At 34.8% G+C, this 102,650-nt stretch carries 92 protein-coding genes, 6 tRNA genes, 5 pseudogenes and 1 riboswitch; of the genes and pseudogenes, 96 read left to right on the top strand and 7 right to left on the bottom strand.

Going from position 1 to position 102,650, the window contains the following annotated elements:
* Positions 1-488 precede the first annotated feature (488 nt).
* The 4 genes and pseudogenes from H964_RS05365 to H964_RS05355 all read left to right on the top strand — a co-directional run.
* A pseudogene (locus H964_RS05365) lies at positions 489-1,106 on the top strand (transposase); the annotation flags it as partial.
* A 500-nt stretch (positions 1,107-1,606) separates the two neighbouring features.
* Entirely contained in the window at positions 1,607-1,804 is a 198-nt protein-coding gene (locus tag H964_RS12895) for a hypothetical protein (protein WP_039765412.1), read from the top strand.
* Between the two features lie 40 nt (positions 1,805-1,844).
* Positions 1,845-1,991, top strand: coding sequence for a hypothetical protein (locus tag H964_RS12890; protein ID WP_237738208.1), 147 nt, complete (start codon positions 1,845-1,847; stop codon positions 1,989-1,991).
* Positions 1,992-2,010: 19 nt separating this feature from the next.
* Positions 2,011-2,682 (top strand): hypothetical protein, encoded by a 672-nt coding sequence (locus H964_RS05355; protein ID WP_039765410.1) that lies wholly within the window; start codon positions 2,011-2,013, stop codon positions 2,680-2,682.
* 200 nt (positions 2,683-2,882) lie between these two features.
* Here the strand turns inward: H964_RS05355 and H964_RS05350 are convergent, their stop codons facing one another.
* Positions 2,883-3,833 carry a glycosidase gene (locus H964_RS05350; RefSeq protein WP_011916416.1) on the bottom strand — a complete coding sequence of 317 codons (951 nt, stop codon included), beginning with the start codon at positions 3,831-3,833 and terminating at the stop codon, positions 2,883-2,885.
* A 143-nt stretch (positions 3,834-3,976) separates the two neighbouring features.
* Between H964_RS05350 and H964_RS05345 the strand changes: the two genes are divergently transcribed.
* The 14 genes from H964_RS05345 to H964_RS05290 all read left to right on the top strand — a co-directional run bounded on the left by H964_RS05345 (position 3,977) and on the right by H964_RS05290 (position 19,108).
* Positions 3,977-4,393 carry a secondary thiamine-phosphate synthase enzyme YjbQ gene (locus H964_RS05345; protein WP_011916417.1) on the top strand — a complete coding sequence of 139 codons (417 nt, stop codon included), beginning with the start codon at positions 3,977-3,979 and terminating at the stop codon, positions 4,391-4,393.
* Positions 4,394-4,461: 68 nt separating this feature from the next.
* A complete protein-coding gene (locus H964_RS12885; protein ID WP_049754833.1) occupies positions 4,462-4,794 on the top strand; it encodes a hypothetical protein in 333 nt (110 codons plus the stop codon).
* 176 nt (positions 4,795-4,970) lie between these two features.
* Complete coding sequence (locus tag H964_RS12880; protein ID WP_228370019.1) at positions 4,971-5,879, top strand: methyl-accepting chemotaxis protein; 909 nt, start codon at positions 4,971-4,973, stop codon at positions 5,877-5,879.
* Positions 5,880-5,893: 14 nt separating this feature from the next.
* Complete coding sequence (locus H964_RS13200) at positions 5,894-6,028, top strand: hypothetical protein (RefSeq protein ID WP_271628709.1); 135 nt, start codon at positions 5,894-5,896, stop codon at positions 6,026-6,028.
* Positions 6,029-6,246: 218 nt separating this feature from the next.
* A riboswitch (SAM riboswitch) is annotated at positions 6,247-6,386 on the top strand.
* 116 nt (positions 6,387-6,502) lie between these two features.
* Positions 6,503-7,693, top strand: coding sequence for a methionine adenosyltransferase (metK, locus tag H964_RS05335; protein ID WP_011916419.1), 1,191 nt, complete (start codon positions 6,503-6,505; stop codon positions 7,691-7,693).
* 83 nt (positions 7,694-7,776) lie between these two features.
* The gene (locus H964_RS05330) at positions 7,777-8,181 is read left to right on the top strand and encodes a TIGR04086 family membrane protein (protein WP_011916420.1); all 405 of its coding nucleotides are present in this window, start codon (positions 7,777-7,779) and stop codon (positions 8,179-8,181) included.
* Positions 8,182-8,317: 136 nt separating this feature from the next.
* Positions 8,318-8,902: a hypothetical protein gene (locus H964_RS05325; protein ID WP_011916421.1), complete on the top strand. Its 585-nt coding sequence runs from the start codon at positions 8,318-8,320 to the stop codon at positions 8,900-8,902.
* Between the two features lie 54 nt (positions 8,903-8,956).
* On the top strand, positions 8,957-11,368 hold the full coding sequence (gene recJ / locus H964_RS05320; protein WP_011916422.1) for a single-stranded-DNA-specific exonuclease RecJ: 2,412 nt from the start codon (positions 8,957-8,959) through the stop codon (positions 11,366-11,368).
* Positions 11,368-11,799, top strand: a complete 432-nt coding sequence (locus tag H964_RS05315) for an NfeD family protein (RefSeq protein ID WP_039765404.1) — start codon at positions 11,368-11,370, stop codon at positions 11,797-11,799. The genes recJ and H964_RS05315 overlap by 1 nt, the downstream gene beginning before the upstream one ends.
* Positions 11,800-11,840: 41 nt before the next feature.
* Positions 11,841-12,776, top strand: a complete 936-nt coding sequence (locus H964_RS05310; RefSeq protein WP_039765401.1) for an SPFH domain-containing protein — start codon at positions 11,841-11,843, stop codon at positions 12,774-12,776.
* A gap of 45 nt (positions 12,777-12,821) precedes the next feature.
* Positions 12,822-13,184 (top strand): YlbF family regulator, encoded by a 363-nt coding sequence (locus H964_RS05305; RefSeq protein WP_011916425.1) that lies wholly within the window; start codon positions 12,822-12,824, stop codon positions 13,182-13,184.
* A 28-nt stretch (positions 13,185-13,212) separates the two neighbouring features.
* On the top strand, positions 13,213-15,939 hold the full coding sequence (locus H964_RS05300; protein WP_039765398.1) for a UPF0182 family membrane protein: 2,727 nt from the start codon (positions 13,213-13,215) through the stop codon (positions 15,937-15,939).
* Between the two features lie 571 nt (positions 15,940-16,510).
* On the top strand, positions 16,511-17,797 hold the full coding sequence (locus tag H964_RS05295; protein ID WP_039765396.1) for a class II aldolase/adducin family protein: 1,287 nt from the start codon (positions 16,511-16,513) through the stop codon (positions 17,795-17,797).
* A 30-nt stretch (positions 17,798-17,827) separates the two neighbouring features.
* Entirely contained in the window at positions 17,828-19,108 is a 1,281-nt protein-coding gene (locus H964_RS05290) for an L-rhamnose isomerase (RefSeq protein ID WP_039765395.1), read from the top strand.
* Positions 19,109-19,180: 72 nt separating this feature from the next.
* On the opposite strand, the gene H964_RS05285 is transcribed toward H964_RS05290, so the two are convergent.
* Positions 19,181-20,665 carry an L-fucose/L-arabinose isomerase family protein gene (locus H964_RS05285; RefSeq protein WP_039765394.1) on the bottom strand — a complete coding sequence of 495 codons (1,485 nt, stop codon included), beginning with the start codon at positions 20,663-20,665 and terminating at the stop codon, positions 19,181-19,183.
* Between the two features lie 267 nt (positions 20,666-20,932).
* Between H964_RS05285 and tig the strand changes: the two genes are divergently transcribed.
* The 7 genes from tig to rpoD all read left to right on the top strand — a co-directional run bounded on the left by tig (position 20,933) and on the right by rpoD (position 28,512).
* Positions 20,933-22,249, top strand: coding sequence for a trigger factor (gene tig / locus H964_RS05280; RefSeq protein ID WP_039765392.1), 1,317 nt, complete (start codon positions 20,933-20,935; stop codon positions 22,247-22,249).
* 42 nt (positions 22,250-22,291) lie between these two features.
* The gene (gene clpP, locus H964_RS05275; protein WP_011916441.1) at positions 22,292-22,879 is read left to right on the top strand and encodes an ATP-dependent Clp endopeptidase proteolytic subunit ClpP; all 588 of its coding nucleotides are present in this window, start codon (positions 22,292-22,294) and stop codon (positions 22,877-22,879) included.
* A 26-nt stretch (positions 22,880-22,905) separates the two neighbouring features.
* Positions 22,906-24,207, top strand: coding sequence for an ATP-dependent Clp protease ATP-binding subunit ClpX (gene clpX / locus H964_RS05270; protein WP_039765390.1), 1,302 nt, complete (start codon positions 22,906-22,908; stop codon positions 24,205-24,207).
* On the top strand, positions 24,208-24,330 hold the full coding sequence (locus H964_RS13195) for a hypothetical protein (RefSeq protein ID WP_266166088.1): 123 nt from the start codon (positions 24,208-24,210) through the stop codon (positions 24,328-24,330).
* 89 nt (positions 24,331-24,419) lie between these two features.
* Positions 24,420-25,424, top strand: a complete 1,005-nt coding sequence (locus H964_RS05265; RefSeq protein ID WP_011916443.1) for a deoxyguanosinetriphosphate triphosphohydrolase — start codon at positions 24,420-24,422, stop codon at positions 25,422-25,424.
* Between the two features lie 5 nt (positions 25,425-25,429).
* Entirely contained in the window at positions 25,430-27,280 is a 1,851-nt protein-coding gene (dnaG, locus tag H964_RS05260; protein WP_193353816.1) for a DNA primase, read from the top strand.
* Positions 27,277-28,512 (top strand): RNA polymerase sigma factor RpoD, encoded by a 1,236-nt coding sequence (gene rpoD, locus H964_RS05255; protein ID WP_193353815.1) that lies wholly within the window; start codon positions 27,277-27,279, stop codon positions 28,510-28,512. The genes dnaG and rpoD overlap by 4 nt, the downstream gene beginning before the upstream one ends.
* A gap of 440 nt (positions 28,513-28,952) precedes the next feature.
* On the opposite strand, the gene H964_RS05250 is transcribed toward rpoD, so the two are convergent.
* Positions 28,953-30,602, bottom strand: a complete 1,650-nt coding sequence (locus tag H964_RS05250) for a bifunctional metallophosphatase/5'-nucleotidase (protein WP_039765385.1) — start codon at positions 30,600-30,602, stop codon at positions 28,953-28,955.
* A gap of 230 nt (positions 30,603-30,832) precedes the next feature.
* Here H964_RS05250 and H964_RS12875 point away from each other — a divergent pair, with 230 nt between their 5' ends.
* Positions 30,833-31,408, top strand: coding sequence for a metallophosphoesterase family protein (locus tag H964_RS12875; RefSeq protein ID WP_237738207.1), 576 nt, complete (start codon positions 30,833-30,835; stop codon positions 31,406-31,408).
* Positions 31,409-31,486: 78 nt separating this feature from the next.
* A complete protein-coding gene (locus tag H964_RS12870; RefSeq protein ID WP_237738206.1) occupies positions 31,487-31,954 on the top strand; it encodes a metallophosphoesterase family protein in 468 nt (155 codons plus the stop codon).
* Between the two features lie 66 nt (positions 31,955-32,020).
* Here H964_RS12870 and H964_RS13500 read toward each other — a convergent pair.
* Together H964_RS13500 and H964_RS13190 are read right to left on the bottom strand one after the other, a co-directional pair.
* Positions 32,021-32,140: pseudogene (locus H964_RS13500) on the bottom strand (ISNCY family transposase); the annotation flags it as partial.
* 122 nt (positions 32,141-32,262) lie between these two features.
* On the bottom strand, positions 32,263-32,397 hold the full coding sequence (locus H964_RS13190; RefSeq protein WP_272943682.1) for a hypothetical protein: 135 nt from the start codon (positions 32,395-32,397) through the stop codon (positions 32,263-32,265).
* 214 nt (positions 32,398-32,611) lie between these two features.
* Here H964_RS13190 and H964_RS05240 point away from each other — a divergent pair, with 214 nt between their 5' ends.
* The 5 genes from H964_RS05240 (at position 32,612) to H964_RS05220 (ending at position 40,028) form a co-directional block, all read left to right on the top strand.
* The gene (locus H964_RS05240; RefSeq protein ID WP_039765383.1) at positions 32,612-34,168 is read left to right on the top strand and encodes a zinc ribbon domain-containing protein; all 1,557 of its coding nucleotides are present in this window, start codon (positions 32,612-32,614) and stop codon (positions 34,166-34,168) included.
* A gap of 5 nt (positions 34,169-34,173) precedes the next feature.
* Entirely contained in the window at positions 34,174-35,310 is a 1,137-nt protein-coding gene (locus tag H964_RS05235; protein ID WP_011916448.1) for a hypothetical protein, read from the top strand.
* A gap of 67 nt (positions 35,311-35,377) precedes the next feature.
* Positions 35,378-36,640, top strand: coding sequence for a hypothetical protein (locus H964_RS05230; RefSeq protein ID WP_039765382.1), 1,263 nt, complete (start codon positions 35,378-35,380; stop codon positions 36,638-36,640).
* A 62-nt stretch (positions 36,641-36,702) separates the two neighbouring features.
* Entirely contained in the window at positions 36,703-38,895 is a 2,193-nt protein-coding gene (locus H964_RS05225) for an RCC1 domain-containing protein (RefSeq protein ID WP_011916450.1), read from the top strand.
* A 158-nt stretch (positions 38,896-39,053) separates the two neighbouring features.
* Positions 39,054-40,028 (top strand): hypothetical protein, encoded by a 975-nt coding sequence (locus H964_RS05220; protein ID WP_039765379.1) that lies wholly within the window; start codon positions 39,054-39,056, stop codon positions 40,026-40,028.
* 288 nt (positions 40,029-40,316) lie between these two features.
* On the opposite strand, the pseudogene H964_RS12865 reads toward H964_RS05220, so the two are convergent.
* Positions 40,317-40,550: pseudogene (locus tag H964_RS12865) on the bottom strand (ISNCY family transposase); the annotation flags it as partial.
* Positions 40,551-40,678: 128 nt separating this feature from the next.
* On the opposite strand from H964_RS12865, the gene H964_RS05215 reads away from it, so the two are divergent.
* The 6 genes from H964_RS05215 to sigK all read left to right on the top strand — a co-directional run bounded on the left by H964_RS05215 (position 40,679) and on the right by sigK (position 47,016).
* Positions 40,679-41,155 (top strand): DUF5680 domain-containing protein, encoded by a 477-nt coding sequence (locus H964_RS05215; RefSeq protein WP_011916452.1) that lies wholly within the window; start codon positions 40,679-40,681, stop codon positions 41,153-41,155.
* Positions 41,156-41,430: 275 nt separating this feature from the next.
* Entirely contained in the window at positions 41,431-43,281 is a 1,851-nt protein-coding gene (gene typA / locus H964_RS05210; RefSeq protein ID WP_039765376.1) for a translational GTPase TypA, read from the top strand.
* Between the two features lie 91 nt (positions 43,282-43,372).
* Positions 43,373-44,380, top strand: a complete 1,008-nt coding sequence (gene mltG, locus H964_RS05205) for an endolytic transglycosylase MltG (RefSeq protein ID WP_039765374.1) — start codon at positions 43,373-43,375, stop codon at positions 44,378-44,380.
* A gap of 4 nt (positions 44,381-44,384) precedes the next feature.
* Positions 44,385-45,023 (top strand): O-methyltransferase, encoded by a 639-nt coding sequence (locus H964_RS05200; protein ID WP_039765372.1) that lies wholly within the window; start codon positions 44,385-44,387, stop codon positions 45,021-45,023.
* A 14-nt stretch (positions 45,024-45,037) separates the two neighbouring features.
* The gene (locus tag H964_RS05195) at positions 45,038-46,264 is read left to right on the top strand and encodes a peptidase U32 family protein (RefSeq protein WP_039765370.1); all 1,227 of its coding nucleotides are present in this window, start codon (positions 45,038-45,040) and stop codon (positions 46,262-46,264) included.
* A gap of 89 nt (positions 46,265-46,353) precedes the next feature.
* Positions 46,354-47,016 (top strand): RNA polymerase sporulation sigma factor SigK, encoded by a 663-nt coding sequence (sigK, locus tag H964_RS05190; RefSeq protein ID WP_039765368.1) that lies wholly within the window; start codon positions 46,354-46,356, stop codon positions 47,014-47,016.
* A gap of 2 nt (positions 47,017-47,018) precedes the next feature.
* Here the strand turns inward: sigK and H964_RS05185 are convergent.
* A tRNA-Pro gene (locus H964_RS05185) sits at positions 47,019-47,096 on the bottom strand.
* 99 nt (positions 47,097-47,195) lie between these two features.
* Between H964_RS05185 and H964_RS05180 the strand changes: the two genes are divergently transcribed.
* From H964_RS05180 to H964_RS04895, 58 genes and pseudogenes are all read left to right on the top strand, one after another.
* Positions 47,196-47,663 carry a DUF402 domain-containing protein gene (locus H964_RS05180; protein ID WP_039765366.1) on the top strand — a complete coding sequence of 156 codons (468 nt, stop codon included), beginning with the start codon at positions 47,196-47,198 and terminating at the stop codon, positions 47,661-47,663.
* Positions 47,664-47,670: 7 nt separating this feature from the next.
* Positions 47,671-48,468: a dihydropteroate synthase gene (locus H964_RS05175; protein WP_039765363.1), complete on the top strand. Its 798-nt coding sequence runs from the start codon at positions 47,671-47,673 to the stop codon at positions 48,466-48,468.
* Positions 48,469-48,494: 26 nt separating this feature from the next.
* Entirely contained in the window at positions 48,495-49,796 is a 1,302-nt protein-coding gene (locus H964_RS05170) for a DUF512 domain-containing protein (protein WP_039765361.1), read from the top strand.
* Entirely contained in the window at positions 49,793-51,112 is a 1,320-nt protein-coding gene (der, locus tag H964_RS05165) for a ribosome biogenesis GTPase Der (protein WP_039765359.1), read from the top strand. Before H964_RS05170 ends, der begins: the two co-directional genes overlap by 4 nt.
* Positions 51,112-51,720, top strand: a complete 609-nt coding sequence (plsY, locus tag H964_RS05160; RefSeq protein WP_039765357.1) for a glycerol-3-phosphate 1-O-acyltransferase PlsY — start codon at positions 51,112-51,114, stop codon at positions 51,718-51,720. Before der ends, plsY begins: the two co-directional genes overlap by 1 nt.
* Complete coding sequence (locus H964_RS05155) at positions 51,720-52,445, top strand: class I SAM-dependent methyltransferase (RefSeq protein WP_039765355.1); 726 nt, start codon at positions 51,720-51,722, stop codon at positions 52,443-52,445. Before plsY ends, H964_RS05155 begins: the two co-directional genes overlap by 1 nt.
* Positions 52,446-52,526: 81 nt before the next feature.
* Positions 52,527-52,727, top strand: a complete 201-nt coding sequence (locus H964_RS05150) for a cold shock domain-containing protein (RefSeq protein WP_039765353.1) — start codon at positions 52,527-52,529, stop codon at positions 52,725-52,727.
* A gap of 94 nt (positions 52,728-52,821) precedes the next feature.
* The gene (gene hslO, locus H964_RS05145) at positions 52,822-53,679 is read left to right on the top strand and encodes an Hsp33 family molecular chaperone HslO (RefSeq protein ID WP_039765350.1); all 858 of its coding nucleotides are present in this window, start codon (positions 52,822-52,824) and stop codon (positions 53,677-53,679) included.
* 177 nt (positions 53,680-53,856) lie between these two features.
* A tRNA-Val gene (locus H964_RS05140) sits at positions 53,857-53,932 on the top strand.
* Positions 53,933-53,940: 8 nt separating this feature from the next.
* Positions 53,941-54,017, top strand: a tRNA-Asp gene (locus H964_RS05135).
* Between the two features lie 11 nt (positions 54,018-54,028).
* Positions 54,029-54,104 (top strand) — tRNA-Phe (locus H964_RS05130).
* A gap of 17 nt (positions 54,105-54,121) precedes the next feature.
* Positions 54,122-54,197: transfer RNA gene (locus H964_RS05125), tRNA-Gly, on the top strand.
* Between the two features lie 18 nt (positions 54,198-54,215).
* Positions 54,216-54,290, top strand: a tRNA-Cys gene (locus tag H964_RS05120).
* A 163-nt stretch (positions 54,291-54,453) separates the two neighbouring features.
* Complete coding sequence (locus tag H964_RS05115) at positions 54,454-56,589, top strand: sodium-translocating pyrophosphatase (protein WP_039765347.1); 2,136 nt, start codon at positions 54,454-54,456, stop codon at positions 56,587-56,589.
* A 178-nt stretch (positions 56,590-56,767) separates the two neighbouring features.
* Positions 56,768-57,094: a hypothetical protein gene (locus H964_RS05110; protein WP_015907310.1), complete on the top strand. Its 327-nt coding sequence runs from the start codon at positions 56,768-56,770 to the stop codon at positions 57,092-57,094.
* A gap of 918 nt (positions 57,095-58,012) precedes the next feature.
* Positions 58,013-58,297 carry an Asp-tRNA(Asn)/Glu-tRNA(Gln) amidotransferase subunit GatC gene (gene gatC / locus H964_RS05105; protein ID WP_013403791.1) on the top strand — a complete coding sequence of 95 codons (285 nt, stop codon included), beginning with the start codon at positions 58,013-58,015 and terminating at the stop codon, positions 58,295-58,297.
* Between the two features lie 30 nt (positions 58,298-58,327).
* The gene (gene gatA / locus H964_RS05100; RefSeq protein ID WP_039765328.1) at positions 58,328-59,788 is read left to right on the top strand and encodes an Asp-tRNA(Asn)/Glu-tRNA(Gln) amidotransferase subunit GatA; all 1,461 of its coding nucleotides are present in this window, start codon (positions 58,328-58,330) and stop codon (positions 59,786-59,788) included.
* 41 nt (positions 59,789-59,829) lie between these two features.
* Positions 59,830-61,272 carry an Asp-tRNA(Asn)/Glu-tRNA(Gln) amidotransferase subunit GatB gene (gatB, locus tag H964_RS05095; RefSeq protein ID WP_039765326.1) on the top strand — a complete coding sequence of 481 codons (1,443 nt, stop codon included), beginning with the start codon at positions 59,830-59,832 and terminating at the stop codon, positions 61,270-61,272.
* A 35-nt stretch (positions 61,273-61,307) separates the two neighbouring features.
* Entirely contained in the window at positions 61,308-61,643 is a 336-nt protein-coding gene (locus H964_RS05090) for a nucleotidyltransferase domain-containing protein (RefSeq protein WP_039765324.1), read from the top strand.
* Positions 61,615-62,016 carry an HI0074 family nucleotidyltransferase substrate-binding subunit gene (locus H964_RS05085; RefSeq protein ID WP_039765321.1) on the top strand — a complete coding sequence of 134 codons (402 nt, stop codon included), beginning with the start codon at positions 61,615-61,617 and terminating at the stop codon, positions 62,014-62,016. Before H964_RS05090 ends, H964_RS05085 begins: the two co-directional genes overlap by 29 nt.
* A 95-nt stretch (positions 62,017-62,111) precedes the next feature.
* A complete protein-coding gene (yfmF, locus tag H964_RS05080; protein ID WP_039765318.1) occupies positions 62,112-63,368 on the top strand; it encodes an EF-P 5-aminopentanol modification-associated protein YfmF in 1,257 nt (418 codons plus the stop codon).
* A gap of 1 nt (position 63,369) precedes the next feature.
* On the top strand, positions 63,370-64,650 hold the full coding sequence (gene yfmH, locus H964_RS05075) for an EF-P 5-aminopentanol modification-associated protein YfmH (protein WP_039765315.1): 1,281 nt from the start codon (positions 63,370-63,372) through the stop codon (positions 64,648-64,650).
* Between the two features lie 25 nt (positions 64,651-64,675).
* A complete protein-coding gene (gene lgt / locus H964_RS05070) occupies positions 64,676-65,479 on the top strand; it encodes a prolipoprotein diacylglyceryl transferase (protein WP_039765313.1) in 804 nt (267 codons plus the stop codon).
* A 97-nt stretch (positions 65,480-65,576) separates the two neighbouring features.
* Entirely contained in the window at positions 65,577-65,756 is a 180-nt protein-coding gene (locus tag H964_RS05065) for a Spo0E family sporulation regulatory protein-aspartic acid phosphatase (protein ID WP_039765308.1), read from the top strand.
* A gap of 169 nt (positions 65,757-65,925) precedes the next feature.
* Positions 65,926-66,357, top strand: coding sequence for a division/cell wall cluster transcriptional repressor MraZ (gene mraZ / locus H964_RS05060; RefSeq protein WP_039765306.1), 432 nt, complete (start codon positions 65,926-65,928; stop codon positions 66,355-66,357).
* Between the two features lie 26 nt (positions 66,358-66,383).
* Complete coding sequence (gene rsmH / locus H964_RS05055) at positions 66,384-67,307, top strand: 16S rRNA (cytosine(1402)-N(4))-methyltransferase RsmH (protein ID WP_039765303.1); 924 nt, start codon at positions 66,384-66,386, stop codon at positions 67,305-67,307.
* Between the two features lie 27 nt (positions 67,308-67,334).
* On the top strand, positions 67,335-67,829 hold the full coding sequence (locus H964_RS05050; RefSeq protein WP_039765301.1) for a cell division protein FtsL: 495 nt from the start codon (positions 67,335-67,337) through the stop codon (positions 67,827-67,829).
* Positions 67,830-67,863: 34 nt separating this feature from the next.
* Entirely contained in the window at positions 67,864-70,023 is a 2,160-nt protein-coding gene (locus H964_RS05045; protein ID WP_039765299.1) for a stage V sporulation protein D, read from the top strand.
* A gap of 26 nt (positions 70,024-70,049) precedes the next feature.
* Entirely contained in the window at positions 70,050-71,510 is a 1,461-nt protein-coding gene (locus H964_RS05040) for a UDP-N-acetylmuramoyl-L-alanyl-D-glutamate--2,6-diaminopimelate ligase (protein ID WP_039765296.1), read from the top strand.
* On the top strand, positions 71,507-72,859 hold the full coding sequence (locus H964_RS05035; protein ID WP_039765293.1) for a UDP-N-acetylmuramoyl-tripeptide--D-alanyl-D-alanine ligase: 1,353 nt from the start codon (positions 71,507-71,509) through the stop codon (positions 72,857-72,859). Before H964_RS05040 ends, H964_RS05035 begins: the two co-directional genes overlap by 4 nt.
* 4 nt (positions 72,860-72,863) lie before the next feature.
* Complete coding sequence (gene mraY, locus H964_RS05030) at positions 72,864-73,820, top strand: phospho-N-acetylmuramoyl-pentapeptide-transferase (protein WP_039765291.1); 957 nt, start codon at positions 72,864-72,866, stop codon at positions 73,818-73,820.
* 17 nt (positions 73,821-73,837) lie between these two features.
* Positions 73,838-75,199, top strand: a complete 1,362-nt coding sequence (gene murD / locus H964_RS05025) for a UDP-N-acetylmuramoyl-L-alanine--D-glutamate ligase (RefSeq protein ID WP_039765289.1) — start codon at positions 73,838-73,840, stop codon at positions 75,197-75,199.
* 38 nt (positions 75,200-75,237) lie between these two features.
* Entirely contained in the window at positions 75,238-76,323 is a 1,086-nt protein-coding gene (gene ftsW, locus H964_RS05020) for a putative lipid II flippase FtsW (RefSeq protein WP_051109307.1), read from the top strand.
* Positions 76,320-77,432, top strand: a complete 1,113-nt coding sequence (murG, locus tag H964_RS05015) for an undecaprenyldiphospho-muramoylpentapeptide beta-N-acetylglucosaminyltransferase (protein ID WP_039765285.1) — start codon at positions 76,320-76,322, stop codon at positions 77,430-77,432. Before ftsW ends, murG begins: the two co-directional genes overlap by 4 nt.
* A 66-nt stretch (positions 77,433-77,498) precedes the next feature.
* Positions 77,499-78,761, top strand: coding sequence for a UDP-N-acetylglucosamine 1-carboxyvinyltransferase (gene murA, locus H964_RS05010; RefSeq protein WP_039765427.1), 1,263 nt, complete (start codon positions 77,499-77,501; stop codon positions 78,759-78,761).
* Positions 78,736-79,539, top strand: a complete 804-nt coding sequence (locus H964_RS05005; RefSeq protein WP_237738205.1) for a cell division protein FtsQ/DivIB — start codon at positions 78,736-78,738, stop codon at positions 79,537-79,539. The genes murA and H964_RS05005 overlap by 26 nt, the downstream gene beginning before the upstream one ends.
* A gap of 5 nt (positions 79,540-79,544) precedes the next feature.
* Positions 79,545-80,288, top strand: a pseudogene (locus H964_RS05000) (DUF881 domain-containing protein).
* 7 nt (positions 80,289-80,295) lie between these two features.
* Positions 80,296-80,661, top strand: coding sequence for a small basic family protein (locus tag H964_RS04995; protein ID WP_011916489.1), 366 nt, complete (start codon positions 80,296-80,298; stop codon positions 80,659-80,661).
* Positions 80,654-81,736, top strand: coding sequence for a cell division protein FtsZ (gene ftsZ, locus H964_RS04990; protein ID WP_011916490.1), 1,083 nt, complete (start codon positions 80,654-80,656; stop codon positions 81,734-81,736). Before H964_RS04995 ends, ftsZ begins: the two co-directional genes overlap by 8 nt.
* Positions 81,737-81,912: 176 nt before the next feature.
* The gene (locus H964_RS04985; RefSeq protein ID WP_039765282.1) at positions 81,913-82,746 is read left to right on the top strand and encodes a sigma-E processing peptidase SpoIIGA; all 834 of its coding nucleotides are present in this window, start codon (positions 81,913-81,915) and stop codon (positions 82,744-82,746) included.
* 26 nt (positions 82,747-82,772) lie between these two features.
* Positions 82,773-83,507 (top strand): RNA polymerase sporulation sigma factor SigE, encoded by a 735-nt coding sequence (gene sigE / locus H964_RS04980; protein WP_039765419.1) that lies wholly within the window; start codon positions 82,773-82,775, stop codon positions 83,505-83,507.
* An 87-nt stretch (positions 83,508-83,594) separates the two neighbouring features.
* Entirely contained in the window at positions 83,595-84,362 is a 768-nt protein-coding gene (sigG, locus tag H964_RS04975) for an RNA polymerase sporulation sigma factor SigG (protein ID WP_011916493.1), read from the top strand.
* A 124-nt stretch (positions 84,363-84,486) separates the two neighbouring features.
* The gene (locus H964_RS04970; protein ID WP_039765280.1) at positions 84,487-86,148 is read left to right on the top strand and encodes an AMP-binding protein; all 1,662 of its coding nucleotides are present in this window, start codon (positions 84,487-84,489) and stop codon (positions 86,146-86,148) included.
* Positions 86,149-86,228: 80 nt separating this feature from the next.
* Entirely contained in the window at positions 86,229-87,530 is a 1,302-nt protein-coding gene (gene lysA / locus H964_RS04965) for a diaminopimelate decarboxylase (protein WP_039765277.1), read from the top strand.
* Positions 87,531-87,554: 24 nt separating this feature from the next.
* A complete protein-coding gene (locus H964_RS04960) occupies positions 87,555-88,187 on the top strand; it encodes a site-2 protease family protein (protein WP_193353814.1) in 633 nt (210 codons plus the stop codon).
* 39 nt (positions 88,188-88,226) lie between these two features.
* Positions 88,227-89,204 (top strand): tryptophan--tRNA ligase, encoded by a 978-nt coding sequence (trpS, locus tag H964_RS04955; protein ID WP_039765274.1) that lies wholly within the window; start codon positions 88,227-88,229, stop codon positions 89,202-89,204.
* Positions 89,201-89,902, top strand: a complete 702-nt coding sequence (locus H964_RS04950) for a segregation and condensation protein A (protein ID WP_039765272.1) — start codon at positions 89,201-89,203, stop codon at positions 89,900-89,902. Before trpS ends, H964_RS04950 begins: the two co-directional genes overlap by 4 nt.
* Before the next feature lie 18 nt (positions 89,903-89,920).
* Positions 89,921-90,454: an SMC-Scp complex subunit ScpB gene (gene scpB / locus H964_RS04945; RefSeq protein WP_039765269.1), complete on the top strand. Its 534-nt coding sequence runs from the start codon at positions 89,921-89,923 to the stop codon at positions 90,452-90,454.
* Between the two features lie 75 nt (positions 90,455-90,529).
* Positions 90,530-91,075 carry a hypothetical protein gene (locus H964_RS04940; RefSeq protein WP_011916500.1) on the top strand — a complete coding sequence of 182 codons (546 nt, stop codon included), beginning with the start codon at positions 90,530-90,532 and terminating at the stop codon, positions 91,073-91,075.
* A complete protein-coding gene (gene ytfJ / locus H964_RS04935; RefSeq protein WP_039765266.1) occupies positions 91,059-91,442 on the top strand; it encodes a GerW family sporulation protein in 384 nt (127 codons plus the stop codon). The genes H964_RS04940 and ytfJ overlap by 17 nt, the downstream gene beginning before the upstream one ends.
* 87 nt (positions 91,443-91,529) lie before the next feature.
* The gene (locus tag H964_RS04930; protein ID WP_039765263.1) at positions 91,530-92,117 is read left to right on the top strand and encodes a M23 family metallopeptidase; all 588 of its coding nucleotides are present in this window, start codon (positions 91,530-91,532) and stop codon (positions 92,115-92,117) included.
* A 102-nt stretch (positions 92,118-92,219) separates the two neighbouring features.
* A complete protein-coding gene (locus H964_RS04925) occupies positions 92,220-93,884 on the top strand; it encodes an HD domain-containing phosphohydrolase (RefSeq protein WP_039765260.1) in 1,665 nt (554 codons plus the stop codon).
* Entirely contained in the window at positions 93,871-94,995 is a 1,125-nt protein-coding gene (locus H964_RS04920; protein ID WP_011916505.1) for an RNA-binding domain-containing protein, read from the top strand. The genes H964_RS04925 and H964_RS04920 overlap by 14 nt, the downstream gene beginning before the upstream one ends.
* A gap of 18 nt (positions 94,996-95,013) precedes the next feature.
* Positions 95,014-96,399, top strand: coding sequence for a tetratricopeptide repeat protein (locus H964_RS04915; protein WP_039765257.1), 1,386 nt, complete (start codon positions 95,014-95,016; stop codon positions 96,397-96,399).
* Between the two features lie 65 nt (positions 96,400-96,464).
* The gene (gene thrS / locus H964_RS04910; protein WP_039765254.1) at positions 96,465-98,384 is read left to right on the top strand and encodes a threonine--tRNA ligase; all 1,920 of its coding nucleotides are present in this window, start codon (positions 96,465-96,467) and stop codon (positions 98,382-98,384) included.
* Positions 98,385-98,500: 116 nt separating this feature from the next.
* On the top strand, positions 98,501-99,718 hold the full coding sequence (locus H964_RS04905) for an iron-containing alcohol dehydrogenase (protein WP_039765414.1): 1,218 nt from the start codon (positions 98,501-98,503) through the stop codon (positions 99,716-99,718).
* Between the two features lie 73 nt (positions 99,719-99,791).
* Entirely contained in the window at positions 99,792-100,829 is a 1,038-nt protein-coding gene (cheB, locus tag H964_RS04900) for a chemotaxis-specific protein-glutamate methyltransferase CheB (RefSeq protein ID WP_039765250.1), read from the top strand.
* A gap of 276 nt (positions 100,830-101,105) precedes the next feature.
* Positions 101,106-102,650: pseudogene (locus H964_RS04895) on the top strand (DNA-directed RNA polymerase subunit beta); the annotation flags it as partial.

The following is a 102,650-nucleotide window of genomic DNA, read 5'->3' as shown; positions in this document are numbered from 1 at the left end:
AAGGTGTTGAATTGGATTTCTCAAAATTGATCGGTGCTTGGTGAAGACATATTTACCGCCTATTTATTACAAAGCAAAGAATAAAAGGTATCAGCTTTTTTAAATATATCCTCTCTCTCTCAATGTATTTTTGATTTTCTCAAAATATCTTGCGATTTCTTTAAATTTCGCTATCTAAACAAATAATTTTGTTCTTGATATTGTTATTATTGTTTTATTTTACCATGTCCGGCTTAGACTCAGCCTCTATATTGTATTTATATTGTTATTCTACCATATTGCGGCGGGTTTCTAACCACTAAAACCATGGTGTTTACCCTCTCATGTCTCTCAGGGTCTTTTCTCACTTGCCCTCAATTCCCTCGTCCCATCTACCATATTTCTTAACCATCAATCCATTTCCTAAGATGTGAACAAAGGGAGTTAAAATAAAATTGTGTCTACTGTATAATTAGTATTGAAATAATTACCAAAGGGGGTTCACGATTATGGGAAAAAATGAAATTTATGAGACCGCTAAAAATATGGCTATCGAACAAGTGCTAAATATGTATTGCTTTCTGTGATGATCCTACTCGCCCAGCACTAAAACAGCTAAAAGTAAAACTTGCTCGATTACTTTATGTTATCAGAAAGAACTGTTTACCTTGCTAAAAACGAAAACGATAAAGGCAATGGCTTCTATGAGAGAAAACTTGCAACACCTGCCTTGTGTCTTGAAATTTCTGTTCCAATAGAGTTGATGGCTCAACTACTTCCCTTCTGATGTCACAAGTATATCAATGGTTGTTCTTGAGCGTTCACTTGTTCGGACTTTGAAAGCTTTGAATTTTCCGTATTCCGAAAATGACTCACTAAAAAATCAAAGAAAGTTCTCAAAAATGAGCTTCAGTTATTCAAACAAAGAGAACTACCAACAAGTGCTTTTGCTTTTTTTTTCATCGATGGCTATTCAAAAGTGAAGTTAAGGATAATTCTAAGATAAAACTTGCTACTTGCAATGCCAGCCTTGGTATCGACTCAAGAAAGGTAAAAAAGACATTTTCGGTGTCTACACTTTCTTCGTCAAGGAAAACGAGGCTGATTGGATGAAAGTTTTTGACGACTGAATTACGAGTAAGATAAATTGATTTTTTATTATAAACTTAAGAAAATTGAAGAAATTTTAAGCTATTTAAAGAAAAGTACATTCTGAGCTCAAAATTTAGTTGAAAATAGTCTAAAAAAAACGGGATTGACAGTGTGAAGATATATAAGATAAAATTTGCTTAGAAATTCCAAGAAAAAGTTTACAGAAAGAATATTTTGAGAATAAAATACCCCAAATAAGAGAATAAAGAAACTGAGATATAAAAAAACAAGTTAGATGAAGAAATGATAAGAAGATACTATTGTGTAAAGTAGCATAACAGATTGTGCTCAAAGAGATATGGCAACAATTTGTTTTGAGTATGGATAAGGAAATATCAATTACATAAATAAGAAGTGTAACAGGGACAGATAGGTTTAGAGGAACTGGCATATGATGTTTGAAAGAGTTTTAGAAAATGGAGATTGAAGTTAGGGAAATAAGCAACAGCCTTTCATCAGCCGGCTGAGAAGGGTTGTGATAAACATCAAAACAAGAGAAGGAGATGAGAAAATGATAGTTACTAAAAAAGTTAAAAGATACGTTACCTTAAGTTTGATTTTAACTTTATTTTTGAGTTTTTTTAATTGTGTTAAAGTAAATGCATATTACTCCTCTGGCGGAGCTGTAAATTATGCAGATACATGGGCGTTAAGGAGATGTATTATTTTATGATTGGGATTCTGATGGAACATATGATCATTCTGCTATTGTAGTGGTTTATGCCAGAGACCCTGATTCTGGGATAAACGGTGTTTTGCAAGATCAACACACAACAGATAGAAAATGGGCAATATGGCATTTAAAGCCATATAATCTTAATCCTCTGTCTACAATCATAAGTGCTGTTAGACCACAATAAGATGGGGAGGTCAAATTTTATGAAAAAGAGAAAATTATTTGTATTAGGTTTATTGGTACTTATTACAATAGTTGCAGCTATAATTGGTTATAATGCAGAAAGTATTCAGCAATTGAATAATGAGGAGGGAATAAAAGGAGTGGTGAAGAGTGCACTAAATATTTATAGTAAAAGTGTGTATCCATCAGAGTATACAAAATCACCAGATATTAAAATTCCTTCACAGCTTATGGAAAAAAAGATAAATGAAATTACCCAGGAATGTGAGAAATATTACAGTGCAAAGTCAGGAATTTTAGCAAATAAAATAAAAGTTTTTCAAACGGCTGTTTTAGGAGAAGCTTATTCACCCTCAGATATAAGGACTGTTGAATGGAAAATAAATGATATAAAATTTTTAGAAACAAGGATTGAAGGTGATACAGCAACAGTAATAGCAGATGTATATTGCGAAAACAAAATGGTTGCGTTGATTCCAATTGATAATAAAATAAATGGAAGCATAAAGCCTGAAGAAATGACAATAGAATATCAGAAAAGGCTGTATGAAGAAACGCAACAACTTCCCAAAAAATTGGTGACATATAATCCAAAAGGTGTAATAAGATATTATTTTAACTTATCAAAAGAAAACGGAAAATGGAAAATTACTTCAGAAAACTTCAGTTATCTACCAGGTTATGAGCCTTAATTTTATTTAAACTTCCATTTTGTTGTAGAAAAAGTTTCTATTTAATGTATGTTATAAGTTTGTGTTAAAATTCAGGCTTCCTTTGGTGATAAAAAGAAAAAAGAAATGATTAAAAAGTTTCTATTAATCTAGCTCTTTGTCAAAAGAGAGGTTGATATTTAGAATGTTCACCCCAACTTTTGACAAAGAGCCTTTATCTTCTATTTTACCTGCAAATCCCCTTCAATAAGAATAGACAAAATTTGGTCAATCTCAGCAAATGCCAAGGCTATGCAAGAGTCAGCAGCGCCATAGTAAAGATAGATTTGATTATCTTCAACAATTGCACCGCAGGTAAACACAACATTGTTCACATCACCAATTCTTTCGTATACCTCTTGCGGGGATAAGAGCCACTCAGGACATCTTTTCTTGACTTTTGCCGGATTTTCTAAATCCAAAAGCGCAGCACCAAGCCTGTAAATTGGTCCTGATGGCATCATTTTAACACCGTGATAGATTATGAGCCAGCCCTCTTGAGTTTTTATTGGTACAGCTCCTGCACCGACTTTAAAGCCGTCCCACCACGGGCCTCCTTTTTCAACAAGCACAACCTCATGGTTTCCCCAGTGAATTAAGTCTGTCGAATATGCAATCCAGATGTGTTCAATATCACCTGCAACAGGTCGGTGCAGCATTGCATATTTTCCGTTTATCTTTTCAGGGAACAAAACCGCATCTTTGTTATTTGGGGGACAAATAAGCCCTAATTTTTCTACCTTTTTGAAGTTTTTAGTTCTTGCAAGAGCAACAGCAGGACCATAACGGGAGTATGCAGTATAGGTTATATAGTAATAGTCATCTTCAGGAATATAGGTTATTCGTGGGTCTTCGCACCCAAACTCTTCGTATATGAAGACTGTTGGTTGAGGATATATGAGGGGTGACTTTTCAATCTTCCAGTTGGTCTTTCCATCACTACTTCGAGCAACAGTTAAATGTGATTTTCCTTGTCTGTCTTCAACTCTCAAAAGTAATAAGTACTCGTTCTTATATTTTATTGCACCAGCGTTAAACACTGCATTTGCAGAATATGGTATATCATATACTGTGATTATTGGATTTCCACTGTAGCGCGTAAATATATCCTTTTTTGCAAAGACCTTCTTCATGTAAAATCCCCCCACAATGATTTATCTATACAATGAAATATACCACATTTTCTGTTGAATCATTACAAAAAAATTATTAAAATATTTTTAAAAAACTGTCAAGGACAAAGAAAAACAAAAATTTAGCGGGGTGATTTTTGAAAATGAAGTCATATAGAAAAGAACTCTGGTTTGAAATTCCAACAAGAAGGGCTTTTGTGAACATCACAGATACACTACAAAAGTGTGTGGACGAAAGTGGTATAAAAGAAGGACTTTTACTTTGCAATGCCATGCACATAACTGCAAGCGTGTTTGTGAACGACGATGAGCCAGGTCTTCATAAAGATTTTGAAATCTGGCTTGAAAAGCTGGCACCTGAAAAACCATATTCTCAGTATCACCACAACGTCGGTGAGGACAATGCTGATGCACACCTAAAAAGGACAATCATGGGCAGGGAAGTTGTTGTTGCAATTACAAATGGTAAGCTTGATTTGGGTCCATGGGAGCAAATCTTCTATGGCGAGTTTGACGGTAAGAGAAAGAAAAGAGTGCTAGTTAAGATTATTGGCGAGTAATGCTGTAATTACTAATCTTGAGCAATGAATTTTTGATAACTAATTTGCAAGCAGAGGAGTGAAATTGAATGAGCTTATCCGCAAAAGTGACAGGGATTTTGTTGTTTATACTTACAATTGTTGACCCGATTTTATTACTGTTTTCATACTATGTCTTTGCAGGGTTAGGTGATTATCCAATTGTAAATATTCTTTTAGGGTATCTTATTGCGTTAGGACTAATTGGTATTCCAGCACTTTTTATAGGGAGATGGAATGCAAAGAGAGTAGAAGATGGCTCTGGATACAACTTACCATTTTTTTTAGCATGTGTTGTTTTTGTGGGAAACATACTTGCAGCAACTTTAGTGGGGATAGTTTCTTCAAAGATAAAACCAATGCCAGAGGAGCGTTTGCATTAAGATTTAGTGGAGCAATTGCTGTAAATATGGATATAGTTGCTCTTTTACTTTTTATTTATTCTAAAGTATTGTCTAAAAAGGAATTTGCAAAGAATATGGAAAAGACAAAGATTTCTATTTCTACAAAGCTTACAGTTTGAGTTTTATCTCTTACTCTCTGGATTGGTCCTTTATTGTTGAAATATATTACACTTAGAGTAAATCTTAATAACATTACAAAAATAAATCTTGCTTTAATAAGTATTTCTATTAACATAATTATTGCATTTGTTTTATGGGTAATAAATAAGAGTGTTTTATTGCCAGTTCCTGTACTTTCCAGATTGTTTTCAAGAGTATCGGAGGGTTATTTAATTACTGAAAAAATTAAATATTCTAATGATGAATTTGGCATCATTACCTACAAATTAATTGAGACTGTGAAATCAATAAAAAAACTTATAATCAGTGTAAAAAATGCAGTGGATAATTCTATAGAGATATTCGAACTAGCTCAAAAGCTATTTAGTAGATTAGAGAAGGATTCTTCGGAAAATGCGAAAATAATTGAAAAACAACAATCTGATATACAAAGAGTAGCAGCTTCGGTTGAGGAAATTAATGCTAGCATTGAGCAATTAGCTGCTCAAGCTCAGGACCTCAATAGTTTGGCGTCCACAGTGCTTTCAACTTCTAAAAACTTAGTGGATAAATCAGAGTTAGGACAAACAGCGGTTCAAATCATTTTAAAAACAAGCGAGAATCTTGTAGAAAGGTATGGTCAGTTGAGAGAAGGTGTAAAGCAATTAGCTCAAGCAACTCAGAACATCAGTGAGGTTGTTAAGTTTGTAAGACAAATTGCTGAAGAGACAAATTTGTTAGCCTTGAATGCTTCGATTGAGGCTACTAAGGCAGGAGAAAGCGGAAAAGGTTTTTCTGTTGTTGCTTATGAAATAAGGAAATTAGCTGAACAGACAAAAAATTCGACTACTAATATAAGTAGAACAATTTCAACTGTGAATTTGTATTCAAAACAATTTGAAGACCAGATAGAAGTTCTTTACCATGAAGTAGAAGAAAATAGGAAAAATATACTGAACTTTTAGGAATTTCTATCAATATGATTGAGAAAATAAGGGATTTAAATTCACTTGTTGATAGTCTGCTTGCTCATTCTGAAGAAGAAGCAGCTTCTGCTGAAGAAATGACTTCGGCAGCAACAGAAATAGCTGAAAGTATATTCAGAAATAAATGAGTTTTCACAAAAGATAATATCTTCTATAGAGCACAATCTTGATCATGTACGAGAACTATCAAAGCAGCTTTCTATTTTATCAACTTCAATGAATGAAATTCGAAAAATGATAGGAAAGTTTAAATATGAGTAATTATTTTTATTGACAATACCAATTTGTTTTGTTAATATAATTGAGGCAAATTTAAAAATTGAATAATGAAAAAATGATAAGGTTATCCTTATCAAGAGAGGTGGAGGGAAAAAGGCCCGATGAAGCCCGGCAACCGGCAAGGCTTTTTTAAAGCTTTGCAATGGTGCCAACTCCGTCAGAAAGCTTAAAAAGTTTATATATTTTAAGCTTTCTGAGAGATGAGGATAAAACTTTTTACAAGAAAGTTTTGCCTCTTCTTTTCAGAAGGGGCTTTAAATTTTATATAAAGTTTTAATTTTAAATGAGTTTCCATTTTACTTAAAAGGAGGTACAAAGAGCAGATGAGAAAGCTATTTACATCCGAGTCTGTAACAGAGGGTCATCCAGACAAAATTTGTGACCAAATTTCAGATGCTGTTTTAGATGCCATTTTAGAAAAAGACCCGTACGCAAGAGTTGCATGTGAGGTTGCAGTTACAACAGGGCTTGTTCTTGTGATGGGTGAGATAACAACAAAATGTTATGTGGACATACCAAAGATAGCAAGAGATACAATAAGAGAAATTGGGTATACACGTGCAAAATACGGGTTTGATGCTGACACATGTGCGGTGATAACATCAATTGATGAGCAGTCACCTGACATTGCAATGGGCGTTGACAAAGCATTAGAGGCAAAGCTTGGTGAGATGACAGATGATGAAATAGAGGCAATTGGTGCAGGCGACCAAGGGATGATGTTTGGGTTTGCGTGTGACGAGACACCTGTTTTGATGCCAATGCCAATCTATCTTGCTCACAAACTTGCAAGAAGGCTTGCATATGTCAGAAAAGGAGGTATTTTGCCATATTTGCGACCTGATGGCAAGACTCAGGTCACAGTTGAGTATGAAGATGACAGGCCAATAAGAGTGGATACAATTGTTGTTTCAACTCAGCACAGCCCAGAGGTTACACATGCCCAGATTGAAGCAGATGTGATTGAACATGTTATAAAGCCAATTATCCCAGAAGGTATGCTTGACAAGAACACAAAGATATATATAAACCCGACAGGAAGATTTGTAATTGGTGGTCCACAAGGCGACTCAGGACTTACAGGAAGAAAGATTATTGTTGACACCTACGGTGGCTATGCACGCCATGGTGGTGGAGCATTTTCTGGAAAAGATCCGACAAAGGTTGACAGGTCTGCAACATATGCAGCGAGGTATGTTGCAAAGAACATTGTTGCAGCAGGACTTGCTAAAAAGTGCGAGGTTCAACTTTCATATGCAATAGGTGTTGCAAGACCACTCTCAATCAGGGTGGATACATTTGGAACAGGAAAGATTGATGATGAAAAAATTGCCGAGATTGTAAAGAGAGTATTTGACCTAAGACCAGCTGCTATAATAAGAGACTTGGATTTAAGAAGACCGATTTACAAGAAGGTTGCTGCATATGGTCACTTTGGAAGAGAAGATTTGGACTTGCCATGGGAGAGAACTGATAAGGTAGACATAATCTTAAAAGAGGCTCAGAATATATAAGAAGTAGAGCTTGTGTTCTAACTTTTTGTGAGTTTTAATAATGTTTAATAGAGCATCTTTTTTAAAAGGATTATCAGGCTATTATGAATAAGAAGACTGAAGACGCAAGTCTTTCTCAGTATGTTTGGATAGTAGTAAAGTCACTATTTTTGATTTGCTTTTTAATTCTTATAGTATCTCTTTTTGTGATGTATTTTTCAATGCCGGATAAAATTGCACAGTATCTTACTATATTTTCAATGTTTGTAGGAATAGCATTGTGTGGATATGAGGCTGCTGAAATTAGCCCTACCAGAAAAAAAATAGCTGCATTTGTAGTTTCGCTTTTTGTTTCGATTATTTTGGTTGTGTTATCCATTGTTTTAAAAAGAAGTGTTAACATTTCAAAGTACCAATTATATTTAATAATCTTTGGTCCAATTTTGGGCTTTGGGATGGGCGCTTTGAATGCAGAGAAGAGCAGAAAACCTCGACCAAAAAGAAGGTAGAAAAACGCAGATATAAGCTATCCGTATCCCCTTTTGCAGCTGGCATAAGCAAAAGGGGATTTATTTTTGCCTTTACATCCAATTATGGTGTATAATTAACTCAAGGAAGAAATTAAACTTTTTGGGGGAAGACTTTATGAGGGAAAAAATTGCATATCTTATAAGCAGCATTTTTACAGTTCCAATGGTTGCACTGATTGTATTTACAATTATGTGGCTTGATGACAAGATGGCAAACTATGATGGAAATTTAAGCTATTATCTGAATTCAATTATCTTTTTCACAATCATACCCCTTTTAGCATATATTGTTGCAAGAATGGTCCCAAAGTTTAAAGCAGGTGGAAGAGAAAAAGAACGAAAACTTGCTTTTATCTTTGGGATAGTTGGATATATCTTAGGGAATTTGAGTTTGCTGACTATAGAAAAGCCTACAAAAGCAATGATAGGGCTTTACTTGTCATATCTCATATCAAGTTTAATCTTGGCCTTTATTAATAAGGTTTTAAAATTTAAAGCAAGTGGCCACGCTTGTGGTATAACTGGTCCAATTGTTGCAATCAACTTTATTGCTGGGCTAAAAATGTTATTTTTAGCTTTACTTATTCCGCTTGTTATGTGGTCAAGACTTATACTCAAAAGGCATGATATTAAACAGCTTATAGTTGGTGCTGCAACATCATTCTTTGTAACTTTGATAGTAATGATATGGATATTTTGACAATTAACATATTTTTAGACTACTTTTTTAAATTGAGGGGGCTTTTTTTGAGGGATGATTTTTCAAAAAAAACGATGGGTGCTAAAAGAGTGTGAGAATTTTGATGATTTTGACATCCAAATAGATGGTAGAAAAATAAGACCGCAAATAATCAAAGTTTTAAAAAACAGAGGAATTGTTCAAAAGGATGATATTGAAAAGTTTTTAGCTCCAGCAATCAAAAATCTTCACAATCCCTTTTTACTCAATGATATGAAAGAGGCGATAAATATTGTTCACAATGCTATTTTACACAAGAAAAGGGTATTAATTTACGGAGATTATGATTGTGATGGTGTAACAAGTACATATCTTCTTTATTCAAACTTGAAAAAGTTTTTGCCAACAAGTTACTATATTCCTAATAGATTCAAAGATGGATATGGACTCAACCTTGATATCTTAAAGAGATTAGAAGATACATTTGACATCTTAATAACAGTTGACACAGGAATAAGTGCTATTAATGAGATTGAATATCTAAAACAAAAAGGAAAAATAGTCATTGTCACAGACCACCATGAACCAAAAGATAAGCTACCAATAGCCGATGCCATTATAAATCCCAAGAGACGTGATAGTACATACCCTTTTAGGGATTTAGCAGGGGTTGGGGTTGCATTCAAGCTACTTCATGCACTAAAGCTTTCTGGGCTTGAAATTAAACTTTCTAAGTATCTTGACATTGTGGCAATTGGCACAATTGCAGACGTCATGCCACTTGTTGATGAAAACAGGATTTTTGCTAAGTTTGGTCTAAAACTTTTAAAGTATACGAGGAATATAGGACTGAAAAAACTTATAGAAGTTGCTGGACTTTCCTCAAAGGAAGAGCTAAAACCTTTCGATGTTTCATTTATCATAGGGCCAAGACTGAATGCGGCAGGCAGAATTTCGGATGCTAATTTAGCCATGTCGCTTCTTTTAAGTGACTCTTTAGTAGAAGCAGAAAAGATTGCAAGAAGGTTAGATGAGGAAAATAGAAAACGTCAGGAGATAGAAGAAAAAACTATCAAAGAGGCTCAAAAGATAATTACATTGAATAAAGATATCCTAAGGAAAAAGATTTTTGTGCTAAGCTCTCAAAGCTGGCACCCTGGTGTTGTTGGGATTGCTTCATCAAAGATAACAGAAAAGTATTACAGACCTTCGCTTCTGTTTACGTTCACAGATGAGGGAATTTTAAAAGGTTCTGGACGGTCAATAAAAGGTTTTAATCTGTTTGAGGCGTTGAAAAACTGCTCTGATATTCTTCTAAAGTTTGGTGGGCATGAACATGCAGCTGGGCTTTCGCTTGTAAGCGATAATTTTGACAAACTTGATGAGATTCTAAATGCTATTGCTCAGGAATATCATTTTATGATTTTCAAACCAGCTGTTGAAATTGACCTTGTTTTAAGCTTAAACGAGATTGATGATGAGTTAATTGACCAAGTTTATCTTTTAGAACCATTTGGTGTAGGGAATCCTGAGCCAACCTTTCTTATAAAGAACATTATTGTTGAAAATTTTAGATTCATGGGTGAGGACAATAAGTATTATAAATTCTTTACAGGAAATGGTACAAAGTATGATGTTGTATGTTTTTCAAACTTAGAAGATGAAGATGAGCTTGTTACAATGAAAAAGGTTGATATTGTTTGTAAGCTTGAAAAAAATATATTTAACTCTACAAGGCGAAATCAGTTTAATCTGATTGACATTTGTGAAAATATCAGTTTTGGTGTTATAAAAGACCTTTACAATAACTTAAAAACTGTGCGGCAAAAAGGATGTAGCTTTAAGAAATTTGAAATTGAGACATGTAATCTTTCTGAACTTGTTGACAAAAAATGTATCTTTACAGCTTTTTATCCTCATATTGTTTTAGATTTTTTAAAGTTTTTAAAAGATGAAGAGGTAGAAAATGATCTTTTTAAGTTTTTAGATAACCATGGCCGGATTGTGCAGCACCAGAGTTCATTAAAAGAGGTATATTTTGATGACATATTTGCACCGAGGATTGACAAGATAGAAAATATGAAAGAGGATTTTGATGTTATAGTTGCACTTGACATTCCTTCATATCAGCTTGTAAAAAATCTCTATCAAGATGCAAAAGTTTTGATTTTTGACTTAGACAAGAAATTTAAGGATTTTAATCTACAAATAAATGATGAGGTGGTCAATGTTTATAAAACACTTAGAGATTGTGAGTTTATCTCATACAATTTTTCGGGTATAAATGAATCAGACCCATTTAAAAGGGTTGTAAAACTTTTATTTATACTTTCAATGTTTGAAGAAAAAAATCTTCTTTGTTCAGAGGTTACACACGAAGGCGTGGAGGTAAAGGAGTTTTACAAGCTATCTGAGAAGGTAAACTTGAAACAGACATCAATCTACAAATTTTTCCAGATCATTAAAAAGGATGAAGGGGGAATTTGATGAATGTAAGCATTTATGATTTTATCTGGCTTGTGATAGCTCTTGCTTTTTTAATAGCTGATACCTTTATTGGTTTTGTCTTTTTTCCTATTTATATTTCAGCTTTTATAATTTTCATTTTAGATTTATTTGTAAACAATCTATTTGTAGAAGTTGGTCTATTTATTATTCTCAGCTTAGCAATCTTTTTGATATTTAAACCCAAGATTAGAAAATTTATGCAAAACATGCCAAAGATAGAAAACAGAAGCTTTGTAAACGTGGGAGAGGAATTTTTTGTTGAAGAGGTATCAGAAGATAGGTATTCTGGCAAAATAAAAAAGGACGGAATATTTTACAACATTTTCTGTGACAAAAAGTTAGGAAAAGGTGACAGAGTAAAGGTTAAAAAAGTGGATGGGTTGAGAATTTTTGTTGAAAAAATGGAATAAAAAAACAAGAGTATTTTGAAAAATGGGAGGAGGAAGCTTGTATGCCGACAATTGGATGGGTCATTTTGATAATTGCGCTGTTTTTAATCTTCTTCTTTTCAAGTGTAAAAGTTGTTCGGACAAAATACTGCTATGTTGTAGAGAGAATTGGCCAGTTTCATAGGATTTTAGAGCCAGGCGTTCATCTTATTATTCCTTTTATTGACAACATAAGAGCAAAAGTTAATATGCAAGAAAGAATTTTAGATGTACCACCGCAAGATGTTATAACTAAGGATAACGTCAGAATAAAGATTGACTCTGTTGTATTTTTTGAGGTATTCGACGCAAAGATGTGCACTTACAATGTACAAAATTATCAAGCAGCGATTATGTATTCAGTATTAACTAATCTCAGAGATGTCATTGGTAGCATGACTCTTGATGAAGTGTTCTCCTCCAGGGAAATTATAAATTCAAAGTTGACAACTGTGCTTGACCAAATTACAGATAACTATGGGGTAAAGATAAAAAGAGTTGAAATAAAAGACATTATCCCACCTGCTGAAATAACACAGGCAATGGAAAAACAGATGAAGGCAGAAAGAGACAAGCGTGCAATGATTCTTGAGGCAGAAGGTGTGAGAGAAAGTGAAATTGCTAAAGCAGAAGGGTACAAGCAAGCTCTTATAAAAAGGGCAGAAGGTGAAAAGCAGCAAAAGATTTTGCAGGCGGAAGGTCAGGCTCAGGCAATTGAGATGGTAGCAAGAGCACAGGCAAACGCTATTGCATATGTCAACAGGGCTATTAAGGAGAGCGGCACAGATGCAGTTGTACTTGCGATGAGGCAGATAGAGGCTGCAATTGAGATTGCTAAAAATCCGGCAAATAAGGTATACATTCCAACTGATGCATTTAAAAATCTTGGTACTTTAATTGGCGCCTCAGAGCTTTTAAAGACAAATGAAAATGTTAATAATCAAGACAAGAGTCCTTAAAAATAAAATAATCAAATATCCACAAAAGGGGTGAGTATACAAAAGATGAGAAATGTTTACGACATTGCGTACGAGCTTGCAAATGCTCTAAAAGAGTCAAATGAGTTTAAAAGGTTTAAAGCTGCAAAAGAAAAGATTGAAAAGGACGAGAAGCTCAAACAGATGGTTATGGACTTTAAAAAGAAACAACTTGAGCTTGAGCAAAAACGCTTGCAAGGACAAGAGGTTACAAGCTCTGATGTATATTCTTTGCAGCAGCTTTACCAGATAATAAGCCTAAACCCAGACATTGAAGAATATCTCTCATCTGAGATGATGCTTGCAAAAATTTTGGCTGATATTTCAAAGATAATAGCAGAAGCAGTAGATTTAAAAGATGAAATGTTTGGACTTTTAGAGAGCAAATAAAAAAATAAAGTGAGGGACAGGATTTAGGATGGCAGATAGAATTTACGATTATAAAAGAGAGAAAACTAAAAGAGTGGTTAAAAAAGTGGGTTTTGTTATTTCAATACTGGTAATATTAGCTATAGTTTTTTCAATTGCTTTTGATTTATTTTTAGAACTCATCCAAATAAAAGAAATTGGTAGAAACTTTGTAAGTGTATTCTGGAAGAATTTCTATGTAAAGCTTTCAGTACAGGTTGTTTCATTTATGATTTTGTTCTTTGTGTTTTTTGTAAACAATGCCGTTATTAAGAGAAATATTGAAAGAATTGTTGGAAAAATTAGTTTGCTTAAGAAGAACATTCTCAATGTTATTGTCTCTGTGTTATTGGCGCTGATAGCAAGCAGGTATTTGGAAAACAACCTCTACATCAAATTTTTGACCTTCAAGCATTCAAAGCCGTTTAATATAAAAGACCCGATCTTTAACAAAGATGTAGGATACTATGTGTTTGAAAGACCATTTTTTCTTTCAATTGTAAATTTTCTATTCTATTTAGTGATATTTGTATGTATCTATACAGTGGTATTATACATTGTTCTCTATGGTTTTGCATTTGTTAGCAGGGTAAATTCATGGGGTGTGCTTTATGACAAAAAGGTAAGAAGTCATATATTTTTCAATCTGATACTCATATTTGTGATTAAGATATTCACACTAAAATATGAAATGGAAGGACTTTTGTACTCTTTCTTTGGTGAAGTTGTTGGTGTGGGATATACTGATTATTACATTAGGATGAACTATTTTAGGCTTTCGTATATAGTTTTGGTAGCTGTGATTCTACTCAGCATCTACTTTTTCATAAAAGGCAAGTATGCAAATATAGCCAAGGTAATGCTTTCTTATATTGGTTGGGCAGTTTTGGGTACCATAATCGCTACAGCTTTTCAGTATTTTGTAGTATCACCAAATGAACAGGTGTATGAAAGGCCTTTTTTAGAAAAAAACATTAAGTTTACACGCCTTGCTTACAATTTAGAAAACATTGAAGAAAAATATTTTCCTGTTGACACATCAGGTACCATCACAGCAGAGGATTTACAGAAAAACACAGGTACAATTGAAAATATTAGAATTACAGATTATCCCACAACCTTGGCTATTTTAAACCAAATTCAGCGTTTTAAACAGTACTATATTTTCAACGATGCTGATATTGCAAAGTATACAATAAATGGCAAAATAAAATCTGTATTCATCTCTGCAAGGGAGATAAACTATGATGGGATTCCAACAAAGACATATATCAATCAAAAATTTCAATACACTCACGGCTATGGTGTTGTAATGAGCCTGATGACAGAAGTTACACCTGAGGGCCAGCCAAAGTTTATCATAAAAGATATTCCATTAAAGAGCTTAGACGGTGCACCAAAGGTGACTCAGCCACGGATATACTATGGAGAAAAGACAGACCCATATGTTATTGTCAACACAAAAGTTGACGAAATTGACTACCCAGAGGGTGATTCAAATAGGCTTTTTAGATATGACGGCAAGGGTGGAATAAGACTAACACCTTTGAATAGGCTGATCTTTTCATATGTGTATAAAGACTTTAGACTTCTTGTCTCAACGGCTATAAATTCAAACAGCAAGATACTCATAAATAGAAGTATTATAGAAAGAGCTAAAAAAGTTGCTCCATTTTTTGACTATGACACCGATCCTTACATTTTGATTGACGGCAAAGGTCACTTAGTATGGGTTTTGGATGGTTATACAAAGACAAATTATTATCCATATTCAGAGCCGACAGAAGAAGGTTTTAATTATATTAGAAATTCGGTAAAGGTATTAATTGATGCATACAATGGAACGCTGAAATTTTACATTGTAGACAAAAACGACCCAATTGTAAATGTCTATAAGAGTATTTATCCCGACCTTTTTGAAAATGGAGATATTCCAAGAGACATTGCTGAGCATATAAGATATCCGGAGTATATTTTCAAGGTTCAGGCAAGTGTGTTGAAAAGGTATCACATGACAAACCCGAATGTATTTTACAACAAGGAAGATTTGTGGGACTTTGGAAAACACAAGACGCCAGACGGTTCAATTGACTATATCCCGCCATATTACAGTGTGATGAAGCTGCCAGACAGCCAAAAAGAAGAGATGATTTTGATGGTGCCTTTCACACCGCTAAAATACAACACAATGATTGCATGGCTTGCAGCAAAAAGTAGCCAAGAAAATTATGGAAAGCTTGTGCTATACAAATTCCCGAAAGGTTCAACTGTCTACAGTCCACTGCAGGTTGAGAACATGATTGACCAAGACCCGCAGATATCAAAGGATTTGTCACTGTGGAATCAAGGCGGTTCAAAGGTTATAAGAGGGAACCTTTTAGCATTGCCAATAAACCAAAAGATTTTGTACATTGAGCCAATTTACATTGCTTCAGACAATGCTTCAGCCCTGCCAGAGGTAAAAAGAGTAATTGCTGCTTGCAATGGGAAGGTCGTTATGGGAAGCAGCCTAAATGATGCGCTATCGCAGCTCATTGGGCAGCAGGTAACACCTGTAAAGGATGAGATGCAAACACCGTCTCAGAAAGAAAATATAACTCAGGTTCTACCATCGTCAGATCTATTAAAGATAAAGTCTTTGTTTGAAGATGCTAAAAAAGCTTTACAACAAGGCAATTGGGAAGAGTTTGGAAAGAAGTTCAAAGAGCTTGATGATATGATGAAGAATGTCAAATAGGCAGTATAACTTTAAAATTTAATGAAGGTGTCTAAAAAATACAATTTTATATGTTCTGAAAGCACGTATAACAGGAACCAAACAATAAAAACTCCTAAATATTGAAATAAAAGGGGTTGTTACATCAACTTTTGAAACAGCCCCTTTTATTTTGTGTCTATTTTATAGCTGTGTGTGGTGTTCCATTTTGCGTCCCCTTAGGTTAATTAATGAAGTTTAAGGGATTATTCAATTAGACTTTGAACGTTTAACAAACAGTATAATGTAGAGATTTAGTAAATTCAATAGTGGATGTAGTTTTAACATATGAGTTGATTGGTTTTTTGTTTTCTTTGTATATATTTCATGATTCCATAATCAATTTGTCAGTTTTATAAAAACCACATTTGTTTGAAATATTAATAAATGATAATGACAAAACGGTGTAATTAGATTATAATAATTAATAAAAGACATCAAAAGTAAATACAAATAAACATAAAAACAAAAATTTTAAGCCATAGATACAAACATCCTGCAAAATCAGACAAAACTATAAAAATGCAATTTATTTCAGAAAGGGGTAAATATTATGAGATTCGAATTACTTCATCCAGCAGATCAAATAGCAATGATAATGGAAAGAATATATGGATATGGTATGACTACAACATCTGGCGGTAATATTTCTATAATGGACGAAAATGGAGATATATGGATTACACCATCTGGGATTGACAAAGGAAATTTAAAACCGGATGATATAGTGCTTGTAAAAAGCAATGGTGAGATTGTAGGAAAGCACAAACCATCTGTAGAACTTCCTTTTCATGAGATGATTTACAGGTCAAGACCGGATATCAAAGCTATAATTCATGCACACTCACCGGCAATTATGGCGTTTAGTTTAGCAAGGAAGATTCCAAACACAAAACTTATTCCAAATGTACATTTAATATGTGGCGAAGTTGAACTTGTTGAGTATGCACTACCAGGCAGCACAGCCCTTGGACAAAAGATTGCTGATGCCTTCAAAAGAGGCATTAACACTGCTGTTTTGGCAAACCATGGAATTGTTGTAGGTTCTGAAAACCTATTCAAGGCTTTTATGGCATTTGAGACTTTAGATTTTTGTGCTCAGCTTGAGATAAGAGCAAGGGCAATAGGTAATCCTAAGGCTCTGCGTCCAAAAGATATTGAGATTTCGAAAGCAAAGCAAGATGTTCAGATGGATGAGTTTATTCCAAAGAGTTATTCAAGTTTTGAGGAAGAATCTCGAAAAAAAATGTGTGAGCTAATTTACCGTGCTTATGAGCAAAGACTTTTTACAAGTACGCAAGGAACTTTTTCACAGAGGTTAAATGAAAACTCTTTTATAATCACACCATCCATGGTTGACAGAAAATACATAGAAATAGATGATATTGTTAAAATCGAAAACGGCTATAAAGAAGCGGGCAAAAAACCAAGTAGCTCTATTTTACTCCACAAGTATATCTATGAAAAACATCCAAATATAAATGCAATCGTTATTGCTCGTCCTCCCAATATTATGGCGTTTGCTGTGACAGAAAATGAATTTAATTCTCGGGCAGTTCCAGAGACCTATATACAGTTAAGAAACGTCAAAAAGATTCCTTTTGGTTCAAACTTTATGCAACCTGAGATGACAGCAGATGTTTTTTCAAAAGAAACTCTTGCTGTTATTGTTGAGAATGATTGTGTTATTGTTGTAGGTGAAAGTTTATTGGATGCATTTGACAAACTCGAAATATTAGAATTTACAGCGAAAGCAATAATTGATGCTAAAAGCTTGGGTGATGTTGTTTTGATTAGTCAAAAAGAAATTGAAGAGATAGAAGAGGCTTTTAAGTTGTAAAGAACAATTATATGAGGAGGAAGTGAAAAAATGAGTTTGAATGCTGATAAGGTAATAGCAGACTATGAAAGAGCAAAAGAGGTGTATGGCCAATTTGGAGTTGACACAGATGGAGTTTTGGAAAAGATGAAAGAGATAAAAATCTCTTTGCACTGCTGGCAAGGAGATGATGTGACAGGATTTGAAGAGGCAACAAAAGGAATGGGCGGTGGCGGAATCTTAGCAACAGGAAATTACTTTGGCAAAGCACGGAATGGAGATGAACTTCGGCAGGACGTAGAGTTTGCAATGAGTTTGATTCCTGGCAAACACAAGGTAAACCTTCATGCTATCTATGCTGAGACGAATGGCAAAAAGGTAGACAGAGACCAGCTTTCAGTGGAACACTTTGAAAAGTGGATAAACTGGGCAAAAGAAAAGGGCATCGGACTTGACTTTAATCCTACCTTTTTTGCCCATCCAAAGGCATCCTCAGGGTATACTCTGTCAAGTAAAGATGAAAGTATTAGAAAATTCTGGGTACAACATGCTATTAAGTCACGTGAGATTGCATCAGTTATGGGCAAAGAAACAGGTCAGCCTTGCATTAATAATATTTGGATACCCGATGGTTCTAAAGACTTTCCAGTACAAAGGTATGAGCACAGAAAAATCTTAAAAGAGTCACTTGATGAGATATTTGATGCAAAGGTTGACAAACAATATCTCATTGACTCTGTTGAAAGTAAGTTATTTGGCATAGGTTCAGAAGCTTATGTGGTTGGATCGCATGAGTTTTACATGGGTTATGTATTTACAAGCAAACACGATATAGCAATCTGCTTTGACCTTGGACACTTCCACCCGACAGAAACCATTTCAGACAAGATTTCAGCTGTGTTGGCATATTCAAAGAAGATACTTTTGCATCTCAGCCGTGGTATGCGTTGGGACAGTGACCATGTTGTGATTTTGAACGACGAAGTTTTGTCTGTTGCACAAGAAGTAAAAAGAACCAATGGATTTGAGAAAGTTTATTTTGCTTTGGACTTCTTTGATGCGAGCATAAACCGAATAACTGCATGGGTAACAGGGGCAAGGGCTGCCTTGAAAGCAATTCTTTTTGCACTCTTGGAGCCAACACATCTTTTGATTGAGGCTGAAAATGAAGGGAATTTTGGGATGCGACTTGCACTTTTAGAGGAATTCAAAACCTTACCATTTAGTGCTGTGTGGAATAAATACTGCTACGACAGTGGTGTTCCAGTGGGAAGCACATGGCTTGAAAGGGTGAAAGAATATGAAGAGAAGGTTTTGAAAAATAGGGTGTAATAGGTACAAAAAGGGGCTGCGCAGTGTTTCACACTTTTAAATGATTATGGCAGCCCCTTCCTGATTTTCATGTTATTTAAATGGATTTTCATCTTTATAAAGCATATAAGCTGGCTGGTTGAATGAAATGTCATCAACACCGAGCATCTTCATTGCATCAAATAGGATTTTTCCTGCATGTTTGAATGCAACAGCTGTATGATGCGGGAACCTCTTGGCAATAAGTACATATCTATAGAATCTTCCCATCTCTTTTATTGCAAATACACCAATTCCACCAAACGAACGTGGGTCAACGTCTATTACCTCACCTTCAGCCACGTATGACCTCAAGATACAATCAGCTGTTGACTGAAGTCTGAATATTGTTATCTCACCTGGTTTTATTGTACCTTCGAGTGTACCACGTGTTATATCTGGTTCTTTATTTGGCTCTAAGAGTCTGTGCATAATGAGCTGGTACCTCATCTCAGCATATTTCATATGACAAATAGGTGTGTTTCCACAGTGGAAGCCCATAAAAAGGTCAGTGAGCTTGTAATCCTTGAACTTTTCCTTGTTTGCCTCATACATATCTTTCGGAACGGTATTATTGATATCAAGAATTGTTGCAGGAATTTGTGTTGCAAGTGTTACGATGTATTCACTAAGTGCTCCGTATATGTCAACCTCACATGCAACTGGAATACCCCTTGATGCAAGCCTTGCGTTTACGTAACATGGAACAAATCCAAACTGTGTCTGGAACGCTGGCCAGCACTTATTAGCAAATATTGCAAACTGGCAACTACCGCGATATTTTTCATACCAGTCCATTAATGTTAGCTCATATTGAGCAAGCTTTGGCAAAATTCCTGGATGTTTGTTTCCTGTGCCAAGTTCTTGTTCCATTTGTTTTACAATCTCAGGTATACGCGGGTCATCTTTGTGCTTGTTGAAAGATTCAAACAAGTCAAGCTCAGAGTTTTCCATAATTTCTATGCCAAGGTCATAAAGTGGCTTGATTGGTGCATTGCAAGCCAAAAAGTCTTGTGGCCGTGGTCCAAAACTGAAGATTTTAAGATTCTTTACTCCTATTACAACCCTTGCAACATCAACAAAGTGCGCTATCATATCCGAAACCTCTTCAGCATCGCCAACAGGGTACTCAGGAATGTAAGGGTTGAGCTTCCTCAGGCCAATATTGTAAGATGCGTTTAACATGCCACAGTATGCATCGCCACGACCGTCAATGAGGTTTTCTTGTGTCTCTTCAGCTGCCGCAACAAACATTGAAGGACCGCCAAACTTTTGTGCAAGCATTGTCTCAGGTCCTTCAGGGCCAAAGTTGCCAAGATATACAACAAGTGCATTAACACCTGCTGATTTTAGCTCATCCAGGGCTTTTAAAACGTCATTCTCATTTTCGACAGTTGTCTTTGCTTCAAAGATGTCGATACCTTTTTTTCTGCATGCCTCAACTACTTTCTGCCTTCTCTTTTCACTAAGAGAGATAGGGAAACAGTCCCTGCTAACAGCAACTATTCCTACCTTTACTTTGGGTATGTTTTGTAGCATATTGAAAAAATCCCTCCTAACATTTCATTAAGTTTTTATGTTTTGTTATAATAATTATATAACTTTGGGCTTGTGCATACAATAAATTATTCCCACAAAATACCATATCATTGTAAGAAAATTGTTCACGTACAAGTGCGGGAAAAAATCTTTTCAATCTACTTTTAAAATAGAAACTTTTATGCTACAATATCATAGTTAAAGTATAACCTTTTTAAGGTTGACAAAAATTTTAATTCAAAATAAATCTTTTGAGGGAGGATTCAAATGGAATTCAAGGTTGAGAAAAAAGGTACAAACAAGGCTGTAATCGAGGTTGAGGTTGAACCTGAGAAGTTTGAAGAGGGTCTGCAGAAGTCTTATTTGAAAAATGCCAAGTATTTCAAAATTCCCGGTTTTAGACCTGGCAAAGCACCAAGGTCGCTCATTGAAAGAGCGTATGGTGAAGAGGTATTTTATGATGATGCAATTGACTATGTTTTAAATGAGACATATCCTAAGGTGATTGAAGAGAGCAAGCTTGAGGTTGTGTCAAGACCTGAAGTTGACATAGTTCAGGTTGGCAAAGGCAAGAGCTTTATATACAAAGCTGAGGTGTATATCAAACCTGAGTTTGGATTGGGTGAGTACAAAGGGGTTGAAATCAAGAAGATTGAATATCCTGTTGCTGAAGAAGAAGTCGAGCATGAGCTTGAACATTTAAGAGAGGAAAATGCAAGATTTATATCTGTTGACAGAGAAGTTCAAAACGGCGATATTGTTACAATCGACTTTGAGGGTTTTGTTGACGGTGAATCTATTGAAAATGGCAGTGCTCAGGACTATGAGCTTACAATTGGCTCAGGTAGGTTCATCCCAGGGTTTGAAGAACAGCTAATTGGGATAAAAAAAGGCGAAGAAAAGGAAATAGAAGTTGTGTTCCCAGAAGACTATCAGAGCCAAGAACTTGCTGGTAAAAAAGCAACATTTAAAGTGAAAGTAAAGGAAATAAAGGTAAAGGAGCTTCCTGAGCTTGATGATGAATTTGCAAAGGATGTCAGCGAGTATGAGACATTAGAAGAGCTAAAGGCAAGCATTAGAAATAGGATAAAAGAGAAGAATGACAAAAGAGCAAAGGACGAGATGATTGACGCAATCTTAGAAAAAATTGCACAAGCAACAGAGATTGATATACCAGAGCCTATGATAGAAAATCAGATAAATTACTATGTTGAAGATGTTGTAAGAAATCTTCAATATTTTGGAATGACATATGAGAAATATTTAGAAGCTATAGGCAAGACTGATAAAGAGTTCAGAGAACAGTTTAGAGAAAGAGCAACAAAAGCTATTAGAAATAATCTCATATTAGAAAAGATTGCAAAGGTAGAAAATATTCAGGCAACAGATGAAGAGCTTGAAAAGGAATTAGAAAGACTTGCTAAGATGTACAACTTAGAGGTTGAAAAGTTGAAAGAAAGACTTTCTGAAGATGATATTGAGTATATAAAAGAGGGTATAATTCTAAATAAGGCTATAGATTTTATATACGAAAATGCTAAAATTATAAGTGAAGAAACTCAATCTGAAAACCAACCAGAATAGTCTGAAAATTTGTTTTTCTTTTAAAAAAGGAGGGATAAATAAATGTCAGCACTTGTTCCTATAGTTATTGAGCAAACTAACCGTGGTGAGAGAGCGTACGACATATACTCAAGACTTCTAAAAGATAGAATAGTAATCCTAAGCGGTGAAATTACAGATGACATTGCATCACTCATTGTTGCACAGCTTCTTTTCTTAGAGGCAGAAGACCCTGATAAGGACATCTATCTATATATAAACTCACCGGGTGGTTCTGTTACAGCTGGATTTGCAATTTATGACACAATTCAATATATAAAACCTGACGTATCCACAATTTGTGTTGGAATGGCAGCTTCAATGGGTGCATTTTTACTTGCAGCTGGAGCAAAAGGTAAGAGATTTGCTCTTCCAAACAGCGAAATAATGATACATCAGCCAATTGGCGGTGTTCGTGGTCAGGCAACAGACATCAAAATCCACGCTGAGTGGATATTGAAGATAAAACAGAGAATTAATAGGATTTTGGCTGAGCGAACAGGCCAGCCAATTGAAGTTATAGAACGTGATACAGAACGCGACTTTTTCATGACAGCTGAAGAGGCTTTAAAGTATGGCATAATTGACAAGGTGATTGAAAGACGACCATAATCTTTCTTTTTTGAGGTGATTTAAAATTGGCTAAATTCGATGAAAAGAAGACTTTAAGGTGCTCATTCTGTGGCAAATCACAGGATGAGGTAAGACGTCTTGTCGCTGGACCTGGAGTTTATATTTGTGATGAGTGTGTTGAACTTTGTTCAGAGATAATCTCTGAGGAGTTTGAAGAAGAGGAATACAACGAGTTTGATGATAGACTTCCAACCCCAAAAGAAATAAAAGAGTTTCTGGACCAGTACGTAGTTGGGCAGGACCACGCAAAAAAGATTTTATCAGTTGCAGTTTATAATCACTACAAGAGAATTTACTATCATGACAACAGGAAAGACGATGTAGAGCTTCAAAAGAGTAATATCTTAATGCTTGGTCCAACTGGCTCTGGAAAAACTTATCTTGCACAGACTCTTGCCAAGATGCTCAATGTACCATTTGCCATAGCAGATGCAACAACACTCACTGAAGCAGGTTATGTGGGTGAAGATGTTGAAAATATTTTGCTCAGGCTTATTCAAAATGCTGATTATGACATTGAAAGAGCAGAGCGCGGTATAGTTTATATAGATGAGATTGACAAGATTGCAAGAAAATCAGACAATCCTTCAATCACCAGAGACGTCTCTGGTGAAGGTGTGCAGCAAGCACTACTAAAGATATTAGAAGGAACAATAGCATCAGTTCCGCCACAGGGTGGAAGAAAGCATCCACATCAAGAGTTTATCCAGATTGACACAACAAATATTCTCTTTATCTGTGGTGGTGCTTTTGAGGGTATTGAGAAGATAATTGAGAGGAGAATTGGCGAAAAGACTCTTGGGTTCAATGCTAAAATAGAGAGCAAGAAGGAAAAGAAAATAGGCGAGATTCTAAGACAGATAATGCCTCAAGACCTACTAAAGTTCGGCATGATTCCCGAATTTATCGGTCGTGTTCCAATAATTGTTACATTAGACGCACTTGACAAAGAGGCACTGATAAAGATTCTCACAGAACCAAAGAATGCACTTGTCAAGCAATATCAAAAGCTTTTTGCTATGGACGGCGTTGAGCTTGAATTCGAAAGAGAAGCATTAGAAGCAATAGCAGATAAAGCAATCGAGCGAAACACTGGAGCAAGAGGCTTGAGAGCAATCATGGAAGAGATAATGCTTGATGTGATGTTTGAGATTCCATCAAACGACAAGATAGAAAAGGTAATAATTACAAAAGCAGCTGTTTTGAAAGAAGATAAGCCCATTGTAATAATAAACGAAAACAAGAAAGTGCAGAGAAAACCAAGACTAAAACAGCGTTTGCAGGAAAGAAGAGGAAATGTGTCGTAATTGATTAATAAAACATGGGTGAAGGATAAGCTAAATGAAAGAAGAAGGCTGGTTTTTGACTTTCCAGCCTTCTTCTTTTTGAATTTTTCAGCTTTAAAAGAAGGGAAAATTCAGTTTGTATAGAATTAAGTTATTATATAAACCGAAAACATCACAAAGTCTCTAAGAAAATTAATAGAAAGAGGGACTTTACAAAAGTCCGGTGAGAGAATTTGTTAAAGATAAGAGAATACCAAGAAGAGCTTGAAAGTAAGATTCTATCACCATATGCAATGCTTTCTAAGAACACAAAAGGGCGACAAAGACCAGAAGAAAAGTGCCAGGTCAGAACCGAGTTTCAACGTGACAGAGATAGAATAATTCATTCAAAATCATTTAGAAGACTTAAACACAAAACACAAGTGTTCATCTCACCAGAAGGGGACCATTACAGAACAAGGCTAACTCACGCACTTGAGGTTGCCCAGATAGCAAGGACAATTGCAAGGGCTTTAAGGCTCAATGAGGACCTAACAGAAGCAATTGCCCTTGGACATGACTTGGGCCATACACCTTTTGGACATGCAGGAGAGGACATTTTAAACCAAATTACAACTTGTGGTTTTTCTCACAATGTACAGAGTCTCAGAGTTGTTGACTTTTTAGAAGGGGATGATGGGCTTAATCTTACATTTGAGGTAAGAGACGGTATTTTAAATCATGTATGGGGCAATACTCCTTCGACGTTAGAAGGCAAAGTTGTGCAGTTTGCAGACAGGATAGCGTATATAAACCATGATATAGACGATGCTATTAGAGCAGGAATTTTAAAAGAAGAAGATTTACCACAGGACTGTCTTAAGATTTTAGGATTTTCAAAGCGTGAGAGAATTAATACATTGATTATGGATATAATAAGAAATAGTATGGACAAACCAGAAATAACCATGAGTGAAGATGTCTTTTATGCCATGCAAAAGTTGAGGGAGTTTATGTTTCAAAATGTGTATATTGACTCTGAAGCAAAGAGGGATGAAAAAAAGGCTAAATATATTATACAAGCTTTATATGAGTATTTTATGTCGAATCCTGATTCCTTGCCAGACGATGTAAAAAAAGATATCGACAGATTTGGCAAGGAACAGGCAATAATCGACTATATAGCCGGAATGACAGACAGGTATGCTATGCGAAAGTTTTATGAAATATTCTTACCTTCGCCATGGAATAAGCTTTAATTTTTATGAAAAATGTCAAAAGGTATTTTAAAAAATTTGTCGAAATAAATTTAAATTGTCCCAAAAAACATGAAGGTGAACATGATGTGTTGGAAAGAATTGTAGAACAGGTTTTAAATAAAGTGGATATTGTTGATATTGTTTCCTCTTATATTCCGTTAAAAAGGGTAGGGGTAAACTTTAGGGCGCTTTGCCCTTTTCATTCAGAGAAAACCCCCTCTTTTTACGTATCACCAGCTAAGCAGATATTTCACTGTTTTGGTTGTGGTGTTGGTGGAAATGTTATCCACTTTGTAATGCGTATGGAAAATTTGACATTTACTGAGGCGCTAAAGGTTTTGGCCCAGAGGGCAAAGATTAACATTGAGTTTTCTGAGTCTCAGTCAGCAAAGGACAGGGCTTTGGCAAAACAGAAGGAAGAGCTAATTAATCTTCACAAAGACTGTTTTGAATATTTTCAAGAGCAGCTTTATCTTCGCAAGAATATTGAAGCTGCGAAGTATATTATCAAAAGGAGAATTGCGAAAGATACGGCAAAGAGATTTGGGCTTGGGTTTTGTCCTGAAAAAAATGACCTGTATGACAGGCTTTCTCAAAAGTATTCTAAAGAAATTATTGATTTAAGTGGAATTTTTCTTGAGAGAAATGGAAAAAATTATTGTAGATTTGAAGGAAGGCTTATTTTTCCTATATTCGATACAATGAACAGGGTAATTGCATTTGGTGGACGAATAATTTCTGATGCTTCTGCAGCTCCAAAATATATGAATTCACCTGATACTTTGATATTCTCAAAGTCAAGGATTCTGTACGGTCTTAATATTGCAAAACAGAGCAAGGAAAGCGAATTTGTAGTTGTCGAGGGGTACATGGATGTTATTGCTCTACATCAAGAGGGAATTGACAATGCAGTTGGGGTTTTAGGCACAGCACTTACTCAAGACCACAGTTTTCTGCTGCGAAGATACAAAAATGAAGTTGTTCTTTGTTTAGACAGTGATGAAGCAGGCAAAAAAGCAGCAATAAGAAGTGCTGATATATTGTATCAAAACGGGCTCATGGTAAGAGTTATGGAATTAGAGGGCGCAAAAGATCCAGATGAGTATATAAAAAGATTTGGGAAGGATGCGTTTTTGTTAAAAAAGCAAAATAGCATGTTTGTGATAGATTACAAAGTAAAAGAGCTAAAAAACCAGTATGATTTGACCAAATCAGACCAGAAATTTAGATTTGTACGAGAGTATTTTGAGAAGATTTTGATTCCAATTTCAAATGAGGTTGAAAGACAAGAGTATATAAAGAAGTTGTCAGATCTCACGGGTGTAAATGAAAATGTGATTTCAAAAGAGTTTTCCAAAACTACTCAGAAGGAACTTAAGCGAATAGAGAATATAAATTATTTTAAGCAAATACAGCAAAAACCAGTTTTATCTGATTTCGAAATGTTGAAAAAGAATGAGAACTATCTTTTATCATTATATACAGAATGGGCACCAAAATCAGAGGAGATAAGAAGTCTTCTTACAGAAGAGGACTTTTACACCGAGGATGTTAAGAATATTTTTACTGCAGTAAAAAATCTGATTAATGAGGGGATGGAGTTGAGCTACTCTATGCTTTTGAGTTTTGTTACTGATGAGAGCATTTTATTTGATCTTACAAGCTTTTCATCTAAAGGTTTTGAAAATGCTGATACTGCAAAGAAAGCCATAGAAGAGTTAAAAGTGAAAGTCAAAACGTTAGGGTTAAAACTTGAACTTAAAGCTGCACAACAACAAAATGACAATTTGAAAATTACCCAGATACTGGATGAGCTAAAAAAACTCAAGGCAGGAAGGGAGGGAGAAGGCAGATGACAGATCAAAATCTGAGCCAAAATAACCAGAACGATATGAATCATAATAGTAACGAAGAGGTTAAAAAAGAGCAGCAGATGCAGCAGGAGGAAAAAGAACAGATTCAGCAAAAAGAAGAACCAGAAAAACTTTCTTATAAAAAAAGTACTGTTGATAAAAATAAAACAGAGGAGAAAAAAAATCTGATAAGAGAAAAGGTTCGTGAACTTATTTCACTTGGGCAGAGCAAGGGATTTTTGACATATTCTGAAATTCAAGAAATACTTGACAGGTTAGAGCTTGATGCAAACCAGATTGAAAATATATATGATACTCTTGAGAGTATGGGGATTGATGTTGTTGATGATAGGGTTTCAGAAGAAGAGCTTTTAAAAGACGACTTGGAAAATCTACCTGAAGGTATTGCTATAGATGACCCTGTGAGGATGTATCTCAAAGAGATTGGCAAGATTCCACTTTTGACCCCTGCAGAGGAGATTGAACTTGCAAAGAGGATTGAACAGGGAGATGAAGAGGCAAAAAAGAGGCTTGCTGAGGCAAATTTGAGACTTGTTGTAAGCATTGCAAAGAGATATGTGGGAAGAGGAATGCTCTTTTTGGACCTTATCCAGGAAGGTAATCTTGGTCTTTTGAAGGCTGTTGAAAAGTTTGACTACCGAAAAGGATATAAATTTTCCACATATGCAACCTGGTGGATTCGACAGGCAATCACAAGGGCAATTGCCGACCAGGCAAGAACTATAAGAATTCCTGTTCATATGGTTGAGACAATAAATAAGTTAGTTAGGGTATCGCGGCAGCTTTTGCAAGAAAAAGGAAGAGAACCAACGCCTGAAGAGATAGCAAAAGAGATGAACATGCCAGTTGAAAAGGTGCGTGAGATACTAAAGATTGCTCAAGAGCCGGTGTCTCTTGAGACCCCAATTGGAGAAGAAGAAGACAGCCACTTGGGCGACTTTATACCCGATGATGATGCTCTTGCGCCATCTGAAGCAGCTGCATATTCAATGTTAAAGGAGCAGCTTTTAGAGGTTTTGGATTCTTTGAATGAAAGAGAAAAGAAGGTTTTAAAGCTAAGATTTGGCCTTGAAGATGGCAGGGCCCGCACCTTAGAAGAGGTTGGAAAGGAGTTCAACGTAACAAGAGAGAGGATCCGCCAAATTGAGGCAAAGGCTTTGAGGAAACTAAGACATCCAAGCAGAAGTAAGAAGCTAAAGGATTTTTTGGAGTAAGGTAGTATGAAAGTGGTATAAGTGTTTTTATTTATACAAAAGAAGTGGGTTGGTAAATAGAAATTTGAGTTACCAACCCTTTTATTTTTTAAAAAAGCATGGAATTTTTTTTGAGGAAGAAGGGATAAAAATTCCATAAAAATTGTCTTTAGCCAGTTTTGAAGTATTCCGCTCATTTAATTCTTATTTTGAATGTAATTTTGCTCTGGTTTTTTAATAACACTTTAAATGGCATAATACTTAAAGATTGGTTAAAAATCAAAGTATTGTCTTTAGTATTAAAAGAAATCAATGAAAGATATTCATATCTAATGAAGGCAAGAGTAGAAAAAAATGTAGGGTTTTTCAGCATACTAAAATGAAATAAACAAGGGGGGGGGGTAATTTTGAGCCCCCCTCTTCAAAATATTTTAGTCTAAACAATTCAAAAAATATTATTTTCATTTCAGGCCAAATAATGCATATTCATTTGAAAACTCATGCAAGCTTGAAGATATCTCATCAGAGGAGAATATTCGTCGTCCCAGTGATGGTTTTAATTCTTTTTGTTTTTGAATCTTCTCAATAAAGACATCTCTTAAAAGTTTATAAGTATCAGTATAGGTTTTTGCAACTGAAGGGTCTGTGAAACCTTTAAATCCGTCACCACCAGTTGCCATGAAATTGTTGGTAGCAACAGTATATATTTTATCCATTTCAATAACTGTTCCATCTGACATTCTCATATCGTAAACCCTGTTCATAGATGGCTTTTTCATATCATATTTGAACGTTAATCCAGACACCTGAATTCCTTTTCCATTATCTTGCACTGCTTCTTCTAATATAGTTTTAATTTGACTTCCTTTCATTTTGAGTATAACAATAGTATTATCAAAAGGCATTAATTGATAAATATCACCAAGGGTAATTGGCCCTTTTTTAAGATCAATTCTGAGTCCTCCATTGTTGGTAAAGGCAAAATCTGTATGGGCAAATTCTCTGATGGCATCAGCAGCCCAGTTTCCTAAAGCAGAATCACCATATGGTTTTGCCCTTTGTTCACGGGTTATATCTGCAACTGCTGTTCCTATGACCTTGCTGAATTGCTGTCCTACTTGCTTGTCTGCTTTTTCAATAATTGACAGAACTTCCTTATCTACAGGAGGATTATTAATATTGAAGAAAGGAGTTATATCAATATACTCTTGTTTTACTGTCTTAGCTATTCCATTTTCTAATTTCAACTTAATATGAATGTAACCCTTGCCTTGATGATTAGCTATACAAACAGGGATTTTATTTACAGAAGTATTTACAATTGAATGTGTATGCCCACCAAGGATAATATCTATCCCTTTAACTTTTTTAGCAAATTCTGCAATATTACCTGTTAGGGTATTGTTATTCATATAACCTCCCATGTGTGCAAGGACTATTATTATCTTGACTCCTTCGCTTCTCAATTTTTTTGCAAGATTGTTAACTATGAAAATAGGGTCTTTAAATTCTACATTTTTAATATACGCAGGCAGAATAATATTAGGGAATTCCTTGTTATCAACTACTCCTATGATACCAATTTTTACATTCCCATTTCTGAGTACTACATATGGTTGACAGTAATTTACAATCTTTTTGGTGTCTTTGTCATATATATTAGCTCCTAAAACTGGTATGTTTGAGTTTTTAAGAGTTTTCTTTTTTACATCAATTACTGCATCAATACCCCAGTCATACTCATGATTACCTATAGTCATAGCGTCAACTCCAATGCTTTTCATTACCTCTATAACTGGCTTGCCTTTTAATACATTAGAAACTGGAGTTCCTTGGAACATGTCACCTGCTGCTAAGATTATTGTGTTTGGGTTACTATTCTTTATCTTTTTAATTTCATTAGCTAAAATAGCTCCAATCTGCTGTTTTAGAGTACCTCCATCTTGCATTTTAACTGTACTATATAAATACCCATGCAGATCAGTAATCTCAACAATATCTATTACGTTTGCAGAAGAAGCAGAGGATATAGGGATATACATCAAAATAGTTGATAATATTGCGATGAGCATAAATAGCAATTTCAATCTAAGTACATTTCTCTTATTCATCTTTTCCTCTCCTTTCGTAAAGTTTGTTTTAATTAATACTATATAACTTTTTTGTTAAATTAGCATTAAATTAGTGTAAAAAGAAGGCTAAAAAATTCAGTCTTTTTTGTAGTCTAATACAGTCATTATACCCGATAAATTCTTAACAAAGATTTAACATGTAGTTTAATTAGATTTAAAGAAACACTAATATAATATATCCCGTAATAAAAAAGAGGAGGTAACTGATTGTGAAGTTAAGGAAATTATTTCTATGTATAGTAAGTAGTATATGCTTGTTTTTGTTTTTAATTTTTTATATTACCCATGTAAAAGAAGTTGCAAGGTCTGAAAAATTACAAAAATTATCAAGTATTTCTGAAAAAACATTAAATTTTAAGTTTGCTGTTATTTCGGATCCCCATATTTCAGTGTTTGAAAGTAGCAAGTCACTCCCTAATGAAGTAAAAATGTTTAAAGACTCTGTGAGTTTACTTGAAAACACTGTTAAGGAGATAAATGATATACCAAATATCAAATTTGTTTGTGTATTAGGGGATCTTACAAAAGACGCGGAGCCATGGAATGTTGACAAGGTTAAAGAAATCTTAGACAGATTACAGGCACCATATTACGTTGTGTTAGGGAATCATGACGTAAGTATAGTTGATTCACATATTAAAAATATGGGACCTTCGGTAACCCGTAGTACAATGATTTGGACTTTTCAAGGACACGGTTTTAGTGGACCCAACCGTTATTGGAGTTTAAATCCATTACCAGGAGTTCACCTGATTGGTCTTGATTCTACAATGATTGGTGATTAGGGAGGCTATGTTGATAACCAACAACTCAGATTTTTAGAGAAAGACCTTCAAAATAACAAAAGTAAACTTACAATAGTAATGCTTCATCATCAACTTCTTCCATATACTAAAGCAGAAGAAACAGGTGAAAATAATTTTAATAAATTTGTTTTGTATAATAGCAAACAGGTTCGAGAAGTAATAGAAAAATTCCCTCAAGTAGCCATAGTGTTATCAGGTCATCGACACATCAGTACGCGCTATAAGATGGAAAATGGTATTGCGTATTTTACTTGCGCTTCTACAGTTACGTATCCCATGCGTTATACTATTTTTGAAATAAAGGATTGGAAGTTAACTTATACAACAAAAGATTTGCCTTGTGACCAAAAGATATGGGAAGAGGCAAAGAAAAATGCTCTTATTACTGACATTAATACCTGGCCTCGCTGGAGTGCTCATCCGAACACACCTTCTGGTGATAAGTCTTTATTAGAAGAACTGGAAGGTCCAAATTTTCAAAAAGGTTTTATTTCTTTGATACGTTTAAAAGATATAATAAAATAATAGTTTCAAGTTTGTTGAATAAATATTTTTACCATAAAAATATGTATGCATGTGGAAGGAAAAATTTCATTTTTCTGATTTTCGAGGAAATTCTTCAAATAAGTAAATTATTAATATCCATTCTACTAGCCTAATGTAATTCCTAAAGCCTCTCAATCTCATATTTTCTAATTTGTACTTTCCCTTAATGTTGTTGTATTTTTGTACTTTAAAATTTTATCCCAAGAGGAGTATTTTTTAATTTCTTCTATAACTGTTTGTTACCTCCAATGATTATATTTTCTATTCAACAACATCACTTTATCATACTAAGTTTTTAAAGAGTTGTAATCTTTCAAAAGCTTCTCGTACATCGCCTTATAATTTGTTGGGGATGATGCAACTGCAACAAAACAAAAAATAACAGCAAGTACGACTATAAATAATGAGATGTGCTTTTTCATTTCCTGAACATCCCTGAAAAAGATTTTATTCTTGATATTAATATACAAAACGAAAACTTAATACCAACCACATTTTGGGATAAATAAGCTCTTGCATCTATATACGAGAAAAATTATAATTAAATCAAGATTACACACTAAAAGTATATAATTTGTCGAGTAATGTCGAATAGTGTCGAATTATATTAAAGAATGATGATGGGAGGGAAAAAAGTTGCTTTACTGTCCCAAGTGTGGTGCTACAATTGAAAAGGGGCAGAAAGTATGTACTCAATGTGGAGAGAGCTTAGAGGCAAAGACATCGAATAATTTGCAAAGAACAAAGAGAGAGTTCTTCTTAGAAAAATACTTTGATGACCAAACAAAAGAATTTAGGGTACCAAGCATAAAATTGAAATTTGACAGAAAACTTTTGCCTTGGCTTTACGGAATTATAGGTTTCTTGGTGTTCTTAATATTGTTTGTAGCAGTTGGAAAGTCAATATATTCTCCCCAAAGGGTTGTGAATGAATTCAAGGAAGCTGTTAAAAATAAAGACACAAAAATGCTTTCCCAAATTATTGTTCATGAAACAGGTGAACAAATTTCACAAGATAATCTAAAAGCTTTCTTAGAGTTGTGTCAGACAAAGCCTGAATACATAAACGAGGTTTACAAAGCATTAGATGAAGCAATTCAATCAATTTCAAATTCATCTTCAGATAAAAAGAATGAATCTCTAACCGATATTTTATCTAATCTTTTCTCAGCTCACGATTATTCTAACGATTTTCTTTTAAAACCTGCAGGCAAAGGCTTGATTTTCTTCACAAAGTATAAGATTGCAGCAAAAAATTACTTTTTAAAGGTGAAGTGTGATACAAAGGATGCAAAAATATTCTTAAATGGCAAAAACATTACTTCAGTTTCAGATCCGTCGCAGGAGATTTCAATAGGCCCATTGATTGCCGGTATATACAAGATTGAAGCAAAATACAAAGGACCATATTGTACATTAGAGGAGTCTGAGGAAGAAAAACTCTACAGTACAGAATTTAGTAACTACAACCAATACTCTGTTGAACTTTATCTTAATCCTCGCTACGTAGAGGTAGAGTCAGATTTTGAGGATGCTGAGATAATTTTGAATGGTAAGCCAACCGGTGTTTTGGTAAAAGATGCTTCTGAATTTGGACCTGTAAGTGACGGAAGTGAGTTTAGTGCAAAAATAAAACTTCCATGGGGTGAGGCAAGAACAACTTCTGTAAAACTTGGCAGCTGGTCAAATAGCATTACAATTCCAAATACACTTTCAAACGATGATATTAATAATTCTACATTCGAAAAGGGTGCTTCTGTTATAAATGATTTTGAAAAGTCTTACAGAACTGCTATGACATTTCAGGATCCAAATAAGTTTTTGAACATTTCTGACGAATTAAAACAAGCATTTTCAAATAGAATTCAGGAACTAAAAGATTATAAACAAAAATTTACAGGTAAAGTCACAAAAACAGAGTTTAATTTTGGGACGTTACAATTGTTTAAAGATGAAGCGGGAAAAATAACATTAAAAGTTACTGCAAAGATTTATTACAAAGATGCAGTATATTCCCAAGACGAGTCTTCACCACAAGATATTCCTGAAAAAGTAACTATACAGGTTTACACGCTTGTATGGGATGAAAATGCAAAGAACTTTGTTATTGTCGGAATAGAGGTTCCTTGGTTTTATGACTGGCCAGAAGATGGCAAGATTAAAGAGTACAAATTAGATGAAGGGAGTGTGTGATTGAAATGACAAATTGTCCATATTGTGGTAGAGAACTTCAGGAAGGTGAGAATTGCACTTGCGAAACAGCTCAGGCAATGATAAGTCAAACAACTGGCAATAAAGACTCAAGTAGTGAAGTGTTGAATGAGAAGCAAAATAATGAGAATAAGAATGTTAATGAAGAAATTGGAAATAAAAATAATGAGCAGACACAAAACATCAGTGAGAAAGAGAGAAAGAATATAGCTATTGCATCAACCTTTAATGATGTAATTAATTCAACAGTTAGATATTGTTATCTTACTGTAAAGTTTGCGTTGGCATTTTTGAAAAATCCATTTGTTTTTATTTCAAAGGTTATACAGAACAATGACTGCAAAGTAGGTATTTTGTTTGCTATTCTTACCTCTATATTTGTTTCTATTCAAAATCTTGTTTTGGCAGGAAGAGGTATAAAGTTAATTGAAGATTTTATCGGAATATCAGGGCTTTTGTCCTCTTATTCATCCTTTAAGACCTTTTTGTACAACTTCATAATTTTGTTTCTTTTGTATCTTCTATATTGCGGTACTATCAAGTTAGCGTTTATGATAATTAAAGAAAGTGTAGATTTTAAGGCTATATTAGGGGCGGTTGGAGTAAGCCTTATACCAATTGTATGGGTAGTATTGTTAAATCTGTTATTGCAGTTTATTGCTATATGGCTTGTAATTTTAATAGGTATTTTTGGTATTATCACAAATACAATTCTTAACTTTTGGTCAATTAGGACTTTATCACAAAATAAAGATACTACAGCGCTTTACATCACTGCGACAACGTATATCGTATGTATTATTGTTGTGGCAATAGTCATGTTTGCTTTAGCTAATGGAATGGTAGGCTCAGGAGGAGTTAGTACGACAAGTTTTAGTTCAAATAGCATTATTGGTACCTGGTCAGATGATAAAGATACTATCACATTTTATTCAGATGGTACATTTAAGGCCAATTATTATTGGATAGGTGGAAATTGGGAAATAGATGGTAACAAATTGTATCTTACAGGTTTTCTTACTGGTAAAGAAGGATATTATTACAAAATTGAAGGCGATAGATTGATATTGGAGCCTATTCCTGGTTCAGGTAGAGGGAAGTATGAATTTTACAGGGTTAAATAAAATAGAGAATAATAGAAAAATAATTGTAATTAAAATATGATTAAAAACGAATAGGAGGTGAAATGTGATGCAAAGTGTAAGGAAGATTTTTGTTATTAAGATAGCAGTTATAATCCTTTTATTTTTGTTGCTTGTTGGTTGTTCAGTGTTCAAAAGAGATAAAAGTACTGAAAGTTCTTTCAACCAAAATACTACCCAGGTTGTTTATAAGACAGAGTACGATGAATCTTTGCTTAAAAATAATATTCCTGAACAGAAGATAGAAAAATTTATTGAAGTAAATAAAAAGAAAATTGAGAAAAGTTCAGATAGTAAAATAATTAGAATTGAATATCCTTATATTGTAAAACATACTTTTTCGCAAATAGTGGTTGAGAAAGTTAACAATACAATTGAGAATTTTGTAAAAAGGAAACTGGATGAAATAGAAAAAGATAAAAGCTTTACTATTTTGGGAATTAGTTATGATTATCATTTTTTAAAATCAAAAAATATTTTTTCTGTAATATTTTTTATTGATGGTGGAGGAACTGGAGGGTATTATGAATCAAAGACATTCAATTTTGATCTTGATAATGGTAAATTGATACCCAGAGAGGACATTATAGATAATAATACCTTAAGAAAAATTAGGAATTATATTACTTTTCTTTCAGCAACATGCAGCGATATTGAATTGAGAACTCCAAAGTATCGAGAGAGTCTTTCTCAAGCAACTGAAAATACGGATATTCAGATAGATGATAAAATACTTTTAAGGGATGAGGGGATAGAAACATATTTTTCTTCTTTTGATATTGATCCCAATGGAAAAAACTATGCTACCTTTTTTATGTCATTCAGTGAATTAAATAAAGAAAGAATAGAAAGAATAGTTATAAATTCTTCGGACAAACTTGAAAAACTTTTAAATGTACGACTTAAAGATATTCGAGCAAATTTTGGACTATGTGATAGAACTTATGAATGGGAGGGCGGAATCTTTTACGATGTAGGGGCTTTAGCATGGACTTTTAATGCAGATGAAGGAAATTATAAAGATTCGGACGACAAAATACCTAATGCTTTAGTTGCGGGCAGGGGAGCAAACCTTTTTGGTATTGAGATAATGGAAACAACCCCAGACCAAGCGTACAAGATTTTAAAAAATGGCAAGTATAAGGAAATAAAAGAGGTAAGTAGAGGACCATCACCGGAATCGGAGGAAGTCATTTCTTGTGATTTAAAAAACGGAATTACTATTTACTTTGAAGTTGGACGAGAACAAAGTAATTTATCCCAACCAAAAGTAGTTGATGCAATTATCAAATGGAGTGACCAGAGAAATTAAAAGATAATTTAATGGGTGGTAAATCTGTTGATTACACGTGCAAAAGAAAAGGATGGATGAGTATGATTAGTAATGCTAGAAAAAATTTAAAAGTAAGAAAAAAAGAAAAAATAAAATATATCTTATTTCTATTTTTGGTGAGTATGATATTGATAACATTGAGCACTTTCTATATAAAAGCATCAAATGATATGGGAAAGAAAATAGTATATGTTGATACGGGCGGTAATCAAAACCTTGCTATAACAGAAAATGGAGAACTTTACGAATGGGAGTTAGGTGGAACTTTAGAATCTCGATATTTGCCTACAAAAGTAATGGAACATGTTAAGATTGCAAAAGCCGGATGGGCACATGTATTAGCAATAGACCAGAGTGGGAATTTATATTGTTGGGGTAATAACGAGTATGGACAATTAGGAGATGGGACAAAAGAGAGCAAAACTACTCCTGTAAAAATTTTGGGAAATGTAGTTGCAATAGCTGCTGGTAATTATCATAGCTTGGCAGTTACAAAAAATGGAGATTTATATGCATGGGGACTCAACGATCGCGGACAGTTAGGAAATGGGACAAGAGTTGACTGTAACAAACCTATTAAGATTATGACAAATGTTAAAGATGTAGCAGCTGGATGGTATACAAGTTTTGCTATTACCAAAAATGGTGATTTATATGGATGGGGTGCAAATGAGGTTGGACAGTTGGGTGATGGCAGTAAAATAGATAAAATTAAACCAGTAAAAATAATGAGTGGGGTTCAAAGTGTTTCTGCAGGAAGTAATCATGTTTTGGCATTAACCAAGAAAGGTGAGTTATATGCGTGGGGCTACAACAATGATAGTGAGTTAGGATTTGATCCGGGATGGGGTAAAAATTTCAGTGAAAAACCGGTAAGAGTAAATTTTAAAGACATAAAAGGTATTTCATATATTTACGCAGGTGAATCTTACAGTTTGTTAATTGATAAAAACGGGGTATTATGGGGATTGGGACGAGGTTATACTGATACTATCGTAATCAAAAATAAGTTTCGCCAATCTAATAATGGTAAACTCATGGAATTTAAGCCTGTTAAGATAATGTCAAATGTTATGTTGGCATCTGGTAAATTAGCAGTGACGAAAGATAAAAAGTTATACATTTTTTGCAATAATACTGGACCATTTATCTTTGGTGCGCCAGAAAGAGTAGATAGGCCTGTTTTAATCATGAAAAATGTTTCTTTATGTAGTGCGGGTGCTGACCATTCTCTTGCTTTAACTAAGGATGGAAAATTATATGGATGGGGCAATAATTCATATAATCAGTTAGGGAACGGAACCAAAAATCCCTTATGTAGGCCCACAAAAATAGATATTAATGTTGGGGAAATTATAGGAATTTTAGCAGGAACTCAACGTAGTTTTTTGATTAATAAAAAAGGTGAACTTTTTGGGTGGGGAAGTAATATAAACAATACTATTGACTTTAGCAACAATAAAATAATTTCAAAACCTAAAATGGTATTAAAAGAAATTAGACAAGTAGATACTAATCAAAATGAAACATTTGTTGTAACAAAAAATGGTAAAATGTATGCGTTAATTTTTGTTGTTCAAGCAGAACGAGATACTCTTAAATGGCAAATTATCAAAGAAAACAGACAAAAAATGTATAACATAACAAACAATGTAGACAAAATTAGTGCAGGGTATCAGACTCTAATCTTGAAAAAGGACGGGACCTTATATGCATTGAAAGGTAAAACTTCATGGAAAGGAAGCCATACGCAAATCGAATCATATGTGATTGAGAAAGTATTGAATAATGTGGTATCAATGGCAAGCGGTTATGACCATTGCTTGGCTGTTACAAAAGATGGAAGTTTATATGCCTGGGGCAGTGATCCAGCTCATGGGGAAATAGGCAATGGAATAGCAATACCCAATCTTCGAATAGATAAACCTGTAAAAGTAATGGATAATGTAAAAATGGTAGCTGCAGGTGCAAATAGAAGCTTTGCATTAACAAAAAATGGAGAAGTTTATGCATGGGGATTTAATTTGGGAACACTTGGAACTGACACAGATTCATGGTATGAACCCAGACCTGTGAAAGTGTTTGAAGGAGCTGTATGGATATCTTGTAAAGGAGGACATGTATTGGCATTGACAAGAGAAGGGGATTTATATGGTTGGGGAGATAATAGTTTAGGTCAAGTAGGAATTGGTGGTATTATTATCTTTAAGCCAACACAGGTAATAATACGGTAAATAATCAATTGTGAAATGTTTATAAGTACTAATTTTTAAGTTAAATAATGCTGATAGCAAATCATAAATGTCTATTTTTAATAAACATATCAGAAATCTATTGTATTTTGTAATTTGCAGAGAAAGACAAATAGTAAAATGTGAAGGGAGGGACGATGATGTGCAGAAAAATAAAAGGAAGGGGTAGATTTAAAATATTAATTTTCCTTTTATTGATAATAATTTATTTTGTCGGTAAAGTTAGTTACATTGGCCATGCCCAGAATACTCAGAATATAAGTAAATATGATAGTGTTTTGAGGCAAACAATTGTAAAATGTTTTGAATCAAACATACCGTTTGGGGCAGAAATAACTGTTTCTGTTACTAATAAAAATTCAAAGTTAAGGGAGAATGTATATTGCAAGGTTTATGTTGATAAGATAAACAATAAATACTTCTATGAGGAAAGAATTAAAGATAAGTATTCATGTTTGTTAATAACAGGAGATACAATTTATTTTAAGAACAACATTTATTACAAAAACAAAAGTAATTCTTTCTACTATTATATGCCTATTAAAAAAGTAAAGGAGCTAACAAATTCGGACTTCGTAATTAATGTTTTAACGTTAAAAAGTAGAAAAGACTTCAACCAGGATCTTAAAAATGCTATTCTAAGTGAAAAAGCAAAGTTTTTCGACCAAATAGTGGTTGTTGGAGGGAAAAAATTAAAGACAAAAAATGCATTAATTACTGTTTCTCAAAGTAAAATGGAAGCATGCACCAAAAAATTCTTGAAAGAAAATATTAAAAAGTTATTTAGCGTAGCAAATATATTTGGAAGATTAGTAGGAGATAGTGTAAATGAAGTATTGGGAGATAAAGGAGATGTGACTGGGAGTCTGGATGTTGTAACTGATCTCTTAGATCTTGTAAGTGATGATTTGCTTGAAATGATACCTATAAATCCTGTTAGATATAACTTTTATATTGAGGAAAATGACTATAAAACTAAGAAAATAATTATTACTTACGATGGTAATTTTACAACATTGCAAATAACCCTTGATAACATCAAATTTGGGAAAGATGTTTTATTCCCTAACCCTCCAAAAGAAGCTTTTAAAAAAAACCGAAAAAATTTCCCTTAAAAGTTACCTCAATGCAATTAAGTTTAATATTGGCTATTAGGATGGTGCAATTCCAGTTTATAATTACTTAATTGTGAATCAAATGCTTGCAGAATTAGACATGAATGGGAGTAATTTTGGATACTAAAATAACAATCAACTTGAATTAATAAGAATTATTAACGATTCTTAAAAAAGACAATATACAATCCTATACTCTCTTAATAAACTTTTTTTAAGGCCTGAAGGTAACCAAATAATATCAAATGAACAATTATGAGATAATAAGAATAAAAAAAGAAAGTTGTAAGCGATAGACTTTTTAAGTTTGTGAAACTTTTTGACAGTAAGTTTGAAACAATTTAAGGTTTAATGTGATGAACGAGAACAAAAAGCAAGAGAAAAGATGTAGCAGGCAAAAGAAAATCAGAGAACAAAGAAATATGGTCAAATGTTAGGAAGGTAATCAGAACCGATGTACGATTTAGGGTAAGAAATAGTTTGCCTAATGATAATTTGTTTTTTGTAGAGGTTTTGGGAATTGTTGAGAGTTTCAATCGAGTTGAGAGTGATTGAGTAAATTTAGCATTATCTTTAGCGGAATTTTGGCGCGTGGTTAGTTGAATACTTTTACAAAAGACAAAAAATTAAGAAATAGAGGGGGTATTACTATGTTGGACTTATTGCAAAGGACAATAATTGAAGGAAGGTTGTCTTGCTATGTGAAGAAAACTAAGGAGTTTAATCCATATGAAAAATCAGATGTTTACGATTGGGAGTTTAAAAAGGAGATAAACCGATACATTTTTAAAGATTCTTATCGTGGATTTAATCCCTATGCAGGGGTTGAAATAATAATTGAGAAAGACAGTAATAAAGTAGTATGGATATGTGATTATGTTGGTTATGTTTTGGATAAATGTCCAATTGGTGCAAATCAAGTATATGATTTTTTAAAAGAAGCTAGGGCTAAGCATTTAGTGGAATGCAAGGATAATCTATTTAAGGATTTTACATACGAAAAAGAATTATTAAAATATAAATCGATATTTGAACTTAAAGCAACGGGAGTATTGGAAAAAACTGATATTTATTATGATAAAGAATTAATTGCCCAACACATTGCATCTGGAATTGTGAAAATATGAGGATGGATTTTTATGAAAATAAAGATTGTTAAATAGAAGATATAGTTATTGAAGGTAAAAATAGTTATATAAGAGATAAAAAAATATCCCCCTTGTCATAAAATATTATAGTGCAAAAACATAACAACCACAAGTTATGCATATTAAGAGCAGGGGTTACTCACTCCCCTGCTTTTGATTTGTCAGGTTATTTAGTTATTGACTTTTTACTTACACATATTTAAAATAGAAAGCTATCTTCAAACTTTTAAAAGGAGGCAGCCAAAGGTCTGAAAATGCTAACCCGAAGAGATGACATTAGAAACATTGCTATAATTGCCCATGTTGACCATGGCAAAACAACCTTAGTTGACGCAATGCTAAAACAAAGTGGAATATTCCGTGAAAATCAGATGGTTGAAGAAAGAGTTTTAGATTCAAACCAGCTTGAAAGAGAAAAAGGAATTACCATAATGGCCAAAAACACAGCCATTATGTACAAAGGCATAAAGATAAATATAATAGACACACCAGGCCATGCAGACTTTGGAAGTGAAGTTGAAAGAGCGCTTGTTATGGCAGATGGTGTGCTTCTGGTTGTAGATGCCTATGAAGGTCCAATGCCACAGACAAAGTTTGTTTTAAGGAAAGCTTTGCAACTTAAACTCAAGTCAGTTGTAGTTATAAATAAAATTGACAGGCCATTTGCAAGGCCTTATGAGGTTTTGGACAAGGTTCTGGACCTGTTTATTGAGCTTGGAGCAGACGAAGACCAGCTTGACTTTCCATATGTTTTTGCATCAGCAAAAGAAGGCATTGCAAAGTTTGATTTGGAAGATGAGAGTCACAATTTAGAACCACTGTTTGAGATGATTATAAACAATATTCCAGCACCAACAGGTGAAATTGATGCACCTTTCCAGATGATTGTGACTTCAATTGACTATGACAATTACCTTGGAAGAATTGCTATTGGGAAGGTTGTAAGAGGCAGTGTAAAACTCAATCAGCAGGTTGCAGTTTGCACAAGACAAGATGGAGTTTTGCAAAAGACAAGGGTTACAAAGCTGTATCAGTTTGAAGGTTTAAAAAGGGTAGAATGTAGCGAGGCAAAGCTAGGTGATATTGTTGCAATTGCCGGAATAGATGGTATCAACATTGGTCAGACAGTGGCAGATGCAGAAAATCCAGAGGCTTTGGAGTTTATCAAGATTGATGAGCCAACAATCTCTATGATATTTTCAACAAACGATTCACCTTTTGCAGGAAAAGAAGGCGAATATGTAACTTCAAGGCACTTACGAGAGCGCCTTTTTAAGGAGCTTGAGAGAAATGTGGGATTAAAAGTTGAAGAGACTGATTCTCCAGATTCATTTAAAGTGTCAGGAAGAGGAGAGCTTCATTTAGCAATATTGATCGAAACTATGCGCAGAGAGGGTTATGAGTTTCAGGTTTCAAAGCCACAGGTTATAACAAAAATTATAAATGGTGAACTTTATGAGCCGTATGAATATTTGATAATTGATATTCCGGAAGAATTTGTGGGCACTGTCATGGAAAAATTGGGTCCGCGAAGAGCACAGCTTCAGAACATGACCATCTTAAACGATGGTTTTATGCGACTTGAGTTTATAATACCAGCACGAGGTCTTATAGGTTTTAGGTCTGAGTTTTTGACAGATACCAAGGGAAATGGTATTATGAACCATGTGTTTTATGATTATATGCCATATGCTGGTGATATTCCAGAAAGAAACAGAGGAGCACTAATAGCTTTTGAAACAGGTGAGGCTGTAACATACGGACTTTACAATGCTCAAGAGAGAGGAAGGCTTTTTATTGAACCGGGGACACAAGTGTATGAAGGTATGATTGTTGGTGAAAGTTCAAGACCTGAGGATATTGTTGTAAATGTGTGCAAGAAAAAACATCTTACTAACATGCGCTCAGCAACTGCTGATGAAGCTTTGAGACTAACCCCGCCTGTAAAGCTTTCATTAGAAGAGTGTATTGAGTTTTTAGCAGAGGATGAGCTTTTGGAGGTCACTCCAAAGAGCCTAAGGCTCAGAAAAAAGATTTTAAACCATGAGATGAGAAAAAAGATGGAAGCAAGAGCTAAAAAAGAGGAAAAAGAGCCTGTATTTTAGGCTCTTTTTTATTGCCGTCTGAAGATATGATATAATATGAGCATCAGTACTGATATGCTTTTATAATTTATAAAATGGGGTATTTGAAAAAATGAAAGTTAAGAATAAAAATGTAAGGGTTTATATTTTCATAATCGGTATAATTACAATGAATGTCCTGCTGCTTGCAATCTTGTTAAAGCTTCAAAAACCTAAAACTAAAGAAGTTTACGTTGAAATTCCGCAAAACACCTCTGTAAAAAATGTTGCTATGATTCTAAAGGAAAAAGGAATAATAAAAAACCCTTATCTTTTCATGCTCTATGTAAAAATTAACAATTACAAGATAGCAGCAGGAAGTTACAAGCTCTCTTCATCTATGAGCTATAAAGAGCTTTGTGAGGCTTTGCAAAAGGGTGTTGTGTTCAAAAAGACAATAAGGTTTACTATTCCAGAAGGTTTTACTTGCGTCCAGATAGCAAAAAGACTGAGCAGTTTGGGAATTGTTGATGAGAAGAAGTTTTTGGATGAGATTAATAACTGCGACTTTGATTTTCGGTTTAAATATTCTTCAAAAAATGTAAAATACAAACTTGAAGGGTTTTTGTATCCTGATACATATGAAATATATGTTGGTGAATCTGAAAGGGATATAATTAAAAGGATGTTAAATAGATTTTTAGAGGTTTACAATAGCATAAAACATAAAAAGACAACCCAGCTTGATGATATTCAAACAGTAATCCTTGCCTCAATTGTTGAAAAAGAGGCTAAAAAAGATTTTGAGCGTCCTATTATTGCAGGTGTGTTTTTGAACAGGTTAAACCAAGGGATAAAGTTAGAAAGCTGTGCGACGGTTGAATATATTCTACCATTTCACAAAGAAGTTTTGTCATATGAGGATATTAAAATTAGATCGCCATATAATACATACCTTTACAAAGGGCTTCCACCTTCTGCGGTATGCAATCCAGGGAAGGAGAGTTTGCTTGCTGCATTGGATCCTCAAAAGACAGATTACTTATTTTTTGTTGCCAAAAAAGATGGAAGCCATATATTTTCAAGGACCTATGAAGAACATTTGAAAGCACAAAAACAACTAAAAGAAGGGAAAAAATAAGACCATGGATATATCCCAGGATATTTTAAATCAGTTTATAAGGTCAAAGCTTACAAATATTGACAGGAAACTTCTAAAGATTGAAGAATATGCCAAAAAGAATAATATCCCAATTGTTTCAAGAGAGGTTTCAAGGCTTCTTACAATCCTAACAATGCTGAGAAAACCAAAAAGAATATTAGAGATTGGAACAGCTATTGGTTATTCAACACTTTCAATGCATATAGGCTTTCCTGAAGCTAAGATAATTTCCATTGAAATGGACTTTGACATGGTTATGCAGGCAAAAAGGAATGTAAAAGAATTTAATGCAGAAGATAAAATAACTATCATCGGTGGCGAAGCAGAAGAGGTTTTACAGGCGATAGATGGGGAGTTTGACATGATATTTTTTGATGCTGCCAAAGCCCAGTATATTGACTATTTTAATCTTACAAAAGATAAGATGTCAAAAGAGTGTTTGCTTGTATGTGACAATGTTCTTTTCAAAGGTATGGTTGTTGGAAGAAGGTATTTGGTTCGAAGAATGATTACAATTGCAAAGAGAATGAACAAGTTTATAAAGATGATTGAAGATGACCCAGAGTTTGTAATGACACTTTTACCGATTAGCGATGGAGTTTTGATTGCTATCAAAAAGTAGTGGAGGTTTTAAAAATGAAAACAAAAAGACCTGAGCTTGTTGCACCGGCGGGGGATTTGGAAAAACTAAAGGTTGCGATAGTGTATGGTGCTGATAGCGTTTATATAGGTGGCAAGGAATTTGGGCTGAGAAAGTACGCAGGAAATTTTGACTTCGATAGTATGAAAGAAGGTATAGAGTTTGCACACAGGTATGGTAAAAAGGTATATCTCACAGCAAATATATTTGCAAGAAATGAAGATATAAAAAAGGTTGATGAGTTTTTTGACAGCATAAAAGATTTGGGATTTGATGGAATAATAGTTTCAGATTTGGGTATTTTCAAAAAAGCAAAAAGACTTGGAATTCCTATTCACATAAGCACTCAGGCAAACACTACCAATTTTGAAAGTGCACGGTTTTGGTATGAACTTGGTGCAAAGAGGATAGTGTTGGCAAGAGAGCTTTCTTTAGAAGAGATAAAAGAGATTCGCCAAAATGTACCCCAAGATCTTGAACTTGAAGCTTTTGTCCATGGGGCTGTGTGCATTTCATACTCGGGAAGGTGTTTTCTGAGCGCATATATGACATACAGAGATGCAAACAGGGGTGAATGTGCACATCCTTGCAGATACAAATACTATATCATGGAAGAAAAAAGACCCGGTCAGTATTTTGAGGTGTTTGAAGATGTCGATGGAACGTATATATTCAACTCAAAAGACCTTTGCATGGTGGAGCACATTGACAAGTTAGTAAAAGCAGGAATTGACGCTTTTAAGATAGAAGGAAGGATGAAGAGCAGCTTCTATGTAGGAACAGTCGTGAGTGTATACAGAAAAGCAATTGACAGGTACTTACAAGATCCAGAACACTTTGAAGTTGATCCCCAGTGGCTTGAGGAGATAGCAAAGTGCTCACACAGAAGCTATACAACAAACTTCTATTTTGGAAAACCATCACACAATGATTATAAATTTGACTCAAGCAAATATATTCGTGAATATGAATTTATTGGCATTGTAAAAGAGGTTTTAGAAGATGGCTGGGCAGTGGTTGAACAGCGAAATAGGTTTTTTAGAGGGGATGTAGCTGAAGTGATGCTGCCAGATGGGACATATTTTGTACAGAAACTTGATAACATTTTCGACTTGGAAGGCAATCCTTTAGATGTTGTACCGCACGCTCAGCAGCTTACTAAAATAAAATTTGACAAACCAGTTGTTGAATTTGCAATGCTTAGAAAAAAAGTAGAAGAATAAATATTTTTGGTGGACATGCAACAAAGCGGGGGAATGATCATATAATTGTATGCGACCAAAAGGCTACTGATTAGGAGTGCATATGCAAAATGTTTTATATCGAAAACGCAAACTCATTCCCCCATCCTCTTTCTGATGAAGAAGAGGAAATGCATTTAAAAAAGATGTGGGAAGGCTGCGTTGAAGCAAGGAACATTCTAATTGAAAAGAATCTGCGCCTTGTTGCCCATATCGCTAAAAAATATACCCTGTCATTTCCAAATTTAACAGATGATATTATTTCTGTGGGAACTATTGGCCTTATTAAAGCTATTGAGACGTATTCTCAAGAAAAAAACACAAGGCTTTCAACATATGCAGCAAAATGTATTGAAAATGAGATATTGATGTATCTTCGCCAAAACAAAAAGTTTTTATCTCAAATTTCGCTTGAAAATCCCATTGGCAGTGATAAAGATGGAAATGAAATAACGCTTATAGATGTTTTACAAAGTGACCAAGATGATATAGATGACCAAGTAGATGTGAAGATACAGATAAAAAATTTATTGAGGAAACTTGACAAGATTTTAAAAGGGAGGGAAAAACACATAATTGAGCTTCGGTATGGACTTAAAAATGGCAAGGAAAGAACTCAAATGGAAGTTGCTAATTTATTGGGAATATCCCGTTCATATGTCTCTCGGATTGAGAAAAAAGCTTTGAAAAAGTTGTACAATGAATTACAAAAGAGCTGTAAAGAAAGCTATTAAAATGGTCGGGATGACAGGACTTGAACCTGCGACCTCCTGGTCCCGAACCAGGCGCTCTAGCCAAACTGAGCCACATCCCGACCTTTTGTTTGTTTGCCTTTTTCAATTCTGTTTGCAAATCTCTACTTTACATTATATAATAATTTTCAAAAAAATCAAATGTAAAAGGAGTAATCAGTTTGAGGTTAATTAGAAAAAGATTTTACCCTGAAGAGGAGATAGATATATCTTCTGATGAGATAGTTTACATGGATGATGATGTACTTATAACTAAGTGGCTTCCTATTAAAAAAAGAGAAGATATCAAATGGGGCGCTTCTTGTGTGTATCTTAAAAAAGGTATTAAAATTAGCAAGGTTTTTGATTATAACGATAGACTGCTATACACTTATTGTGATATTATAGATACGCATATAGACAACGATAAAATTGTAACAGAGGATTTGCTGGTTGATGTTATAGTTTTTCCAGATGGAAGCTACAAAGTTGCTGACATTGATGAACTAATTTGTCTTAGAAAAGAAAACAAGATTTCAGAAGAAATTGTTCTTATGGCGTTGGAGAGACTAAACCTTCTACTTAACGATCTTTACAATGGCTTTGAGCTGGACAAGGTTGAAGAATATCTTAAAAAAGGAGTGAATTAAAACAACAATGATAATAATTGGTGAAAAGATAAACTCAACAGTCAAGAATGTTGCTGATGCAATAAAAGAGGGCAACTTTGAATACATTGTAGAGCTTGCAAAAAAACAGTATTTAGCAGGAGCTCATTATATAGATGTAAATGCAGGAGCTTTTGTAGATATTGAAACAGAAGTTTTAAAAAAGATGATTGAAAGTATTCAAAAGGAGATTGATGCCCCACTTTCAATTGACAGTCCAAGACCAGAGGTCATAGGAGAGGTTATGAAAATTTATAAAGGAGAAAGAGCCATCTTTAACTCTGTGATATACGAAGAGGGGATTTTGTCAAGAGCGCTACCTATTATCAAAGAGTACAACATGAAGGTAGTTGCTCTTTTGATGGACGATGTCGGTATACCTGATGAGCCTGAAAAAAGAGTTGAGATTGCAAAAAGGCTTGTTGACAGGTTAACAAATAATGGCATTCTTGAAGAAGACATATTCTTAGACCCAATGCTCCAGCCAGTGTCTGTTGACCAAAGATATGTTTATGTTGCGCTTGAAACAATAAAACTCATTAGAAAAGAATTTGAAAATGTAAATATCATCTGCGGTCTTTCAAATGTGTCATTTGGACTTCCAAAAAGAAGATGGTTAAATAGAGCATTTTTGCCCATTGCCATTTATTTTGGCTTAAATAGCTGTATCGCTGACCCGTTAGATGATGTTTTGATGAAGTTAATCTACGCTGCAGAGGCCCTTTCAGGTCGAGATGAGTTTTGTATGGAATATATTACAAAGGCAAGGGAAGGATTTTTAGCTTAAAATTTTTAGTCTGAAAAGGTGGAGAGATGTTAAAAATTTCTAATATACAGCAAAATAGTTTGGCAGATAAGTGTGGTTTTAAACCAGGAGACATAGTTTTAAAAATAAATGGTTGTGAGATAAATGATATAGTTGACTACTTGTACTATTCCAAGGAAGAGAAACTTACAATTGAGTATTTGAGGGATGGGAAAATTTATAAAATCGGGCTTATAAACAAAAAATTAAAACCTCTTGGAATAGAGTTTAAATACGAGAAAGTTAAAAGGTGTGTAAACAAGTGTATATTCTGTTTCATTGACCAGCTTCCAAAAGGTATGAGGAAGACTCTTTATATAAAAGATGATGATACTGCACTTTCAATTTTAAGTGGTAATTATATTACACTTACGAACTTAACTGAGAAAGACTTTGAAAGGATAGTTAAATTTCATTTAAGTCCTCTGAAAATCTCTGTTCATACAACAAACCCAACCTTAAGAAAATTTATCTTGAAAAACCCCAGGGCTGCACTGATTTTGGACCAGATAGAATTTTTAGCAAAACACAATATAGAGTTTGACGTCCAGATTGTTCTCATGAAAGGAATAAATGACGGCTTTGAGCTTGACAGAACAATCTCTGATTTGTCAAAATTTTATCCTAATATTCGCTCTATAGCAGTTGTACCAGTTGGACTTACAAAATACCGTGAAGGATTATATCCTTTGGAGCCTTTTTCTAAAGATGATGCAAAGAAGGTCTTGAATCAAATATCAGTATGGCAAAGAAAATTTAAAAAAGAATTTGGTACCAAGCTTGTTTTTGCATCTGATGAGTTTTATATCAAAGCTCAAGAGGATATACCAGGTTGTGAGTTTTACGAGGATTTTAGGCAAATAGAAAATGGGGTGGGTTTGCTTGCACTGTTTAGAAGACAGTTTTTAGGAGCATTAAAGAAACTAAAACCAGATTATAATCTTAAGAAGCATGTAACACTTATAACAGGTGTTTCGGCATATGACTTTATGAAAGATTTAATAAAAGTATTTAACAGAAAATTTCCAAATGTGAAAGTTGATATTGTAAAAATTGTGAACAATTTCTTTGGGCATACTATTACAGTTGCAGGGCTTCTCACTGGCAAAGACATAATTGATCAGCTACAAAATGTTAATATTGGTGATTATATTTTGATTCCTTCATGTGCTCTTAACTATGAAAATAAGTTTTTAGATGATGTTCATATAGATGAGTTAAAAAAGAGATTTAAATGTCCAGTTTATCCTGTAGAAAATCATGGCAGAAAACTACTTTACTATTTACTGAAAGGTGGTGAAAAGGGTTGAAGCCAACTGTTGCGATTGTGGGAAGACCAAATGTAGGGAAATCTACGCTTTTCAATAGGCTAATTGGTGAGAGGCGTGCAATTGTCGATGACACGCCGGGTATTACACGCGACAGGATTGTGGGCGAGACAGAGTGGAGAGGGATTACTTTTAATGTAATAGACACAGGCGGTATTGAACCTTATTCTGAAGATATTATTTTAAAACAAATGAGACGCCAAGCACAGTTTGCTATTGACATGTCTGATGTAATAATCTTTATGGTGGATGGCAAAACTGGGCTTACTGATGCAGACAGAGAAGTTGCAAATATGTTAAGAGTTTCAAAAAAACCTATTGTGCTTGCAGTAAATAAAATTGACAACATATCAGAGCAGCCCATAATTTATGAGTTTTATGAGCTTGGACTTTCTGACCCAATTCCTATGTCAGCAGAACACGGCAGTGGTGTTGGAGATGTATTAGATGCAGTTGTTAGTTATTTTGATAAAGTGGGAATAAATGAAATAGAAGAAGATTCCATAAAGGTTGCTATAATAGGAAAGCCAAATACAGGAAAATCCTCTCTTGTAAACTATATACTTGGAGAAGAGAGAGTTATTGTAAGCGATATTCCGGGTACAACGCGAGATGCGATAGACTCATATGTTGAGTTTGAAGGTATTCCTCTAACTTTGATTGACACAGCAGGTCTTAGGCGAAAGAGCAAGATTTATGACAATATTGAGCGCTACAGTATGCTCAGGACTCTTTCTGCAATAGAAAGAAGTGACATTTGTATTATACTTATTGATGGGACAGAGCCGGTGTCTGAACAGGATGCAAAGATAGCTGGATATGCTTATGAGGCAGGAAAAGGATGCATTATTGCTGTAAACAAGTGGGATGCAGTTGAGAAGGATGAAAAGACGGCAGATGAATACAAAAAGCAAATAGAGGAGAAACTCAGTTTTCTCAAATTTGCACCTGTTTTGTTTATCTCTGCAAAGACAGGTTTTAGAGTGAAGAAACTTTTGGAAACTGTTTTGTATGTATACGGAAATTACACACGAAGAATTACAACAGGACAAATAAACGATGTTTTAGCAGAAGCAACAACAATATATCAGCCGCCAAGTGACAAAGGAAAACAGCTTAAAATTTATTACATGACACAAGTGGGCGAAAAGCCTCCAAAGATGGCTATATTTGTAAATGATAAAGATTTATTTCACTTTTCATATCAAAGGTATATTGAAAACTATCTTCGAAAGACATTTGACTTCACAGGGGTGCCTATAGTATTTCTAATAAGAGAGAAAGGGGAAAAGGATTAATGAAAGCACTTCAGATTTTGATTGTGCTTGCAGTAGGATATTTGATTGGAAGTGTACTGCCAGCTCTTATAATTGGTAAGATGTTAAATGGAGTTGACATTAGAAAATACGGGAGCGGGAATCCGGGCACTACCAATGTTCTTCGTACAATGGGAATAGGTCCTGCTATTTTGGTATTTACTATTGATGTTTTGAAAGGTGTTGTAGCAACTTTGTTTGCTAAGATTGTGATGCCAGATGACGTTGTTTTAGGTGTTACACTTGCTGGCTTTGCAGTTATCTGTGGTCACAATTGGCCCTTGTACTTCGGATTTAGAGGAGGAAAAGCGGTTGCAACATCTATTGGTGTTGCGCTTGTGGCAACACCAGTTATTACCCTTGTTGTAATAGCACTTGCATTGATTGTACTTGTTATAAAAAGATACGTGTCTTTGACAAGTATAGTAGGTAGCATCTTGTATTTCCTTGTTATTTTGATATTTGCAAGGGAATACTGGTTTTTGGCTCTTATAATAATGGTTGTCATAATTATCCGCCACAGAGAAAATATTAAAAGGCTTTTGAATGGCACGGAGAGGAAGATTGGGGAGAGGGTAAAACTTCAATAATGAGCGCTTATGATAACATTGCGTGGTACTACAAGAGATTTTCTAATGTCTTTTTTAACAAGAAATTAATTTTTAGATTTTTAAAAAATACATTTCTTGAGTTTGGTATTTCAAAGAAAGCAAGAATATTAGATATTGGATGTGGAACAGGTTCTATTTTGCGCTCTTTGGCCCAAATAGGTTTTAAAAAACTTTATGGTATTGACATATCAAGGCAGATGATAAAATTTGCTTATATTACAAACTCATCTTTTAATGTGAGACTCTACAATAAAAACTTTTTGGATTTTGTGCCAAGAAATAAATTTGATGTGGTACTTTCTACCATGGATGTTTTAAATCATGTGGATAAAAAGAACCTTTTAAGGTACTTAAAAAATGTAAGGAGTGTCCTAAAGAGTAATGGGTTGTTTATATTTGATATAAATCTAAAAGAATATCTAAAAAGCTTGGGGAAAAGAGAAAAAGTGGTCAAAAAAGGAGATGACATATTATTTACTTGGAAGTTTAAAGCAATGCGAAAGAAAATTTCTATTAATTTTTCAATAGCAGATACAAAGGCAGCTGTCCATGATAAGATAATTGAGTACATTTATTCGGAGAGAGAGATTGAAAAGCTTTTAAAGAAAAGCAAGTTTGTAATTGTCAAGAGGATTTATAACTACAATAGTCATAACAAAACTTGCTTTTGCACGAAAGTTTGTTACGTTTGCAAGAAGATTTAGTGCATAAAACTTTCTAAAAATAGTCACAATATTATTTGTAAATGATTTAAATGTGAAAAAAAGAAGGTGAGCTTTTCTAAAATGCGTGGAAGAGTTAAGTGGTTCAACCCTGAGAAGGGATATGGATTTATCAGTACTGAAAATGGTGATGATGTTTTTGTTCATTTTTCAGCCATCAGCATGGAAGGATATAAGACTTTAGCAGAGGGGCAGATGGTCGAATTTGATGTTGTAAAGAGTGAAAGAGGGAACCAAGCAGTGAATGTAAGAAAGGTAAAATAAGCTTCTGGCAGTTTTGCTGGAAGCTTTTTTGTTTTTGGTATAAAATAAAATCTATAAAACCTAAAAACTTTGGCTTTTGGGGGTAGTATTACTTATGGCAAGAATATTAAGAGCACTATCAAATGACAAAAATATTGCAATCTTCATCATGGACTCAACAGACATAGTTGAAGAGGCAAGAAAAATACATAATCTTCCACCTATCCCAACAGCGGCCTTAGGAAGGCTTTTGACAGCCGCATCAATGATGGGGGTTATGTTAAAAGGTGAAAGGCATACAATTTCAATTCAGATTTCTTGCACAGGAGTTTTAAAAGGCTTGGTTGCAGTTTCTGATTCAAAAGGAAATGTCAAAGGTTATGTAAAGAATAAAAATGTGCTCACAGAGATAAACGAAGCAGGAAAGCTAAACGTGAAAGGTGCAATAGGAGAAGGCACACTAACAGTTATAAAGGATCTGGGGTTGAAAGAACCGTATATTGGTCAAATTGAGCTTGTGTCAGGTGAGATTGCAGAAGATATAACTCACTATTTTGCTTTGTCAGAGCAGATTTCCTCTGCTGTTGCACTTGGTGTTTTGATAGACAAAGACGAGAGTGTAAGGTCAGCTGGGGGATTTATAATCCAAGTTTTGCCTGAAACAAGCCCTGATGTTATTCTCAACCTTGAAGAAAGGCTCAAAAGTTTTTCAAATATCTCTTCTATTCTGGCTGAAAATGATATTGTAGATATTGTAACAGAACTTTTTGGAGACATTGAGTATGAGATTTTAGATGAGTATTATCCAAAGTACAAATGTGATTGTTCAAAACAAAAGGTAGAGAGTATAATTCCCCTTCTTACTGACGATGAGATATCTGATGAGAGGATAGAAATTGTCTGTAGCTTTTGTGAGAAGAAATATTATTTTACAAGAGAAGAAGCTTTTAAAATTAAATATGGCTCGAAATAATAAGAAAATTTAAGCTATCTTTAGCCTGGGCGAGAAAATTTGAAAAAAATCAAAGAAAATAATAAAATTTAGCCTGATTCTGCCTAAAAAATGCTATTGAAAAACACTAAGATGTCAAGTATAATAAAACATGTCGCCGCTGATTAAATGCGGCGACGACAAAAAAACAATAAATATGGGCGGTTAGCTCAGCTGGGAGAGCACCTGCCTTACAAGCAGGGGGTCGCAGGTTCGAGCCCTGCACTGCCCACCATCTAAAATGGCCCAGTAGCTCAGTCGGTTAGAGCGCCAGCCTGTCACGCTGGAGGTCGAGGGTTCAAGTCCCTTCTGGGTCGCCAGTTTAAGACATGCCTCGGTAGCTCAGTTGGTAGAGCAGAGGACTGAAAATCCTCGTGTCGGTGGTTCGATTCCGCCCCGAGGCACCAAAGGAATATTATGATGAGCGGGAATAGCTCAGGTGGTAGAGCGCTACCTTGCCAAGGTAGATGTCGCGGGTTCGAGTCCCGTTTCCCGCTCCAAAATTTTATAAAAAAAGTGGCGCCATAGCCAAGCGGTAAGGCAAGGGTCTGCAAAATCCTGATTCCCCGGTTCAAATCCGGGTGGCGCCTCCAATATATGAAAGTTATCAAACCTGCTCAAAAAAGTTGAGCAGGTTTTTTGTTTTTCAAAGAAGGATTTTTTGACCTTTGCGTAGAATAAAAATATATTGTACGCTTTTTTAAAGGTCGTCAAATTGTTGACAAAAAAATTTTATTCTAAAGAGGAGGGATTATTGTGGGAGCCTACATAGCTTTAATCTATGGAGTAATTGTATTTGCAATTCTCGTAATCATTGGTCTTGTCAAATTTATCTTCTCTCAAGAAAAGGGCAATGAGAAGATGCAGGAGATTGCAGGTGCAATTCGAGAAGGTGCCATGGCATTTTTGAACAGGCAGTACAAAACTATTGGTATTCTTGCATTGATTGTTGCTGTTATAATCATCATTGCAAATTATTTTGGTAACCTTTCAAAAGGTTCATCGCAGGCTGCTTCGATTGCTTTTCATATAGGTTTTGCGTTTATAACAGGTGCACTCTGCTCAGCAATATCTGGGTATTTGGGAATGTATATTGCAGTGAATTCTAACGTCAGAGCTGCAGCAGGTGCAAGAAAAGGTTTAAATAGAGCTTTGCAAATAGCTCTTCGTGGTGGTGCTGTAACAGGTTTGGCTGTGACAGCTCTGTCGCTTTTGGGTGTTGCAACACTATTTTTACTGTACGGTGGAGCTTCTGGAAAAGAAAATCTTATAAAAGAAGCACCTTCGCTGATTGTTGGTTTTGGATTTGGTGCATCGTTTGTGGCTCTCTTTGCACAGCTTGGCGGCGGAATTTATACAAAGGCTGCTGACGTTGGTGCTGACCTTGTGGGTAAGGTTGAAGCAGGAATTCCTGAGGATGACCCGAGAAACCCAGCTGTTGTTGCTGACCTTGTTGGGGACAATGTAGGTGACTGCGCAGGACGTGGTGCAGACCTTTTTGAGTCTACAGCAGCTGAGAATATAGGGGCTATGATATTGGGTGTTGCATTATATCCTGTGTTTGGGTGGAAAGGAATTTTATTCCCACTGGTTGCGCGTGCGATAGGTATTGTTTCCTCTGTCATTGGACTTTTCTTTGTAAACACGAAAGACGAGAGTAAGGATCCAATGAAGGCTTTGAATAAAGGATATTTTGTGACCACGATTTTGAACTTGCTTGTTTTGATATTTGTAGTAAAGGCAATGTTAAGTGGAGAGCTTCCAAATGGTCAGAAAGTTAACTGGTGGCTTTTATATGGTTCTGCAGTTACAGGAATTATACTGAGCTATATTTTCGTATGGCTTACAGACTTTTATACCTCATATCACTACAGACCTGTTAAGGAGATAGCAAAAGCTTCAACAACTGGTCCTGCAACAAATATCATAACAGGTATGTCTGTTGGTATGGAATCAACTGCACTGCCAGTTATATTTATCTCAATTGCAATTTATATTGCATACAAGCTTGGTCAGCATGCACTTCCTGGGTTTGCAACCGGAGGACTTTATGGCACAGCTATTGCGACAATGGGTATGCTTTCAACCTGTGCATATATTTTAGCAATGGACACATTTGGACCGATTACAGACAATGCCGGTGGTATCACTGAGATGTCAGGCGCACCAGAAGAAGTAAGGAATGTCACAGACAGGCTTGATGCTTGTGGAAATACAACAAAGGCTCTTACAAAAGGTTATGCAATTGGCTCTGCTGCTCTTGCAACTTTCTTACTTTTCTCAGCTTACCTTGATGAGGTCAAAAAGATACTGGGAAGACCACTTGAGTCTTGGTTCTCTGTTGACATTGGCAAACCTGAGGTATTTATCGGTGCATTTATAGGTGCAATGGTGGTATACCTCTTTAGCTCAACAGCAATAAGGGCGGTTGGAAGAGCAGCACAATATGTTATTTTAGAAGTAAGACGTCAGTTCAAAGAAATCCCAGGTATCATGGAAGGAAGAGCAAAACCTGATTATGCAAAGTGCGTTGACATTGTTACAAAGGGTGCTTTAAAAGAAATGGTGGTGCCTGGTATGATAGTTGTAATTGCACCAATACTTGTTGGAATACTACTTGGCAAAGAAGCAGCAGCAGGATTTTTGATGATTGGCACAATTGCAGGTGTGATTTTGGCACTATTCCTCAACAACGGTGGCGGTGCATGGGACAATGCTAAAAAATACATTGAGCTTGGCAACTACGGTGGCAAGAGGTCAGATGCGCACAAGGCAGCAGTTGTTGGCGACACAGTTGGAGATCCTTGCAAAGATACAGCAGGTCCATCTTTGCATGTTCTTGTAAAGCTCATATCAACAATTACTCTTGTATTTGTGTCTCTATTTAGATAATAGTTTTGACAATTCAGAGGAAGTTTTTGAAAAAAGATAAGGGGAAGGGACTGAAAAAAGCCTTTCCCCTTTATTTTTTTGTTTTTGAGAGTAGTATTGTTTAAAATTAAATTGAGTTGTTAAACAATTTTCAAAAATGGTATAATAAAATTAAGGAAATGAATAGGGGGGAGCACAGATGGGTCTGTTTGGATTAGGTGTGCCAAAACAGATAAAAGAGCTTGGGCGCGACATCTGTGAACCGCTCGATGTTGAGTACATTGAAGGTCATCCAGACATAAAGTATCAGGGTAGAATGAAGTTGCATGTCTGTCAAAACGGTTTTTACCTAATTGACCCATCAAAAAAGCACTTTGGAGTTGTTAAGTGGACAGATTTTAAAGATGCATATCCCAGCAAGACAGGTGACAGAAGAACAGTGATTGCAACAAATAATTTTAAGATCTACTTACTTGGTATTGAAGAAAGAGTTTGCGAGGTTTTGACAAAGAGGATGGCAAGCTAAGGTGAGGTAAGTATATGCTTGAAAGGTGTTTTATAAGGAGAGGGACTGCGCTTTGCAGTCCTTTATTTTTTGGACCAAATACGTCAAAATATTTATACTTCTACAGAAAAGTTATTGAGATGGGAATTTTTAATTTAATCGAGGTCTAAACTCAAAAAATGAAATTACTTTGACGAAAAAAGCAAAATTGAGCATTGACAAAGTTGCAAGTAGTTGTATAAAATTTTAACAGAAAACTACAGGGAATAAGTGGTTAAAAGATTAATTGTAGCAAAAATCATAAATGAACAAGAAAAAACATAAAAGCTATATTTTAGCAAAAGGATAAGGATAATGAAGTAAAGAGGTTATAACAAAATATTTTTGAACTTTCATCATAATTGGGAAACAACATATTTCATACCTTCTGTTTCGATTTCTAATGTGGGACTCGATGGTCCTCTGGTTATTCACTTAATGTAACTTACTCCTCTGTAAATAAATATTGGCAAAGATGCAGTGGAGGTCAAACAATTAATTAATATTGCAAACTTAAGGAATGATTCGATATTGAACAAACAAAACGATTGGAAATTTGCTTTAATGGTTATAGGAACAATAACTTTTGTTTTAATGTTTATAGCCATCTTTATATTCAAAGATACAAACACATCTCTTTTATTTCTTCTTTCAGTGTTAACTGCTACCTATATATATCAAACCATCTTTAATAAAAATAAATAATAAAACGATTCAATATCAATAGTTGGGGTGGGTAAAATAACTAAATGCCTACCCCTGTTTAATTTATTGAGAAATTTAGGTTCTTTATAAATAATTCTACCCTTCTTATTTTTCTTGATAATGAGATTTTTTTACTATAAAATAAAAAAGAGTAGCAGAAAAAAGCTTTAAAAACAAAAGGAGATGAGATAAAGCATGATTACAAGAAACGATGTTGAATATGTTGCAAACCTTGCAAGACTAACTTTGACAGAAGAAGAGATAGAGAAGATGACAAAAGAGCTTGGTGCTATAATTGAATTTGCAAATAAGCTTTCTGAGCTAAATACTGAAGGGATTGAACCAACTGCGCACGTTTTTAACCTTTACAATGTTTTTAGAAGCGATGAGGTAAAACCTTCATATCCACGTGAAGAGATTTTGAAAAATGCTCCATCTCATGACGATGTTTGTATAAAAGTCCCAAAAATAGTAGAATAAATCTTTATATGTAAGGAGGCAAAACAGAAGATGCTCTACAGACTGACTGCGCACGAGGCAATTGATCTTATCAAGAAAAAAGAGGTCAAGTGCCAAGAAGTTGTTGAAAGTGTTCTTGAGAGAATTAAACAGGTTGAAGATAAAGTAAAGTCGTATATAACAATCACAGAACAAGAAGCTTTAGAAAATGCAAAGAAGATTGATGAGAAGATAGCAAAAGGCGAAGATGTAGGGGTGCTTTACGGTCTTCCAATTGCCTTGAAAGATAATCTTTGCACAAATGGAATAAAAACAACCTGTGCATCTAAAATCCTTTACAACTTTGTTCCCCCTTACGATGCAACTGTTGTGAAAAAGCTAAAAGAAAATAATATGACGCTTTTAGGAAAGCTCAATATGGACGAGTTTGCAATGGGCTCATCAACAGAAAACTCTGCTTTCCACACAACAAGAAATCCGTGGGATTTGGAAAGAGTTCCGGGGGGTTCATCAGGTGGGTCTGCTGCGGCTGTTGCGGCAGATGAAGCATTTTTCACACTTGGCTCTGACACAGGTGGGTCTATCAGACAGCCAGCTTCACTTTGCGGAGTTGTTGGCATGAAACCAACATATGGAAGAGTTTCGCGATTTGGGCTTGTTGCTTTTGCATCTTCTCTTGACCAGATAGGGCCTTTGACAAAAGATGTTGAAGACTGTGCTTTAGCTATGAATATCATCTGCGGACATGACCCATATGATGCAACATCAGCACCAGTTGATGTTCCTGACTTTACAAAGGCTCTTGTAAATGATGTCAAAGGTCTTAAGATTGGAGTTCCAAGAGAATATATGGAAAAAGGAATTAACCATGAAGTAAAAAAAGCTGTTGAAAAAGCCCTTGAACTTTTAAAGTCTTTGGGTGCAGATTATGAAGAGTTTTCAATACCAATTGTTGAGTATGCGCTCCCAACATACTACATCATTGCATCATCTGAGGCAAGTTCAAACCTTGCAAGGTACGATGGAATCAAATATGGGTACAGAACACAAAACTATGAAGACCTAATAGATTTATATAAAAAGACAAGGTCTGAAGGGTTTGGGGCTGAAGTAAAAAGAAGAATTATGCTTGGCACATATGCACTTTCTGCGGGGTATTATGATGCATACTACAAAAAAGGGCTTCAGGTAAGAACATTGATTAAGCGAGCATTTGACCAAGCTTTCCAAAAGTATGATGTTATTGTGACACCAACAAGCCCGACAACAGCGTTCAAAATTGGTGAAAAGGTATCAAATCCGCTTGAGATGTATATGTCTGATATATGTACAGTGCCTGTAAATATTGCAGGACTTCCTGCTATTTCTATTCCATGCGGATTTGATAGTAATGGTCTTCCAATAGGTCTTCAAATAATAGGAAAGGCGTTTGATGAAGAGACTATCTTGAGAGTTGCATATACCTATGAACAAAATAGTGGATATAAAAACCTAAAACCCAAGAATTTATAAATCTTTACAAAAAGTTATTAATCAAGAGGTGAAAAAAGAAGATGGAATATGAGGTTGTGATAGGTTTAGAAGTACATGCAGAGCTTGCAACAAAATCAAAGATATTTTGCAGCTGCACCACAGAGTTTGGCGGTGAGCCAAATACCCACTGCTGTCCCATTTGCACTGGTATGCCAGGTGTTCTTCCTGTTTTGAACAAAAAGGCAGTTGAATATGCCATAATGGCAGGGCTTGCAACAAACTGCAAGATTGCAAAATATAGCAAACAGGATAGAAAAAACTATTTTTATCCTGATCTACCAAAAGCATATCAGATCTCGCAATATGATCTTCCACTTTGCTATGATGGTTATATAGATATTGAAGTTAATGGTGAAAAGAAGAGAATAGGTATAAAGAGAATTCACATTGAAGAGGATGCTGGGAAGCTTCTTCATGACCAATGGGAGGAAGGTAGTCTTGTTGACTTTAACAGATGTGGTGTGCCTTTGATTGAGATTGTTACAGAACCTGATTTACGTTCAAGTGAAGAGACACGAATTTTCCTTGAAAAGCTAAAGGCAATTTTGCAATACACAGGGGTTTCTGACTGCAAGATGCAGGAAGGTTCGCTCAGAGTAGATGTAAATCTTTCTGTAAGACCAAAAGGTTCAAAAGAGTTTGGAACAAGGACCGAGATGAAAAACTTAAACTCATTTAGGTCTGTTGTCAGGGCTATTGAGTATGAAGCAAAGAGGCAAATAGAGGTTTTGGAAAGTGGCGGTGTTGTTGTACAAGAGACAAGAAGATGGGACGAGGCAAAAGGTATAACCCTTTCAATGAGGACAAAAGAAGAAGCGCACGACTATAGATACTTTCCGGAGCCTGACCTTCCACCTATAATTGTAGACGACAACTGGATTGAGGAGATCAGAAAGAGAATCCCTGAACTTCCTGACCAGAAAAAGGAAAGGTATATAAAAGAGTATGGGCTTCCAGAATATGATGCTGGAGTTCTTACATCATCAAAGGCAATAGCAAACTATTTTGAAGAGTGCATAAAATACACCCAAAATATAAAGGCTGCAAGCAACTGGATGATGGGAGAGATTATGAGGATATTAAATGACAAAGGATTAGAGCCTGAGGAAATTGACAATATAAAGATTAAGCCAAATCAGCTTGCAAGCTTGATTAACCTTGTTGATAACAAGACAATTTCCAATACTATTGCAAAACAAGTCTTTGAAGAGATGTTTGAAACAGGCAAAGATCCAGAGGTCATTGTAAAGGAGAAAGGACTTGTTCAGATAACAGACAGGAACGTAATTTTAGAAGCTGTGAAACAGGCAATAGTAAACAATCCAAAATCAGTAGAAGACTACAAGAATGGAAAAGAGAAGGCGTTTGGATTTTTGGTGGGCCAAGTTATGAAGATAACAAAAGGCAAGGCAAACCCACAGCTTGTAAATGAAATCTTAAGAGAGGAGCTTGAGAAAATTTAAGCTCCCTCTTTTTTAAATTTTTTGAAAAGGTGAGAATGAAGGTGGAAACCAAAAGGTTTGGAATTGAGGAAGAAATCTTAGATAAGATTATCGAAATTTTTAAGAAATACAAGCAAGTAATAAAAGCTTGTATCTTTGGTTCGAGGGCAAGAGGAGACTATAGAAGAGGTTCTGACGTGGACATATGTATTTGGCTTGAAGAGGAGAGTGAAAATCCAATTTATAAAATCCAGGATGAATTAGAAGAAGTTAATACAATATTGCTGTTTGATGTTGTTGCATTCAATAGCATTACAAAAGAAAGTCTCAAAGAAAGTATCATGAAAGAAGGAGTAATTATATATGAAAGAGAGAATAACAGAGAAGTATGAAGATTTTAAGACTGCTTTAAAAAAATTAGAAGAAGGTATAAGTATACAGCCGGACAAGGATATTATTATGGACGGGGCAATCCAGAGATTTGAATTTGTCTTTGAGCTTTCATGGAAGCTCATGAGGGAATATTTGAAGTATACTGGTTTGGAGATTAACAATCCTCGGGGCGTTATAAAGTATGCATATCAAAACGGCATTATAGAAGACGGTGACAAGTGGGCTAAAATGCTTTCAGATAGAAATATGACTTCAAACTTATATAACCAAAAAATATCTTACAAAAATTACCAAAACATTAAATTTGAGTATATAGAGTTATTTAGGAAGCTACTTTTAAAATTTGAAAATATAATATCTTCTGAGCTGTGAAGATGGCAAATTTGTTGATGGATTTGCAAAAAAAGGGTAAAATAAAATTAAGAAAAGAAGCTTTTAACAAAGCAGACATTTGAGGAGATGGTAAGATGCAAAAGAAAGAGAAAAACAACAACTTTTACATGGCGTTTTGTGATGATAGGTTCAAGATAAACAGAATTGCAATTACCTTTATAGACAAGCTTGAAAGGGAGAAAAATACTTTAAATGCTCTATTTCCAATGGTTTTAATAAGAGGGAACAATAAGTACAAGGATATGAAAGAAATAAATAGATTTTTGGACAATATGTATGGTGCAACTCTGAGCATTGACGTGGATAAAAAAGGCGATTTGCAGACAATCACCTTTTCAATAAGTTTTTTGAACGACAGATTTGCTGGCGAGCAGCTTTATGAGAAGTCCTTGCAGTTTTTACATGACATAATCTATGGACCAATAGAATATGGTGGTGGATTTAAAGAAGAGGTGATAGAACAAGAAAAGAACAATCTCAAACAGGAAATAGAAGGCAGAATCAACGACAAGGTCCAGTACGCAATTGACAGGTGTATAGAGATAATGTTTGAGGGTCAAAATTATGCCCTTTATGAAAAGGGGAATGTTGATGATTTGAAGACCATAACAAAAGATAAACTATTTTTGCAGTACAAAGAAGTAGTTGAGAAAAAGCCTATGTATGTGATGATTTATGGCGACTACAACGAAGAATATGCAATTTCTAAAGCGTTAGAAGTATTTGGACAAAATCAAAGAGAAGATATCAAAAATGATTTTTCTATTAATCTTCCTTTTGCTGGTACAAGGTATATTACAGAGGAAATGGAAGTAAACCAAGGCAAGATTTCGATTGGTATAAGGACAAATGTTGACACAAGGTCCACTGATTACTACAAACTTTTGATGTTAAACGGAGTTTTAGGTGCATCACCAAAATCAAAGTTATTCGAAAATGTGCGTGAAAAGGCTTCGCTTTGTTACTATGCATTTTCAAGGGTTGATAGATTCAAGTCAGTCATGGTTATAAGTTCTGGAATAGAGATTGAAAACTATGAAAAAGCTTTGAATCTGATTTTACAGCAGCTTGAGGATATCAAAAAAGGCGTGATCACAACGGTTGAATATGAAAGTGCCTTAAATTATTACAAAACAGCGCTGATGGCTATTTATGACAGTCCAAGAGATCTACTTGGATTTTACCTCAATCAGGCTTTAGTGGGTGAGATGCTTGAACCAAAAGAGATTTTTGAAATGCTTAAAGATGTGAATGTTTCAGATGTAAAAGAGATTGCTAACAGATTTGAGGTTGATACAGTATATTTCTTGAGAAACAGAGGTGCAATGTAAGATGGAGAGAATATACGATGACATTTTGCACGAAGAAGTTTATGTAAACTCATATACAAATGGACTAAAAGCATTTGTCATCAAGAAGAAGAACTTTAGTAAGGCCTTTGCTGGCTATGCTACAAAATATGGATCTGTCGACAGCAAATTTATTCATCCTAAAACAAATGAGATAGTTGAAGTTCCAGATGGAATTGCGCACTTTTTGGAGCATAAACTGTTTGAAGAGCAAGAGGGAAATGTATTTGACAGGTTTGCAAAGTTTGGTGCCATGGCAAATGCCTTTACTTCATTTAAAGAGACAGTTTACTATTTCATCTCAACCCAAAACTTTTACGAAAACTTTGAAATACTTTTGGATTTTGTACAAAACCCATATTTTACAGACCAAAATGTTGAAAAAGAAAAGGGTATAATTGCACAAGAGATAAGAATGTATCAGGACAATCCAAATTGGAGAGTGTATTTTAACCTCTTGAACGCCCTATACGTTGAACATCCTGTTAAGATTGACATAGCAGGGACACTTGATAGTATCCAAAAAATTACAAAAGATGACCTTTACCTATGTTACAATACATTTTACCATCCAAGCAATATGATTATTGTAGTATGTGGTGATGTTGACCCACAGAAGGTTTTTGATATGATTGAAAAAATGGAAAAGACAAAAGAATATCAGAGCTTGATCGAAAGAATCTATCCTGAAGAACCCGATAGGGTAAATCAAAAGAGGATAGAGGTAAAGCTGTCTATTTCGACGCCTATTTTTTATATAGGTTTTAAAGACCATTTAAACGACCTTCCACCGTATGAGATGATAATGAAAGATATAGAAACACAAATCTTAGCCGAGATACTCTTTGGAAAGTCCACAGATTTTTATGAGCAGCTTTACAAAGAAGGATTGATCAATCAGAATTTTGGTTTTGAATATAATTGCGAGCCTGATTACTCCTTTTTCATGATAGGAGGAGAGAGCAAGGACCCGGACCAGGTGTACCAAAGGGTGTTAGAGCACATAGAGAATGTGAAGAATAATGGTATTGAAAAGAACGAATTTGAAAGAGCAAAAAAGGTTGTTCTTGGAAATCACTTGCGAAAGTTTGACAATCCAGAAAAGCTATCAGTTGAGTTTATATATAGCTACTTCAAAGGCATAAATATATTTGAGTATGTAAAAGAGATAAATTCAGTGTCCTATGAAAGTTGCCAAAATAGGCTAAAAAACTTTTTTGAGGAAGACAAAAGCTGTATTTCTATTGTTTGGCCGATACAATAAAAAATTGTTGGATGTGAGAAAACAAATGTATGACAACAGTATAGTATTTCCGGGGTTCCACCTTAAGTTTAATTTTAGTCCAATAGCGTTTAAGATTTTTGGCCTTGAAGTTAGATGGTATGGGATAATAATTGCATTTGGTTTTTTATGCGGCTTTCTTGTTTCGAGCTATATTGCAAAAAAGGAAAATGTACAAACAGAAGTTTTACTTGACATTGCAATAATTGCAACACCTGTTGCGATTATATTTGCAAGGGTGTATTATGTATTGTTTAATTTTAAAGAGTTCAAAGATAATCTTCTTAGTATATTTGCAATACGCCAAGGTGGTATTGCAATATACGGTGCGGTGATAGGTGCACTTGTCAGCACTTATATATACTGTAGAACAAAAAGAATAAGTTTTTTGAAGATATGCGACATAGGTGCACATGGTCTTATTTTAGGGCAGGCAATTGGAAGATGGGGAAACTTTGCAAACCGCGAGGCATATGGGTATGAGACAAATCTTCCTTGGCGTATGCAGATTTATAGTGTGGAAGCAGGAAAGCGTATAGAAGTCCATCCAACATTTTTGTACGAATCAGTATGGGATTTTCTTGTGTTTTTTACCTTGCTTATTTTGAGAAAATATAAGAAGAAAGATGGCGAGATTTTAGGGTTTTATTTAATTTTATACTCTATTGGAAGATTTTTTATAGAAGCTCTGCGAACAGACAGTCTAATGCTCGGTCCGATAAGAGTGTCCCAACTTGTTGCAGTAATTTGTGTCATTATTGGATCAACTATTGTTTTAAAATTGAGATTACAATATTTCGACAAAATATAGCAAAAAATCAGTACAATGTATTTTTAGAGTATTTTTGTTGACAAAATGCGCATTTGGTTTTATAATTAAAATACAATCTCTGTAAGATGGTGGGAATATGATAACTGAAAAGATAATGAAACTCAGAGAGAAGCTGGATGAGCTTATAAACAGTAATGCAGATTATGATGCGATATACCATGTCAGTACTGAGCTGGACAAACTGATTTTGGACTACTATAAAGAGCAGAATGAGGTAGTTTTTAAGAAGCTGGTACAAAAAGAGGGGAAGGTCTAAAAACTTTTTTTTAGCAGAGGCGGGGGGTACATTTACAGAAAAAATTTTAAAAGAAAGGCATAAAAATAGGGCGATTGAATTGCCCTATTTTTTTTCTTTTATTGAAGGATTTTTCGAATTGATATAGAATATTTTTATAAAGTGGTTCAAAGTGGAGTAAAGTGGTTGAATGTTAATAGGTGAGTATAAACACGTGGTGGATAACAAGGGAAGGGTAACTTTACCTTCTAAATTCAGAGAAGAACTTGGTGAAAGATTTATATTGACAAAAGGGCTTGACAACTGCCTTTTTGGGTACTCGCTCAAAGAGTGGGCAGTGTTAGAAGAAAAGTTAAAGAAGTTGCCACTTACAAGTAAAGACGCAAGGGCATTTTTGAGGTTTTTCTTTGCGGGGGCGTGCGAATGTGAGGTTGACAAGCAAGGGAGGATACTGATACCACAAAATTTGAGAGAATATGCAAACTTGCAAAAAGAGGTATTTATCATTGGTGTTATGACCAGAATAGAGATATGGAGCGAAGAAAACTGGCAAAGAGAAATGGCAGATGAAAGTCTTTCTGTTGAAAAAATTGCACAGAAAATGGAAGAACTTGGGATATGAGAATTAAACATTACAGGTGAAGAGAGATGTATGAGCACATACCAGTTTTGCTTGAAGAATCCACATCGTATTTAGTGACCAAACCAAATGGGATATATGTTGATGCAACATTCGGTCTTGGAGGACATTCGAAGAAGATACTTGAAAAACTATCAAGTAATGGTTTTCTGATTGCAATAGACAAAGATGAAGAGGCAATAGAGCTTGGCAAAGAAAAGTTTAAGGAATGCAACAATATAAAGATTGTTCATTCACCATTTTCAAGGTTAGATGAGGTACTTAACTTTCTTAGGATTGACAAGATTGATGGAATATTGTTCGACCTTGGTGTATCGTCTTTACAACTTGACAAGCCAGAGAGGGGTTTTTCATACAATAGTGACTCTTTTTTAGACATGAGGATGGACAAGACAAGCAAGCTCACAGCATATGATGTTGTCAACAAGTATTCTGAAAAGGAGCTTGAGAGAATAATAAGAGAGTATGGGGAAGAAAGGTGTGCCAAAAAAATTGCAAAAGAGATTGTAAAAAGAAGGCAACAGAAGCCAATTACAACTACAAAAGAGTTAAATGATTTAATAAACTCGGTTGTCCCGAGACCAAAAGACGGTTCAAATCCTGCAAAAAGAACTTTTCAAGCAATCAGGATTGAAGTAAATGGTGAGCTTGAAGAGATAAAAGTGGCACTTGAAAAAAGTATAAGATTTTTAAAAAGTGGTGGGAGAATTTGTGTTATATCATTTCATTCTCTTGAAGACAGGATAGTAAAGGAATTTTTTAAGTATCACTCACTTGAGTGTATATGTCCAAAGGATATACCAGTTTGTGTGTGCGGGAAAAAGAAAGAGCTGAATATTCTCACAAAAAAACCCATAACCCCTACCAAAGAGGAGATTGAGAGGAACAAGAGAAGCCACAGCGCAAAGCTGAGAGTGGCCGAGAAGATATGAAACAAATTTAAGGGGGTTTTATTTATTATGGCAAAAGAAGCTTCTGTGCTGTATGATGATGATTTTTTAGAGGAACTCAAGAGAAGAGAGGTAGAAGAAGAGATAATTAAAAAAAATGAGCTAAGAAAGGAGATAAGTAAACAAAGAAAGCTTGAGAAATTAAAGTTGGTGAAACGCCTTATATTTGTAAGTGTATTTTGTGGTATCTCAATAATCTTAATGTGCGGGTATGTAAATATTACAGCAGAGAGGGCAAAACTTGCAAAACTCCAAAATGAGTTGAAAATCCAAAGTGACATAAACAAAGAGTTAAAACTTCAGATAGATGGTAAGTTTACACTTTCTGAAATAGAAAGAATTGCAACTGAGAAGTACTCTATGACCTATCCTGATTCATCGCAAGTTATTTATGTAACTGTTGACGACAGCAGCAGTAATAATAAGGTTTTGGCAAAGAAAGATAAGGCAAACTATAATAATAGAATATTTTCAATAATAAACTTTATTAAGAAACTATTTTGATTATTTTTAAACTTACAATGGGGGAAGCGAAAGCTTGAAAGAGGCATCGATCAAGATAAAAAAGAGAATTATATTTATGATGGCAATATTTTTTTTGAGTTTTGTATTGCTTGTTGGAAGACTTTCATATCTTCAGCTGATAAAAGGAGAAGAGCTCAAAAAAAAGGCGTTTTCGCAGTGGACCAGAGAAAGGCTTGTTGCTCCAAAAAGAGGTAGTATAGTTGACAGAAACGGCAAGATTTTAGCAATGTCAATCACAGCAGAAACAGTTGTTGCTTCTTTGAGTCAGGTTAAAGACAAGGAGCATACAGCAAGAGTGCTTTCAGGTATTTTGGGTATAGACTATGAGAAGATTTTGAAAAAACTCAACACAAAAGGAGTTTCTGATGTTTACATAGCGCGCAATATTGACAAGGACAAAGCAAATAAGATAAGAAAATATGACCTTCCCGGGGTCTATCTTACAGGCGGTGCAAAAAGGGTTTATCCAAACGGGAATTTCTTAGCACAAGTGCTTGGATTTACTGGTGTTGATGACCAGGGGTTAGCAGGACTTGAGCTTTATTATGACAAGTATTTGAGAGGGAAACCAGGCAGCATTGCTGCCCAAACAGATGCAAGCGGGAGGGCAGCACCATTTTCTGAGGAGTTTTTCAAAAAACCTGTTGATGGCTATGACGTTATGCTCACAATTGATGAAACAATACAGCACTTTGCAGAAAAATACGCACAGAAAGCTTTGTATGATAACAAGGCAAAAAGTGTAACAATAATAGTTGAAAAGGTCGAAACAGGTGAGATATTAGCTATGACATCAAAACCTGACTTTGATCCAAACAGGCCTTTTGACCTGCTTTACAAAGATAGATTCCCTGATTTTGATAAACTTCCACAGTCTGAGAAGGTCAAGATTATTCAGTCAATGTGGAGAAACAGGGCACTTAACGATGTGTATGAGCCAGGTTCTACATTTAAGATAGTTACTGCAGCCGCAGGCCTTGAGGAAGGAGTTGTAAATGAAAACTCTCGGTTTTACTGCAGGGGTTATGTAAAAGTTGCAAATGCTATACTTAGGTGTTGGCGATATTACAATCCGCATGGTGCAGAAAATTTTGTGGAAGGTGTGCAAAATTCGTGTAACCCAGTATTTATAGAAGTTGGCCAGAGACTTGGCAAAGAAAAACTGTATAAATATATAAACCTATTTGGGTTTGGGCAAAAAACAGGAATTGATCTTCCTGGTGAGGCAAAGGGCATTGTACAACCTATTGACAAGGTTGGACCAGTTGAACTTGCAACAATATCGTTTGGTCAAGGTATTTCAGCAACACCTATTCAGGTAATTAGTATGATAAATACTGTCGCAAACGATGGTGTTTGGGTCCAGCCTCATATTGTCAAGGCCATTTATGATAAAGATAAGAAAGTAATAAAGTCGTTTGACAATCCACAAAAAAGAAGGGTTATGAATCCTGAGATAGCAAGAAGACTGAGAAGTATTTTACAGTCTGTTGTAACAAATGGTACTGGTCACAATGCTTACCTGTTAGGATATAAAGTTGCTGGCAAGACAGGTACATCACAAAAATATGATAAGACGGTGAAAAGGTATATAGCATCATTTGGTGGGTTTGCGCCAGCTGACAATCCAAAAGTGTCTGTGCTTGTGATTATTGACGAGCCAGACCCATCGCTTTACTATGGCGGTTTGATTGCAGCACCTGTTGCACGTGACCTGTTAAATGATATTCTAAGATACCTTGAAATACAACCACAATATACAGCCGAGGAATTAAAGAAAATTGAATTTTACAAAGAGTATATTGTACCTAATGTTACTGGTATGGACATTGAAAGCGCAAAAAAGACAGTTTTAGACAGCAAATTTAATGTCAAAGTTGTAGGCAATGGCAAAAATGTAATTGACCAAATACCTAGGGCAGGATTTATGCTAAAAGAAGGTTCAACAATAGTTCTTTTTACTGTGCAGAACAATGAATCAGAAGTTGTTGTACCAAATGTGGTAGGGCTGAGTATGCAAGATGCACAGAAGGTCTTGACAAGTAATATGCTTAATATAAAGATAAAAGGGATAAAAGGCAAGGCCATAAGACAGGACCCTCAGCCAGGTACAAAAGTGCCAATTGGCTCAATAGTTGAAGTTGAGTTTGCTGACAAAGAAAATGCTGAATAGAGCTTGAAAGACAAGGGGGCTTTGAGGTGAAAATAAACAAGCTAATAGAAGGTTTGGATATGATTGAAACAAATATAAAAAATTTTGATGAAGATATAAAAGATGTTGCTTATAGTTCAAAAAATGTAGAAGATGGCTTTGCATTTGTGTGTATAAAAGGATTTAAGACAGATGGGCATGAGTATATAGATGAGGCAATAGAAAGAGGTGCAAAGCTTATAATTGTCGATGAATTTTTCGACACCTCAAAGTTGAAAGATAAGGTCCTCTTTATAAAAACCTCAAATACAAGGAAAGCTCTTTCGGTTATTTCTGCTAACTTTTTTGAACATCCATCAAAAAACTTTTTACTCATTGGTGTTACAGGGACAAACGGCAAGACTTCGACCACCTTTATGATAAAGTCAATCCTTGAACAAAGTGGTCGTAAGGTCGGCCTTATTGGAACAGTTAAGAATATGATTGGTCAAAAGGAGATAGAAGCAAAGCACACAACACCTGAATCCTACGATTTGCAGAAACTATTCTTTGAGATGAAAAAAGAAAATGTAGACAGCGTTGTAATGGAAGTGTCATCACATTCGCTTGAACTGCATCGGGTTGATTGTTGTGACTTTGATGTGGGAGTATTTACCAATCTTACCCAAGACCATCTTGATTTTCATGGGACAATGGAAAATTATTTTGCTGCTAAGTTAAAACTTTTTGAGATGAGTAAAAAAAGAGTTGTCAATGTAGACGATGAATGGGGGAGAAAAATTGTCAATATTTATCCGGATTCCGTCACATATGGTATAAATTCTAAAGCAGACGTTTGTGCAATGAATGTAAAGCTTTATGTAAATAAAAACCAATTTGAGCTTTGGCAATTGGACAATAGAGAGCAAGTAACGCTTAATATTCCCGGCATCTTTTCTGTATACAATGCCCTGGCAGCTGCAAGCTGTGCCTATGCGCTTGGAATAGACTTAAAAACAATAAAGGCAGGCCTTGAATCTGTTAAGTCAATACCTGGTAGGTTTGAGATAGTTGAGTCAAATGACAAATTCACAATTGTAATTGACTATGCACACACGCCAGATGGGCTTTTAAATCTTATGAAGACAGTGGATGAGGTTGCAAAAGGAAGAAAGGTGCTTCTTTTTGGCTGTGGAGGAGACAGAGACAGGACAAAAAGGCCGATTATGGGTGAGATAGCTGGGAAAATGGCTGATTTTGTGATTGTCACATCTGACAATCCGCGGACTGAAGATCCGATTAAAATAATAGAGGATATTCTTGTGGGTTTGCAAAAGACAAACGCCGAGTATGTAGTTATTCCAGACAGATTTGAAGCAATCAAATATGCTATAAAAAATGCTAAAGAGAATGACTTTATTGTCCTTGCTGGCAAAGGTCATGAGACTTACCAGATACTAAAAGATAGGACTATTCACTTTGATGAGAGAGAAGTTGTGAGAAGTATCTTGGAGGAACTAAAAAAATGAGTCTTTGGCTGTCAGAAATTGCAGAAACATTGCACACGAACATAGAGAATTTCAGGGATGATGTATTAATAGAAAGCTTTTCAATTAACAGCAAAAGTATAGGCAAGAACACACTATTTATTCCATTAAAAGGAAATAAATTTGATGGACATGATTTTATTCAAGAGGCAATAAGCCGAGGAGCTATTAGTTTTATTACACAAAAAGATGTTAACACAGAAAAAAGCTGTCTGTATTTAAAAGTAGAGGATACATTAAAGGCCATGCAGATTTTGGCTAAAGCTTACAGGGAGAAAAGAAAAGATCTTATTGTAATTGGAATTACAGGAAGTGTAGGCAAGACAACAACAAAAGAATATGTATTTAATGTGTTGAGTAACAAATTTAGGTCGTATAAAAACGAAGGAAATTTTAACAATCATATTGGGCTTCCGTATTCTATATTGAACATTCCTGATGAGGCAAAAGTGGCCACTTTAGAAATGGGCATGAGCAATTTTGGAGAAATATCTTTTCTCTCGAAAATTGCAAAACCTAATATAGGAATAATTACTAATATTGGAGTTGCACATATTGAGAATCTTAAAACAAGATACAATATCTTTCTTGCAAAGTCTGAGATACAAGATGGTATGCCAGAGGATGGAATATTAATTGTTAACAATGACAATGATATTTTATATTCGCACAAGCATGAACTAAAAAGAAGAGTTGTGACAGTTGGCATTGAAAATGATGCAGACTTTAGAGCCGAAGACATTCAAAAAGTAGACAATGGATTTTTCTTTGTGGTAAGTAATCACAAGTATTTTATAGAAAGCTTTAACTTTCATGATATCTACAATTCACTTTTTGCAATCGCAGTTGGCGAAATTTTGGGAATTGAGAAAGAGGCAATTGAGAAAGGGATATTGAAAAAATGTGGGCTTAGAAGAAGGTTTGAGGTAATAAAGAAAAATGGGGTGACAGTTGTAGACGATAGTTATAATGCAAGTACACATTCGATGATGTCTGCAATAGATGGTGTTTGTGGTTTTAGTGGCAAAAAGATTTTAGTACTTGGAGATATGTTAGAGCTTGGTGAATTTTCTGAACAAGAGCATAGAAAAGTTGGTAAATACATAGTGTCAAAGCCAATTGATGTTATCATTTGTACTGGTAAAGATGCTTTTTATATATTTGACGAGGTGAGAAAAAACAGCAGCAGTATAAAGGCTTATTATGCCTCAAAGGAGGAATGCCTTAATATTCTTAAAAAAGAAATTGAAAAAGAGGCGATTGTGCTATTTAAAGCATCACGAGGTATGAAGCTGGATGAACTTGTAGATAACTTTCTCAGGGGGCTTTAAAAATATGCTTGACGTTGATACAATACTTGCAATTATAATCTCATTTTTGATCGTACTGATTGTAATGCCAATTGCAATTCCGTTTTTAAGATATTTAAAATGTGGTCAGGTAGTCCGTGACGACGGACCACAAACTCACCACAAAAAAAGTGGTACTCCAACAATGGGCGGACTTGTAATATACTTAAGTATTTTGATAACTTCCTTGCTATTCTATAAAAAATATCCACAAATAGGAGCACCGCTTGTTTGTGCATCTGCCTTCGGACTGATTGGCTTTATTGATGATTTTATAAAAGTTGTTTTGAAAAGGTCGTTGGGGCTGCGTGCACGTGAGAAGTTGGTTTTGCAGTTTTTAATTAGCATAACATTTTTGTATATTGTAAAAAAGTATTTGGGCACCGATGTCTACATACCCATTTTGAACAGGTATGTAGATTTGAACTGGGCATATATACCCATAATGTCAGTTCTCATGGTGTTTACCGTGAATGCTGTTAACTTGACAGATGGGCTTGACGGACTTGCAAGTGGTGTTACTCTTATTGTAGGTTTATTTTTAGCAATTGTTTCAATTTTTTCAAAAAAACAAGACATGGCAATCTTCAGTGGAGCAATTGTAGGCAGCTGTATGGGGTTTTTAAGATACAATGCACATCCTGCAATGGTGTTTATGGGAGATACAGGGTCACTGATGCTTGGAGGAGCAATTTTTTCAATTGCTGTTATGCTAAAGCAGCCCGTCTTGGTGATGATAATAGGGGGGCTTTATATCATAGAGGCTATTTCTGTCATGTTACAAGTGATGTATTATAAGCTTACAAAAAGGCGAATATTCAAGATGGCACCTTTACATCATCACTTTGAGCTTTTAGGATGGGATGAGGCGAAGGTTGTTGTTGTATTTTGGATATTCACAATCATCTTCTGTTTAGTGGCTTTAGCAATAATACAAATATGAATTGGAGGTATTTAAAATTGGATTTATTTGGCAAAAAGGTTCTGGTCATCGGAATGGGAAAAAGTGGGATATCATCAGCAAGATTTTTAAAAAAACATGGCGCTTATGTTGTTGCATTTGATGAGAAAAGAGAAGATGAGATGAAAAACCAACAAAAAGAAACTATAAAAAAATTTGCGGATGAACTTTACTTTAATGATTTACCAGATGCTGTAGTAGATACATCTGACATGGTGGTTATAAGTCCTGGTGTTCCCCTTACCAAAAGATATATTACACTGGCACACAAGAGAGGAATTGAGGTAATTGGTGAGATAGAACTTGCATATAGATTCTGTAGAAGTAAAAATATAGTTGCAATCACAGGCACAAATGGTAAAACCACAACTACAACCCTTGTAGGTGAGATTTTAAAAAAAGCTTTTGACAACGTAATTGTTTGTGGCAATATTGGTTTTCCTTTTATTGACTATGTTGAAAGTTCAACTGATGATACTATCTTTGTTATAGAGATTTCAAGCTTTCAGTTGGAGACAATTAAATACTTCAAGCCAATGGTTGGGTGTATTTTGAACATAACGCCTGACCATCTAAATAGGCATATGAATATGGAAAACTATATAAGAGCAAAGATGAGAATATTTGAAAATATTGACCAAGAAGGTTACTCTGTGCTTAATATGGACAACAGTATAACAAGGGATTTGATAGGTTGTGCAAAAGGCACGGTAATAACATTTTCAAAAAACGAGTCAGATACACAAAACAGCGTTTTTGTTGATGGAGATTTTATATACCGTAACTTTTTAGGTAAGGTAGAGAAAGTGATGAGAAAAGATGACATATTTATGCCAGGTGAGCACAATTTAGAAAATGCTCTTGCAGCAATTGGCTGCGTTCTGCCTTTTGAAATACAACCTTCGATCATTGAAAAAACTCTTAAGGAGTTCAAGGGTGTCGAACACAGAATAGAGTTTGTGAGAGAGATAAATGGTGTTAGATTTTACAACGACTCTAAAGGCACAAATACAGATGCTTCTTCAAAGGCTTTAAATTCGTTTGAAGTGCCAATAATCTTAATTGCAGGTGGTTATGACAAAGGAGAGAGTTTTGAAAAGTTTGCAAAGCTAATTTCACAAAAGGTCAAAAAGGTATTTTTGCTTGGTCAGACAAAACAGAAAATAGCAGATCAGCTTCAAAAAATAGGATACTTAAACTTTGAGTTTGTAGAGGATTTAAAAGAGGCAGTTAAAAAGAGCTTTGAGATTGCAAAAGAAGGTGATGTGGTTTTGCTATCACCTGCATGTGCAAGCTGGGATATGTTTGAGAGTTATGAACAAAGAGGTAGACTTTTCAAACAATATGTAAATGAGCTTTGAGTTTGTTTATGGGATGTGAAGGATGAATGGAAAAGAGGATGATTGACTATCCGCTTTTGTATATTGCACTTTTGTTATCTCTAATTGGGGTTGTTATGATATTCAGTGCAAGCTACTACTATGCTTACTATCACTTTAATGATAGTTATTATTTTCTCAAAAAACAATTAATTGGTCTTTTATTAGGAATAATAGTGATGTATATAACAAGCCAATTAGATTATAGAATCTTCAAAAAGTTTTCCATACTCCTTTACGTAATAGGAACAATATCACTTATATTAGTTTTAATTCCTGGTATAGGGAAACTTGTTAACAATGCACGAAGATGGATTGATATTGGGCCTGTTCAGTTTCAACCTTCAGAACTTGCAAAGTACGCGCTTGTGATATTACTTGCGAGCTATCTTGATGATACTGCTGAAAGCAAATCGAAGTTTAAGATTTTTGTTATATCCATGCTCTTGAGTGGAGTTTACTTTGCGCTTATATACAAAGAACCAAATATGAGTACGTCTATCTTAATACTTTGCATTACAATGCTGATGCTCTTTGCAGGGGGGCTTAATATAAGTTATTTTGTGACAATTGGGGTTTTATCTTTGCCTGTGTTATATTATCTCACAATTAAAGAAAAATATAGGGTTGAAAGAATCCAGGCCCTTTTCAATCCCTGGGCAGATCCAACTGATAAAGGTTATCAGATAATTCAGTCACTATATGCTATTGGTTCTGGTGGACTTTTTGGGATGGGGCTTGGACAGAGCAGACAGAAACTTTTGTATATTCCTGAACCTCATACTGATTTTATTTTCTCAATTTTATCTGAAGAGCTTGGTTTTGTAGGGGCTGTATTTGTAATAGTGTTATTTATATTATTCATCTGGCGTGGCATTGTCATTGCACTCCATGCACGTGATAGGTTTGGAACATTGCTTGCGTTTGGCGTGACAAGCATAATTGCCACTCAAGCAATTTTAAATATTGCTGTTGTGACAGCTTCTGTCCCTGCAACAGGTGTGCCACTCCCTTTTATAACGTATGGAGGGTCTTCTATACTATTCCACATGTTTGGTGTTGGTGTACTTTTGAGCATTTCAAGGAGGATTAAGGTGTTAAAATGAACAGGGGAGAAATTAGTATCGTATTCAGTGGTGGTGGAACTGGTGGACACATCTATCCAGCAGTTGCCGTTGCTGACTATCTTAAAAAAAGGTACAATAACTTAAATATAGTGTTTATAGGGACAAATGAGGGGTTAGAGTCAAAGATAGTTCCGCAGCATGGTTATAAAATTGAATATATTCAAGCAAAAGGACTAAAAAGAAGTTTAACCGTGAAAAATGTTGAGGTTTTTTTAAAGTTTATAAATGGGTACAGGCAAGCCTTGCAGATACTAAAGAGGATAAAACCCAAAGTGGTGTTTGTAACAGGCGGTTATGTGTCATTGCCTGTTGCATTTGCAGCAAGAAGGTTTAAGATAAAAACAATTCTTCATGAACAAAATGCATATCCGGGGCTTGCCAATAAGATAATTTCAAGATTTTGTGAGAAAATCTTAATTAGCTTTGAAGAAAGTAAGAGATTTTTTAAAAACTCAAACAAAGTAGTGCTCACAGGAAATCCTATAAGGCTTGAGATATTCTCCTATGATGTAAGGGCTGCTAAAAGCTCCTTGGGTTTGGAAGATAAAATAGTAGTTTTGGCAGTTGGTGGGAGCAGGGGGGCTGAGAATCTCAACAAGGCAGTAATTAGACTTTCAAAAGAGTTTGAAGGATGTAAAGATGTGTATTTTATCCTCTCAACAGGTGATACAAAATATTTAGAGGCTACGAACTTCGCAAATAGTTTAGGGGTCAAGTCCAATATAAAGATACTGCCTTATATTTCAGATATGCCAAGATATTTGGCAGCTGCAGATATTGTAATATCAAGAGCAGGTGCAATTGCCATATCTGAAATAACTGCATTGGGGAAGCCAAGCATAATTGTGCCATCGCCATATGTTGCAAACAACCATCAAGAGTACAATGCAAGGGCACTTGAAAAAGTAGGGGCTTGTTTTGTTGTGCTTGAAAACGAACTTGAAAGTGATAATTTGAAAAGTTCTCTTGAAAAGCTAATATACGACAAGGATTTATACAAAAAAATGAGTGAAAACAGCAAAAAGATGGGAAAACCTGAGGCAACTCAGAATATAGGAAAGATTTTTGAAGAGTATTTATCATTGTAACAAATATTAAAGGCAATGAATAAAATAATATGCGACACTATTGTTGGTGCTTTGCAGGGTACAAACATGCAAACACTCATTATTGAGGGTCCAACTTTTTTATATGGTGAGATTGAAATTGAGGGTGCAAAAAACGCAGCATTGCCCATTCTAACAGCTTCAATCTTAGCAGAAGGGCAAGTCATAATAAAAAATGTACCTGACATTGCTGATGTAAGACATACTATTGAGATACTTGAATATCTTGGATGCAAAACAAGGTTTGAGGACAACATTGCATATATTGATCCAACTTCAATTAAGAACTTTACAATTCCTCCACAGTGTGCCAAGATGATGCGCTCAAGCATATTATTTCTTGGAGCAATCTTGAGCAAATTCAAAGAAGTGAGACTTACAAACCACCCTGGGGGTTGTGAGATAGGCCAACGTCCCATTGACCTTCATATATCTTCATTTGTCCAGCTTGGCATAGAGGTTTTTGAATATGACAACACAATTGAATGCAGATGCGATTCCGTAAAAGGTGGAGAGGTGTTTTTACCAATACCCTCTGTTGGTGCTACCGAAAATATTATACTTGCTTCGGTTTTCTGTGACGGTGAGGTTATAATTAGAAATGCTGCAAAAGAACCTGAGATAGCAGACCTCTGCCACTTTTTAAACAAGCTTGGAGCAAGGATAAAAGGCGCAGGGACTCATACCATTAAGATTGAAGGCGTAAAAAGGTTAAGAAATGAAGTAGATCATTATGTTGTCATTCCTGATAGAATTGTTGCAGGGACGTATCTTTGTGCTGTTGCAACATGTGGGGGAGAAGTTTTACTGAAGAATGTTTTTCCGCGGCATTTAGATTCGATACTTCATATCCTTAAAAGTGCGGGATGTAAAATAAAAGAGCAAAGAGATAAGGTATATATCAAAAAAGACAGAAGATTAAAAGGAAACCAAAAGATTACAACACATTATTATCCGGGATTTCCAACTGATCTTCAAGCTCCTGTTTGTACTGTGTTTTCTATAGCTGAAGGGGTAACCATAATAAAAGAAACTATTTTTGAAAGCAGGTTCAAGCATGTTCCAGAACTTAATAAAATGGGTGCTCAGATACATGTAGAAAAGGACATAGCTATTATAAATGGAATTGAGAAGCTAAGGGGTTGTCAGGTTTTTGCTCAGGATTTAAGAGGTGGAGCAGCACTTTTTATTGCGGGGCTGTGTGCAGAGGGAAAGACAGAGATTGTAACTGCAGAGCATATAGACAGAGGGTATGAAAGGATTGAAGAGAAGTATTCAACCTTAGGTGCCAAGATTAGAAGAGGTCAATAAACTAAAATTAACAATTGCTATAAAAGGTGAGTGGAAATACCAAATGGGTAGATTTGCGAGAAAGTTTATTGTATTATTAATCTTAGTAGTACTAACTGCTATATTTGTTTTCAGGTTAGATTACTTCAATGTGAAAGAGTTTAGTATACATAATTTGAAAAGAGTCAAAAAAGATGATATTATAAAAATACTACAACAATATCAAAATCAGAATATACTGAATATAAATACAAAAGAGATTAGGCAAAAACTTCTGGAAAACCCCGAGATTGAAGATGTGAAAATCACAAGGCGTTTTCCAAATATGCTAATTTTAGAGGTTTATGAAAAAGAGACTGTGGGTCTTATAAAATATTTAAATTCTTATATAGAAGTTGATAAAAATGGGTATGTAATAAGAATAGAAGGAGATTTGCCGAAAAAGTCAATCATATTTGAAGGTCTCAAAGTGAATGAAGCTACGGTTGGCAAGAAACTTGATATAGACGATGAGCTGCTATTTGATGAAGGATTGCGAGTTGCAAATAGTTTAAAAAAGTTTGATATTTTTGGCAAATTTAATGTTGATTGTGTCACTGTCTCACTAAAAAGTGTAAACAATATTGAATTCAAAATAGACAAGCTAATAGTCAAGGTAGGTGACCTCTCAGAAATAGATTATAAGCTAAGGCTTTTAAAAAGCGTTTATGAAAAGCTTCCCAGACACATTGAAGGTACAATAACTCTGAATTCAAATGGAATTGCTACATTCAGTCCAAACACTGAGGAGGACAATTGATTGCTATGAAAATCAGGATAAAAAAACCAACAGGTGGACAAGTTGCAACTGCTATTTTGTTATTGATTTTAGGAATTTTAATTTCAATGCAGATAAAGAGTGTAAGGCAAAGTAATGAGCTAAAAAACCTTGAAAAGGCAAGAGCAATTGAACTTGCTGAACAGATAAACTAGCTGAGAAAAGAAAATAGTAGTTTGAGGTCTCAAATTTATGAGTTGGAAAGCAAAATAAAAGAATATCAAGATTCTGCTGCAAGTATTAGCAAAACAACAGAGCTTTTAAAAGATGAACTTGACAAGGTAAAGATATTAGCAGGACTTACAGATGTTGAAGGGCCTGGTATAATAATTACACTTGATGATAGCAAAGTTCCTGCAACAGCAAATGTTGACCCGAATAGTTTTCTTTTGCACGATTCAGATATATTACAGGTTATAAATGAACTGAGAGCAGCTGGGGCTGAGGCTATATCTATAAATGACCAGAGGGTGGTTAGCACAACCGAGATAAGATGTGCAGGTCCAACAATCAGCATAAACAATACTCGTTATTCTACCCCGTACATAATAAAGGCTATTGGTGATCCTAAAATTTTGAAAAATTCACTTATGATGCGGGGTGGTATTATAGACCTTTTAAAGGAGTTTTCTATTGAGGTGAAAATTGAAGAGGCTTCAAATATTGTAATTCCGAGGTATACAGGGACTTTAAAATTCAACTACGCGAAGATTAAAAGTGAGGGAAGTTGATGAGAAGATGATTATACTTGTACTTGCCCTTGCGATAGGTATTTTGATAGGTATATTTATTCCAGTAAGTATTCCACAGGATTATTCGTCATATGTAGCAGTGGGACTTCTTGCAGCACTTGATTCAATATTTGGTGCTCTAAAATCAAACTTGAAAGGTGATTTCAAAATTGACATATTCATATCTGGTTTTGTTGGCAATACATTAATTGCTATGCTTTTTGCGTATTTAGGTGACAAGCTTGGTATTCCTCTATACCAAGCGGCTGTTGTTGCGTTTGGTGTTAGGATTTTTCAGAACTTTGGTGAGATGCGAAGAGTACTTTTGCTAAAAAACAAGAGTTTTGCTAAGGGGGAGAACAAGGATGATTAGTTTTGACACTGAAAAGATGACTGTTGCTCAGCTAAAAGTAATTGGTGTTGGTGGGGCGGGTAATAATGCAGTAAACAGGATGATTGATGTTGGAGTATCTGGGGTGGAATTTATTGCAGTCAACACAGACAAGCAGGCTTTGCAGCGCTCAAAAGCACATTATAAGATTCAAATAGGCGAAAAAGTAACAAAAGGACTTGGAGCAGGAGCTGACCCGGAGATTGGAAGAAAGGCAGCGGAGGAGAGCAAAGAAGAGATATCTCAGGTTTTAAAAGGTGCTGACATGGTATTTATTACAGCTGGGATGGGCGGTGGTACAGGGACAGGTGCATCCCCTGTTGTTGCTGAAATTGCAAAAGAACTGGGTATATTGACAGTTGCAGTGGTCACAAGGCCTTTTAAAAGTGAAGGTGCAAAACGTAGAATCAATGCTGAAAAAGGAATTGAGGAACTAAAGAAAATAGTTGATACTATAATAATTGTACCTAATGATAGACTATTTATGCTTTCAACAAATAAGAGCTTGAAGATTTCTGATGCGTTCAGAATGGCAGATGACGTTCTAAGACAAGGTGTTCAGGGTATCTCTGATATAATCTTGAATGCGGGGCTTATCAATGTTGACTTTGCAGATGTAAAGGCTATTATGATGAACAAGGGATATGCACATATGGGTATTGGCAAGGCAAAAGGAGATGAAAAGGTTTTGAAAGCTTTAGAGCAGGCTATTAACAGCCCACTTTTGGAAACGTCAATAAAAGGTGCAAAGGGAGTATTGGTCAACTACACAGGTAACCCAGAAGAGCTTTTGCTTGATGAGATTGAAAAGGCAAACGAACTTATCTCATCTGAGGCTGATGAGAATGTCAACTTTATCATGGGAATTGTTTTCAATGAAGAGATGAAGGATGAGGTTCAGGTCACTGTCATTGCAACTGGTTTTGATTCTGTGGAAGATAGTCAGCAAAATCAGCAAACCAGTAAGATTTCTTCATCCAAGACAAGTAATCTACAAAGTCTTTTCCAAGACGATGATATATTTGAAATTCCAATATTCCTAAAGAACAAAAAATAAAGCAAAAAGACCCTCTGCAGAATGTATGCAGGGGTTTTTTTGTGGCGAAATTGCATGAAATATGGATAAAAATGAAAAGTGGATTCTTTTATATTTTGACATAAATTTCAACTGTAGAGAAGTATAATTTTACTTAGAAATACCAATTTGATGAGAAAGATGTTTTAAATCAAATCATGATTATCTATGCTGATGTGTATATATTGGAGAACTTAGTTATTAACTACTTTATTTTCCTCATAACTGCGTATATCACAAGAACAAATGTTAGTAGTTTCAAGATACTTTTTACAAGCATTTTGGCTTCACTTTATTCTTTGCTACAATTTTATCCCCCCATGCAATTTTTATACTCAATATTTGGTAAGATAATTGTATCTGTAATTTTTGTTTATCTAACTTTTTGGCCCAAAAAATTTTTCATCTTTCTAAGACAGCTGCTCAGTTTTTACCTTGTTACAATAATGTTCGGTGGTATGGTATTTTTCCTTTATTATATAACAAAAAGCAGCTTTGTAATTGATGTTCAGGTTAAACTTAAAAATGTACTGATAGCTCTTGGATGTTCTTTGATTGTCTTTAAACTGTCATATGAGCTGATACTCAAAAGAATGTATAAAGAATCACTTATAAGATACATAAAATTCAAGATAAATGACGTAGAATACAATTGTACGGCTTATGTTGATACAGGGAATAACCTAAAGGAGCCATTTTCAGGAAGACCAGTTGTAATTGTGGAGAGAAATTTGCTAAGAGAAAAAGGTAACCAAGCTGACATATCTGCCCAGAATTTGGAAGAACTACAAAAACATCTTGGACATAAAATTGTTCTCATTCCTTACAATTCTATTGGACAGGAACATGGAGTTCTAATTGGAGTGATACCTGATGAGTTTTACATCTCAGAGAATAGGAACACATGGACAAAAAGGGATGTGGCAATCGCTTTGTACGATAAGAAGATATCAAACAGGTATTCAGCCTTACTTGGCCCTGACTTAATTTGATTTTTAAAGGAGGTTTTAGGATGAAGATGAGATTTGAATCAAAACTTTTAAATTATGTTTTGGAACTTTTTAAAAAGCTTGGTTTTCAGCTTTCTGATTCACAGATAACTGAACTATTTTATATTGGCGGATGTGAGACATTGCCACCCCCACTTACTCCAGAGGAAGAGTCTGAGATTTTGAATAAGATTCATTATGAGAGGAAGGAAGAACTAAAAAAGGTATTGGTTGAGAGAAATTTACGACTTGTTGTCTATATTGCAAGAAAATTTGAAAATACCAAGATAAATCTTGAGGACTTAGTATCAATTGGTACGATTGGACTTATTAAAGCTATCAATACATATAATCCTGACAAAAACATCAAGCTTGCAACGTATGCATCAAAATGTATTGAAAATGAAATTTTGATGTTTTTGAGAAGAAACTCACATAGAAAACTGGAACTTTCAATAGACGAGCCATTAAATATTGACTGGGACGGAAATGAGCTTTTGCTATCTGATGTTTTGGGAACAGATTCTGAGGGGGTTTACAGCAGTATTGAAAGTAATGTCGAAAAAGAAGCACTTCTCAAAGCAATCCAAAAACTTCCAAAAAGAGAAAAGAGGATTGTAGAGCTCAGATTTGGATTTAGTGATGAAGGTGAGAAGACGCAAAAAGAGGTTGCTGATATGTTGGGAATTTCCCAAAGTTATATCTCCCGATTAGAAAAAAAGATTATTACAAGACTTAAAAAAGAGTTAGCAAAGATTATATAAAATACCAACTATTTTTAGAATAATTGCCTCCCTTAGAGTAAATACTAAACCTTAGTTAAGCTTTTGAAAAAAGGGGGAGGCTACAATTTGAACAAGGTAGAGATTTGTGGTGTTAACACATCAACTCTCCCTATGCTGAGTCATGAAGAGAAAATTGAGCTTCTAAAGAAAATGAAAAACGGAGACAAAGAAGCACGGAAACAATTCATAGAAGGGAATTTAAGGCTTGTTTTAAGTGTTGTTCAGAAATTTGCAAATCGTGGTGAGAATTTGGATGACTTGTTTCAGGTTGGTTGCATAGGTCTTATTAAAGCTATTGACAATTTTGACCTTTCACAAAATGTCAAATTTTCAACGTATGCTGTTCCAATGATAATTGGTGAGATAAGAAGGTATTTAAGAGACAACAATGCAATGAGAATATCAAGGTCGTTGAAAGACACAGCCTACAAGGCACTAAAAATAAAAGAAAGGTATATAAGCCAAAATTACAGAGAACCGACCTTAGAGGAGATAGCTAATGAGCTTTGTATTTCAAAAGAAGATTTGGTTTTTGCACTTGACTCTATACAAGAACCTATTTCACTTTATGAACCAATTTTCCAAGACAGCACTGATACAATGTATGTAGTTGACCAAGTAAGTGACCAAAAGTCGTGTGAGAATCTATGGCTTGAAGAAATTTCATTAAAAGATGCATTGAGCAGGCTAACAAAACGCGAAAAAGAGATTTTATACCTAAGATATTACAAAGGGAAGACACAAATGGAGGTAGCGACTATTATTGGTATTTCACAAGCTCAAGTGTCGAGAATAGAGAAAAGTGCAATTGGACATATTAAGAAATATATATAAGATTTTCTCTGTTGACAATTTATGCATTTAAAATTTATAATAATCTAAAACCATTAATGAGCCTTTTACCTTATTTCAAAAACAAGGTAAAAGGCTTTGTGAATTTTAAGGGGGCAATGGCAGGATGGCTTTGATTGATATGACTATTCCTGATTATTTTGATATAATAGCAGAAAAGTATGCAGAAAATCTTGCTGTAATTTATCATCATGAGAAGATATACCTTACATATAAACAGTTTAAAAAAATAGTTGAAGATACAGCAAAAGGGTTTTTGGCAATAGGGATTCAAAAAGGTGAGCATGTTGCTGTATGGGCAACCAACAAGTTAGAATATCTTGTCTCTATTTTTGCCCTTGCAAAGATTGGAGCTGTTTTGGTCACAGTAAATACTAATTATAAAATCTATGAACTTGAATATCTGCTAAAACAGTCAGATAGTTCAACTCTCATATTTATAGAAGGCTTTAAGGATTCAAATTATTTAGAAATTATAAAAAAGTTAAATCCACAACTTAAAAACTGTGAAAAAGGAAAACTTGAAAATCCAAACTTGCCATACTTGAAAAGACTAATTTTTATCGGAAAAGAGTCCTACAGAGGAATGTACACATGGAATGAGGTTGTAGATCTCGGTAGAAGGGTTTCAGATGCTGATCTTTATCAAAGACAAAAAAGCCTTCAGCCTGATGAGGTTATCAATATGCAATACACATCCGGCACGACAGGATTTCCAAAAGGAGTTATGCTTACACACAAGAATATTCTAAACAACGGATATGCAATTGCTGAGTGTATGAAGCTTACGCATAACGACAAACTTTGCATTCCTGTTCCGTTTTTTCACTGTTTCGGTTTGGTGCTAGGAATTACTGCTTGTGTTACAAAAGGTGCTACTATGGTGCCTCTTGACCATTTCAATCCACTTATGGTAATGGAGACAGTCCACTATGAAAGGTGTACTGCTCTTCATGGTGTGCCTACAATGTTCATTGCAATCTTGCAGCATCCTGATTTTAACAAGTTTGATTTTTCGTCACTCAGAACAGGTATTATGGCAGGCGCACCTTGTCCTATAAAAGTTATGAGAGAAGTTGTTGAGAAGATGAATATGACGCAGATAACAATTGCATATGGTCAGACAGAGGCCTCTCCTGTGATAACTCAAACAAGGGTAGACGACCCTCTTGAATTTAGAGTTTCAACTGTGGGAAGGCCATTAGAAGGTGTTGAGGTCAAAATAGTTGATATAAACACCAAAAAAGAGGTTCCAAACGGCACAATTGGTGAAATTTGTGCAAGAGGCTACAACATTATGAAAGGGTATTATAAAATGCCTGAGGCGACAAAACAGGCAATTGACGAAGATGGGTGGCTTCACACAGGGGATTTAGGGTACATAGACCAAAATGGATATTTGAGGATTACTGGAAGACTTAAAGACATGATAATAAGAGGCGGGGAGAATATATATCCACGTGAGATAGAAGAATTTTTGTACACTCACCCTGCTATAAAGGATGTTCAGGTGGTTGGAGTTCCGGACAAAGTCTATGGTGAAGAGATAATGGCGTTTGTGATTTTGAAAGATGGAGTTTCAGTGACTGAGGAAGAGATAAAAGAATATGTTAAACAGAATCTGTCACGTCATAAAACGCCAAAGTATGTCATGTTTGTAGATAGCTTTCCTACAACTGCTAATGGCAAGGTTCAAAAGTACAAACTTCGTGAGATGGCAATAGAGGTGTTAAATCTTCACGATGCAGCGAATATTGAAACTGCCTGAGATTTTGCAAACTGCAGCTTGAATTTGAGCAATTTTATATGTTAGAATTATTAAAACCTTTTTTGGAGGGAAGAAAAAAGATGCAACTTCGATATGGGCTTGAAATTTCCCACAAAGGTAATCTTTCATGGGAAGGGATTGACCTTCTTGATTTAATAGAGATGTATGGAACACCTCTTTATGTTATGAATGAGAGAATGATTAGAGAAAATATAAATAGATTCAAAAATGCATTAGAGAAATATTTTGGACAAGACGGGCTGGTAATCTATGCATCAAAGGCGTTTTGTACAAAAGCGATGTGCCAGATTGCAAAACAAGAGGGAATAGGACTTGACGTTGTGTCAGGTGGAGAGCTTTACACTGCTCTTTCAGTAAATTTTCCAACTGACAAGATATTTTTTCATGGAAATAACAAGACATATGATGAACTTGAAATGGCGGTTGAAAAGGGAGTCAAAATTGTAATTGACAACTTTGATGAGCTTGAGATGCTTAGGCTCGTCTGCCGAACAAAGTCCAAAAAGGCAGATGTTCTAATCAGGGTAAAACCGGGAATTGAAGCGCACACTCATGAATTTATTCGAACGGGCCAGATAGACTCTAAGTTTGGTGTTGCTCTTGAAAATGGCGAAGCATTTTCAATGGTAAAAAAGATTTTAGATATAGATGAGTTAAAACTGATAGGTCTTCACTGTCATATAGGTTCTCAGATTTTTGAAACAGCACCGTTCAAGCTTGCAGCAAGGGTTATGCTTGAGTTTATATTAAAAATAAAGAAAGAGCTTAATTATGAAATAGATATTTTAGATTTAGGTGGTGGATTTGGGATTAAATATACTGCTTTTGACCAGCCACCTCAAATAGAAAAATTTATAGAGGCTATATCTGAAGAGATAGAAGAGTTTTGCCGACAAAAAGGGCTCAAAAAACCTTTTATAGTCTTAGAGCCAGGTCGTTCAATTGTAGGTGAGGCAGGAATTACTCTTTATACAATCGGTAGCATAAAAGAAATCCCTAATGTGAGAAACTATGCATCTGTTGACGGTGGGATGACAGACAACCCACGCTATGCCCTTTACCAGGCAAAGTATGATGCATATGTTGTTGAAAATCCACTTGGCGAAAAAGCAAAGCTGTACACAATTGCAGGAAGGTGTTGCGAATCAGGAGATATTTTAATAAAAGACATTAAATTACCAGAACTCAAAACTGGCCAGCACCTTGCTATTTTAGCAACAGGGGCATATAATTATTCTATGTCGAGCAATTACAACCGCTTCCCACGCCCTGCAGTTGTACTTTTAAAAGACGGCCAAGTTCGAGTGATTGTAAAGCGAGAGACTTATGAGGATATAATCAGAAATGATTTGGAAATATAAAAAAACTTTTTGGAGAGGTTTATTATGAACTTGCCGAATATTTTAACTATGCTACTTCGAATTCCTGGGCTTTTGTTTGCAATCTCTGTACATGAATCTGCACATGGGTATGTTGCTTACTTGCAAGGGGATGACCTTCCTAAAAAGCAGGGGAGAATAACTTTAAATCCCCTGCCTCATATTGACATTTTTGGTGTAATTTCTTTGATGTTGTTTGGGTTTGGGTGGGCAAAACCTGTTGTGACTGATCCAAGAAACTACAAGAATCCAAAGGTTGGAATGGGACTTACAGCTTTAGCAGGGCCGGTTGCAAATATTCTCTCAGCAATTGTATTTGCTATGGTTTTGAAGTATATTGACAAATACAATCTTGTTTCAAATAGATATGTTGTGATTATGCTTCAGCAAGCGTATTTAATCAATGTATATCTTGCCATATTTAATCTTTTACCAATACCGCCGCTTGATGGGTCTAAAATTTTGTTTATATTTGCACCTGCAAAGTATATAGAATTTTACTATAGATTTGAATTAATTGGGCAGATAATACTAATTGCGTGTATATTCTTTGCACCATATTTACTTTCATTTGTCTTACAGCCAATTGCTTATTTTGTCTTTACTTTTATTGATTTTATTGTAAAGCTATTTCCTTAAATTTCTTTTTCAAACATCAAAAGATGGGAGAAGGAGAGAATGAAGAGAGTTTTGTCAGGCACAAGGCCAACAGGCATTTTACACTTAGGAAACTACTTTGGGGCGATAGAGAGCTGGGTAAAACTCCAAGACCAATATGAATGTTACTTTTTTGTTGCTGATTGGCATGCACTTACAACAGGGTATGAGGACACTACTAATTTAAGAGAGTACACAAAACAGGTGGTTATAGACCTTTTGGCAAGCGGGCTTGACCCTAACAAGTGTACAATATTTGTTCAGTCGCATGTGCCAGAACATGTTGAGCTACATCTTTTATTTTCCATGATAACGCCACTTTCTTGGCTCTACCGCTGCCCAACTTATAAAGACCAAATGAGAGAGTTGAAAGAAAAGAATATTGCTACCTATGGTTTTTTAGGGTATCCTTGTTTGCAGGCAGCAGACATATTGATATACAAAGCTGAACTTGTTCCAGTTGGAGAAGACCAGCTTCCACACTTAGAGCTCACGAGAGAAATTGCAAGAAGATTTAATTACTTGTATGGACAAATATTTCCAGAACCGCAACCAATTCTAAATACTGTTAAAGTTTTGATTGGCACAGATGGGCGAAAGATGAGTAAAAGTTATGGCAATACAATTGCGCTGTCTGAAGATTTAGAGAGTGTACGCAAAAAAGTAATGAACATGGTTACAGACCCAGCAAGAATTCGAAAGAATGACCCAGGACATCCAGAAGTTTGTACAGTATTTGCTTACCATAAGATATTTAGCGAAGATACTGTTGATGAAATAGAGATAAACTGCAGAGAAGGTAAAATTGGTTGTGTAGAGTGCAAAAAGAAGCTATTTGATAATCTTTCTAAGTTCTTAGAGCCAATTCAAAGCAAAAGAAAGAAACTTGAAAATGATATTGATTATGTCTTTGGTGTAATTGAGGAAGGTGCAAAAAAAGCTCGAGCAATTGCTTCCCAGACATTAAAAGAAGCAAAGGATAGGGCAGGACTGTTATGAATTTTGAGGTGAAGCTTCCTAATTTTGAAGGACCGCTTGACCTTTTGCTTTATCTTATAAAGAAAGAAAAGATAAACATCTATGATATTCCAATTGCTGAGATTACTAATCAGTATCTAATGTATATAAACCATTTAGACACAATAAATGTAGATTCTATATCTGAATTTTTAGTTATGGCAGCAACACTTTTGGAGATTAAATCAAAAATGCTTTTGCCAAAGCTACAAGAGGAAGAAGAAGACCCGCGGCAAGAACTTGTTGAAAGGTTGAGAGAGTATCAAAAGTACAAAGAGGTTGCAATTTACTTGAAAGAAAATCATCCATATAGAGAAAGCTACAAAAGAGCATTTGAACTTAGAAATTTTGAGAGCAATTTCGTGGTAAAGGTTGATGTGAATAAACTCATTGAAACATACAGGAATATTTTATCAAAAAAAGAAACTACTTCTTCTGACAATGACAAAAGACTCCAAGAAATTACCAAAAAGCAAACAATTTCTATTTTGAAAGTGATAAAACAGGTTTTAGAGTATATAAAACAAAAAGGGGTTGCTTATTTTAGTCACCTTATAAAGGGGATTTCGAAAGATGAGATAGTATACAGATTTTTGGCCATTTTGGAACTATGTAAATTGGGACATATTTCTTTGCATCAGCAAAAGGTATTTGATGATATTAAAATCACAAAAAGGTAGAGAGGCTCAAAATAAAACATGGATAAGACAGCTGTAAAATCAGTTTTAGAAAGCATATTATTTTTGAGTGCAGAGCCCATTGAAATAGCCAAAATTGCAAAGATTTTGGATATTTCAGAGAGGGAAGTAGAAGATTGCATTGAAGAGCTAAAAGAAGAATACAAGAACCAGAAAAGAGGCTTTATAGTTATAAAAGAAGAAAAAGGGTATACTTTAGTTACGAATCCTGAAAACTCAAAGTATATAAAAGAATATTTTGAGTTTGAGCAAAAACAATCTTCACTTTCGCAGGCAGCGTATGAGGTGCTATCAATAATTGCATTAAATGGTCCAATAACAAGGCAGGAGATAGAAAGGATAAGAGGTGTTAGTAGCGATAATGTTATAAAGAGCCTTCTTGAAAAGGGGCTTATAAAAGAAGCAGGGAAGCTTGATACAATAGGAAAACCCACTTTGTATGAAGTGACAGAGCTTTTTTATTACTCTCTCGGTATACAAAATCTTGAGGAGTTAAAAGAAAAGATTATGCAAAGAGAGGATACATCAATTTGATGTATCCTCTTTTTATTTTGTGGAAATAATTTTTAATAAAATCTGAGAAAAGGAAGAAATTTATGAGAACTTGAGATGGTATTGTTAACCTTAATTTTATTGACTTTCGTATATCTCAGCTTTCCTAAGGTATTTAAGATTGAGGTAGAGCTTAAAGACTTTTTAGTAGTCAATATAAAGCTTAAAATTATTTGGTTTTATGTAAAAATCTTTCATTATGAATTTCCGAACAAAACCGATTTCAGGAAAGTTCCACCAGTTAAAAAGAAAGAGACAAAAAGAGTCAAACTTAAGGCATCTTTCAAAAGTTTCTATAAATTATTCAAGATTTTTTTGTCAGTCTCAATTATAAAGATAGAAAAAATAGTTACATGGGTATATTGCACAGACATTTTTGTTTTGAGTATTTTAAGTGGAATTATATATTCTATCTGGGGAATATTATTATCATGTGGAGAAAAGGTGAAGATTGATTATAAAGGTTTTACTGAAGGCAATTTTGCGGATAGCTATTTCAAAATTAACTTAAAACTCAAAATTTTTCCAGTGAAAATTTTGATTAATTCAAAAGCAATAGTAAAAAATTTAAGGGGTGTTTTGAACTATGACACATCCAATTGAGATGTTAATGCAGACAACTATGGAAAACTTAAAACAGATGATTGACGTAAACACAATTGTAGGCGATGCTGTTCAAAGTTCTGGTGGTGCTGTTATTATACCAGTTTCCAAAGTGTCTTTTGGATTTATAGCAGGCGGTGGTGACATAAAGCAAGATAGTAACAAGGGTAACAAAGCAGAGGACAACACTCCCCTTTTTGCAGGTGGAACTGGTGCTGGAATTTCTGTGATGCCAATTGCCTTTTTAGTTGTGACACAGGACCAAATAAGACTTTTAAATGTATCAGCAAATAACAGCGTGGAGAGAATTATTGACATCATCCCATCTATTATTGAAGATATAAAGGATATTATTCAGAGAAGATGATAGCAAAAGCTTGCTATCATCTTTTTTTGTTCCGCAGAATAAAAATTAAACAGAAAAAAATAAAGAATAAAAAGGGGTGTTTGGAAAATGAAAAGGAAAAAATTTACAAAGGATACCTCAAGTTCAAAAAACAATTTATTGGTTGTAAAATTCTTTGTAGTTTTAGCTGTCATAATATTTGTAGTGGCTTTCAAATACCAATATCTTAAATTTGAAAACTTTAACATTGAAGAGCTAAAAAAATACTATACTTACGATGAAAAGGTGTATAAATATATAAAAGATTTTGTCAGAGATTTTTTAAAAATAAAAGGTGCAACTGTCAATGTTTACAAAGACAGTTCAATTAAAAAGGAAGATTCAAATACTTTTTTATATCCAGCAGATGGTCAGATAGAATTTTCACAAGATGGAGGATACTTTATAGTTGTTACAAAAACGACTAATATAATTGCTCCATGTAGTGGCACAGTCATAAGTATCAAAAACAAAGCTGGCAGGTTTGATATAGCAATCCAAGATGAGAAAAATGTCTTCTACATACTAGAAAATTTAGATATTTTAAGTGCACAAAAAGGAAAAATGGTAAAAAAAGGTGAAGTAATTGGTCAAAAAAAGCCTTTTGAGCTTTCAGAGAAAGATTTTATATATTTTAAAAGGAAAGAGGCTATGTAGTTTATTTATTTTTTACAAATGACTTGTTAAGTCAAGATATGTTATACTAAATTTAGACAAAAGTCAACAAAGGATTAAGTTTAAAATAGAGGATGTGGCAAAGTGGAATTGAGAATTAAAATACTTATTGTTACTATTTTGGTGGGATTTTTACCAACTTCGATTGTAGCTGCATATGTAATGACAAATATAATACCACAGTATGAGAAGATTACGTATGACTATTTTGTAACTCAACAAGAAAAATCATTAGAAAGAATTAAAGCAAAGGTTTTCGAAGACATGACGAATTTTGCCAAAGAATATGCCATATGGAATGAGATTTATGAAGCAGTTTTGATGGGTAAACTAAGTACAATTGAATTTTACTGGACAAATTGGTTATATCAAAAACCATATGATTTTTCAATTATTGTAGGTTTTGATAAGCAAGGAAAGATTATTTGCTCATATTCTAAGTATCAGTCGATTAAAGATATAAATATTAACAAGTTATCTAAAATTGTACAAAAGACAATAAGTAAACAATACATTATTTATAAAGAGGTTAGTTTAATACCTGTAGAAAAAGGGTTTATAAAATTTAATGATAAAATTTATGCATTCGTTTGCTGCCCGGTTTTAGATGACAAAAATCTTAGTCGGCCGGTTATAGGTGCTCTTTTTTTAGCAAGGGATATAAAAAATTTTGTTTCTTTGATTCAGCCCTATGTTGTAAATAATGTGTATTTTCAACCTAAGGAATCTTCAACTCGGCCAAATAGATTACTCAGAAATGAAATTGCCATAACTGATATAGACAATAACATCTTAGGTAGTATAGTTTTAGACTATGACGAAAAGCCGCTTGTTTTGGTAAAGAAGCATTTTGAAAACCTTTTAATAGCTATGTTTATGATTTTAACAATCCTAACCTTATTGATCTCATTTATAAGTGGAATGTATTTGACAAATAGAATACTCAAGCTTGAGGAGTATGCGATAGGCCTTTTTTCAAGGATAAATGGTGAAGCTACTCTTCCAAAACCAAATGTAAAAAAAGAAGGTAAGTTTGAAAATGTTGAGACAATTCTCACTTATTTTTCGAATGAGATAAAGAGCAAGATTTCACTTTTGAAAACTCAAGATGACCTTTTGAGAGAGCTTTTTGAAAAGGAGAGGAGAAATTTTGAAGGAGCAATTAAACTACTTATATCTATAATAGAAATGAAAGACCCATATACTAAAGGACATGCTGAAAGAGTAATGCAATATAGTAAAAAGATTGGACAGAAGCTTGTCAATCAAAAAGGGTATAAAATAAATTTATTTGATTTAGAAATAGCTGCATACCTGCATGACATTGGTAAGATTGTAGTGCCAGAAAATATTCTCAACAAAAGAGGAAAGCTTACTGATGAAGAATATTCTATTGTCAAAAGACATTCCTTAGATGGATATAACATTCTTTCAAATATTGAATACTTTGATAGTATAAAGGATATTGTCCTGTATCACCATGAGAACTTAGATGGAACAGGATATCCACTTGGTATAAATGGAGATAAGATTCCAGTGGAATCAAGGATAATAGCGATAGCAGATGTGTTTGATGCACTTACGACTGACAGACCTTACAGAAAAGCATTCTCTGAAGAAGAAGCACTGATTATGATGAAAAATGATGTGGGAAAGAAGTTTGATCCAGAGATATTTGAGGTGTTTTTAGAGGTTTTAGCAGAGGAAAAAATTTCAAATGTTGAGATGAAGATAGATGGACAAGTATAAACTTAAGATATTGCTTGAGTCTGACGAAGGACCAAAACTTGATTTTAAAAGTACTCTTTCCTTAGAGACAGAAGGTGAAAAAAAAGAGCTTGTTAAAGATGTAATTGCTATTGCGAATTCAAGAGGTGGCAGAGGTTATATCATATTTGGTGTTGAAGACAAGACGAAGAGAATTTTTGGAATAAAAAATGAAAATTTAACAGAAGAAAAAATTCAGCAGATAATCTCAAGTAGGTGTGATCCACCCGTCTCAATCAAGTTTGAGATTGTGGAGTACGAAGGAAAGAAGTTAGGAATACTTACAATCTATAAAAGTAGTTTACGTCCTCACCAAATGGTGCAAAACGGAGTATTCTATATTAGGCGCGGTTCTACTACAGATGTTGCAAAACGGGAAGAGATTGCTTCTATGTTTGAAGAAAGTGGTATTGTCAACTTTGAGATGTCAATTATAAGAAATGCAGGAATTTCTGACCTTGACTCAGAGCTGATAAGTTTGTTTTTTAGGAAAAGTGGGATTGCTTCCGAGTGGGACAATACAATTCTGCTTGAGAGCTTTGGGATTATTCAACGAGACAGAGAAAATGGAAATTTCTACCCTACTATAGCAGGAATGCTTGTATTTGGCAAGTGCCCAGAGCGTTTTATACCTTCTGCTTATTTGAGTTTTGAATTTTTTGACCACAATCAAATTATTTGTGGTAACATATATAGTATAATAAATACAGTTATAAATGAGCTGACACAAATGTACCCACAAAAAGATTTATGGGCATTGTTTGAAGCTATTGCAAATGCGCTTGTGCATAGAGACTATTATGATTTAACAAGGTCTACTGTAGTAAAGATTGGTGAAAAGTTTATTGAAGTTGCAAATCCTGGATGTCTTTTGGAAGGCAATATGATTTATAACATGGGAAGAGAGATTATACCGCGAAGGCGAAATCCGTGGATTTATCAAAAGATGATCATTTTGGACGAACATAATCTGTTTTTAAAGGGTGGTAAAGGAATAGGGAGAATCAAAAAGACATATCCCACCGCAAAGATAATAAATATAAACTCTCAAAATACCTTTAAAATTATTTTGCCGCCAATAGATAAATTGTAAAGAGGAGTATGTATTGAAATGGTCAAAGGGAAGGTTATAAATTTGCACCCTACATCATCAAGGTTTTTTAAAATAGGGATTAAACATTATGAAAGAGGCGAGATAGAGCTTGCCATTGAGAGATTAAAAAGAGCGCTTGAGCTTGACAGCAAAAACATAGAGATAAAGTTCAACTTAGCAGGGCTATTGGCTCAGATTGGGGATTTTGAAAGTTCGAATAAACTCTTGACTGAACTTACCACCGACAACCCTGAGTTTTACGACTCACTATTTGGGCTTGGTTGTAATTTCTTTGAGATGGGGAAACTGAGAGAAGCAAAACATTTTTTAAGAAGGTATCTCAAGCTTAGCAATAACACTGAGTTTAAAGAAGCTGCGGAAGACCTTCTTGACTTTATTGAGACCCAGCAGGAATTTGAAAGAGAACAAAAAGAGATGGAAAAACTGACAAAACTGTTGGAAAGGGGTAACTTTCTTTTAGAAAATGGTCGGTATGAAGATGCTGTAAAGTATTTTAAGATGATATTGGCAAAGGACGATACAATCTTTGCTGCAAGGAACAATTTGTCGCTTGCTTATTTTTATATGGGAGAGATCGAAAAGGCTATTCACGAGGCAAAAAAGGTTTTAGAGATTGATAAGTACAATGTTTATGCAAACTGCAATTTGGCGTTTTTTTATAGTACAATTGGCAAGACAAAAGAACTCAAAAAACAGCTAAGAACAATTTTAGAGCTGAAAACATACGACCATAAAGACAAGATTAAGGTTTTAGACACGTTAATAAAATTAAACCAACATGCTGCAATTGTAGACAGGGCAGGTGAGCTTTTTGAAATTACAAAAGAGCCCTATTTTAAACATATCCAAGCTATCAGTTTGTATAATACAAGACAGTATGTAAAAGCTAAAAAGATATGGAAAGACCTAAAAAAGAATTATAATATGCCTGAGATAAAGATTGATTATTTTCTGAAAAAAATTGATGATGTAATGAAAACATTTAAAAAAGACACAATAGACTATTTTGAAACAGGTTTTGGAAATCTTTCAAAGTTAGAAGAGAAAGAGTTTAGAAGCCAACTTCAAAAACACATTGACATGTATTTTTCTCAAACATTTGAGGAAAATGCAAAGAGGATAATGGATATTATAGCCGAAAATGTAAAGCTCAACAATGAAGACAAAGATGGTATTTCTCAGCTTCTTAATGCTCTTCCACTTGAGAAGCAAAGGCTAAACTTTACTGCAATTGCAGCTATTGTTTATTACGTGTATAAGAAGTATCTTCTTAGGCAAAAGGTAAAGCAAAAAGATGTGGCTGAACGTTTTGGTATTTCTCAAGCTGTATTTTCAAAATGGTTTAGAGAATTCAAAGGACTTTTATTGGGAGAAGACGTATAAGGTATCTTCAATTTATTAGAAAATTTAATACTAATCTATATACAAAAAGGAGGAAAAGACACGATATGGAAAAAGTAAATGTCACGCTTCCAGATGGTAAGATAATTGAGGTTGAAAAATCTACCTTAGCTTTGGATTTGGTAAAATCAATAAGTATGAAGCTTTACAAAGAAGCAGTTGCGTGTAAAATAAACGGCATTTTGAAAGACTTATGGACACCTATTGATGAGGATTGTAGCTTTGAGGTTGTCACATTTGCGAGTGATGAAGGCAAAAGAGTATACTGGCACACAACCTCACATATTTTAGCCCAGTCTGTCAAAAGGCTCTTTGGGGATAAAGTAAAACTTGGTATAGGACCTGCAATTGACAATGGTTTTTATTACGACTTTGATGTTGAAGAGTCAATTACAAAGGAGCTTTTGGAAAAGATTGAAGAAGAGATGCAAAAAATAATAAAAGAAGATTTGAAGATTGAGAGATTTGAACTTTCAAGAGAAGAAGCAAAAAAACTTATGCAACAAAGAGGAGAAAACTACAAAGTTGAGCTTATAAATGATATTCCAGAGGGAGAGATTATATCTTTTTATAAGCAAGGTGAATTTGTTGACCTTTGTACCGGTCCACATCTTCCTTCAACGGGGAGGGTAAAAGCGTTCAAACTACTTTCTGTAGCAGGTGCGTATTGGCGCGGAAATTCTAAAAATAAAATGCTTCAAAGAGTTTATGGAATATCATACGAGAAAAAAACGCAACTTGATGAATACCTTACAATGCTTGAAGAAGCAAAGAGAAGAGATCATAGAAAGCTTGGAAGGGAGCTTGATTTATTTGATATTTTCGAGGAAGGGCCAGGATTTCCTTTCTTTTTGCCAAAAGGGATGATTATAAGGAACATATTAGAAGACTTTTGGAGAGAAGAACATAAAAAAAGAGGTTATCAGGAAATAAAAACTCCTATAATGTTAACGAAAGACCTTTGGGTTCAGTCAGGGCATTGGGATCATTATAAAGAAAATATGTATTTTACCAAAATAGATGATCAGGAATTTGCAATAAAACCTATGAACTGTCCGGGTAGCATATTGGTATATAAAAGAAAATCACATTCGTATAGGGAACTTCCTGAGCGACTGTGTGAACTTGGGCTTGTCCACAGACACGAGCTATCTGGTGTATTGCATGGTCTTATGAGGGTAAGATGCTTTACACAAGATGATGCTCATATATTTATGTTACCTTCACAGATAAAAGATGAAATAAAAGGTGTAATTGATCTTATCGATTATTTTTATAGTGTATTTGGTTTCAAATATCATGTTGAACTTTCAACAAGGCCTGAAAATTCAATGGGAACAGATGAACAATGGAATATGGCTGAAACTGCCCTTAAAGAAGCTTTAGAGGAAGTAGGTATAAATTACAAAATAAATGAAGGTGATGGAGCTTTTTATGGACCCAAAATTGATTTTCATCTTGAAGATAGTTTGAAAAGAACGTGGCAGTGTGCAACAATTCAACTTGATTTTCAAATGCCAGAAAGGTTTGACTTATATTATATAGGTGAAGATGGTGCAAAACATAGGCCAGTAATGTTACACAGAGTTGTTTTTGGCAGTATAGAGAGATTTATTGCAATACTTACTGAACACTTTGCTGGTGCATTTCCAGTATGGTTAGCACCAATTCAAATAAGAGTAATACCAGTATCTGATAATTTCAATGACTATGCAGCTAAAATATCCCAAACACTCAAGGAGAATGGATTCAGAGTTGAAGAAGATTTCAGATCAGAAACCGTGGGGTATAAAATAAGAGATGCTCAACTACAAAAAATACCATATATGGTGATTGTGGGTGAAAAAGAGCGAAGGGAAAATACTATAGCGGTAAGAGACAGAAAGAAAGGAGATTTAGGTTCATTTACCATTGATAAGTTTGTATCAATGGTGAAAGAGAAAGTAGAGAAAAAGGTTATAGAATGAAAATTAAAAAAGGCTGCCAGAACATTATTAATGAGAACATGGGCGGTTTTAATGTGGCAGCCTTTTTTAAATTCTTTTTATTATACAAAATAAATCTCAAAAAGGGGCGAACTGATATGGAAGTTGTATGGGAAGAGCCGTACGAGTCTTTTTCAAGATTTATAAATAAAAATGGTTATAATTCTTTGTTGGTTATATGTGATAAAAATACCTTTGATGTGTGTGCAGTCAAGGTGAAAGAGACAGTTGAAAAAAGCAATAGGAAGTGTAAAATAATATGCTTTGAAGCAGATGTAACAGCAGATGAATTTGCGCTTGGAAAGGTATTATTTGAAATAGAACAAGCAGATATATTTGTGGGCGTAGGAAGTGGAACAATTTCTGACATAACACGGTATACAGCATACAAGTTCAAAGTCCCGTTTGTTTTGTTTCCAACAGCACCTTCAATGGACGGGTTTGCTTCTTCTGTTGCAGCACTTACTATAAATGGATTAAAAACAACAGTACTGGCTTCATCACCAGAAGCTATATTTGTGGATACGGAAGTTATAGAAAATTCGCCTGAAATTTTGAAAAAAGCAGGATTCGGAGATTTGATGGGTAAGATAACTGCTTTACTTGACTGGCAACTTTCAAATATTTTGTTTGAAGAGAAAATAGACTGTGAAGTATTACGTATTATGAAAAATACGTATCTGAGAACATTAAATTCAGTTGGTGTAAATGATTTTTGTAAAAATTTGCTGGAAGGTCTAATAACCTCTGGTATCATGATGGTCAGGGTTAACTCTTCTCGTCCTGCATCAGGTTGTGAACACCATCTTTCTCATTTTTGGGAATATCACAGAATAAAAACTTATCATGGGATAAAAGTTGGGCTTGCAACCCTCTATGTGCTGAGGTTTTATGAGCACTTTTTAAATCTTGATAAATCCAGAATTCATGAAAGGAAAGAATATAAAGTAGATATTAAAACGTGGGAGGATGCAATAAAGAAAGGATTTCAACCAACTTTTGGAAGTATAATAAAGAAAAATATTGAAAGAGTAAGCAAGTTAAATGATAAAGAGTTTAGAACTCAAGTGATAAACAGGCTTGTTGAAAAGAAAGAGGTTATAGATAAGTTGATAAGAGACGCAATTGGTGTGTATGATGAGCTGATTGATGCTTACAAAAAACTTGAAATGCCTATGAATTATTGGGAGATTGGTATAGATGAGAATCTTTTTAAGATATCATTTTTATGTGCACCGAATATCAGAGAAAGATTTACAATACTGCATTTGTACGAATTTTTAGGCTTGACAGATGAGGTTGTACGAAGCTTCTGAGTATGTTCTGTTTTGATACCAGCAATTTTGGGAATAAATATTAATGAAAAATGATTGTATAGGTGAATAGTTTATGTACAAGGTATTGGTTGTTGACGATTCGGCATTCATGAGGCAGCTCATCAAGTCAATTTTAGAGCAAACAGGAATGTTTTCTGTGATGGTTGCTCAAACACCTCTCATTGCCCTTGATAGAGTAAGAAAGTTTAAATTTGATGTTATAACAATTGACTATGAGATGCCATACATGAACGGTGTTGAACTTATAAGGAAGATAAGAGATGTTTCAGACAGTAAAATCTTAATGATAAGCGCATATACTCATCCTGGAGCTCATACAACATTTGAGGCATTATCAGCAGGTGCTTTTGATTATATATTAAAACCGTTAAAGGAAGAAGAAATAGAAGAGTTCAAATATGAACTAATCAAAAAGGTAAGTGCTGCATGTGAAGAGTACAAAAAGACCCAGACTGCGCCAACTACCGTCGAGGATGTAAAAGTTTTCAAAGTTCCAATAGAGGATAGTTTGGTCGAAAGAGCAAAAGTTGCAAAGGTTGTAAGTATCGGGATATCAACAGGAGGACCCCCTGTTTTAGAAAAGATGTTTAGAAGCCTCAAGAAGGATTTTTCTCTTCCAATCTTGGTTGTTCAGCACATGCCACCAAACTTTACAAAAGCATTTGCAGAGAGGCTTGCTTCTATTACATCTAAATGTATTAAAGAAGCAGAGGACAGGGAAGAGGTAAAACCAGGATGTATATACATTGCAAAGGGCGGATATCATTTGGCTATTGAAGAAAAGGCAGGGAAACTCTACACAAGAGTGCTTGACCTTGAGAAGATAAAAAGTCACAAACCTTCTGCAGATATTCTTTTTAGCTCAATTGCAGAGGCATGCGGGAAGGATGCAATAGGTATAATTATGACTGGCATGGGGTCTGATGGAAGTGATGGAATATTAGAAATGAAGATGAAGGGAGCTATAACTATTGCGCAGAATGAAAAAAGTTGTGTCGTATTTGGAATGCCCAAGGTAGCAATTGAAAAAGGTGCTATTGAACTTATTATGAGTCCTGAAGAGATAGTGGAGCTATTGAACAAGATATAATCACCTTTTGGAAAATATTAATATGGTTTGTTATTAAAGATGACCACAAATATTTGATGGTGGTCATCTTTAATTTTGTACACAAAAAATTTTTTAATTAATTGACACATAAAAGTGCTTATGTTATAATAACAAAATGCGTTAATACGGGCGTGAATTCCTTTCAGATCCAGGCTGCTCTAAATAAGCTTGATGTCTATAAATGTTTTCATGAATAAATTGTAATTTTGAGGAAATAATAATAAAGATAAGGAAATTTTTTAAGAGGTGATTTAGTTGGCACTACCTCGTCCTGTGCAGTATGGAAAGGTACAAAGAATGAGCTATGGGAAGGTAAAAGAGGTTCTGGATTTGCCATATCTATTGGAAATCCAGAAAAAGTCATTTCAGTGGTTTTTAGACGAAGGACTTAGAGAGGTTTTGCGAGAGATTTCTCCTATCAAAGACTACACAGAGAATTTGCTTTTAGAGTTTGTTGACTATTACTTTGACGGGCCACCAAAATATTCAGAACAAGAGTGTAAGGAAAGAGATGCAACATATGCAAGGCCCCTAAAGGTTAAGGTAAGGCTCATTAACAAAGAAACAGGTGAGATAAAAGAGCAGGACATTTATATGGGCGAATTTCCAATAATGACTGAAACCGGAACCTTTATAATCAATGGTGCTGAAAGAGTAATTGTAAGCCAGCTCATACGCTCACCTGGGTGCTATTTTGCATCTTCAATTGACAAACAGGGTCGGAAGATTTTTTCTGGTACTATAATTCCAAACAGGGGCGCATGGCTTGAGTTTGAGACAGATACAAGCGAACTTCTATCTGTAAGACTTGATAGAACAAGGAAAGTTTCTTTAACCACCTTGCTCAAGGCATTTGGTCTTTACAATCAGCAACTAATATTTAACAAATTAGGAGAAGACGAGAGATTAAAAGCATCCTTAGAAAAAGAGGCAAATAAGGGTGAGATAGGGAATCCTGTTGAAAATGCACTTTTGGAGATTTACAGAAGACTGAGGCCTGGAGAGCCGCCAAATGTTGAAAATGCAAAAAATCTTCTTGAAAGGATGTATTTTGACCCAAGAGGTTATGATTTGGCAAAAGTTGGAAGATACAAATTGAATAAAAAATTATCATTGTGGAAAAGAATTTTCAACAAAAGAGCTGCTGAGGATATTGTTGATAAGAGAACAGGCGAGATATTAGTAAAGGAAGGAGAAATTATTTCAAGAGAGGCAGCACTTAATATTCAGGATGCAGGAATTAATGAGGTATTGGTATATGTAGAGGATGACAAGGTATTCAAGGTAGTTGGGAATAATACTGTGAAGCTTGACAGGTATGTGGATTTTGATGTATCTGATTTGAACATCAAAGAACTTGTATATTTGCCTGTTTTAAATGAGATTTTGTCCACAACAAACGATGTAAATGAAATAAAACAGCTGATAAAAGAGAGAGAAAGAGAGCTTGTTCCATATTGTCTTACAAGAGATGATGTATTTGCTGCGACAAGTTATTTCTTGGGCTTGAAGTATGGCATTGGTCATACAGATGACATAGACCATCTTGGAAACAGAAGGGTCAGGGCTGTTGGTGAACTTTTACAAAACCAGTTTAGAATTGGTCTTGCACGAATGGAAAGGGTCATTCGCGAGAGAATGACAATACAGGATATTGATTCTGTTACACCACAGACATTGATAAATATTAGACCTGTAACAGCTGCAATTAAAGAATTCTTTGGTTCAAGCCCACTTTCTCAGTTTATGGACCAGGTAAACCCACTTGCAGCGCTGACAAACAAGAGAAGACTTTCTGCA

Source organism: Caldicellulosiruptor sp. F32 (assembly GCF_000404025.1).
GTDB classification, from domain to species: Bacteria; Bacillota; Thermoanaerobacteria; order Caldicellulosiruptorales; family Caldicellulosiruptoraceae; genus Caldicellulosiruptor; species Caldicellulosiruptor saccharolyticus.
This window is presented reverse-complemented; position numbering and strand designations above follow the sequence as displayed.

Coding starts and splice junctions, on each gene's coding strand:
- H964_RS05355 (WP_039765410.1), top strand. CDS start 2,011: ATGAAAAAGAGAAAATTATTTGTATTAGGTTTATTGGTACTTATTACA.
- H964_RS05350 (WP_011916416.1), bottom strand. CDS start 3,833: ATGAAGAAGGTCTTTGCAAAAAAGGATATATTTACGCGCTACAGTGGA.
- H964_RS05345 (WP_011916417.1), top strand. CDS start 3,977: ATGAAGTCATATAGAAAAGAACTCTGGTTTGAAATTCCAACAAGAAGG.
- H964_RS12885 (WP_049754833.1), top strand. CDS start 4,462: ATGAGCTTATCCGCAAAAGTGACAGGGATTTTGTTGTTTATACTTACA.
- H964_RS13200 (WP_271628709.1), top strand. CDS start 5,894: ATGATTGAGAAAATAAGGGATTTAAATTCACTTGTTGATAGTCTGCTT.
- metK (WP_011916419.1), top strand. CDS start 6,503: ATGAGAAAGCTATTTACATCCGAGTCTGTAACAGAGGGTCATCCAGAC.
- H964_RS05330 (WP_011916420.1), top strand. CDS start 7,777: ATGAATAAGAAGACTGAAGACGCAAGTCTTTCTCAGTATGTTTGGATA.
- H964_RS05325 (WP_011916421.1), top strand. CDS start 8,318: ATGAGGGAAAAAATTGCATATCTTATAAGCAGCATTTTTACAGTTCCA.
- recJ (WP_011916422.1), top strand. CDS start 8,957: ATGATTTTTCAAAAAAAACGATGGGTGCTAAAAGAGTGTGAGAATTTT.
- H964_RS05315 (WP_039765404.1), top strand. CDS start 11,368: ATGAATGTAAGCATTTATGATTTTATCTGGCTTGTGATAGCTCTTGCT.
- H964_RS05310 (WP_039765401.1), top strand. CDS start 11,841: ATGCCGACAATTGGATGGGTCATTTTGATAATTGCGCTGTTTTTAATC.
- H964_RS05305 (WP_011916425.1), top strand. CDS start 12,822: ATGAGAAATGTTTACGACATTGCGTACGAGCTTGCAAATGCTCTAAAA.
- H964_RS05300 (WP_039765398.1), top strand. CDS start 13,213: ATGGCAGATAGAATTTACGATTATAAAAGAGAGAAAACTAAAAGAGTG.
- H964_RS05295 (WP_039765396.1), top strand. CDS start 16,511: ATGAGATTCGAATTACTTCATCCAGCAGATCAAATAGCAATGATAATG.
- H964_RS05290 (WP_039765395.1), top strand. CDS start 17,828: ATGAGTTTGAATGCTGATAAGGTAATAGCAGACTATGAAAGAGCAAAA.
- H964_RS05285 (WP_039765394.1), bottom strand. CDS start 20,665: ATGCTACAAAACATACCCAAAGTAAAGGTAGGAATAGTTGCTGTTAGC.
- tig (WP_039765392.1), top strand. CDS start 20,933: ATGGAATTCAAGGTTGAGAAAAAAGGTACAAACAAGGCTGTAATCGAG.
- clpP (WP_011916441.1), top strand. CDS start 22,292: ATGTCAGCACTTGTTCCTATAGTTATTGAGCAAACTAACCGTGGTGAG.
- dnaG (WP_193353816.1), top strand. CDS start 25,430: ATGAAAAATGTCAAAAGGTATTTTAAAAAATTTGTCGAAATAAATTTA.
- rpoD (WP_193353815.1), top strand. CDS start 27,277: ATGACAGATCAAAATCTGAGCCAAAATAACCAGAACGATATGAATCAT.
- H964_RS05250 (WP_039765385.1), bottom strand. CDS start 30,602: ATGAATAAGAGAAATGTACTTAGATTGAAATTGCTATTTATGCTCATC.
- H964_RS12870 (WP_237738206.1), top strand. CDS start 31,487: ATGCTTCATCATCAACTTCTTCCATATACTAAAGCAGAAGAAACAGGT.
- H964_RS13190 (WP_272943682.1), bottom strand. CDS start 32,397: ATGAAAAAGCACATCTCATTATTTATAGTCGTACTTGCTGTTATTTTT.
- H964_RS05235 (WP_011916448.1), top strand. CDS start 34,174: ATGACAAATTGTCCATATTGTGGTAGAGAACTTCAGGAAGGTGAGAAT.
- H964_RS05230 (WP_039765382.1), top strand. CDS start 35,378: ATGCAAAGTGTAAGGAAGATTTTTGTTATTAAGATAGCAGTTATAATC.
- H964_RS05225 (WP_011916450.1), top strand. CDS start 36,703: ATGATTAGTAATGCTAGAAAAAATTTAAAAGTAAGAAAAAAAGAAAAA.
- H964_RS05220 (WP_039765379.1), top strand. CDS start 39,054: ATGTGCAGAAAAATAAAAGGAAGGGGTAGATTTAAAATATTAATTTTC.
- H964_RS05215 (WP_011916452.1), top strand. CDS start 40,679: ATGTTGGACTTATTGCAAAGGACAATAATTGAAGGAAGGTTGTCTTGC.
- typA (WP_039765376.1), top strand. CDS start 41,431: ATGCTAACCCGAAGAGATGACATTAGAAACATTGCTATAATTGCCCAT.
- mltG (WP_039765374.1), top strand. CDS start 43,373: ATGAAAGTTAAGAATAAAAATGTAAGGGTTTATATTTTCATAATCGGT.
- H964_RS05200 (WP_039765372.1), top strand. CDS start 44,385: ATGGATATATCCCAGGATATTTTAAATCAGTTTATAAGGTCAAAGCTT.
- H964_RS05195 (WP_039765370.1), top strand. CDS start 45,038: ATGAAAACAAAAAGACCTGAGCTTGTTGCACCGGCGGGGGATTTGGAA.
- sigK (WP_039765368.1), top strand. CDS start 46,354: ATGTTTTATATCGAAAACGCAAACTCATTCCCCCATCCTCTTTCTGAT.
- H964_RS05175 (WP_039765363.1), top strand. CDS start 47,671: ATGATAATAATTGGTGAAAAGATAAACTCAACAGTCAAGAATGTTGCT.
- H964_RS05170 (WP_039765361.1), top strand. CDS start 48,495: ATGTTAAAAATTTCTAATATACAGCAAAATAGTTTGGCAGATAAGTGT.
- plsY (WP_039765357.1), top strand. CDS start 51,112: ATGAAAGCACTTCAGATTTTGATTGTGCTTGCAGTAGGATATTTGATT.
- H964_RS05155 (WP_039765355.1), top strand. CDS start 51,720: ATGAGCGCTTATGATAACATTGCGTGGTACTACAAGAGATTTTCTAAT.
- H964_RS05150 (WP_039765353.1), top strand. CDS start 52,527: ATGCGTGGAAGAGTTAAGTGGTTCAACCCTGAGAAGGGATATGGATTT.
- hslO (WP_039765350.1), top strand. CDS start 52,822: ATGGCAAGAATATTAAGAGCACTATCAAATGACAAAAATATTGCAATC.
- H964_RS05110 (WP_015907310.1), top strand. CDS start 56,768: ATGGGTCTGTTTGGATTAGGTGTGCCAAAACAGATAAAAGAGCTTGGG.
- gatC (WP_013403791.1), top strand. CDS start 58,013: ATGATTACAAGAAACGATGTTGAATATGTTGCAAACCTTGCAAGACTA.
- gatA (WP_039765328.1), top strand. CDS start 58,328: ATGCTCTACAGACTGACTGCGCACGAGGCAATTGATCTTATCAAGAAA.
- gatB (WP_039765326.1), top strand. CDS start 59,830: ATGGAATATGAGGTTGTGATAGGTTTAGAAGTACATGCAGAGCTTGCA.
- H964_RS05090 (WP_039765324.1), top strand. CDS start 61,308: ATGAAGGTGGAAACCAAAAGGTTTGGAATTGAGGAAGAAATCTTAGAT.
- H964_RS05085 (WP_039765321.1), top strand. CDS start 61,615: ATGAAAGAGAGAATAACAGAGAAGTATGAAGATTTTAAGACTGCTTTA.
- yfmF (WP_039765318.1), top strand. CDS start 62,112: ATGCAAAAGAAAGAGAAAAACAACAACTTTTACATGGCGTTTTGTGAT.
- yfmH (WP_039765315.1), top strand. CDS start 63,370: ATGGAGAGAATATACGATGACATTTTGCACGAAGAAGTTTATGTAAAC.
- lgt (WP_039765313.1), top strand. CDS start 64,676: ATGTATGACAACAGTATAGTATTTCCGGGGTTCCACCTTAAGTTTAAT.
- H964_RS05065 (WP_039765308.1), top strand. CDS start 65,577: ATGATAACTGAAAAGATAATGAAACTCAGAGAGAAGCTGGATGAGCTT.
- mraZ (WP_039765306.1), top strand. CDS start 65,926: ATGTTAATAGGTGAGTATAAACACGTGGTGGATAACAAGGGAAGGGTA.
- rsmH (WP_039765303.1), top strand. CDS start 66,384: ATGTATGAGCACATACCAGTTTTGCTTGAAGAATCCACATCGTATTTA.
- H964_RS05050 (WP_039765301.1), top strand. CDS start 67,335: ATGGCAAAAGAAGCTTCTGTGCTGTATGATGATGATTTTTTAGAGGAA.
- H964_RS05035 (WP_039765293.1), top strand. CDS start 71,507: ATGAGTCTTTGGCTGTCAGAAATTGCAGAAACATTGCACACGAACATA.
- mraY (WP_039765291.1), top strand. CDS start 72,864: ATGCTTGACGTTGATACAATACTTGCAATTATAATCTCATTTTTGATC.
- ftsW (WP_051109307.1), top strand. CDS start 75,238: ATGATTGACTATCCGCTTTTGTATATTGCACTTTTGTTATCTCTAATT.
- murG (WP_039765285.1), top strand. CDS start 76,320: ATGAACAGGGGAGAAATTAGTATCGTATTCAGTGGTGGTGGAACTGGT.
- murA (WP_039765427.1), top strand. CDS start 77,499: ATGCAAACACTCATTATTGAGGGTCCAACTTTTTTATATGGTGAGATT.
- H964_RS04995 (WP_011916489.1), top strand. CDS start 80,296: ATGATTATACTTGTACTTGCCCTTGCGATAGGTATTTTGATAGGTATA.
- ftsZ (WP_011916490.1), top strand. CDS start 80,654: ATGATTAGTTTTGACACTGAAAAGATGACTGTTGCTCAGCTAAAAGTA.
- H964_RS04985 (WP_039765282.1), top strand. CDS start 81,913: ATGATTATCTATGCTGATGTGTATATATTGGAGAACTTAGTTATTAAC.
- sigE (WP_039765419.1), top strand. CDS start 82,773: ATGAGATTTGAATCAAAACTTTTAAATTATGTTTTGGAACTTTTTAAA.
- H964_RS04970 (WP_039765280.1), top strand. CDS start 84,487: ATGGCTTTGATTGATATGACTATTCCTGATTATTTTGATATAATAGCA.
- lysA (WP_039765277.1), top strand. CDS start 86,229: ATGCAACTTCGATATGGGCTTGAAATTTCCCACAAAGGTAATCTTTCA.
- H964_RS04960 (WP_193353814.1), top strand. CDS start 87,555: ATGAACTTGCCGAATATTTTAACTATGCTACTTCGAATTCCTGGGCTT.
- trpS (WP_039765274.1), top strand. CDS start 88,227: ATGAAGAGAGTTTTGTCAGGCACAAGGCCAACAGGCATTTTACACTTA.
- H964_RS04950 (WP_039765272.1), top strand. CDS start 89,201: ATGAATTTTGAGGTGAAGCTTCCTAATTTTGAAGGACCGCTTGACCTT.
- scpB (WP_039765269.1), top strand. CDS start 89,921: ATGGATAAGACAGCTGTAAAATCAGTTTTAGAAAGCATATTATTTTTG.
- H964_RS04940 (WP_011916500.1), top strand. CDS start 90,530: ATGGTATTGTTAACCTTAATTTTATTGACTTTCGTATATCTCAGCTTT.
- ytfJ (WP_039765266.1), top strand. CDS start 91,059: ATGACACATCCAATTGAGATGTTAATGCAGACAACTATGGAAAACTTA.
- H964_RS04930 (WP_039765263.1), top strand. CDS start 91,530: ATGAAAAGGAAAAAATTTACAAAGGATACCTCAAGTTCAAAAAACAAT.
- H964_RS04920 (WP_011916505.1), top strand. CDS start 93,871: ATGGACAAGTATAAACTTAAGATATTGCTTGAGTCTGACGAAGGACCA.
- H964_RS04915 (WP_039765257.1), top strand. CDS start 95,014: ATGGTCAAAGGGAAGGTTATAAATTTGCACCCTACATCATCAAGGTTT.
- thrS (WP_039765254.1), top strand. CDS start 96,465: ATGGAAAAAGTAAATGTCACGCTTCCAGATGGTAAGATAATTGAGGTT.
- H964_RS04905 (WP_039765414.1), top strand. CDS start 98,501: ATGGAAGTTGTATGGGAAGAGCCGTACGAGTCTTTTTCAAGATTTATA.
- cheB (WP_039765250.1), top strand. CDS start 99,792: ATGTACAAGGTATTGGTTGTTGACGATTCGGCATTCATGAGGCAGCTC.